This is a genomic window from Paenibacillus sp. N3/727 (genome assembly GCF_022637315.1).
Lineage (GTDB): Bacteria > Bacillota > Bacilli > Paenibacillales > Paenibacillaceae > Paenibacillus_AQ > Paenibacillus_AQ uliginis.
Window position 1 is genome coordinate 2,605,872 of record NZ_CP093336.1, and the last position, 115,343, is coordinate 2,721,214.

The following is a 115,343-nucleotide window of genomic DNA, read 5'->3' on the forward strand; positions in this document are numbered from 1 at the left end:
GCGATTTGCTTCAGGCTTTTGAAGAAGGAGATGAATACGCTTTTTATCCCTACGGTCCAGAAGAGATTAAACGTATTGGGTATGCGACTAACATTACACCAGATGTTGTTCAGCAAGCAGCTGAGAAAAAAGTTCAGCTACTCCTTACACATCATGATGCATGGGATTTTGTTTATGGCATGAAAGAAGAGTGTCATCATCTATTGAAGGAACACCAAATGAATCATTTTTTTGTACATTTACCATTGGATTATGCTCCGTTTGGTACATGTAACTCGTTATTTAAAGAGCTCGGAATGGAGAGTCTGGTGCAAGTCTCATCACATCAAGAAGGAAGAAGTATTCCTGGTATAGGTGAACTAACGACGCCTATCTCATTTGAGACGTTTGTAGATAAAGTAAAAACGGTGCTTGATGAAGATGTAAAGTCGTGGAAAAATTCAGATCGGCTCATTAAGCGGGTAGGAATCGTGACGGGTGCAGGGAATGGCACAGACCAAATTCGAGATGCGGTTAACGGAGAATGCGATGTGTATATTACCGGTGAGAAAAACTTATACACGGTACAATATGCGCAATATGTGAAGATGAATTTAATTGTCGGCAGCCATACCTTCACCGAAATATTTGGGGTAAGATCGTTAGCGGAAAAGATAGCAGAACATCATCCGAATATCGAAATCGTACAGTTAGCAGAGGAACATATCGAATAAGCAAACATAAGGAGAAGGAACAGTAATGATGTATAACTTTAAACCGATGACCAAGCACATGGCTGAGATGATAATGACATGGGAGTATCCAGCGCCCTATGACTTTTATAACTTTGATTCAAGTGATGAGTCCATGGAAGAATTAATGAATGGTGAGTATTATGGTGCTTTTGATCATCAGAATCAGTTAGCTGGATTTTTTTGCTGCGGTAATAGTGCAAGACTACCTGGGGGATATGATGCTGGAATATATGTAGAAGAGAATCGACTAGACATTGGACTTGGTATGAAACCATCATTGACCGGAAATGGTCAGGGAAGTTTATTTGTTGCGGATGGGCTGCAATTCATGAAAGAACGTTATAAACAAGACCTATTTAGGTTGGCTGTTGCCACTTTTAATACAAGAGCTATAAATGTATACAAAAAGAATGGATTCGTAGAGCGGGACACTTTACTTAGCAAAGTTCATGGAACAGATGTACAGTTTCTATGCATGGAAACATAGAAATAGACTTGAGATAAAGAAATATAGAGGTTGATTTATTGGGGGACTTTGTGAAGCAAAGGGTTTTGCAGAACAGGTCCTCCAATTTTTCTTTAGAGATGAAAGCCCAATAACAGGAGGATGCCAGATGAAGTTTATAGTTGCAAAAGATGCATTGGTTCTTCCTCTGCAGCACATCTCAAGGATAGCCACCTCCAAAGTTATTCCCATACTTAGCGGAGTCCTAATCACAGTAGAACCGGAGCGGATTTTATTAGTAGGCGGCGACTCTCATAATATTTTGAGATATGAGTTGAGTAATGACAAGTTTAACTATATTCAAGCTGGCTCGATTGTGTTGCCCATTGCTAAATTTCATGAGATCATCAAAAAGATGGATGGAGAGACCATAGAGGTCGAATTAATAGATCACACCAGTGTAAACATTGTATCTGGAAGTTCAAAGTTTCGATTGATTGGAATGGATGCAAGCGAGTATCCTGAGGTCAGAATGGAACACAGCAGTAAAGGGTTCACAATGAAAGGGGAAATCTTGAAAGACCTGATTCAACAAACGATTTATGCAGTTTCCACCAGAGAAGAGACTCCATTGTTAACTGGGGTTCATATAAGAATGAACGATGATTTTATTTGTTTTACGGCATGTGACAGACATCGAGTAGCCAGAGTTACTGAACAATTGCCTACAGATATTTCTGAGAATAGAATCATTTCGGGGAAAACATTAATAGAGATCAGAAACATGGTAAAAGATGAGCTACCTGTACGTATAGACTTTCTGGAACACCATGTTGTTTTCAATCAAGGAACCTTTACGTATGCGGTAACACCATTAGAGGGAAGATACCCGGATATAGAAAGAATGATCTCGATGGAACCCAACACCAAAGCCATTGTGTCTACTAAAGATCTATTGCGAGCACTTGAAAGATCGATGATTATCTCCGACAATGGCAATGGTTTTATTACGACCATGCAAATAAGAAACGGTTACATCAACATCTATTGCCAGAGTGAAAATGGTAACTTGGATGAAAACATCACGCTTGAGAGCTTAAATGGGAATGACTTCAAGTTTAATTACAATGTGAAATATGCAATAGATGCTTTAAAGACGATAAGAACAGAGTATACGGCCATTTATTACAGCCTTAATCAAAAAATGATCATATTCAAACCCCACGAACAAGAGAACAATTTACATTTGATTATGGGTGCGATGAAGTAAAACCTAACAGGAGTAAAAGGAGAAATATAGCTATTTATCTCAATAAGGAGTGTCGTTTAAGCTATGAAAAAACTTTTTGTAATGTGTATGATCCTGTCATTTGTGATAGGGTGCGGCGATGAAACCGGTGGTACACAAACTCAGAGCATCGAAAATAAGGTTGACGCAGCATTTGCTCCTTCAGAAGCGGGGAAATCAAGTGCATTAACAGATGATTTTTCGGACATCTCATCTTCGGAATGGGGTGAATACATCAAGGTGGTTAGAGAGTATTTGCATCTCAGAACGAAAGCAGTCCTTGAAAAAGATATAAACGTTCTATGGAAGCAGTTCCCCCAGTTAGCACTTAATATGGATCAGAATACGGGCATTAATATCGAACAGCAAGAGTTAGATCACTTAAAATCATTTAACCTATTGGATGCTAATTATAACGAAGAGAGTAATGACCGAATTCAAGTTAAAAAGCTTGGCAGCAATAAAGCCGTTGTACTTGTTCACACGGAGATTACTTACTTATTGGATAATTATGATATTTCTGGAGGGGAGCTTATCATTAGTCTACACGTTCAACGAAACCATGAGACAGACCCATGGGCCGTTGTTAAAACCGATGAATATACACTCCCGGAGTATAAAGAATGGGTGAAAAATAAACAATCGAAATCATGATAAATGTGAATGCGAATAGCAGCAGACAAAAAATCGATCGCTGTTCTGGGCGACCGATTCCGCTTCATCTCCTTACGGTTTTTTATAACAAAACGCTTGTTCATTTGAAAATCTCATTTGCCAAATGACCGGCTGAGAAGGACTTTGCTCCCGGCCTGTTGTTTGGCTTTTTTGTCTTTATTGAAGAGATGGAGAAGGAAGTAGGTTGATGGAAATACCAGGAAAATACGGAGCGGGCGTGGATTTTTTGTTTAGCTGACCAACATTAGTTATGGATGAGGTGTTCTAATAGTAGAAGATAATTTTTATCAAGATACTCTTCGAAATGTATCGGATTATTGAAGCTGAGGAGTTGATGAAGATAGAACGTATTTTTAAGGCGAAGTATCCTTCAGGAATTTTTACTATGATATTAATGTTAATATTTATTGGAACAAATTCCCGTCTATACCTTGTTGAAAGAACCAATCGGGATAATTTCGATGTTTTTATGAGTTATTTTGGAATATTCTTAATAGTTTGTTTCTTTGCTATTTTGATATTCACCATTATAAGAATGTTTATAAAGCCGTTTACCATGCAAATTAGTCCGGAATCGCTGAAAGTAAAAAATAGGGAGCTTAAGCCTTCAGATATTAAGGAGATCAGAGTGCAGGGAGACATTAAATCGCTCATCGGGATTACACCCATAGGTAAAATAATTACTCCTATTCATTTTTGTTTTCGATTTATAGAGCAAGAGGATGAAGCCATTAGGGAATTAACGGAATGGGCGAGCAAACATCAGGTGAAACTGTCACATAAGCAGGTAAAAAAATGGCTTTAGCTAAAGTTGAGGAGTTGAGAGATATAGAAAGCATATATAAGGCAAAGAACCCATCAGGAGTTAGGATGATTATAGGCATGTTGCTCCTGATTGCATCTCAATTATTCTCGTTGTTTATGATAAGTATCGATCGAGATGATCCTTTTGATATGTTATTTTTCTGGACAAAAGTGGTTATCATCAGCTTCTGCTTATTTTCTATGACTCTTACCATTACTAGAATGTTAATGAAGCCATTTACCACGCAGATTAGTCCGGAATTACTGACAGTAAGAAGCAAGGAACTTAAGCCTTCGGACATCAAGGAGATCAGAGTGCAGGGGTACTTCAGACCACTCATCGGCATTATACCTGTGGGTAAGAGAATTACCCCTATAGATTTTTGTTTTCGATTTATAGAGCAGGAGGATGCAGCCATCAAGGAATTAAGGGAATGGGCTAGCAGACACGAGATAAAGATGAGTAACAAACATTTTATGAGATGGATCTAATTATTTCATTTTCGATAGAAGATGCTTTTTATCATGATGATCACTTGAAAGGTCAGAACATCGAAGCATAGGAGCTGATAAATATAGAACGCATTTTTAAAGCTAAGAACCCATCAGGAGTAGGAATGATTATAAGCATGTGTTTAATATTGGCAGTTCAATTTTATTCGTTGTTTATGAGAAGTATTGATCGAGATGACCCGTTAGATTTGTTTTTTTTCTGGACAAATGTATTTATAATTAGCATCTGCTTTCTTCTTATAATCCTCATTATTCGAAGAATGTTAATGGAGTCTTTTACCACGCATATAAGTCCAGAATTATTGACTGTTAGGGGCAAGGAACTCAAGGCTTCGGATATCAAGGAAATTAGAGTGCAGGGATATTTTAAACCGATTATCGGCATTGTACCTGCGGGTAAGAGAAGCAATCCTGTTGATCTTTGTTTTCGATTTATAGAGCAGGAGGATGCAGCCATCAAAGCGTTAACCGATTGGGCCAGAACTCATAACATTAAAATAGTGTTTAATAAAAGTGTTAGAAAATTGCTCTAATTCATTTATTTATTTCATTTTCGATACAATATCAATGGTCTTGAGCATGAATCGAATTGCCTTTTGTGTCGTTCTAAATTGATTGAATGTGCCTATGAGATACAGATCTATATCCGGCTGATAGAATAGAAAAGATCCCGTAGATCCGAAGTTTCCCCAGATGTTATATTTAGGTGGCATGAGGAGGGGGATCGTCCGGAATCTGACCAGTCCATATCCGTAGTCTATCCCCATCGCAAACTTGGACCATACCTTCATCTGTTCAAAAGATTCAGCACTAATGATCTCGTTACTTACTAGCGCTTTCATAAATTTCAATAAGTCATCGGAAGTAGAAATAATACCGCCGCCTGCAAATTCTATGCTGAGACTTCGGTAGTTGTTTAATACCACCGTGTCAACGTAAATATCGGCAACGGGGTACTCGCTCTGGACTAATGGCTCAGAATAATGGACCATATGTGAATGATCCATCCCTAAAGGTTTGAAAAAATATTCTTCATATATTTGATAGAGTGGGTTTCCGGTTATTTTTTCGGCAATGAGTCCTAATAGATGATACCCGGTGTCCGAATAATGAAAGCCCTGTCCCGGCGGGAAGTATGATTTCAAATTGTCTTTAGACCAGAGAATGACCTCTTGAGGAGTCCATAATCGGGAGGGGTACATGCAGATTGTTCAAGAGGTCTTGTTCGATATATAAATGGATGGGGTCGTCATAATTTAACTTTTGCTGCTCTACAAATAGAGCGAATAGGACTGAGGTAAAAAGTTTGCTAATGCTGGCGATTAAATAACGCTGCTGACCATTTGCAGACATGTTGCCGGTAAAACCTTCAGCCAGGTTCAGGTGAATCCCAAATTTTTCTGAATGGACCAGAAAATAGGCATTGTGAATACGCTGATCTTTTTGTACGATTCTCTTAAACAGGTTCTCAATCTTTGCTGATACCTCGTTCATTCCAGTTCTCCTTTACAACATGTAATGGAATCACTTCGCTCGTCTGCACAATGGTCTAGTTGATTTGTTCAGAAAGTTAAGCGTATTCATAACATATTCAGAAGGAGGCATTTCCTCAATGGTCTTGGTTGCTGTCTCCAGGCTTAGACCTTTACGAAGAAGAATGGAGTGGATCGTCTTGATTTCCTTCAATTTTTCAGAGGATAGACCGGCCCTTCTAAGACCAACAACATTTAGACCACCGTATCTGATGGGGGTACCGCTAACGAGAGAGAAAGGTACCACATCCTGGTTTACACCACTGCTTCCACCTACCATAGCATTACGTCCGATCTTGCTGAACTGTTGAATGACAGCAGCCCCACCAATCACGACATAATCTTCGATTTCAACATGACCTGCGACCAATACTCCGCTGGAAATGATGGTGTGATTGCCAACCAAGCAATCGTGACCGATGTGCGCATAGGACATAATCAAGTTATGATCACCGATCGTGGTATATGGTCCACCTTTTAATGAACCGCGTGAAAGAGTGACATACTCACGAATGATGTTATGGTCACCGATCGTTAAATATGTCGGTACCATATCGGGTGTTATATGCTGCGGGTCTGTGCCAATAGCTGCGCTATGATAAATATGATTATGCTTTCCCAGGGTTGTATGACTGTGTATTCGAACATGTGACTCGATCTTGCAGAAGTCGCCAATGACCACATTTTCGTCAATGACAGAGAAGGGGCCGATCTCAACACCGATTCCCAAGACTACACTTTCGTGAAGCACAGCATTTGGATGAATCATATATATACTCCTAATAAATGTATTTTTAGATCCTATCAACTATTGTATACGACATTTGTCATTATGTATCTACATTTTTCGAGATCAGACCCACAAAAATATTCATAGAACAAGACTTAAGTCCAGTTTCAATACTGTCCTACGGTCGGTTTTGGAAGTGATGTGTCCCGAATAAAATAATGATATGGTATTTAAATGAGTTGGGGGATTGAAAATGATTCATCAAGATAATATATATGTTCTATTGACCGATACCGGTACGATGTTCACGAGAATGATCAAGAGATATACTTCAGCGCCTTATAATCATGCTTCACTGGCTCTGGACAAGGGGCTTCGGGAGGTTTACAGCTTTGGGCGAAAGTGTGCTACTAATCCTTGGTCCGCAGGGTTTGTGGAAGAAGATATCTATGAAGGGGTATACCGCTATTTCCCAGAGACTCGATGCGTAGTGCTGCGGTTAAATGTATCTGCTCAGCAACGCATAGAATTGAAGCGGTTAATTCAATACTTTAATCGAAATAAAGAAGCGTATAAATACAATCTTGTAGGATTACTATTTCTCACTATGAAAATCAACTTCGCGCCTAAAAACGCCTACTTTTGTTCACAGTTCGTGGCGGAAGCATTAAGAGTGATAGAACTTGACTTATGGAACAGGCCTTCTGCCTTGATCACACCTAATGATTTCCTCATACATCCGGCATTTGAAACTGTCTATGAAGGGATGCTGTACGATTACCCAAAGTTAGGTTCTTCAATGGAGGAGAAGGAATTTATGATAGAGTGTGAAGATTTACGGGGACAGGTGATATCATACTGATTACATAATGGACTGACTGTTTCTTCAATGAGAAAGGTTCAGCTTACGAGGAGATTTTTTTATGGTTCGTTATGATTCGTTCTCTTATGAAGGAAAAAAACGGTTTCTATGGGAGATCACCCATAGAAACCGTCTTTTGTTTTTGGATTGTATGAATTTATGCCAAAGGTGACATATCCATATTGTTGATGATTTTATCTCACGCTGGTGAAGGGTCCTTCTTATGAATATTTTCTACTGACTCAATGATTCGCGCCCGGGTATCTGTATCAACAGGGTGTCCATATGCAAGTTCCATAGCCCATAATACAGCACCTGTAGCAGGCGGGACCTGCAAAAGAATATAGTTGCATTGATGCTCGGTTAATGTGGCCACATAGCTTTTGTACTTCTCGAGCAGCAGAGGGCTTTCTGCTTTAACCCAAACGGAGCCGGCCAGCACGATATCAACTTCTATACCGAAATCCAGATTATGCATACAACCTACTGTCGAATGCGCTAGCTGTCTGGCGGTATGATCAATGATATCAAGCGCAGCCTGATCTCCATGATCTGCCGCAGAGAACATGATTTGCATCAGCTTGGTATTTGGTAAGGTCCGCTTTAAGACTCCATCCGTGCCGTACTCAATAAAGTAGTCTTTACCCGGTATTTGAAGCAGGCTCATAACAGGTTCCGTCATTGAGGTCTTCGGCCCCATGCGATAAAAGGAATCGTATACCGTACGAAGCACCTTTCTTGCCAAGAAATATCCTCCAGCTTCATCACCCGATAACTCACTGCCAACGCCTCCGACCTGCAGGCGGCTGCCGCTTGGAGAAATTCCACCGGTAACCGTGCCTGAGCCATTGATGGAGCATATGCCGAAACCTTTTTCACTGCCGGCTTTTACGCCTAGAAAAGAGTCATTGTCCATGGCATAATGAGTGAATCCGATTTGTTCTATTACTTTATTTAAATTGTCTTTCTGTGTGGGAACGTCTGCCCCTGCCAAACCAAATGCGCCTGCTGCAATGTGATCCATGGATAAATGATTTCGATTCAGTAACTGCTGAATATTCTCATTCATGATCCGGAACGAACTAATATAAGCGTCAGGGAACTGTTCATGACTGCATGTTCCAGTGTTGATATGATCCACAAAGTTTCCTTGAAGATCAAACAAAAAGTAGTCCGTCTTGCTGTTCCCGCCATCAACGCCAATAATGTATTTTTTGTTCATCACGACATCTTTTCTTTCGTATAAAATTGCGGGAGATATTCCTTATGCGCTTCTTTCAGTTCTTGAAAACAGTTAAATGCAGCGTCATAGTCACCAACGAGCGGATTCATCAGCAGTGCGCGCATAGCGGCATCTTCGCTGCCGTTAACCGCTGCAGCTACAGTCTCACGCTCATAAGCTTTTACCATTCTCATATAATCGATAATATGTTCATTGTTGAAATCAGGCACAGGGATCGGTTTCGCGCCATCTTTACCAATAACCGCACACATTTCAACAGCGTCGGAGTCTTTCATGAAATCCAAAGCACCGTTGTTTAGTAGGTTTACGACATGAACCTCTTGCTTATCGTTATAGATGGCATCCACTAAGCTGATCGCTACTTCGGAATAGTTCGCACCTCCACGTGAGGATAAAAGTTCTGGTTTACTATGCAATTCGGAATCAGAATAGATGCCCAGCAGCTCTTCCTCAATCTGCATACATTTCTCGCCTCGTGTAATTTCGCTCTCTTTAAGAAGTTTATATTTCTTCTCCTTGAAGTAGTAATACTCCAGATAGGAAGAAGGGATGGCCCCAACCATCTGGACAAGCTCTTTGCTGAATCCGCTAGAAGGTATGTTTTTCATAGCTTCACTGTTCAGACCCATATCAAGCGCGGATTTCAAATAGTCTGTTCCGTCTTGTTCTATGGCTGTAATCCAGCTTAGATGATTAAGTCCTACATAAGTAAAATTTGGCTGATCCAGCTTTAATGTCTCGCGGATGCTCTTAAACATGTTGAACGGCACATTGCAGAGTCCCAGCATTTTTACCTCGGAGTGATTGAGCAGAGCTTCTGTTATTATTCCGGCTGGGTTAGAGAAATTGATTAGCCACGCATCAGGGCACAGCTCTTTCATTCGTTCTGTAATATGAAGCATGACTGGGATCGTGCGCATAGCTTTGAAAAATCCGCCAATACCGCATGTTTCCTGTCCGATCAATCCATACTTCAGAGGAATGGTCTCATCCAGCACCCTGGCCGGCAGTTTGCCAACACGGATCTGTCCAAGCACAAAGTCAGCATCCAGCAGCGCTTCATCCAAGTCCTGTGTCATAATGACCCGGCAAGGAATCTGCTCTGCTTGAATCATACGTTCACAAAGCTTGCCTACCGTTTCTAGTTTCCTTGCATCAATATCCATAAGTACGAGTTCATCTATCGGTAATACATCTTTACGCTTAATCATACCTTCAATCAGTTCCGGGGTGTACGTGCTGCCTGATCCGATTATTGCAATTTTCAATTTTTTACTCATTTTCTTTTTCCACCCTTCGATACATTGTGATTTTGTAAATATGCACTCATTTTTGCTGCTATTATAGCATTGCTTTTGAAAGCGCTGCAATATAAAATAGAATTAAATTTTCAAAATGATTTGTTTTTTGTGAAATAAAATTTCGGAATTGGAGATTGATAGTTCATCGTGAAGCTGATATATTCATATTATAATTTGCTGTAATTGAGCTTATGATGATATTGATTTTTGATTTGTAAGAGAGTAGAATTTGGTTTTTGTTTTTATAGACTATAGGATGAGTAGGGAAATCATATGTCAATCAACGATAATATTTTGATTAAGATTCGGGATATGAAAGACAGCTTGACACCTGTGGAGAAAATGCTTGCGGAGTATATATTGGAAAATTTGGAGGAAATCCCTCATCTTTCGATTAAGAGCCTTGCCCAACTAACGAAGACAAGTGATGCATCGGTACTGCGGTTTTGTAAAACCATGGGGTACACGGGGTATCGCAGCTTTATCGTGAGCATTTCGGCATCGCTAGGTTCAATGGATGAGGAACAGAGGCATCAGTATACCGATATTCAGCCAGGCGATGATCTGACCACAATTATTTCGAATATTTCGCGGAACAACATCAAATCCATTGAAGATACGATGAGTGTTATTAATAAAGACGCGATAGATCGTGCGGTAAAAGTGCTTCGTCAATGTAAGCGTATTGTATTTTTTGGTATCGGCGCTTCTGGTCTGGTCGGAATAGACGCAGAACAGAAGTTTTCCCGTATTAACAAAATGTGTCATGCCTATACGGATGGGCATAGTCAACTTACAGCAGCAACACTGCTTGAAAAAAATGATGTTGCTATCTTTATATCTAATTCCGGGGATACCGTGGATATTCTTGATTCGCTCGATATCGCCAAGAAAACAGGAGCCACAATTATTGCCATAACTAAGTACAATAAGAGTGAATTAGCCGAGAAGGCTAATATTGTACTGAGTATTTCTACTCCGGAGCTAACGATACGGAGCGGTGCCATGGGATCACGGATCGCCATGCTTACCGTTATTGATATTTTATTTGCCGGTGTAGCAAGTGCCGAATACAGAAACGTAAAGAAATATTTAACCAAGACGCACAATATTATATCGAGTAAGCATCGAAAGTAGTCATAAAAGACACCGGTGATTTCAGCATAAAAGCCGGTGTCTTTTTATATGAAATATCAAAATAAAAAACCAGTGTTATATTTTATTATAAAATTTTATTTCAGAAACTATTGACCAAAATGAAATTTCTCGTTAAGATGCAATTAAGAAATTCAAATAACTGGGATAGGGGGATGGCCATGGATGAGTATCTGGCGGGATTGACGACAGAAGAGATTAATGAGAAGACTCAGATGATCGATGAATGTACAACGGAACAAATGCTGCGTCTAATGAATGAGCAGGATTCCAAGGTTCCGGACGCCGTAGCAGCAGAAATACCGCAAATTATGAAAGCGGTTGATATTTTACACCGTGTGCTTAAAAATGGCGGTAGAATGTTTTACATAGGGGCCGGAACTTCCGGGAGACTAGGTGTGCTTGATGCTTCGGAATGTCCTCCTACTTTTGGTACTGACCCGTTGCTGGTGCAGGGGCATATTGCCGGAGGCGATGTGGCACTGAGGCTAGCAGTTGAAGGTTATGAAGACAATGCAGAGGAGGGAATCGCATTAATTGAACGTTGCGGCGTAACGGACAGGGATGTTGTTATCGGGATCACAGCAAGTGGAAGTGCACAATTTGTCATTGCCGGTTTGAAGAAGGCAGGAGAGATTGGAGCGGCCACAATCGGTGTAGTCAATAACAAGAATTCAAGGGTTGAGCCCGTATGCGACGTATGTATCGCGCCGGTTGTTGGACCCGAAGTCATCATGGGATCTACCCGATTGAAGGCAGGCACGGCAACAAAGCTGGTTCTCAACATGCTCACAACCTGTACGATGGTAAAGCTTGGGAAGACATACAACAACCTTATGGTTGACCTTAAAGCAAGCAATATCAAATTGTATGACCGCTCAGTTCGTATCATTAAGGCAGCTACGGGGGTAGACGATAAGACAGCTATTAGTTATTTGGAAAGCGCTTCCATGAGCTGCAAATTAGCCATTATGATGATCAAAACCGGTTTAGATGCAGAGAAGGCAGAACAAGCGCTGGATGAAAGCGAAGGCAGTCTGAAAAAAGCATTCGCACTATTACAAAAGTGATGTGAAAAAGATTGTATATTCTTAAGGGAGGTTTGTGAGTAAATGAAAAAGAAGATGCGTATATTAGCACCGGTTCTCGCTTTAACCTTAGCATTATCAGCTTGTGGCGGTGGAAGTGGAAGTGGAACTGATAACAAAGATGCACAAAATCCAGGAACGACGGATGGAGGCACAAAAACCGAAGCTAAAGATACAATCACAGCCCTTATCCCACCAGTATCTGGTAATTTTCAGGATAGATTCACACAATTGGAAAAAGACTTTACTGCCATGTATCCAAACCTGACTTTGAAAATCGAGCCTGCCAGTTGGGAAGATATGACTCAGAAGCTCGATACTCAGGTTAACGCAGGTAGCCCACCGGATATCGCATTCATCCCTTCTGGCGGTCTTTCCAAATACGTTGAGCAAGGCATGCTGATGGACATCACGGATTCAGCAACCAAGGAAATGATTGAAGACTTTGATGCGGCTCCATTGGAATATATGAAAATGGGCAGCAGTCTTTATGGATTACCGGCTTACATGGAAGTTCACGCCATTGGCGGTAACAAACAGTTCCTGGAGGATGCCGGTATCGACTATAAAAAAGTACAAAAAGAAGGATGGACTTACGAAGAATTCCGTGAACAGATCAAAAAGGGTGTTGTAAAAGAAGGGGATAAGACATCCCGTTACGGCTTCGTATTTGCAACCGCTGGTGTTGCTTCCAGAGACTATCTGACCATTCTGATTAAAAATGCGGGCATTCCGCACGCCTTTGATAAAGATCTGAAGTATGCTTACACGAGCAAGAACTTCCTGGAAGTGCTGAAAGCTATCCGTCAAATGATCGACGACGGTTCCATGCCGAAAGAGCTTAGCTCTGTAGATGCTGGTAAACGTTGGAACATGTTCTTGACAGGTCAAACGATGATTACGGGTAAAGGTCTTGCCACTTTTGAAAATAACGCCAACCAAAACAATGAGAAAATTAAAGCAAATGATGGTAGTGCTGTGTCAGGAAGTATCCCTGTGGAGTATATCGTTCTGCCTGTTCCAACCTTTGCGGGTCAAGAACAATCATCAAGCGTTGCGGTTGACGGTTATGTAGCTTTCCGAGGCAAGAATGAGCCTACGGCGGAGCATAAAGCCAATGTCGTAAAAGCGGCTTACTTCCTCGCTAGTGGTGAAGTATCAGCTAATACGAACAACGACATATTTGCAGCACATATCACCAAGAGCGGCAGAGAAGCTGCGAAGGATATGAAAATCGATAGAAACCCGGATAACGTAGCAGCTGTTGAAACATTGCTTTCTCATGCTACACCTGCACGTACTGATATTCCAACCGATCTGGGTGCAAAAGGAATCAAATTGGAAGATGAGGTCATTATTCCGAAACTGCAAGCATTAATTGCTGGAGAAATTACGCCTGAACAAATGTACGATGCTGTGAAAGAAGGAGCCGTTAAAGCCTTTGGTGAAGACGGAATTGTAAAAGACTAATAGGTTAAATCGGATAGCCGCTTGTCTAAGTCATGCGGCTATCCGGTATATGCTTGAACCGAGCAGTGAAAGGAGCTTCGCATGATGACACAACTCGCTAAACCAATCAAAAGACGTCGGATCAAAGGAGACAGCGGCTACGGTTATGCCTTTATCGCTGTTGCACTCGTTGTATTTGCGATGTTTACTGCGTATCCCGTCGTAAATGCGTTTATTATCAGTTTTCAAAAATACAAACCGCTTGGTTCAGAATACATCGGCTTCGAGAATTATATAGCCACATTCTCTGACAGTCTGTTCTGGAAATCAATTTACAACACGGTTAAATATACGGTGCTTACGGTGCCGGTCGGTTTGTTCATATCCTTTTCCGTGGCTATTTTGATTCTTCCGTTAAGAAAAAAAACGCAGAGCATATTCAAGGCTATTTATTATCTTCCGGCCGTAGCGTCCGGTGTAGCTCTTTCCGTTGTATGGCTTTGGATTTTTGATCCGATGCCGTCAGGTATTTTTAACCAGCTGCTCAGTGTGTTCGGGATAAGCAACAGCAACTGGCTGGGATCTAGCTCTACTGCTATGTTCTCTCTCGTATTAATGTCATGGCTGTCCAGTCATGGAACGAGTATTATTATTTATTTGGCTGCTTTACTCGGCATTGATGAAAGTTATTATGAAGCCGCAGAACTGGATGGAGCTTCTTTTCTGAAAAAACTGTGGTACATCGTTATTCCGTGTCTGAAACCAACTACTTTATTTTTGCTAGTAACGGGTGTCATCGGTTCCTTCCAGGTATTCCAGAACGCGTATCTGATGACGGGCGGTGGTCCGGATAATGCGACTACGATGGTAGGCTTGCTCATTTTCAATAACGCTTTCAAATATTTTGAATTCGGCAAGGCAGCAGCGCAATCTCTCGTTCTGGCCTTCATTATTGCTTCGATTTCATTCGTTCAATTTAAATTCCTGGGCAAAGAAGTGGAATATTAAGGAGAGGAGGGCACCGATATGGCGTTATACAACAGTCACACAGGTAAACCTGTGCGTAGGAAGACCCGTAATGCGGTGATCATGACAATTCTAGTGCTTTTTGCTTTAGCTACGCTGTTTCCAATTTATTTTATGTTAATTTCTTCTTTCGGGGATCCGGTGGAAGCCGGGGCAATGAACTACTCCCTCTTCCCAACTAAAATATCGCTTGATTCCTATAAATTCTTTTTCGATTTTAGTGAACATTCGGTGCGTTGGATGATCAACTCATTGATTGTAGCAACGACAATAATGGTTTCCAACGTGTTTTTTGCGAGTCTTGCAGGATATGCATTTTCCAAAATCCGCTTTAAGGGCAGAGCTGTCCTGTTCTCCGTCCTGCTGGTTTCGATGATGATTCCTTATCAAGTAACACAGGTGCCTCTTTACATCCTGATTGTAAACACGTTTCAAATTCAGAATACGTATACCGCAATGATCGTTCCTGGACTAGTTACGGTATATAATATATTTCTGGCTAAGCAGTTTATGGGAAGTATTCCTTCAGAGGTATTGGAGTGTGCAAAAATTGAAGGATGCAACCAATTTCAGATCTATTTCAAAATCGTTTTGCCATTATCCAAAACGGTGTTGGCCGTTATGGCCATTCTCACATTCATGGACAACTGGAATACATTCTTCTGGCCTTTCCTGGTAACGAACACCATGGATATGCAGACGATTCAGGTAGGACTTAAAAACTTTAGATTCGCGAATACAACGTATTTCGCGCCGATGATGGCGGGTGCCACCATTTCCGCACTTCCTATGTTTATTCTCTTCTTTAGCTTGCAAAAGTACTTCCTGGAGGGTGTAACGGTAGGAGCGGTAAAAGGCTAATTCGGGATACACGAATCTAATTTGTCATGACAACAACAACGATGAATACTTGGAGGGCCATTGCTCAAAAGGGCAGAATAGACGCCAATCTTCTTCGTAGTTGCAGCAAGAGGCATACAGTTTCTTGCCTATGCCGAAATCTACGGCACAACCATTGGCTCATCTTATATAGATTGCATTCTTTTATGCTTGCCGATGATTCGACATCTGATCTGCCAATCAACGCTCGTATTGACTTAGGAGCCCAGACGGCTCTAATCTTGCGGAAATAATCTGCCAGATGGTGAGGTGTACATCAACATGTTGGAGTCTTGGAAACATGAATATACTGATGCCGTTATTGATTTATGGAATGTAGAAGCAGTGAAAGATGGTTACAAGGAGCTGACGGAACAAAGCTTCGATCATATTTTTCTGTCTAGTCCATATTTTGACCCTAAGAATACGTTTGTGTGGCTGGTATCCGATCAGGTCAAAGGATTTGCCTGCGGATGCACAGGAGACGACCTGCCGCTTGGAAATGTCGCAGGATATATCACATGCATCGTGCTGTCAGATGATGTTAAAACAGATGATCATTATAAGCAGATGTTGGACGCTGTGGAGAACCGGTTTAGACAATGTGGCAAGAAGCAGTCGGATGTACTGTTCTTCAACCCGATGATGCTGCCATGGTACATACCGAATACACCGCAGCACGAGCACAATAACGCTCCGGGTGTACCGGTTGATAGTTCGTTGTATGCGTTTCTCGTGCGTCAGGGGTACATAGAGCGTGCCAGAGAATGTGCTATGTATTTGAATTTGGCCGAGTTCATCTTTCCAGAACAAAGTAAGTCCAAGGAAGATAAGGCGGCTGAACACGGATATTATGTTGAATTGTTTGATCCGAATAAACATTACGGAGTGGCTGAAATGCTGCAAGGATTTGATAATCCTTTATGGCAAAAGGAGATCGCACAGTCTACCTCGGACGGAGTGCCTGTAGTTATTGCTGAGCATCACGGCAAGGTTGTTGGATTTGCGGGACCAGTCATCCGCCAGGATAACGGGCGCGGTTATTTCTCAGGTATCGGCGTTCACCGTGATCATGAAGGACATGGCCTGGGAAGTATTCTGTTCTTTAAGTTGTGCGAGGCATTCAAAAATATCGGGACCGATTATATGTCTCTTTATACCGGAAGTACAAATCCAGCTATCCGGATTTACGAGAAGGCAGGTTTTCAAACCGTCAAACAATTCTCAGTCATGCGAAGGGAGTTTTAACGATGAGTGATCAGAAGATAACGGTGCTCGCCATCGGCGGACATGTCGGTGATGCGGAGCTTACAGCAGGTGGTGTATTGGCACATCATTCCCTAAAGGGAGATCATATCGTAACCCTAGCTTTGACGGCGGGGGAGCGCGGCGTTCCTGCCGGTCAGGATATGGCGGAATACCGGGAGCAGAAAGTACGGGAAGCGAACGCTTTTGCTGAAATGCTGGGTGGAGAAGCTATCGTATTTGACACGCCTGACGGTGAGCTGAAGGACGATGATGAGAACCGTTGGGCCGTGTGTGACGTCATCCGTAGAGTGCGTCCGAACGTAATTATTACCCACTGGAAGAACAGCATGCATAAAGACCATATGACTACGCACCGGATCGTCAATGACGCCCGTTTTTATGCCGGACTTCCTTCATTCGAGCGTGAGCTTCCTGCATTTTTTGCATCCAAATTGTATTATGCGGAGAACTGGGAGGATGCGGTTGACTACAAACCGTATGTGTATGTGGACTTCTCCAAGGAAGCTTTTGATCTGTGGGTAAAAGCTGTGTCCCAGCACTGGTTCGTTACAGGCAGTAAGTCGTTCCCTTATCTGGAATACTACAAACATTTGGCACGGGTGCGCGGGATTGAAGCGAGACAAGAATACGCGGAAACGTTCATGATTCCGGAAGAAAACAAGCGTGTCCTTAAAAACGAACTCTAGCCATAGCAAAATGACTGTAACAAGGAACTTGTTATGGTCATTTTTTGCAAATAACACATGAGTGGGGGAAGTAGTTATGATCCGAAACGGTATAGATCGTATTCAAGAGGAAGCCCATCTGTTTACAGGGAAGAGGCTGGGCCTGATCACATCACCTACTGGCATTAATAAAAACTTTGTATCCACGATACAAATACTGCATGAAAATTATAATCTCGTAGCCATGTTCTCGCCCGAACACGGTGTACGCGGTGATCAGGCCGCAGGGGCCATGGTTGATACATACCTTGATCCGCTTACAGGCGTACCGGTACACAGCTTATATCGAAAAGACTCAAAGCGACTTACTCAGGAAATGCTGGATGAAGTAGATATGGTCGTGTATGATATCCAGGATGTTGGTACACGGTATTATACCTTTATTTATACGATGCTGTATGCGCTGGAGGATTGCGCGAAAGCAGGTAAGGAAATTGTCGTCTTGGACCGGATCAACCCGCTGGATGGTGTGACCGTCGAAGGGAATATTTTAAAAGACGGCTATCAATCGTTTGTGGGCAATTATCCACTCGCGGTCCGTTATGGCTTGACGGCAGGCGAAATAGCAGTGATGGCGAACGAACAGATGAACTGGAATGGTAAGCTGCATGTGGTGAAGTGTGATGGCTGGGATCGGAATATGCTGTTCCCGGATACAGGGCGTCCGTGGATCATGCCGTCCATGGGAATTCCCCGGTTCGATTCGGCACTGCTCTATCCGGGTACATGTTTATTCGAAGGGAGCAATCTGTCGGAAGGAAGAGGAACTACCGCTCCATTTGAAATGATCGGAGCTCCGTTCATAAACGCTGAGAAACTTGCTGATGAGATGAACGGAAAGCAGCTGCCGGGCGTTATGTTTCGGCCAGTGTATTTCAAACCTACATTTTCCAAGTTTCAGGGTGAGCTGTGTCATGGCGTACAACTTCACATCACGGACAACCGGAGTCTTAAACCATTGGAAACAGGCGTCCAACTGATGTATACGATTAAGCATAACTTCGAAGACTTCTCATTTTTGCCGCCGCTTAAGGAAGGGTCAAGACCTTTTATTGATCTCCTGGGGGGAGACAACATGTATCGCAATGAGTCCGTAGATGTCCCGGCTCTGCTGGAGAAATTCCGTGAGGAAAGCCGCGGATTTGAGCAGTTGAAGCAGGAATATCATTTGTATTGAGAGGTTCTTCGCTACTAAGACAAAGATACGACCTTCTATAGGCTCGTATCTTTTTTTATGATGGTGAAACGTGATTGATGGGACGTGATAGCTGAATGTGAAGCTTGATCGTGATTTCTGAAACTCTCGTGAGTAGATAGCAGCCAACGTGGGTGGCTCTCTCAAAGCATAGGGCTTGACCAATTGTAGTAGTTCTTATGATTTAAGACACATCAGTTTTTAAAAAAGCTTCTTACACATGTATAGGATGTGACTATTCATATAAACCATCTGGTTTCAGCAGTAAATGTTGTACAAAGTACAACAATATCCCGTGATATAGTGGCAAAGGACGGATTGTTGTATATAGTACAACAATAGGGATAGAGAATCGTTATTTGCCTCTTTCCAGGAGGTATTGTTGTAGAATCTACAACAATATTAGTAGGTTCAGACATTTTGCTTGTCCAATGTTGTATAACATACAAAATTACTAATCACATCATGCTCGATCATTGGAACAGCCCATTCAGGCGTTAGTCATCTAGATCAAGCGTATGAAACGCCACACCGTGCGCTGGGCTCTGCACGCGGTGAGAAAAATTCAAGTGGATTTTGAAATGAGAAGATGTTAATTTGGAATATAATTGATCCAACAAATCAAGTTCTCAGAACATGATGCTACCACAATTTATATGAAAAGAGGGGGAAATATGATGTTAAAACGGCCTTCACATGAGGATTATCCAGAATATTATCGAGGTTATGTAGGACTAGTGCCGGAAGGGGATTTTGTAAGTATTATTGAAGAGCAGCAGAAGGTCATGAAAGATCTGATTTCATCGATCTCTGATATTCAGGCCAACCATCGCTATGCCCCAGGTAAATGGAGTCTGAAGGAAGTATTCGGCCATATAATCGATACAGAGCGGATTATGAGCTATCGGCTGCTGCGTTTTGCAAGAGGAGACCAAACTCCTCTTGCCGGGTTTAACGAGAATTTTTTTGTGGAGAATGCCGGCTTTGACAAGCTCAGCATGACGGATTTACTAGAAGAATATATGTCAGTGAGGCAGTCTACCCTTGCTTTGGTAAGAGGATTACCGGAGGAGTCTTGGGTCAGAAAAGGAATTGCGAACGAAAAGGTTACATCTACAACTGCTCTGGCTTATATCATAGCAGGACATGAACTGCATCATCTGAACATCATGAAGGAAAGATATTTGGGGCAGTAGTAAATGGATAAGACAATACAAAAGACACTAGCATCGCGCTAGTGTCTTTTGTGATTCTATCAGTTGATTTTCTTCTCTTGTTGATGATTGACCTGCTCCAAGTGAGATAAATGATTTGTTCCCCACTGCTGCAGCGAATCCAGAATCGGTATGAAACTTCGTCCATATTCCGTAAGAGAATATTCCACTCTTGGCGGTACTTCCGGATATATTTCTCGAAGGATTATATCGTGATTTTCAAGCTCTCTTAAGTGAGATGTCAACATTTTTTGAGTTATTTCAGGGATAAATCGTTTTAACTCATTAAAGCGTACGGATTCGGATTGCGCCAATCGATACAATATCCTCGGCTTCCATTTTCCAGTTACGATATCTATCGTAGAGTAAGCTCCTGTACAAGTGCCATTACTATTATCCAAACTGGCTTACCTCCTTTAACGGTATCCTTTTGGATACTATACCACATTATTGTGCGTACTTCTCAGGATTGAATGAATCAATCATAATAATTCTTGTAAGCAACAGGCAACAGAAACAATTATAAAAATGAAGCTGAGGAGAGATAAACATGTCTAATGTAAAACTTGCGGTAATCTATTACAGTTCAGGAGGAACCAATTATCAATTGGCACAATGGGCGACAGAAGGTGCGCTCGAAGCTGGTGCAGATACAAAATTATTAAAGGTTCCGGAGCTTGCTCCGCCATCTATCATTGAAAAAAATCCCGCTTGGAAAGCCCACGTGGATGCAACTGAGCATGTCCCTGAAGTGTCTTTGCATGATATTGAATGGGCAGATGCTATTATCTTTAGCGTGCCTGCTAGGTTTGGAAATATGCCATCTCAAATGAAACAGTTCCTTGACACAACAGGTGGTCTCTGGTTCCAAGGCAAAACAGCGAATAAAGTAGTAAGTGCTATGTCCTCTGCGCAGAATCCTCATGGCGGACAAGAAGCTACGATCTTGTCTCTTTATACGTCGATGTATCATTGGGGAGCGATCGTAGCGGCGCCCGGCTATTCTGATCCATCCGTATTTGCAGCAGGTGGTAACCCGTATGGTACGAGTGTAACCGTTGATAAGGACGGGCATATGGTAGAGGATGTGAAGGAAGCTGTGAAATTTCAAGCGCGTCGTACGATTGAAGTAGCGAAATGGGTGAAACAAGGTAGAAACGGATAATTCTCATGAGTAGAAGGCCCCGCGGCAAACTGGTTCGTGGGGTTGTTCCACAATAAAATGAAGCTATCAAATCATTGTTTATTAGGAGTGGTCTTTCGTGTCTGTAAAATCAAAAATTCCAGCATATGCTGCTGCATGTATAAATGCTCTTATTATTGGATTATCATTTCTGTTTGTTAAAATCGCTCTCGAATCGGCTGATCCTATCGATGCGCTGGCACATCGATTTACGATATCGTTTATAGTCGTCTTAATTCCCGTACTGTTCGGCTGGTTGAAGCTTAATATCCGGCTCAAAGACGCCGTCAGCATTTTACCTCTTGCGATATTTTATCCGGCGCTGTTTTTCGGCCTTCAAGTGTTTGGTCTTGTGAGCAGCTCTTCTTCTGAAGCCGGTATTATTCTAGCATTATCGCCGATTTTTACAGTGCTGTTAGCAGGGGTTTTTCTAAAGGAATATACGTCGGTTTGGCAAAAATACTCCGTTTTACTTTCCGTCGCTGGAGTGATTTACATTTTCGTGATGAAAGGTACTTCGTTTGATCTTTCCAATTTTAAAGGTTTGGTGCTTCTAGTTTTGTCCGCATTATCCATGGCCGTTTACAGTGTATTGGCACGTCCGCTGACGAAAAAATTCAAACCGATCGAACTGACGTTTGTTATGCTGATGATCGGATTCATCTTCTTTAATGGGATGTCCATTTTCAAGCATGTTTGGAACGGCAGTATGCATGAGTATTTTCAGCCGTTTACATCTTCATCATTTGTACTGTCCACCGTATATCTTGGGGTACTATCTTCCCTAGTTACGTCACTGCTGTCCAATTTCGCCTTATCCCGGATCGAGGCGTCCAAAATGAGTGTTTTCAGCAATCTATCTACCTTGATCTCGATGTTAGCTGGTGTCCTGTTTTTACATGAGGAACTTGGTTACTATTACATTATCGGAGCGGTCATGATCTTAGCAGGGGTGCTGGGGGTTAATTTTTTGGACCCAACACGACGCAAGCAGACTGGGGTAACCAAAGCGATACCAAAAGAAAGTTGATCGCAACAACGGGATTAATCATCTGTATGGAGAATCTTTAGATACGACAAATCAATAAAATAATACTGCTTTAATCCCTACCTAGGTAGGGATTTTTTTTTAGAAGTCAACAGAAGAGTACAGCAACATTCTTGTTACAGAAGCAGATTTTATTTTTGCACAGGAATTGCAGTCGAATAATACTTAAGATTTTCGTAAGAATCGGATAAGAAAAAAGAAAGTTCTGATATATACAATTATGAACAGAGAAGACAATATTCATTTTAGAGGAGTGAGTGATTTGAGTTTCAAATTAGGCAAAACCACGGTGCAATCCGTTTGGATGATGTGGGAAAAAACTTTTGCTTTGCTTTCATATTTTCGTGTATCGCATAAGTCGCGTTTTGGTATATGCACCGTGATGCTTAAAAAGCACCGGGGACAGGCCATTGTATGCCAGGACTCCACTGTCATTAACAAGGGAGAGTGGGTGGGGGAACTCCACCTCGACAATGGAAGTATCCTGAAGTTGATCCAGTCCGAAGGATCAGATCGTGCCGCACTCCAAACGGCTCGTATGCTGCGTAAATCAATGCAGCAAATCAATGAAGCCTTCGAATCGCAGTCCGAGTTCAGGCAGGTCAAGGCTTTATTGGGTATTACACTGCTCCACCGGGGATTAACACACGGTCTTGGCTTTGAACAACAGAATTTAAAGCCCGGCGTCTTTGAACGTATCACCACGATCTATCTTCGATTGTTGCTATCGGCCATGCATCCGGAAGGGAGACAAAGGATCGGTCGGCGAACCGAACAACTGGTGCCGATGCTACTAATTCATTCGCGGGCCTCATTGAAGAATCGATTCTCACCTGGTCAGAAATTCTCTGCATAAGGTACACGTTTATGGAAGTAAGATGTATGGCATTCTCCATAGAAGCAATACATATATTTACTTCACTATCATTATCCTTGTTATATGGAGGAGGAATCATGCTTATATACCTGGTAGGAGGGATACTATGCATCACCACGTTTTACATGTTTATTCCGAGTTTGATTACGCGAATAACTGGCATTGGTGTCTTTCGAAAAGGAACGGTAAAAAAACAGGTGGCCTTCACTTTTGATGATGGGCCACATCCACAATATACGCCGAAATTGCTGGATTTATTAAAGCTGCATCAAGTGAAGGCTACTTTTTTCGTGCTTGGATCGAAAGCGGAGCAGTATCCCGAGCTAATTAGAAGAATAGATCGGGAAGGCCATCAGATTGGCATCCACAATTATTGTCATACGTCCAATTGGCTGATGCTGCCCAGTACCATTCGGCGAGAACATCTGGACCGATCAGCCGACATTATAGAGTCTATTGTCGGAACAAGACCCAACTATTACCGTCCACCATGGGGATTAATCAATATATTTGATTTTTTCCGGCGCAAGCAGTATCGAATCGTTCTTTGGTCGGTTATGGGGGGGGACTGGAGAAGTCGGTTCTGTCAAACCCGGCTGCAGTCTACACTGTTAGGTGGAATCACCGATGGCTCCGTTGTATTACTTCATGACAGCGGTGAGACTGTAGGCGCGGACCAACATGCACCTTATTTTATGCTGCAAGCTTTAGAAGAAGTGCTAAACCAACTGCAGACAAGAAACCTGCAATTCGTTCGCCTTGATGAAATGTCTTGACGGAAAGGAATGCACAAATGTTCCTGACCATGGCGCTAAACTGGATTTTACATTGAATCTAATTAAGAAAATAATAAAAATTACTTAAGACTGGTAAAGACACAGCTATTCCTAACATTCATCCATTTTGACTGGAAGAATGATTCGAACTGTTGTGTCTTTTTGCGGTGGCGGTAATAGTGATGGAAGAGTTTACCGAAAATTTAAGAAATAAGGAATAATTAAGGTGGAGTTTCCTGTGGCTTAAGAAAGAAATCCTATAATAGTGTTAGACGCATAAACAGGAAGGGAGAAACCTAGTATGTATGTCATCGGTAAAAGAGAATTTATTAGCTTATTCAAGGGAATTAAATCGATTATGATTATAGTAATTTTTTTAGTTACCTCCTATTATTCAGCCAAGTTTTCGAATTTATTAATGTCTGGGATTGAACTTACAGCAAGGGAAGCTGAAAATATCTATACTGTTGGTCTTTTGACCCTTCTCTTACTATTTGGACAATTATTTGTAATGGGCCTGTCACACGATAGCATAAACAGAGAGATACACGAACGCACGATACGATTTTTAGTAACAAGAACGTCCAGAACTTCCATTATATTCGGAAAATTTTTCGGTATTTGGCTATTTTGGTTCATTTGTCTGACGATCTCCTTCTTGGTTACTAGCATCTTTGCACAAAGGATTGATGTTTTTATTTATTCTCAGACAATGAGTTTATTAACCTACCAAATAGCCTTAACACTCTTGCTTTCCGTTCTCATTCCTAAGCCTGGGTTTACCATGTTTCTTGGAATTATGGTTGGATTATCCTTTCCTATCATTGGATTTTGGGTTTCTGTTACGTCTAATGTATGGGTGAGCTGGATGAAATTTATTACCCCCTATTACTATTTGAATCGAGAGAATTATTCCTTTTTGATGATTATTTTCTTAGCAGGTATCATGCTCTTTATCGCCAATCTGATTTTCAAAAGGAGGGAGTGCTGATGATCGCCATCGAAACAAAGCAGCTAAAGAAATCGTATGGAGCGGTACCGATCGTAAATGGAATTGATCTTATCGTGGAACAAGGAGAAATCTTTGGTTTTCTAGGTCGTAACGGAGCCGGTAAATCAACTTTTATCAATATGTTAACTGGCATTATTCAACCAAGTTCTGGAACATACTTACTTTTAGGTATAAAAGGGCCAAATGATCAAGTAAAGAAGAGGATTGGGGTAATGCCTGATTACTCCACATTATTTGGCTCTTTAACGGCGGTGGAGCATTTAAAATTCCTATCAGCTCTTTCGGGAAAGCCGGAAGCCAAAGAACGGTGTATGGAAGTCTTACAGTTAGTTGGTTTGGAATCTCATGCTCATCAAAAAGCCGCTAAATTTTCATTCGGTATGAAAAAGAAGCTTGGTATTGCACAAGCCATCATCCATGATCCTGAGTTAATTTTCCTTGATGAACCAACCTCTGGTCTGGATGCAGAATCCGCGATCCACATCCAAAAGCTGATCGATCATCTACACAAAAGAGGGAAAACCATTTTCATGACGTCTCATAACCTCGATGAAGTAGAGAAAATATGCACAAGAATTGCGATTATGAAAGAAGGACAGATTGTTAAAATTGGCACAATGGATGAACTCAGATCTTTCTATCGTTCAACCATGACAGTTAAACTCAAACATTCTCCGATTTCTAAATCAGAACAGGTGAAATTGCATCAATGGCTGGAGTCCGCTGGGACAGATATAGAGATGAAAGATTCCTATGTAACCCTTAACATAAATAACGAGAAAAAGATTGCTGAGATGATTCGAGCATTTAATCAGTGTAAGGTAGATGTCTATCGTGTAGAGGTGGAAGAACCATCACTTGAAGAAATATTTCTGGATGAATAGAAAAGGCATCCCTCAGAATCGTAGACTGGAGGGATGCTCTCTTTTTGTTAAAAATTCATATAAATAAATTGGCTGGTTTCACCCGAGAAAAATAAAATGCCCAATACAACCGCCATAATCGCCAATGCACCCGCAACAGTAATTACACCAAGAAGCATTACGCGGGCAATACGCTTACCAAGCGAAATAATCTCGGGTTGCTCCTGTTCCTTACTGCGTGTTTGTAATTCCAAAGGTCTTCAGCCTTTCATATAGGATTTCTCCGAACATATTGCTACCTTTATCAATAAGATGCGATGGGTCATGATAGTACTTGTGCGGAATAAGATTGGTCTTTTCTTTATTGAATTCTATGAACGGATAGCCACGGGATTCAATTAATTCCTGATAAGCTCCCATAACGGTGTCGTAGTCAGACCAGTTCAGCATTTCATGTTCGGCTATGAGCTGCGTGTCTAACGGAGCCGTGAAGAAGAGTGCTTTTTTATTATGATTATCAAGCAGATCGAGTGTTTTTCCCATCATGAAAAGTCCGAAGCTGTTGTTTTTGTCGAAGGGCTTATCCCATTTATAAAGGCCTGTAAAGTGTTTAACGATACCTTCTTGTTGATGTGCTTTCAGCTTATCATAAGGGCTAAACAAAGGGGTATATGTAGGTTTAATTCCCTTTTTCTGGTCCCGTATCTTTTGAATCTCTCGGCGTATTTTCTCCGTGGACGTACGCGTCTTGAAAAAATGATAGCTGAGAACATCCCGATCGTGATATAGCGTCCAATTATTCAATACGCCAGTTGTCATCGAGTCATGAATAGAGCTTGGTACGGATTGTTTGTCTTTCCTCGAAAATCCATCCAGCCAACCCCGTGGGATATTTTGATCCAGCTTGCTCAAGAGTGCAGGATATACCGTTACTCCCGGATCGTTATCTGTGACGGATAATATTCCGTAATTAATTTCATATATTACATAATCTATTTCGTCCACCATGGATGCGATAATAGCGTACGTTTCTACAAGACGTCCACCAGACAATCCGAGATTAAGAACACGCTTGTCATTGAGGTGAACCTGTAAAATGCCGGAGGGTGTATTCCAGCCATCTTTTACTGTCGTTCCAAAAACGGTGGAAGAACCGAACATGCCAATGTCCGGCTTGCCGTTGTCTGGCTGCTCCTTTAAATATTCAATCCATATCGGTGTATACACGATGGAGTCAAAAGCAGGTACCCGAAGGTTTTTCTCTGCATGTGCAGCAACGTCTTGCTGTACTTTTTCGACGACCGTATCTGCCCACATCGTAACTCCGATCAACCCCATTACAGCTAATAACACCATGAATACAATCAGTTTTTTTATAGGAAGCTTGCGCATCATCTTTCATTCCTCACTCTCTGAGCCTCATCTCAGACCAAACAGTCTTAACATTAGATTCCAACCATCAGCAACCGGCAGAACAAAGAATACCCGACTCAGAGTTACTCCGAAAAAAGTAATTCCTATGGCCAGCAGCGTTGTACCGGGCTTCAGCCAATTGGGCACAGGTTTCAGCTTGGTCTTTACTTGCTTCAAATAAAACCGATGAATACATAGCATGATGCCATGAAACATGCCCCATACGACAAAGTTCCATGCGGCACCATGCCACAAGCCTGACACAGCCATCGTACACATCAGGTTTACATATACACGCGGCGCCGACACACGACTGCCACCTAACGGGAAATATATATACCGGGTCAGCCAGGAGCCTAGCGAGATATGCCAACGGTTCCAGAACTCTGCGATACTGCGTGCGAGATAAGGAAATCGAAAGTTCTCAGGTACGACAATGCCGAATAAACGTGCAGTACCTATTGCGACGTCCGAGTAGCCGGAAAAATCAAAATAGATGACAAAAGTGTAGGCTACAAGTGAAATCCAAAGAGTCTCTATATCTGCGCCGGCAATACCTGCCTGAGAGTAGACAGGCTGTGCTAACAGATCAATTGTCCCTGCAAGTACCAGCTTCTTAAAAAGGCCGATCCCAATGCGTGTAACCCCTACGAGAAGATGTTCAAGTTGAAAACGTGCCGTCAATTGGGGATAGAAGACTTGGAATTGTTTGATCGGACCTGCTACCATCGTCGGAAAGAAAAAGAGAAACGAGAAAAAACTCACTGGCTTATGCTCAGGAAGGTTTCCGCGTTTTCTTTCAACTAGATAGTGAATTAACTCAAAGGTAAAATAGGATATACCAAGCGGCAGAACAATTTGTTCTGCTTTTGGTAAGAAGGGTTTGTGTAAAAATCCTAATAAATCATTGAGGGTCATCACAAGCATATTGCTGTACTTAAAGTATCCGAGAACGAGAATGACTCCGATAATAGCCGCCGGATAAATCCAGCGGTTGGTTCGTTTAATAGCTGCCTGGATAAGCACGAAGGCAATAATAGCTTCCAAGAGCAGCAATATAACATAAGAACCAGCATAATAATAATAGAACGTGATACCCGCCGTAACAAGCACTAAGGGCCTAAAACGGTGTGGGATTACGTGATATGTGGCAACAGCCACAAAAACAAATAGCCAGTAAAACCAATCAGTGTACATCATAATATTACTTCCACCATCCGAACCTAGTACTCTATAATTTCTGCAAACCAATTAATAATATCATGAAATGAAAAAAAGGAATATATATGAACTCATTGTGGAGTTCCAAAATTCAGCAATGGAGATCCGAGCTTACTCTACTTGCAAGATTATACATCTAACTGAGAGATAGTGCCAATCCAGAACATAGATACATTATATGGAAACGGGTATATTGTATACCGACTTTACATACTGAAGATTGATGTTAATAAAAAAAGGGACCGCCGGAGTAATTCCGTAAGCGGCCCCTAACACTCTATTTAATTCGTTTACCAAGTAGTATAAGCAGCCAGATGAATCCGGCACCCAGAATGGCATGACCCAGTCCAGCGATGTGTGGCAAATAGCTGATGTCTTGTCCATTGATTTGTAGCATTCCCCGGGTAGTCATGGCCCCGATCGTTATAAGCACCCCAATGTTATACACGATATACCAGGCACCGAAGGATTTCGCTTCATGAATTTGAAACAGCTTGCCAAGGATCAATACGATCAAAAAGAAAAAGAATCCTAACATTAAAATATGGGTATGAAGTGCAACTAATACTGTAGGACCCGAGAAATCACTATACTTCGTGACCTCACGATAAAAAATGCCAGCAATCAAACCAAGTACAGCGTAGAAAAAGGAAGTGTAATATAGCTTCTTCATGATCATGCTCCTTCAACAATAATCGTATTTAATGAAAGTGTATCATGCTAATAAGAACGCAATATGAACGAAATGTTACAAAAGTGAATAATTTCACGAAATTCTTCTCCATATGAAGACAAAAAATTTGATATCAGATATATAGAGTTGTTCTTTAGCTTCACTATTTGTCATATCTAGGCTTAAACTGATTTTGTATTCAGGGAATTGGAACTATATACAATTAATTCACATTTTTTACAATATATAAATCACATCCAATTTAAAGTGAAAAAGGAGAATGCTTGTGTCTAAATGGAATTATCCGTTACCTAGCAAGCTGCTACATCGAACCGTCTGTTTATCGCTTGGGGCTGTTTTAATGGCCATACCAGTAACGGTCACTGCAGCAGAAAGCAAAAGTATAGCCGCAAGTGATCAGAAAGCTTCAATTAGTGTAGATATTACACCCATCGAAAGGAGTTATGAGGGGAGTACACTCGTTGTTGGTGAAAACCGTTATCTTACTCTCAAGGAAATTGAGAGTGAATGGGACGGTATTGATCCTGACTATGAGCCAGACCAAGCCGTAGATGCGGTCAAAACGTTGTTACCTCAGAAGGAATACGAGGATTTGTTTCCGAATAGGTTAGGCTCTCCAGAGTGGCACAAAGTAGCTAAAGGTAAGGAGTATTTTAAAGAAAACCAGTTGGATTACTTTTCTTATGACAATCTGATCGCTGCCGTAACTGAAGTCTCGAATATTAAATTGAAGATCAGTACCCGAAAAGGTACCACCAGTATTCAGGAAATTCATAGATTTGACAAGGATGCAAGAATAGAGACGTTAATATCCCGTTCATCCGATTTTAACTCGGTAGAAAATAGGAAGAAGGAAATTGAAACCGTTATCATCGATTTTGGTACTTTCTTAAAGGAAGGTTTCAAGAAAGATCGTAAGAGCGAGCTTGCCGCATTTCTGGCGAATCTAGCACATGAGACCGGTGGTGGTTGGGCAACCGCTCCTGGCGGAGAATTGAAGTGGGGGTTGTTCTGGAATGAAAATATTGCAGGCCGGACAGGTGTTAATATGGACCCCTTCGTTGATCCGGCAAGCAGTGACCTATATCCAGGTGTGAAAGATAAGCGTTATTATGGGCGCGGACCCATTATGCTTAGTTGGAACTTCAACTATGGATTATTTAGTTCCATTATTTATGGGGACAAAAACGTGCTCCTGAGCAAGCCGGAAATTGTGGCAGCAGACGGAAGGGTCGGCTTTATGACCGCTATTTTATTCTGGATGACGCCACAAGCACCAAAGCCATCGGCCCACGACGTAATTATAAATAAATGGAAGCCCTCGAAAGTAGATTTTGCCAAAGGTCTTGGACAACCAGGTTTCGGCATTACCATTATGGTTCTCAATGGACTGGAAGCAAATATGGGTGAGACGGAAGGCAGTCCTGTCAAGCGACGTGCGGGGCACTATCGCGACATTACAAGCCGAATGGGTGTAGATATAACCAGTGAGAAAATAGACACTTTAGGCATGAAGCCATTTTAAAATGAATAATCACTTACTATTTAGCGGATGATATTAAAGTTAAAGTTTGTTTTTTTGATTGTGTGTTCATTATAATGATACACTATGATTCAGGCGTATATTTCAAATTTGTTTATATTGAATTAAGAGGAGTGGAGACATGTCGGTTGATGTTTATTTGAACTTTAATGGTAACTGTCGCGAAGCTGTCGAGTTTTATGCACAAGCGTTTAATACGGAGAAACCTAACATGATGACTTTTGGAGAGGCGCCACCTAACCCGGAGTATCCCCTGCCAGAGGAAGCAAAAGATTTGATTATGCACACACGGCTTAACATTAGTGGAAGCAACGTCATGTTTTCAGATGTTTTTCCCGGAATGCCATTTGTTGAAGGGAACAACGTAACACTTGCCGTGGTAACCAATAACAAGGAAGAGATTGATTCTGCATTTCATATACTGAAAGAAGGCGGCACGATAGAGATGGAGCTCCAAGAAACATTTTGGAGTAAATACTATGGCAGTCTGAAAGATAAATTCGGGATCCATTGGCAATTCAATTTAGCGCTTGAAGATTGTGGATAAATAATACAATAACTTTTGGAATGATGGAAGATTCAAAAACCTTGCTGCTTAACGCTTAACGCAGCAAGGTTTTTTTGTAGTTAACTTTAAGACTCTTCAATAATATACGAGGTTATTTCTTTAATTTTTGCATTTTTGGCCGCACTGCTGAAAGTATAAACCTGACAAAAGGCGTATCTTTTGTTCATATCCGTGATAAAAGTTCCGCTGACAGCGCCGTTTCTACCATGCGTAATGAGTTTGTTCATGTGACGGAGCGTCTTAGTAAGATGAGCTTTCCCTTGAATGACTTGATCACCGACAACGTTCCAGATCACATGATCCGTAATATTTTCAAAAATATAGTTTATGTCGTTAGTAGCTAAAGCTATGATGAATTCCTTAAGTAACAACTTTTTGGTGCGTTTCCGCAATCTTCTACGCAAGTAATGGTTAGGTCTCCAGTAACTGCTCTGACAAGCGAATTAGCATCTTCATCCCGGTGCTTAGCTGTTGTTCATTGATATAGGAATAGCTTAAGCGAATCCAAGATGTTGCTTCTTTGGATGGATCACAGATGGTGCCGGGAACAAATGATATGGACTGTTCGAGGCTCTTGGCAAGGAGCATATCCATAGCAATAGAATCGGGCAATTGAACCCACAAGTTAAGTCCCCCCGTTGGGCTGTCCCATGTCCAGTTAGTACGGGAGAGTTCTTTCTCCATAATAGATTTGCGAACGCTTAACGCGGTTTGGAGCTTCATAATATGCTGCTGCAGGCGCTTCGACTTGAAGTAGTGCAGGAACATTTTCTGATTGAGCAGAGGGGTGCCATTGTCCGCCAGTGACTTGACTGTAAAGAGATGTTTCATCAATGAAGGTCGACAGCAGACAGCGGCAATCCGGAGTCCGGGTGCAACGTATTTGCTAAAGCTGCGAATATAGACGACATAGCCTTCTGTACTATACGCAAATAGAGGGGGCGGAGGCTCCTGATCAAAATAAATATCACGAAATGGGTCATCCTCTATGAGAAAACAGTGGTACCGTTCGGCAAGCTCTACCAGATGCTTCCGCTGCTCTGTCGGAACGATGTAGCCCGTCGGATTGTGGAAGGTTGGATTGAGATAGAACAACCGTGGCTTGTATTGCTTCATATACAATTCGACCTGTTCCAAGTCATAACCATAAGGATGTATATCGACAGGAATAATCCGGGCGCCTTGTTGACGGAAAATATCGATCGCGGCGCTGTAAGTTGGCCGCTCCAGCAGAACGGTATCCATAGGTTGCACTAGCATCCGTGCTAATAAATCGATAGCTTGTTGGGAACCTGAAGTGATCAAGATGTCATCTTGAGATATGTGCAGTCGATGCTTATTTGTGAAAAAAAGGGCAAGAGATTCTCGAAGTTCCTCATCTCCCTGGATCGTCGAGTACGTGCTGAGTACCGTAGGATATAGATCAAAGATTTCTTTCACGTATTCGGAGAAGTAGCGATTTGGCATGAGATAGGGGTCTATCAACGCATAGGAAAACTGATAGGCAGCAGGCACTCGATGTATTTCCGACAGGTGACTTTTCTGCACGTAGGAGGACACGATTGGATAATCCAAATCATCGAAGGGCATAGATATGCCTGGATGAACATAGTAGCCGGATTTATCTTTTACATAGATTTTCTTCTCATCTTTAAGTTGTTGATAGGCTTTGAATACAGTCAAGCGGTTGACATTCAGCTCTTCTGCAAGCACGCGTACCGAGGGGAGCTTATCATGTTCTGTCCACTCTGCGCGCTGAATTCGATTCCAGATGTAGTCGTACACTTGCTTGAACAGCGGCTTGCCATGTGAGCGGGATAAGCTAGTTGGATCCATAGCCGGACGCCTCCTTTTCCAACCTATATTATCTGTTCTGTTCCGAACAAACTGTTCTATTCTCGTCTCATTATAATGGTGACAAGGAGGCGTTACAATGGTTCTAATTAATTATGTAATAATGTGCATCGTGTTTGGAACGACTTTTTTGGCGATTAAGGTAGGGGTTGATGCGGGGGCACCTCCTTTTTTCTCGGCAGGAGTTCGATTTGTTCTTGCAGGTCTGCTGATTTTGATGTGGATGACCTGGAAGAAAAGAGCGAACTTTTCTTTGCTACTGCATAAAGAAATGTGGCTCACAGGTCTTGGTCTCACATTCGGTACGTTTTCGATGTTGTACTGGGCGGAGCAATACGTAAGCTCAGGGACAGCCGCGATTCTTTCGGCGACCGCACCGATCATCATTATTATGTTGCAGGCGGTCGTCTATCACGAGCGGGTAGCGGGCAAAAAGATACTTGGCTGCTTGATCGGCTTAGCAGGTGTGATTGTATTAGTGTTGCCGCAGCTCTCTATAAAGTCTGGTTTGTTTTGGTTGCTAGGGTGTATGGCAATTCTGATCGGACAATTATTTTATTCGGGCGGAGCTTTGTATTCCAAACAAGTCATACGCCGCTTTGCCAACACTTCACCCATTGCTTTAAATGCGGCTCAGATGTTATGCGGAGGCGTCATGCTGCTTATACTGTCTTTATTTACTGAGCGTGTTCACATAGAGTCGATGCTCACACCAGAAGCTGCCTTTTCCCTCCTGTACTTAATCGTGATAGGTTCGATGGTGGGACATACTATTTTTTATTGGCTCGTAGCCAAAACGAATCCACTGTTCCCCTCTACTTGGCTCTATATCTCTCCAGTGATTGCGATGATAATAGGAAACATTCTGTATAACGAAGCCGTATCTTGGTTCATGGCAGCCGGAGCTGTGGCTACGATTATAGGGATTATTTTCGTAAATACGGGATCACTCGGCTCAAAAGTGAAGGTTGTGAAAATAAATGATGACCCGGCACGTCTGGGAGGAAAGCAAGGAATGGGTGCGGATTAACCGATGGGTAAATATGTTAATATTTAGTAGCACGGCCGTCTATTTTTTGGTATATTACAGCATTTCCTGAACGGTAAAGCCCACTTCTTTAGGTGTGGGATGAAAGTGTTGTCGGATACGGAGTGCCACTAGCCGAAAGGTTTGTGGTGCTTCAAGTATCCGAAAAGTCTATGCCCTTTCTCTGTTGCAGTATATCTTTTCAATTGATACTGTATAGACATGAACGAATACAGAAGAACCAACACAACCGTATCTCTACTGAATTATCATTTTGTGTTCTGCCCACGATACAGAAGAAAGATTTTTCTCAAAGCAGAGGTGGAGCAACGCTTCAAAGAATTAGTACATGAAGTGTGTGCGGAACTAAAAATTGAGATTGTCGCCCTTGAGTGCGATAAAGACCACACTCACATGTTCCTCAGTGCACTACCAGCATTAAGTCCTGCCGATATTATGGCGAAAGTGAAAGGGCGCACCTCTAGAAAGCTACGTGAAGAGTTTCCACACCTCTTGCATTTGCCGAGTTTGTGGACACGTTCATATTTTGTTTCTACTGCTGGAAATGTATCAAGCGAGATGATTAAGCGTTATGTTGAAGAACAAAAGACAAGGGGGTGACGTATATGGCACAGGCCATAACAGTTAAGGTAAAGCTACTTCCCACAACAGAACAAATCCAACGATTGAAACAAAGTAGTAACGAGTACATTGGGGTCGTGAATATGCTCGTAGCTGAGATGGTTGAAGAAAAGAGAAGCACGAAAAAGACGACGAAAGACGTTCCTGCTAATCTACCTAGTGCGGTAAAAAATCAAGCGATTAAAGATGCGAAAAGTGTATTTTCCACCAAAGTAAAGAGAAGTAAATACACGATCGTTCCGATTCTAAAGAAACCAGTTTGTGTATGGAACAACCAAAACTATTCTTTTGATTTCACGCACATTTCTATTCCACTTATGGTAGAAGGTAAATCCAATCGTGTCGGAGTTTTGATTTATTAAAGCATAAACTTGGTACGCTCCGTATCACACAAAACTCAGGTAAGTGGGTAGCGCAAATATCTGTCACGATACCGACAACTGAAAAAACGGGTACAAGAACGAGAAAACAAATATATGAAACGGAAGTTTCGTAGTGTTCGTAAAATACTTGGGAAACAAAAGAAAGTGAATGCTATTCGCAATTTAGACGATAAAGAACAACGATGGATGAAAGACAAAGACCACAAGATCAGTCGCGAAATCGTAAATTTTGCAGTTGAGAATAAGATTTCTGTCATACGCTTAGAGCAACTAACGAAGATAAGGCAGACGACAAGAACAAGTCGTAAAAACGAAAAGAATCTACATACATGGTCTTTCCATCGTCTATCGACCTTCATAGAATACAAAGCAAACTTGGTGGGGATCAAAGTAGAGTACGTTAATCCTGCAAATACGAGTCAATCATGTCCAAAATGTCCGGAAAGAAACAAGGCACAAGATAGAAGATACAAGTGCCCATGTGGATTCGAGAATCATTCTGATATCGTTGGGGCGATGACACGCCCTAAACTTGAGAGTTGCCCAAAACAGAAATGGATTGAGGGCGTTAACTACTCAAGAATCCCAACTGCGTCAGCAGACTTGCCCCTTTAGGGGGGGGAGTGTCAAAATCATCTTAGATCTATGTAAGTAGGGGAAAATAAAACCTGAGGTGCTTTGTTATGAGTAAACAATTAGTTTGGCTTATTCAGATTTTAGCTTTGTTATGTGGACTTGCCTTTCCATTTGTTCAAGTGATTCTCCGAATTGTTATGCTGCTGTTAGTTTACTTCATTGATGTTGTAGTCAGTGAAAAGACAGAGAAAAACAGAAGAGTACTGTTGTTCTGGGTTATTGGTCTTATTTTAGGGTACCTTGTTAGAGGAGAAATATGGTAATAAAACATAAAACAAGAAAATTTGTCTTCAAACCTCGTCTGCGTGAAACGAGCTCTTTACAGTTAGACTGAATAGTAGACAGACACAGACGTACAAAAAGCAGACGGTAAATACATTAAGGAGAGTGGGAAATCGGTAGCGGAGATTGGTCGCGAATTAAAGATTAATGCCAATACCTTATTCGTGATCTCCAGGAGAGAACGAAATCTAAAAAGAGGCATATCGATCTCAGAACGTACTGTTACACGAATCATGAAAGAGAATGGAATCCGATCGAAGACGGTTAAGAAATACAGAGCGATAACCAACTCCAAGCACTCTCTGCCGGTTCAGGAGAGTGTGCTAAACCGGGAATTTACCACAAGCAAGCCGAATGAGAAATGGGTAACCGACATTACCTATATTTCTACGAGTGAAGGCTGGCTCTATTTGGTGAAAGTAATGGACCTATACTCTCGCAAAATCGTCGGCTGGCACATGAGTGAATGGATAACCAAAGAGCTTGTTATACAGGCTTTAAAGCAAGCTTATGGACGTCCGCATCCGGATAAGTGGCTGATCCACCATTCGGATCGCGGCAGCCAATACTCCTTCTTGGATTACCAGAAACAGCACCAGAAATACGAAATGATTGGTGTTTTACATGCTGATAATGGGAAAATGACTAATATAATGAATCACATGATATTTAATACATTAATCATTGATCTCGATGCTTCTTATTTTCACAACAATTATCTATTATATGGAACTATTCTTATGATTCTAAAGAAATTGCTTTGTCTAATAATATTGCCTTCAAAAAATTAATTACTATTAGAAGATGGATGCACTCTGCACTAATTAAAATTTACTACTTGTTATTGTAATCGCATTCATGGTAAATTGTGATTGAATATTTGGAATATTATTTTTTTTGAAATAAATTTAATTATTGGAGAAAATGATGAGCAAAATATTAAAAGGAAGATTCGGAAATAGCGTGACGATATTGATGGTTTCTGATTTAGATAAGTCAAAATCTTATTATCAAAATGTATTGGGGTTTTCTGTAGATCGATCATGGGCAATTAGTCATGATTTTGGCTTAGTCTATAAATTAATTCAAGCGAATGACTCAAAAGAGGTTCGACCTTTTGAAAGCGCATGCAATACTTATGTTTATGTTAATTCCTTCAATATATTAAATACTTTGTACGATGATTTTAAGGATAAAGGCGCTTGTTTCTTGAAAAAATTAAATGAGGTCGAATATGAGAGGGGAGCATGGAAAGAATTTTCTATTAAGGACCCTGACGGATATGTTATTGGTTTCGATTCGAGTTTTGGTCTTGATGAACCGAATATAGTTCATGAATAACGACGTATAAATATTTTTATATTTATTTGTGATAAAACTTCTCCCCTCGAAGATCGAAACCATGATCTTAGATAAACTGTTTTTCCTTACTTGCTGAGGTTGGGCTTTCAAGTTACGCTACCAGATTATTTCAATAATATACATATTGGTGTGGGAGAATAACTAATTGGCTATGATCAAATCTTTTTCTTCTTCTCATTAGTGTTTCAATTCTGCATTATTATTTTAACGTTGTTCACTATATAAACAGTTTTTCGTCAAAATATTTTTGATGACGTAAAATAGTTTGTGTAACATAAAAATTGAACTCATCATGAACAAAGAAATCAGTAACTTTATTATATTTTTTGAAAAAGAGATAATAATTTTTACAAGGATTTCAATGCAATAAAATAATGAGAGGTATTTTAATTATGCAGATTACTTCCTACAATAGATCATTATATTTAAATTGTAGAACAATGCAGGTTATTAGTTATTTGAGTTCCATTAATGCTCCAATTGAACTGCTTTTCTATAATGCTATGGAGAGTTCTGATAAGATTTTTGATCAAATTATTACTCAGAGAAAATCAAGATATCAATACAAAACAAATCTGTTGATTCCTGAAGACTTGGAATTAATTGGGGTTAGGGAAAATTTTATTACTGTTAATAATCTAAGTGAGATAGAGAGTGTGCTTGTAAATTTAATCGCAAAAGAAAAAGTTGTTTTCATATGGCTGGATCAATTTTATTTTTCACATCGTGCATTTTATTTAACTAAACATAATTTTCATTCTTTTATAATTAATTCATTAGAAATTTCAGAAAACGATAGATACTACCATTTCATCGATCTTGACCCCGATATCAATGGGAAATTTAAGGATGAAATACTAATTAAGTCTTTGGAGCATTCAGATTTTCCAATTAACATAGATTATTACGATTTCGATCAATCAATTTTACATGTTAATAGAATCCAACGGAAGTATGAAGAATGGATTCGGAGTTATAGTGATTCATATCATTTTTATGACTGGTTATCTTCTATACTGGGGGAGAATATTAATAATCATATTTTAAATAGAGTGGATCATGCTTTAGCAATAATAATAGGATCAAGGTATTTATTTTCTAAATACTTAGAATACATAAACCCTAATGATATTATTGTTTTGAAAATGAAGGAAATATATCAAATTGCAGAAATAATAAAGAACATATTACTGAAATATTCAATAACTGGCTTAATAAACGAAGATAATATAAAGAACTTAGTAAAAAAGTTAAAAAAGTGCGAGATAAATATGATGATTGTTTTAAAAGCGAGTATTTAAAAAGCTGTTCGATAGAATTTTGAGCGGTCCTTCAAACTGAGGCTGTCAATAATTTTGTGTAAACTCTTTACCAAGGAATTCCCCCGAGGGGGAATCGGAGTAAATTAGCGTAAGTGGTGGCCAACCCGATAGATAAGCTTGCGACTTCGGGTGGAAACTTAAAAAATGTCGCCAGCTCCTCCCAATTGTTCCGCCAGGAAAAAATCTTTGTCTACTATCTTGACAGAAGTGCACTGTGGTTAGTTCCTTTATAGGCTTACCCAAACACAAAAACACGACCCATCGGATCGTGTTTTTGTGTATCTTGTGAAAGCGTCGGGGGAAGTTGCATTTTCCCCCAATCATGATACGCCACTTACGATTTCTGAATACCGCTTAAACTACCACCTTTTGAAAAAAAACGTTGGATGTTGTTTTCAACGGTTGGATCAGGTATTAAAGGTGGTGCTTGATGTGGTTTCTTACGGGCGTCGATAATTACATTATCGCAGCGCCAATGCTTGTTCTCTACGTAACTATTCACACCGTGAATATCATGGGAAGGGTTGCTGCGAGTGAAGGTAGCCCAGAGAAAATTGTTGATCGTGTCACTCATAAAGTCGCTATCATCACATAGGATGATCATCGGACAAGAGGAGAGAGGACCCTTTTCTCGAATCGCATCACTTAGATCGTTTATTTCCTGCTGCGCCTCGGCGTAACTCTTAAATGCAGGTCCTTGGATGGCGACAATGCCTGGCATCACCATTTTGGCAGGATCAAACCCACGCATATCCTTCAAGGTGTCAGGCACCTCTGTACACAAGTCTCTTTTTTTATCCCCAACAGCGGCGAATACAACTTTGCTGCCGGTGTTCAATCCGGTTCCTGAATAATCGAGGGTGTCGATCGTCGTGTTGGTCTGAAAATGAATGTCCCGGTGCAGATCGATACGTTCCAAAATATAGGCCAAAAAATTCTCAATATGATGCGTACTGATGGCCTGTTTCTCTTCAGCCGTAATGAATAAATACTTCGCTAAACTCAGTTGCCCCGTTCCTAATATTCGATTGGCAATCGTTAGAAGCTCAGCCGGTTGTTTCACTTGTTGATAAGGGGTATAACGCTCACTTCCGATGGCGAAGAGCAATGGGTGTACGCCCGCAGCATCGACGGCATGAACCTCTTTTACCCCCGGGATCTCTTGTCTAATTGCTCCACCTGTCAGCTCATGAATTAATTCACCGAAGGAAGTATCTTCTTGCGGCGGCCGGCCAACGACAGTAAACGGATAGATCGCATTTTGTCTGGCATACACTTTATGCACCCTCATGACTGGAAAAGGATGAATAAGGCTGTAATAGCCCAAATGATCACCGAATGGACCCTCAGGCTTGGTCTCGCCAGGGTGGATTTCTCCTGTTATAACAAAATCCGCATCATGACTAATACAATAACCATCGACGTAACTGTATCGGAAATGACGCCCTGAAAGTAAGCCCGCGAAGGTAAGTTCACTCATACCCTCAGGCAAGGGCATAATAGCTGATATCGTATGAGCAGGGGGACCACCTATAAAACAACTCACTTTAAGAGGCTGACCCAGCTTATTCGCTTTGTCCTGATGGACGCCAATGCCCCGATGTATTTGGTAATGGATTCCCACTTCTTTGTTCATTTCATATTCGTTGCCACTGAGCTGTACGCGGTACATCCCTAGATTGGAATTCATAATTCCCGGCTTTTCCGGATCTTCCGAATACACCTGAGGCAAAGTGACAAAAGCACCGCCATCTTCTTTCCAGTGCTTGATAAGCGGGAGATCGGATATTTGGATTTCCTGGAAATCAGAAGGTAAGCCGCTACTTTTTTTGATAGGTAAAGCCGTTCTTGCTGATAACCCTGTACCGACGTATTTAAAAGGATTCTTGAGAGCTTTAACAGGATCGTTGCGCAAAGCGATTACGTTTTGTGTCGACTCAAACGTATCCCGAAAAATAAACTTGCTGCGCTCGATCGTTCCGAAAAGATTGGATACCGCACGAAAGTTCGAACCTTTCACATTTTCAAATAACAATGCGGGGCCGCCTGCCTCATACACCTTCATATGTATGGCAGCCATTTCAAGATTAGGGTCAACCTCTTCATGTATACGAATTAAATGCCCATGCTTTTCCAGATCGATGATGCATTGTTCTAAATTCTGATATTTCATTATATTGCTCCAATCTCTTGAAGATAGTGAACTCAATTTCGCACGCTGAGCCACTTCCGAAATCATTACTTTGAACCATTATCGAAATATGGAATATCCCTTATATTATCGACAATATCGCATCTTAGGTCAATGATGCCAAACCTTGCCTTGCATAATAAAAATCGCCTGGCCCCTTTGAAAGGGACAAGGCGATAAAATAAGTATCAAATAGTAAAGTTTCATTAGTTGCCTGATTGCAGTTTTTCCAGATCAACCCTTTCGGAGATATCAATTCGTAATTCATAATAATCATCTTGTCGAATCGAAACAAACCCACATGACTGATACAAATACAGCGCACCAGCGTTTGTAGCTGCGACTTCAAGAGCTTGCTTTTCCTTTTGCAAAATTGTTTTTGCGTAGGTGATGGAATCGTTCAAAATCTTACGTCCGTAACCCTTCCCTCGTAATTCTTTTGAAACGACAAATCCATAAAAGAATATCTCTGTCTCATTTTCTCTCAAAAGTATTTTTCCTACCGGTTTTTCCTTAATTTCTGCCATAAGAATAGTCACTTTCTCTGTCGCTAATGCCTTTTTTTCATACTGCTCTGCATCCTCAGGCGAGGAAGAGAAGCCTTCTTGATCGAATCGAATCAACTCTGCCAAATCATCTATCGTAGCCAGGCGTAGTTTCAACTGAATTGTGGATGGTTGTTTATCCTCGTATTCATGCTGTCTCTCCATATAATATTCGGAGATTTTATATCTAGCGAATAAAGCTTCGCTGAATGCCTTTCCAGATTCAGAAGATCCTGGGTTAATGATCAAGATTGTGTCCAATTGTTTTCGTACAGCTTCTTCCTTCGCTTGCCTAAACATTTCCCGGAAAATTCCCTGTCTCCGGTACTCTGGATGTACCATGCCGCTTAACTCGATTTCTTTTGCCTCGATCATATATAGTCCGAGAAAGCCTACGAGCCTCCCATCTACATACGCTAACAAGTCAGTGATCTCGGTACCCTCTCTACTTCTTAGCATATTCCAGTTCAATTTCAGTACGATCTGATCATGCGAGTTGCATACTTCCTCTAGTGATTTGACCTGTTCCATCTCCAATGGTGAAAGGATGCTTCGTTTGACGATTTCATAGGCTAATTTCATTGTAGTTCCTTTCCTAATACGAAAAATAATATTTAGAATTATAGAACATGTAAAAAAGAAGCATCTCATCGCGATTATTCCAGCGCCATCTTAGAGATGCTTCCTTTCCTTTTAAAAGAACCCTATTTTTGAACCAATTCAACCTTATAGCCTTTTTCTTTCAACAGGTCGACAACCATGCCTTCCATCACATAGTGTGCCGCGCCTACGACAACAAAGGAGGTATTTTCTCCTTTTTTCTCTAACAATTCTGCCAGCTTAAGTGCCATATTTTTGTCCCGCTCACCGATCAGGCGCTGATTTGCTTCATTTTCAGTAAATTGTCCATCTGCTGTCAGGGTTTTTCTCAGGCCTTCCACATCGCCTTCAATCCAATCAAGCTGCATTTGTTTTAAATGTTTAGCAACTTCATCTGTCCCGGATTCGGATAAAAATGTATCAAGCATGGCATTTAATTCTTTCTCTTGTTGCTTATCAGGTACATCTGCAAACAGGTCCGCCTGCAATTTGATGCCTTCCAGTTCGTGAATCGGCTTGCCCATCAGCATCGCACTAGTGAGGAAGTGACGATCGATACCGGTAGCATTGGCAATCCCGATGTCGGTTGGGTTATCGAAGTAAGCGAACGTTGAGAGACTGCTCGAAACGGCAAATGGCTTGTAACCATCGAAAGCATTTGCTGGTACTTCTAGCTTTGTAAGCACTTTTTGCAGCTTCTCGTAAGTTGCAGCGGCTACATGGTCCTTCAATGTAGTGCCGTCACTGTATACCATTTTTTCTTGAAAATAACTCATATCCCCGCCTACAAGATCAAGTTCGACCCACAGATCGTCTGACGCTTTAAATGCATCACGGATACTTTTCTGCATCGGGTACATATCGGTGATGCCCAAGTGAACCGATCCTAGCAGATACAATGTGTTTTTGTCGTTAGTTACTTTCCACATGAGACCTTTGGCTCCGCCATCGGTTATATCGTATGTATACTCAACCATTCTGCTTGCCATTACAGCTGCTTGTTCAACCGTAGAAGGTTGATCCAATTGAAGACCAGCTTTAGTTCCTTTAACGATGCCTTTTTGCTGCATATAGTCAATTGGTTCAACCCCAGTTACCCCGAAAGATTCCGGCAGTTCGTAATTGGCTAGCAGCTTGTGTAACGAGGTAATTACAGTTTCTCTTGTGATCACTTCACCTGTCGTAAAGGACAAGGAAGCCTCTTTTTTCTTGAGTCCGAGCAGATCCAGCTTCTTCGCAGTTGCATCCATCAAGGAATTGAATTTATTGGCAGTAATGGACTTTTTGAAAGTTCCGTCGTAATACCATTCCATCGGATAAATTCCGTACTTCTCGCCTTCGTTCAGCGTAGAGATGGACCAACGACTGATGTCAGGAACTGCAGCAGGTGTGTCGGCATGAATTGGGAATACGTGACCTAACAGGATTGTTAAGCTCAGCGCCCCAGCTCCAGCCCAACGCCTAAATTTGCTCCAATGTTTATTGTCTTGCATGAAAAATCTTTCCCCTCTCGATTCTATGATGTGTGGAATTTTGTATACTACCACATTAGTAGATTATACCATATAAGAGAACTTTGCTCTTGGATTTATTTGTATATCTATGAAAGCGCGTAGTTAATCGAACTCTTTCCAACTCTTTGAGAAGGGGATTAGATATGATTAAATAGTAGGGGGAAGTTTTATGAAGAAAGGAAGGATACATATGATAAAAATAGTCGAAGGAAGTTTACTGGATGCAGCGGAAGATATTATGGCTCATCAAGTGAATTGCCAAGGTGTTATGGGATCAGGGATTGCAAAGTCATTAAGAGCCTCATACTCCGATCTTTTTCCTTCTTATAAGCAATTTTGCAATAATGTTGCACCTCATGATTTACTAGGGAAGTGTCATATGGTTAAAACAGGGCTTAAATATGTGGCAAACTTATTTGGTCAACTAAATTACGGAAGGCAGAAGGTCATCTATACAGATTATGAGGCATTACAAAAAGCTTTGGTATCATTAAAAAATGAAGCACAGGAAAAGGGGCTTAGTGTTGCACTACCCTATAACATTGGATGCGGTCTTGCCAACGGAGATTGGGATATTGTTTATAAAATAATAGAGGATGTATTTAGTGATTATGATGTGACTATATACAAAATTTAATAACCTGGAAAGGATGAAAGATATGAGTAAGAGATCTGACGCCGTGCATGGCGCGGAACAGGCGAAGGAGAAGGGAGGACGCTTACAGGGGCGGACGATCATGCTTCAGGGAACCGCCTCGGATGTCGGTAAGAGCGTTGTTACAACGGCGCTGTGTCGGATATTCAAGCAGGACGGATACCGGGTAGCCCCTTTCAAGTCGCAAAATATGGCGCTTAATTCCTATGTGACGCCGGATGGCAAGGAGATTGGGCGCGCGCAGGGCGTGCAGGCGGAAGCTTGCGGCATTGCGGCGACGACGGATATGAATCCGGTGCTGCTCAAGCCGATGCAAGAAATGAACTCGCAGGTCGTCGTGCATGGCAAGCCTTATAAAAATCTAAGCGCCCGCAATTACCGTTCTGGCTTCCTGCCTGAAGCGAAGCAGATCGTGGTGGAGGCGGTGAACCGACTGCGCGACTCCTACGATATCGTTGTCATGGAGGGAGCAGGCAGTCCTGCCGAAATTAATCTTAAGCAGAACGATATCGTCAATATGAACATGGCGGCCTGGGCGGAGGCTCCCGTCCTGCTCGTCGCTGACATCGACCGCGGCGGGGTATTCGCTTTTATCGTCGGCACCTTGGAACTGCTGGAGCCGCATGAACGGGAGCGGGTTAAAGGATTCATCATTAACAAATTCCGCGGGGACGTCACGCTGCTTCAGCCCGGGTTGGACTGGCTCGAAGAGCGCACCGGCATTCCGGTGCTTGGCGTGCTACCGTATGCCGAGGATCTGGACATTGAAGCGGAGGATTCTGTAGCTCTGGAGCAATGGAAGGGGAAGGTGCTTCCGGAGAACGACCTGGATATTGCGGTCGTGGCCTTGCCCCACATCTCGAACTTTACCGATATTGATCCGCTGGCGGCGGAGCGCGATGTGCGTATTCGCTATGTTCGCCGACCGCAAGAGCTTGGAACGCCGGATGCAATCATTATTCCGGGGACGAAGAGCACGATGGCCGATTTGCACTGGATGCAGGAGAATGGGTTAGCTGACGCCTTGGTATCTTATGCGAAGGATGGGGCAGTGACTGGCATTTGCGGAGGATATCAAATGTTGGGCGAACGTTTGCGTGATCCTTACGGAGCGGAAGCCGAGGCTGGCGCGGTTATCGACGGCCTGGGCCTGCTGCCGATGGAGACGGTGTTCGCGGCTGACAAGCGGACGGAACGGGTACGGGGGACCGTGATCGCCTCCAGTCTGCGCAACACTCCACTCTATGATTGTTCCGTGGAAGGGTATGAGATTCATATGGGCCGTTCATTGCCGACGGCGGCGGATGTCGCGGCCGAACCGCTGATGGAGCTACAAGCTATGGATAAGGATAGAGCGGATTTCGCCGGATTTGACGGCCTGCTGCATCCGAATGGACGCATCATGGGCACCTATTTGCATGGCTTGTTCCATAACGATGCTTTCCGCAGAGGCTGGTTGAACGGGCTTCGCGAGGCTAAGGGGATGGCGGCTCTGCCTTGCGAATTGAACTTTGCCGCCCAGCGGGAGGCTGCCTTTGACCGGTTGGCGGATCAGGCTCGCAGCCATTTAGATATGGAGCGAATCTACGGAATATTACGAAATACGGCACAGCAGTCCTAAAATAGTTAGAGGTTAGCATAACGAAACAGTCCGGCGCTTGTGGTTGCAGGTGCCGGGCTTTTTTTTGTCCGAAAAAGGGGTGGTCTTGATTAACTCCCGGTTTAAGGTACGATTTGAAATAATCCATTGACATTATCTGGGATACCAATATAATGATATTAGACCGACCGTCAGTCTATAGAATGGAGGCAACGATCATGAGGATATTCAAGGAACCTGAAGAACGCAGAAATGAAATTTTAGATACTGCTGAAATGCTCTTTTTTAGCAAAGGTTATGCCAAAACTACAGTGAATGATATGTTGCAGGCTATCGGTATCGCCAAAGGCACCTTCTACTATTACTTTAAATCAAAAGAAGAGGTCATGGATGCGGTTGTCATGCGATTTATCGACGAAGGGGTAGAAGCAGCGAAGCAGATTGCCATGAGTAATGAACTTACCGTTCATGAAAAGCTGTTTCATATCATTATGGCGCAAAAGCCGGATACGGACAGAAAAGATCATCTTATTGAACAGTTCCACCAACCAGAGAATGCACAAATTCACCAAAGAAGCTTGGCTCAGACCATTCTAAAGCTCACGCCTGTTTTGACAGAGGTAATCGAACAGGGAATAAAGGAGAAGCTGTTCCAAACTCCTTATCCGAAAGAATCAATGGAAATTCTACTGGTCGCCTCTCAGTTTCTGTTCGATGAAGGGATATTCAGCTGGCAGCCTGAAGAAATCATCCAGAAAATACAGGCTTTTATTTATAACATGGAGATTATACTCGGAGCAGAAAAAGGCAGCTTCTCCTATGTGGCCAAATTGATTCAGCAACTGCCACAGGTAGAGGGTGAAAGTGAGAGGATGGAAGAGAATGGAGAGATTAAACAATAGATCCTTTGGCAATTTTTTAGTGTTATGGACTGGGGAATGGGTATCGAGCATTGGAAGCGGCTTGACAGCTTTTGCACTAGGTATTTATGTTTATCAGATGACACAGACTGCCACCAGTGTTGCACTGCTAACCCTTTGCGCCTTTCTTCCTTCTATTGTACTTAGTCCCATCGGCGGGGTGTTGGCAGACCGTTTCGACCGGCGATTGATGATGATTGTGGGTGATCTGTTTTCTGCTTTCGGCCTTATCTTTATTCTAATGGCGATGCTGTCTGGCGATCCTGCTCTTTGGCAAATATACTTTGGTGTTACGTTCAGCTCGGTATTTGTTTCTCTGTTGGAACCGGCCTACAAAGCTACCATAACGGATTTATTGACAGAAGAACAGTTTGCCAAGGCCAGTGGTCTGGTGCAGCTTGCCGCCTCCTCCAAATATCTTCTCTCCCCGGTCATAGCCGGGATTTTACTTCGCCTCATGGATATCAAAAGCATTTTAATCATAGACATATCCACCTTTCTAGTAACGATGCTTGCGGTTTTGGCTGTGAAAAGAAACTTGCAGGTAGTTCATAAAACCAAAGTGCATCAGCCTTTTGTAAAGGACTTGAAGGAGGGCTGGCATGTCCTTGCTTCTGCGAAGGGTGTGTTACAGCTTATAGTCATTCTTTCTATTATTACTTTTTATGTGGGCTTTCTCCAAACTTTATTTACTCCTATGCTTCTACCTCTCACGGATTCAAAAACGCTTGGCACGGTATTGTCTGTAAGTGCAACAGGAATGCTGATCGGTAGCCTGATGATCGGTATTTTCAGTATCAACAACAAATATGCCCATGTGCTGGCTATCGGCTTAGGCTTTGCTGGATTGTTCTTTTCTCTGGTAGGTCTAACCACGAATATTTACTTTATTGCAGGAGCTGGATTTCTGTTCTTCGCGGCGCTGCCGTTTATTAACACGAGTGCTGACGTCATGATCCGCAGAAAAATCCCCAATGAAACTCAAGGCAGGGCATGGGGTATCATTGGCATTTTATCGCAGCTGGGTTATGTGGCCGCGTATGCTATGGCTGGCTTTTTAGCGGATCATGTATTTAACCCGCTTTTACGAGAGGGAGGTATACTTGCTTCCACAGTGGGTGAGGTGATCGGTACTGGCGAGGGACGGGGTATTGGTTTATTATTCATCGTCTCCGGCATTCTTATCGTAATATTGGCGTTGGTTATTCCACGAATAAGATCCATCCGAACTTTGGAAAATCATTAGCTGCTTTCAGCTGAGGATAGAGGGAGAGGCACCAGATGCTGTTACAAATCGTAAAAATAGATTTTCAACGAAATAAAATCATTACAATCATATTATTTATTTTTATTATGTTATCGTCGTTGCTTGTTGCCAGTGCTTCCCATGTCATTATGGAATTGTCCGGTTCATTAAACAACCTGTTAACGAAATCCAAAGCGCCTCATTTTGTTCAGATGCACGCCGGGCCCATAGATGATACCGCTATTGAGAAATTTGTATCGTCTAATCCTCTTGTGAAGGATCAGCAGACGGTAGAGATGCTCGGTATCGATGGCTCGAATGTCTTCTTGGGTAATAGTCAAAAGGCGGAAGAGAACAGTGTGATGGATATTGGCTTCGTAAAGCAGAATCAATCATTTGATTTTTTACTGAATTTAGACAATCAGGTGATTCAAGTTTCCAACGGCGAAGTCGCTGTTCCGATCTATTATATGCAGAAGAATAATCTGAACATTGGTGATCCAGTCAGCATTTCCAATAGGCAATTTACTAGAACTTTCACAATTGTTGATTTTGTGCGTGATATTCAAATGAACCCGTCCATTGTCAGCTCCAAGCGGTTTGTCGTCAGTGATGATGATTTTATAACTCTTAAGAACAATCTTGGTGCAATAGAATACCCTCATCGAATTTCAGCTCACCGATATAAGTAAACTTACCGAATTCTATAATCTCTATCAAACCTCAAACTTGCCGAATAAAGGGCCAGCGATTGATTACTCATTATTCAAGACCCTTAATGCCTGACAGACGGAATGATTGCAGCTGTCATCATACTGGTAAGCATTCTAACTGTCATGTCATTACCTCACGAAGGGGTGGTCGCATAGCCATCGTGAGGTAATGTTCAGATATTTTTTAATTAATCATTAGTTACTTTTTTTGAGAGCTAAATTTAATACTCTTTAAAAAATCTTCTAACTTTTGCACTTCATTATAGGACAACTTTATTGAATATCCGTCATTAAAATCCATTATGAATAAATACCCCTTATCTAAAACATCGTTTGGCAAAGCATATTCAGTTCTATTCGAAAAGTTTCTATCTAATTGTGGAGATAAGTTAGGGGGAAATATTAGCGCAGATAGTCCCCATCGATCAATCGTAGATTCGCTATTGAATTGTGTAATAACCTCAACCAAAACCGGAGACTTATCCTTGAAATAGACGTTGGATTTGGTCTTATCATCTCGTAGTTTCCTATACAGGTCTATATAACTTAACAACCTGTCAATGTAATCATAATCAATGAGGATATACTTTGTTTCATTACGAATAGCAAAATCTGATGTCTCAAAAGAATCACCAAGGGACAATAAATCATAGTAATTATTATGTAATAATTTTATAACAATTTTTTCAGTACCTAGGGAACTCGCAATTTTGACATTTTGAATTGATGTTATAAACTCATACTGATTATGTATTTTCAAACTAAACTCTTCATCTGTAATATCTTTCATTTTGTAACGATTAATATTTAATATTGCTCCGTAATAAGCTGTTAGGCTTATATTTTCATCTTCATTTAAAAGAAGTTGATTCGATGTGTAGTCCTTATTTAGATATTGTGTATAAAACTGATAAAAATCAGAGTATGTTTGCTTTAATAATTGGTCAATTTGATCTTGCGACAGAGAAAAGTTTAAGAATGCTGGAACATAACTCTCATCAATATCAATTAAGTGATAGTTCAGATTTTTATTTTCAGTGAATGGGTATCCGATCTCATAGATCAGAAATTTACCTTCCCAGTCATATTGCAGAACAAAATAAAGGGTATCTTCGTTATAGAGAAATACACTTTTAGGTTCATTATGTTGTAAAATATTTTGAGTAGAATTTTGTGGGAATTCCAGTTTATATTCAAATGATGAACCATTAATTTCCATAGCCAATATATTCTCGCTAGTTCTGTTTTCGAAAAAAGGATTCACATCTATTAACTGGTATCTAACATTGTTATTATGGAAAACCGAAGAAAGATATTCTGTTACATCAACGGGTTCCGAATACAAATAGTGCGGATCAGGGATAAAACCACCATATATAGGAAAGATTCCGGACCACATAAAATTCCGTAAGTTGTATTTGTCTCTTTGGATTTCCACGTTGTTGCTATCATAGGTCTTAGTAGATACTTGACGCAAATTGAAAATTTCTTTTTCATATGCTTGTATAATTAAAAAGGAAAATAAAATCAGAACAAGTGATATCAAGAACCATTTTAATTTCACCATTCCTCCAATGATTCTCCCTTCAAACCTTCAAATATATATCCAGAAATGATAGTGTATCATTTCATTTGTTATGTTTATTCAACATGATATTACCATAAATAGTGAACGGTTGTTGCGCGCTGAGTGTCTTTTTGTCTTGGCAAAACCCCAAGCTCCATTGTTCATAGAAATTCGGTAAAATGCAGATTAAAAGCAATAAATGAAGCACTGTGGCAATAATACGATTATTAGAATAGGAGGCATATCAAATCATTTCTGGATTTCTCTTAATATCTTATGGAAGAAGTTTATAATCAACTAAATATTTGTGAAGGAAGGGATCATGAGCATGATAAGTGCTTGTCGAAAAGTATGTGATACTTTAAACAATATGAATATAACGTATGATATTGTTGACCATCCTGCTGTATACACCATAGAAGAAATGGACAAGTTGCATATTGGAAACAAAAATGAAGTCGTTAAAAACTTGTTTATTCGTGATGATAAGAAGAAGCGTTATTTTATTATTGTTCTTGAAAAAAACAAAAAAGCAGATTTAAAGGAACTAAGAGTAAAACTGAATTGCAGACCACTCAGTTTTGCTTCAGAAGAATCGTTGCATAAATATTTGGGATTGAGTAAAGGAGCAGTAACGCCATTTGGAGTATTAAATGATACAGACTGTAAAGTGGAAGTCGTTTTTGACAAAGAAGTTTTGACATTTAAGAAAATAGGGATACATCCAAACGATAATACTGCTACAGTGTGGATTAGTCCAGAAGATTTAATATCTGTCATTGGAAAACAAGGCAATTCGGTTCTATTAATTGAAATTTAAAATCTTGAAAGAAGACTGAGGCACTCAGTGAAAGGCTTGTGCTGAATAGATGACATCATATTGCTGTTGAGGTATATCTATATTCTTCAAATCGTGCAGTAATGAAACGGACTTTTCTAAGATTAGCAAATTTCTTTGTTCCTCGTTCAACTAGATTTGGACCAGGCTCAATACAGCAAATATTTAAATCATGTGCAGCAAACAATTCTGTCGCTTTTCCACTTCCAGCACCTATTTCTAATAATTGTGAGTATTGATTAATTCCTGTTTGCCTCCAGATTCAGTTCATAAAATAGTTAAGTGCTTGTCTTGACGATACCAAATAAAAAGAGCCCATGAAAGGCTCTTTTATGTGAAATATAGGTTTATTAAGCTCTATTACTCTTTGATCCATACAGTCCACCAATGTGTATCGGAACTTAAATTATCATCGATGTATGAAAAATAGTATGTAGATCCTTTATATTGGATAGTTGTTCCATTAAAATCACTTCTTTTATAATCCTTCTTTGGGTACGGAATGCCAACTGCATTACAAGTTGGACAGTACGAAGGTTTTAAATCTGTAGAGCTATAATTTTGCGTAGTTGTTTGTGCAGAAACAGGTATGGCTAAAATGGATGTAATAATAGCAGCTGTGCAAATAGTGGTGAGAATTTTTTTCAAATAAACCAACTCCTTTTTATATTTTGGAATTTCATACATTATATTATCACAATTCCAAAATATAGTAAACATGAATGTTATATCAATAATTGGTATGATTTCATATATTAAATAAGGCATAAATGCCGTTCATTGAGATACTGTATGATGAGGATCTGATAGAGATGAAATTTTATTATATCGAGGTGGTAACTGTGGGTAAATCCAAGAAATACATTCTAAGTAAAATCGATATTCGTTTAGATCAAGTGCATGGTTTTCAAAATCCACAGCATATGATCTACATTAATGAAATGACATTGATTGACTATTTGAATCAAAATACAGAGAGCGATTCTTTTAATTTGTTAGTTCCTCCTATCGGACTTTTTGATGCTAGTGATCAACAGAAAGTTTTTGACCTATTAGATTTTACAAATGTTGCGATTCCAATTTTGGTTTGTTCTGATGACATGGATTTCTCTTGCATAGTGGTATCTAGGGTTATCGCTAGTGCTCCATTGTATAAACAGCTTTAAAACTTATCTTTTTCAGACAACAACGATCAGACAATTCACTTCAATTAACAGTTAATGATTTGGAACAAATGTGCAAGCAAAGTTGGTATGCCATTTATGCTACTGATGAAGAACAATTAGTGGGGATGGGACGAATTATATCGGATGCTGTAATTACTAGAGTGATATGCGAGGAAACGCCATACTGTTTCAGCACACCTACAACCTTGTCGAAAATGAACGGTCTGATTCCTCAAAACACCAAATAATAAGTATTAAAATAGGGTGTGAGGTGTATTGAAATGAAATTTGATGTATATAAAAGAACGGCAAAGAAATTCTTGCATTATTGGTACATAGCCACTCCAATACATTTACTTGTTGGAGCGGGACTTGTGTATTGGTACACCCACTTTTTAGACGTACTTGTATGGTTGACCGGTTCAGATCCAAGCGGGGGATGGAAGTATTTTCTGTCTTCCTTTCTAGTGGTTCCCTTGATGTATATCATCATTGCTTATTGGTTATTAGTAACTGTTTTTGTGATTTATACGGCCATTTTTTTACCGCGAAAAGAAAGGAGAAGGAAATGAAGAAGGATGATTTTGGAAATCGGATGAAGGGGTACGAAAATATTTTTAGACAAGTACTTCCTCAAAGACTACCGGTTATTATTCGGATAGATGGTTGTCACTTTCATACGTTTACATGTGGTATGAGGAAGCCGTTTGATGAATCATTAACCAACGCACTTTGGGAGACATGCAAATACTTAGCACAGAATATTATGGGCTGTAAACTGATATATCAACAGAGCGATGAAATATCCATTCTCCTTACCAACTATGATAAATTAACAACACAATCATGGTTCGACAATAACCTTCAAAAGATCGTTTCAGTGTCTGCTTCGATGGCAACGGCAAAGTTCAATGAAGTTATTAAGGAATATTATCCCGACCGACCATTTGCGGCTTTTGATAGTAGAGCTTGGGTAGTCCCTCATGATGAAGTAACGAATTATTTTCTTTGGAGACAACAAGATGCCACGAAGAACAGCATTTCAATGGTGGCACAAGCTAATTTTTCTCACGAGCAGCTTCAATGTTTGGATGGAAAGAAGCTTCAGGATAAGTTATTTTTAGAAAAAGGAATTAATTGGAACGACTTGCCTGTGTGGCAAAAGCGTGGGGTATGCATCACAAAACAGTATTTTAAAAAGGGAGAAGCTACATGCAGTAAATGGGATGTTGATTTCGATACACCGATCTTTAGTCAGAATCGAGAATACATTAATCAATACGTTTATCAACAAAAGGATGAGTAATTGTGGAATGTGTAATTTTTATTGGGATTCAAGCATCCGGAAAATCAACTTTTTATAAAGAGAGGTTCTTCAAGACTCATATGCGAATTAATCTTGATATGCTTAGGACTAGGAACCGTGAGGATGTTTATTTGGCGGCTTCGATTGAGGCGAAACAGCCATTTGTTGTTGACAATACGAATCCAACAATTGACGACAGGAAGAAGTACATTGAAATTGCAAGAAAGAATAAGTTTAAGGTAGTTGGTTATTACTTTGAGCCTGACTATGAATTGTCATATGCAAGAAATGTACAGAGAGAAGGGAAAGAAAAAGTTCGTGAGATCGGATTAAAAAGCACGCTAAAAAAACTACAGATTCCTACATACGACGAAGGTTTTGACGAGCTATATTTCGTAAATTCAGCTGATGGAAAGTTTGAGGTTGAACAATGGCATGAGCTGGAATGAGCGTTGGCTAGGCACGATCTGATCATCGCGGCAGAGGGAGCCGTAAAGGATTTCAAAATTTATGGAAAAATAATATTTACATGTGCTGAGAGGTACTGGCATACTATATTCAATCGGATATTTCCGAGTGCTTTTCATTGCAAGAAATTATGGGTACATAAGGAGGAACATGATGATGAATCGTTTCAAATGGGGACTTGCCGCCATGCTGTCCTTGCTTCTGGTGGTGCTTGCAGGGTGCCAAGCCGTTGGCGGCGTGGATGTCAGTAAAGCGGCTCTGAGTACGCTGGATGTCAAATCATCGATATCCAAGCAGACATTGTCCCTGCAGCTGGTTCCGGCAGATGGCAAGCTGAGCGAAGAGGACAAGAAGGTAATCGATCTTTTCAATTCCTTGTCCGTCACGATCGACCAAGCCATTATGCAGGACATGAATCATGTATCGTTGGAAGGGGCCGTTCAGATTCAAGGCAAGAAGCTTCCTTTCCATCTGGCTATGGACAAGAAGGCGCTGAATCTATCCGTTGAAGGGATGACGCAGCCGATTTCCGTACCGCTTGATATGGAAGAATTGAATGCTGCTTTTGCAGTTCAGCAAATGAACAACGAAAGCTTGATTCAAATGTACAAAAACGTGCTGGGCTTCATGCTGAAGCATACGCCGAATCCGTCTAATATTTCGGTCACGCCTGTAACCGATAAAGTCAACGGAGAGTCGTTGTCTCTGCAAAAGCTGCATATCGAGATTCGCGGGGATGAACTGGCCGGCCTTGCCAAAGGTTTCCTGATAAGCTTATCCAAGGATGAGGAAGGTCTGAAGGAACTTATTAGTAGTTTGTACGACACTTATTATCCACTCATTACAGCCTATGCTGGAGTTCCGCAAGAAGATGAAGTTCAACCAACCGCCGCAGAGAGAGAAAAGGAAATCAATGCGGCTGTGAAAGAACTGATGGTCGTGGTGAACGAGCTGCTGCCTGAGTTCGACAAAAACGTAAACGGGCTGTTTGAGGGAGCGCCTGAGCTTCGTACCATTTTGGGCAAAGACACCGTGCTTTCGCTCGATCTCCTACTCGACAGCAAGCTGAATATCCGTAAGCAAAACATGGATCTGACCATACAGCTTCCAGCCAATGAAGAAATCCCTGTGAAGCAGGTTAAGGTACATTCCGAGTCGGAAACATGGAAAGTGAATGAGCCTGTGACGATCCATGCGGTGGACAGCTCCAAAGGCTTCTGGAATGTTGTTACTGGCGAAGGAACACCAGGCGATGTGCTGCGTCATATGGACAGCAAGTCTGACCTGTACCGTTTTGTCAAGGATGACATAGAAATTACCCGCAAATCGATTATTATGCATACCGGGGAAGACCCGACCGACCTGTATGGTGCAGGATACAAGCCTGTGATCGTCAACAATACGCTGATGGTACCGCTGAAATATGTTGCGGATCAGCTTGATGCGAAGCTGTCATGGGACAATGCCACCAAGCAAATCACGCTCACGGAAGACCTGACAGGCGCCAAAATTGTCCTGAAAATGGGTTCGAAGCACGCTTCGATCAACAGCGAAGCAGAAGTGCTTGCTGAGCCGGTACAAAATTTTGAGGGCTATGCCTATGTGCCGATGCGTTTCATCGCCAAAGCGCTTGGAGCACAAGGGCAATGGGATGCGAAAGAGAAGATTTTAACGATAAAGAGAGACTAAAGGATCAAACATCCAAGGACGATTTCCCATGAGCAATAGATCATATCTGTTTAGTTCATCTATTGTGGTAATGGGGAGTCAGAAACGAAGTTTGAGCTATCCATGCTTAAGAGAGCAAAATGTTCCGAAAGAATCGAAGACGGTTGAAAAACCGTCTTTTTTGCATGATTAAGCAATTTTTTATTATGGCAGTCGGCCTCAAGTGATAGCATCAAGCTTAAAGCGTACACTGAAGAGCAGGATAAAATCCCTGACATTGGTACGGCGATTTCCTCGATAAAATTAAGCGCGATCAAGAAAACAACGAATAAGGCGTTGAACGTCAAGGTGAATCGAGAACAGAGGAAGATATTCCGGAAACGCAGCCGTTTGGAAATTCACGATTAAAATACAAATGGGAAAATATATGAACATCGCTGTTCCGCTGCTCCTACAGGGAAGGAAAGCTGGTGGATCATAAACGAATAGGCATGGGTAAACATTACGAATTGCTGGAGTACCGGAAAGAGTTTGAAGAGAACGTCATTTTGCTTAAGGGGGAAGAGTAAATGCTTATGGAAGAAGAGGTACCTATGGAATCCAATATTGAATCGATTCGGCTTATGTAATAAGCTGGGATTGAGCTCTTAAAGGAATCCTATGAGGATTTGGCCTGGAAATATGAAGTTGAACGAATTTGGGAGTAGATTTGTCGTGACTTGTCAGCCTATGGAGGGATACGCGGTGGAGTTTCAAAGCGAACGTTTGATATTTAGGGAATATAAGGAAGAAGATTTCCAATTGTTTTATTCTATTTTTTCGAATGAACAAATCATGAAATACGCATATATGGATAAGGTCGGCCAAGAGGAGGAACTGCTGCCCTATTTTAATCGAATTCTCCAGAATAACCATACATCTGAGGGTCGCCCTTCTTATGAATTCGGTGTTTTTTTATCTTCTAGCGGGCAATTTATCGGTTTTGCGGATGTGGAAATGGTGAAACGGAATCGGGATGGCGGTAATGGGGAGATCGGTTATTTTTTGCTGCCGGACTTTTGGGGGCAGGGGTATGCGACGGAAATCGTAAATAGGTTGCTTAAGATTTGTTTTGAGGAAGTGAATTTACATAGGGTTTTCGCAAGATGCAATGCAAACAACCTGAACTCGGAGAAAGTCATGATCAAAGCCGGCATGGCAAAAGAGGGCCGTTTCCGGAAGGTAAGATACAAAAATGGTAGCTGGGATGACGAGCTTCAGTATAGCATTCTGATTGAAGATTGGAGACGGATGTAAGAATCTTAAAATGCTTGTTGGATATAGATGTCGAGTTGAAATAAGAATACAATTTGTCTCTTGATCATTTCATAGATATAAACCTCTGTAAGGAAGCCGATGATGTTGGATTACATTTAATAATTTATTTTGGAGATAATACGTATAAAACATCAGGGATCAACGATAAGTATTTTGTACTCAAGGAAAGAGAGTTGATATTGTGAAGAACAACCTTACGAAAATGAACATATTAAAGCCAGTGAATGAAGTATTTGAAGCTTTCGTAGATCCTGCGAAAATCAGGAATTTCTGGTTTTCGCACAGTTCTGATAGGTGGGAGCATGGAAAGACGGTTACATTGAGATATGATGAATACGATGCTCAATTGGATATAGAGGTATTGGAAGTGGATATTAATAAGAAAATCGTATTCAAGTGGGGTGCAAATGAGGAAGAACATATTGTTACAATATCACTGAAAGAATTGGGAAAATCGAATACAATAATTGAAGTTAACGAAGAAGGTTTTAATGAAAATGATGATGATTTCATCAGTCAATTGATAGATAACAAAGAAGGTTGGGTTTATATGTTGACCTGCTTAAAGGCTTATTTGGAGTTTGGTGTTAATGAGTTGAGAGTAGGATTAGTTAAATAATTATAGAGCCTGCTGGCTCTTTTTTTTAATGAGTTCAGGGTCTGTATTATTGATTACTGTAATATAGTGTTTATTGCATAGGAGGAGGGGAAATGTTCACCTTATCAAACTTTCAGGATGCAATTGAAAAACAATTACTCCATAATCAAAATAAGAGTCTTTTTTATGAGTTGCCCACTGGTCGATTATTATTAAACCCTTCCAAAGAGACTACAGATTTATTTAAACAAAGAGCCAAAGACATCGCTAATTTTATACAATTTTCATGTTTAGATGGTACATATCAGCAACTGATAAAATATATTTCAGACAAAACAATAAAACTATTTATGGAAGTTAATCAATATTTAGATTTTTCCCGTCAAGATTATCGTCAGCTTCAAAAAATCTATAGAGATTTATTTGACCAGATCTGTTTTGTAGGTAATAAAGAAGAAATTTCTGAAAGAGAAATTTCTTCTTTATTTATCTCACATTATAAAAATTTGCAGATTTTCTTATTAGAATCAAATGGAACAAAAATATTTAAAAAGTATAGAGAAAATCCTAATTTATTCGAGATAAAATGTGCAGAGTATAGTCCTGAATTTCAAATGAAATTATTAAATATCAATTTAAAAACAATTAAACAGCCGATTTTAGATGTAGGTTGCGGACCACAAGCCAGCTTAGTTCATTTCCTTAGAGAGAATGGAATTGAAGCATTTGGAGTGGATAGGAATGTAAATATAATGAATTACTTATATAAGATGAATTGGACAGAGTGTACTTTTACATCAAACACTTGGGGAACTGTAATTTCCCACATGGCTTTTTCAAATCATTTTACTCATCATCATTTAAGAACTGATGGGGAGTTCGAAATCTACGCTACAAAATACATGGAAATATTACATTCATTAAAGATTGGTGGAAGCTTTATTTATACACCGAGTCTTTCTTTTATAGAAGAATTATTAAAACAATCGAACAAATCATTTGTCGTAGAAACTAGAGAACATTCTACCGAAGTAAAACGAATAAAATAAATTTAACTTAACGTACGTTTACTTCCTCTACGTTCGATTTGCACATTTTTATTTTTAGTAAGATCAATAAGAAAGCAAGCAGTGCAAACAAAATTCCACTCCAAATAAGTTGATGTATCCCTAAGTGAGAAATAGACCAGCCACCGATTGAGGCCCCTACAGTAATTCCAAGATTGGAAAATGAGACAAACAAGCTGTTGCCGAATTCGGGAGCTTCTTTCGTCTCGGTCGTTAACCATGCTTGACTGATAATAAGCCCGCCGGAATGCACTACCCCCCAAATGAATACGATAACTACCATCGGAATGAAATATGATCCCAGATAATAAGCGAATAAGTAAATTACCGCATATAGCAGAGGAAACATGATGACGGTCTTTGTCATGTTTTTATGCAAAAGGCTCCCAAATAAAAAATTCCCAAAAATCATGATTATACCAAAGGCCATTAACATGATACTAATCCATGAGCCATTCATATGTGTTACTTGTCCAAGATATTCAGCAAAATAGCTGTACACAGAAAACATAGCTGCAAAGATAAAAATAACTGTCACGATATTTAACCACAATTGAGGTTTGCGTAATATACCAAGCTGCTTGCCATAAGACATTTTTTCCTTAACAGGCATGGAAGGAAGCCAAACTAGGATACCTACAAAGGCAATTATACTTACAACAGCACCAAACAGGAAAGCGACTTCTAACGAAATTTTGTCCGCGAGATAAGAAGTTAAAGGCACGCCAAAAGCAAACCCGACCGTTATTCCGGCGAAAACTTTTGTGACTGCTTTGCTGCTTTTTTCCGGAGGAACAAGTTTGGCTGCAGTCACAAGGGCAACCGAAAAAAAGACGGGATGAAAAATAGCAGGGATAATGCGGAAAATAAGCATCACATCGAACATGGTTGTATAGGCATAAACTATATTTGAAATCGCAAAAATAAGCACAGCGGTTAATAGAATGACTTTACGATTAATACCGGAAGCGAGTAATGTCAGGAATGGACCTGAAATGGCAACGACTAAAGAAAATATACTTACAAGCCATCCGGCCTGTGAAGTCGATATATTAAATTTTTGAGTGACCTGGGGGAGAACACCTATTATCCCCATCTCTGTTGTGATAATGCCGAATACACCTAAAGCTAGAATAATGATGAGTAAAGAGTTAACCTTTTTCATTTTAAATGTAAGCCTCCATTAATACTTAAATATATAGAAATGTAGATATGTGATACGAAAAAAAGACCTCCTTTCCGTTTATAGTTTCTTTTGGATGTACTCGGAAAATTCCTGTATTGTCTTTTCGTTCCGACGATAGTACGTCCACTTCCCAATTCGCTCAGATTCCAACAAACCAGCTTTTTGCATAGTTAACAAATAACTCGAAATAACAGACTGTGCAAGTCCCGCTTTAGCCTGAATATCTCCTACGCATACACCAATTCGGAAATTGAGACCTTGTTGTAAATAAGGCTTTTCATCAAAGAATTCCTCTGGATTCTTTAACCATTGCATAATTTGACTACGAGTCTCGTTAGACAAAGCTTTATAAATCAATAAAGGTTCCATACAGATTATTATATCTACTTTTATAGATTTGTAAATATAAAATATGCTGCGCTGTTAAATCCGACCAGCAAGCTTAATAAGAAGCTATATAGTTACCGACAAGAATTAGACTTTTAATTAGACAGCTATTAAAGTTATCTGCTTTAATGGATACAAGTGGGAATTAAACATTCCGCACATCAACGTTAGGAAAATATAGCGTATATTAAGTAGAGCAGAGGTTCTAAACAAGGTTTCTCTTAGATCATAGATGATTTAAGATGGAGCCTTATTTAGTGTGTGGGACATGCAGGGCTTATATTAATAGTATGTTGGTTTGGAGAAGGGGTGGACCATGAATAAGATTCTTATTGTTGAAGATGACCGAGCGTTGAATCAAGGCATCGTCCTGACTTTTCGGCAAGAAGATTATGAATTTACACAATGCTATACCCAATCCGAGGCGCGGGATTATTTATCTCAAATGTCATTTGATTTAATTTTATTGGATGTGAATCTGCCTGATGGCAGCGGACTCGATCTTTGCATGGAAATCAGACAACATCTCGCAACTCCAATCATCTTCTTAACAGCGAACGACTTGGAAGTGGATGTTGTAACGGGATTTGAGCTGGGTGCCGATGATTATATCACCAAACCCTTCAGCTTAATGATTCTTCGTGCGCGAGTATCTGCAATACTTCGCCGAAGTAAGCAGGAGAGTAGCAACAAGGGCCTTATAATAGATCACTTTGAATTTAACTTTGATGAGATGAGATTTCTCAAACGCAAAGAACTTGTGGAGCTGAGCAAAACTGAGCAAAAGTTATTAAAGCTGCTCGTTCAAAATCAAGGGATCGTTTTGGCCCGTAGCGTCCTGGTCGATAAAATATGGACGGATGGAGCTGAATACGTAGATGAGAACGCGTTGTCCGTGACCATCAAACGGCTACGTAACAAGCTGGAGGATTGTCCAGCAAAGCCGAAATACATCCAGACGGTATATGGTGTAGGCTACTCATGGACGGTGGGTAAGCGTGGATAAGTTGACTATGGTTGTTCTCATGGGGAGTATCGTTTGCATGCTGAGTAGTGTAAGTCTAGTAGTCTGGAGTCGTTTAAGTATACGCAGAACCATTCGCAGGTTGACCCAAATGGTCGATTGTGCAATAGAGGGAAATTTTAAGGAATCTAAGTATGACGAATCTGCTGTATCCGCATTAGAGACCAAATTAAGTCGGTATATTGGTCAGATCCAGACTAGAGAACGAAACCTCGATACTGAAAAAAATCGAATCAAATCACTTGTTTCGGATATATCCCACCAGACGAAGACGCCTCTCTCTAATATTTTGCTCTATTCACAGCTACTTCAAGAGCAGCCACATCTGTCTAACGATTGTGCTGATATGGTGGACCAGATTGTCCTTCAATCGGATAAACTGCAATTTTTAATTCATGCGTTAGTGAAAACTTCTCGCTTGGAAGCGGGGATCATCTCGGTCTCACCGAGAAAAGAGTCTATTGCAGATCTGCTCGTTTCGGTATGTGAAGAAGTGAAACAACAGGTGGAAGCGAAAGAAATTCAGATTAAACTCAGCTGTGATTGTTTGGAAGCGGTGTTCGATCGGAAATGGACCGCTGAAGCCATTCATAATATTGTAGATAATGCGATCAAATATACACCTCATGGCGGCAGCATCACGGTGTCTGCAGTTTCCTATGAACTATTTTGCAGAATAGACATTACAGATACCGGGATCGGAATCGCAGAATATGAAAGGAATGAGATCTTTCAACGGTTCTATCGCTCTTCGGCAGTAGATGCCTATGAGGGCGTAGGGATCGGGCTATACCTTGCTAGAGAAATGATCGCGGCACAAGGGGGATATATCAAGGTCAACTCAACGCTACATCAGGGGTCCATTTTCTCGGTATTCCTCCCGATTACGAAATAAATCTTTCAGAACTGTTAGATTTCAGAAAGATTGTGGAAAGACCACCGATGTAAAGTAAATATCATTACGTGATATAGACTTTGGATACATAAGGAGGTTGCTTGATGGTGGTATTAGAAACGTCTAATCTGACGAAACACTACGGTGCCGAGCCGAATGTCGTAAAAGCCTTGGATGGTATTGATCTCACGATCGAACGCGGTGAATTCGTCGCCATTGTTGGAACATCGGGGAGTGGAAAATCTACGTTATTGCATATGCTTGGGGGCTTGGATCGAGCGACAAGCGGAACGGTGAAGGTGGACGGCAAAGAGATTTTCTCGCTGAAGGATGACGAAATGACGATATTTAGACGGCGCAAGATCGGGTTTATTTTTCAGAGCTATAATCTGGTTCCTGTTATAAATGTCTATGAAAATATTACCCTTCCGATTGAGTTGGATGGCAATGATGTAGATAATTCTTACATCAATCAAATTGTGACAACGCTTGGATTGGAAACGAAGCTGAATAATCTACCGAACCAGCTATCGGGTGGACAGCAACAGCGTGTTGCGATTGCAAGGGCACTTGCGACAAAGCCTGCTATCGTTCTTGCAGATGAGCCAACAGGGAATCTGGATAGTAAGACAAGTCTCGATGTGCTCGGATTGCTCAAAGTGACGAGTGAACGATTTGGACAGACGATCGTCATGATTACCCATAATGAAGAAATTGCACAAATGGCTAATCGGGTCATCCGGATTGAAGATGGGGAATTGATAGGCGGGAACCCGTCATGATCCGCGTGCAGAATCGGAAAATAATTCGTCGTCTTGCGTTTCGCATTTTTAAAGCCAATCGGATGAGGAATGTCATCGCGATCATAGCTATTGCGATGACGACCGTCCTCTTTACCTGTCTCTTCACGACGATGATCGGAATGGTCGAGAATTTACAGAACCAAACCTTACGGCAAGCGGGAGGTGACGGCCACGCTGTGCTCAAATACATTACGGATGAACAGTACAATGCTGTAAAAGATCATCCGTTAATTGATGAAATCAGCTACAACCTAATTGCCGCTGATCATGTTGATAATTCGGCTTTTCTCAAGCGACGCTTGGAAATGTACTATATGGACGAAACCGCAATGAAGTTAGGGTTTACCGTCCCGACAACGGGGAAGGCCCCCCAAGCGCAGAATGAAATTATTACGGACACGGTGACGCTAGACTTGCTTGGCGTTCCTCATGAAATCGGTGCTAAAGTACCGCTGACGTATACGATGAAGGGGAAGCAGATGCAGACGGACTTTGTACTCTCTGGGTACTGGGAGACCGATCCTGTTGCTCCAGTAGGTATGGCTGTAGTCTCAAAAGAGTTTGTACAAGCACATGCTTCAGAATTGCGTCATACGAATCTAGAGGATCACAATACAACAGGCTCCATTAACGCTTATATCCTATTTAAGAATAGCTTTGGTCTGGAGAACAAGTTGAATCAGGTCATCACGGAAAGCGGCTATACAATGCAAAGCGAAAAAAACGTTGATCTGTTACCAACAGATATGGCAGCCAATGTGAATTGGGCGTATCTTTCCAGTAATTTTTCACTGGCTGACCCATTTTCTCTTATTGCTATTGTCGCAGCCATTCTTCTGATCACTTTTACAGGATATTTGATGATCAATAATCTGTTTCAGATTTCCGTTAACAAGGACATTCGTGACTATGGCTTGTTGAAAACGATCGGTACAACAAGGCGACAAATGAAATTCATCATTCGGCAACAGGCACTGTTGTTATCGATTGTTGGCATCCCTTTAGGTCTTGTGATAGGTTTCATTGTAGGCAACTCCATGCTGGAACTGATGCTTGGAATTCTCACTTATGTTGGACCTGTAAACATCTCGGTTCATCCACTTATTTTTATTGGTGCTACTGTATTCGCATTCGTGACGGTATGGATTAGTACCCGAAAACCGGGTAAGATGGCGGCAGCCGTATCTCCCGTAGAGGCGGTGCGCTTCCAAGGCGGCAGAGAAACCTTTAAGCGCAAAAAGAAGAAATCGACCGATGGCGGCAAGATCTGGAGAATGGCATGGTCAAATCTTGGCAGAAGCAAAAAACAAACGGTCATGATGCTGATTTCGATGTCGCTCAGTTTGGTGCTGCTTAGTACGGTTTTTACCCTCTCACGAGGATTTGATATTGACAAGTTTGTTTCCAAATTTGTCAATATGGATTATCTCATCGGGCATGCAAATTATTTTAATGATAATCGTTTTCGCCAACCTCAAGATGAGTTAAGTGAGAGTTTTATTAAGGCGGTTCAGGAGCAAGAGGGATTCCAGGAAGGCGGTAAAATCTACTATAACATCTATTTGGGGCAATCTTCTATTACCCGAGAAAATCCAGATGAACTTAATTCTCACGGGCATCCCATGAACAAAGCGGAGGATGGTAACCCTACTCTCGATTTATATGGATTGGATGACTTGCCGCTGAAGCGTTTGGATATTGTTGAAGGAAACTTGGATACGACAAAACTTAAAAGTGGAAAATACATCATCGAAGGTGTCCATCAGGATGATGAAGGCCGTGTGGAATGGAACACTTCACATTATCGAATCGGAGACACCATTCAGATTTCTGTTGATGGAAAGAAATATGAGTACGAGGTTATGGCTAAGGCAAAAATCAATCAGTTCACGATTGGAAACCGTTCGTATGATGAATTTGCTATGTACCTGCCTACGGAGGAATATTTGAAAGTTGTAACGCGTCCCGTACTTATGACGTATGGCTTCAACATGGCTGATGATCAGGAACCCGCAATGGAGACCTTTATCAAGAACTATACGGAAACGATCGAGCCGCTCATGGATTATGAATCCAAGCAGGTGTACGTCAACAACTTTAAGCAACTGCAAAATATGGTGATCATCGTAGGCAGTGCGATCAGCTTTGTTATTGGTCTGATCGGGATATTGAATTTTATCAACTCTATTTTGACCAGCATTTTATCAAGACGTCTGGAGTTTGCTATGCTGCAAAGTATAGGGATGACGGGGCGGCAGTTAAAACGAATGCTTCTCTATGAGGGAGGGTATTATGCAGGTGCGACAATCGTGCTGTCTCTCATCTTGAGCACATTGTTTTCTGCTTTTATTGTTCGTGGGTTGGTCAGTAGTCTATGGTTTTTTAGCTATCAATTTGTGTTGTCGCCACTGCTTATTACCTTCCCGATCTTGTTCTTGTTGTTTGTAATCGTCCCCTACTTAGCTTTCCGAAATATCCGTCGGCAAACGATCGTGGAGAGGTTAAGAATAGCAGAGTAACACGGAGTAATATGCTTTAAGAATGACTCGACAGGCCTGGTAGCACTTTAATATGGCTGAATTCTCTGATATTATGCAATTACAGCAAACAGGTGAACTACGTGCGTTATTTGCGGGAAAATAAGCTGAATATTTGAAAGCGCATAAAGGAAGGGAACACATGCAGAAATCGATGACGATTCAAGAAGTAGCCCAGTTGGCTGGTGTTTCTGTAGCCACTGTATCTAGAGTTTTGAACGAAAGTCCTTTAGTTAAAGAAGCTACCCGGCAAAAAGTATTAAGCGTAATTCATAAATTTGATTATCAACCGAACCTGTTGGGGCGGGATTTAAGAAGATCGGAAACGATGAAGGTGCTTGTGTTAACCCCGAGCCTTGATAGACCTATTTTCGCCGAAATTGTTAAAGGTATAGAAGAACGTGCCAATGAAGCGGGTTATTATGTGTTGGTATGCCCAACTTCGAATCATTTGGAGCGGGAAAAAGAACTGCTTCAAATGTTAAAAAACAGGCTCGTTGACGGTGTTATTACCTTTAGTACAACGCTTAGCAAAGAAGAACTAAGCGCACTAGGTCAAAAGCATAGCATCGTTCAGTGCTGTGAGTTCGAAAATGCATCTTATACGTGTTGCGTATCCATCGACGATGAACAGGCAGCTTTTGACGCTGTAAGTCATTTCATTGAATTAGGACATCAACGAATTGCAATGATCGGCGCTTCTACGCTGTTGTACTCTACACGTCTTAGAGAGCAAGGATATCGCAGAGCGCTTGCACAACATCACATACCTTGTCGGGAAGAATGGATCAAATACGGAGGCTTCTTCCATCATGAGGGTGAAGCGCTGACGAACGAGCTGCTGCAATTGCAAATTCCTCCAACTGCTATATTTTGCATGAATGATAGTCTTGCTATAGGTAGTGTCAATGCGATTAAAAAGAAAGGGTGGTCCGTACCGGGCGATATCGCTGTAATCGGATTCGACAACACCCATGAAGCAACGATGTCTACACCTGTACTTACAACTGTTCATCAGCCGAAATATGATCTCGGTTACACCGCAATGAATTTACTGATTCATAATATGGTTCATCCAGAAAAGAAGTATGAGAATGTGATACTGCAACATCAGTTGATTGAACGAGAGTCAACACTTCAAACATAAATAGCAATATCTTATATCGGTTCAGGAGGAGCGGCGCTCTCACTGTTGCCGATATTTTTTTTTGAGTTAAGAAAGTATGAACTACCGAGTAAAGTGCATCCTTATCTCGCTAGAAAAACTACCGCTAAGTGGAGTCAGTCTTCTTGAAGGTACGTCGATAGACGTTTTTTATGATTGACGAATTAAAAGGGTTGGAGTAAGATGAACTCAACACAAATGTAATCCGTTACATTTTATGAATACTGTTAATTAAGACGTTTAATTTATTTTATGTAATCTGTTACATTACTGTTCGAGCGCCGTCCTATTACATTTGTGAATCTATTTTTCGGGAGGACTATTTATGAGTTTGGAATTTGGATTGCAGTTGTATTCGGTACGAGATGAATTAACGAAAGATTTTAAAGGAACATTGGAAAAAGTCGCTTCAATCGGATATAAAAATGTGGAATTATTCTTCCATGACGCAGACAATATGGGGGCCACTATTGGGAATCTGACAGCGGATGAACTAAAACAGGAATTGGATCGCCTTGGATTGAAAGCTGTTTCCGCCCATATCGACTTGGCATTTCTGGAGGAGGACAAAGCGGAGAAAATTATAGCCTATGCCAAAAAAGTCGGCTTTACTTCACTTGCAATTGCAATCGCTTTCTTTAGCGATAAGCAAGAAGTTCTTGATCTGTGCGCTAAATTAAATACAGCCGGAAAGATGTTTAAGGATAATGGTCTTCAGTTGTATTATCATAACCATTTTGAAGAGTTTCAGAAGTTTGATAATCAGTATGTGCTGGACATTATTTTGGAAAATACGGATGAAGAGCTTCTTAAAGTCGAATTTGATACCTATTGGGCACTAAGAGGTGGAATTGATCCGATTGAATATTTGCACAAATTGGGAGATCGCTGCGATCTAATTCATCAGAAAGACTTGCCTGCTGATGCGATACCGGTGAATTTATTTGAAGTTATCGGTGACGACGCCCTCATCGATATGGAATTGATGATTAAGCTGCATAAGATCGAATATTTCACAGAAGCCGGTCAAGGCATTATGGACATACCTGCGATTGTGGAAGCGTTTAGAAGCAAGCCGGGAGCAAGATATTTGTTTATCGAGCAAGATTGGACGAACAAGAACCAGTTAGACAGTGTTGAAATTAGCTATAACTATATTTCAAAACTATTTCAATCTTAAAAGGTGAAAAGTTGGAGGATGAATATGAGCAAATTAAAAATAGGGATTATAGGCTGTGGCGGAATCGCCCATGCCAAACATTTGCCAGCGTTGGCTAAATTAGCAGATCTGGTTGAAATGACAGCGTTCTGCGACATCATCAAGGAGCGCGCTGACACAGCTGCCAAGCAATATGGTGCTGTAGGGGCAAAAACATATACGGATTATAAGCAACTCATACAGGATGAAGCGATTGATGCTGTTCACGTGCTAACTCCAAACATCTCTCATTCCATCATTACAGTTGATGCGCTAGAGTCGGGTAAACATGTTATGTGTGAGAAACCGATGGCCATTGATTCACGGGAAGCCCGAAATATGCTCGAGGCAGCCAAAAGAACCGGAAAGAAGCTTACGATCGGTTATCAAAACCGATTTAGAGAAGAAGCTTTAATGCTGAAAGAAGCTTGCAGCGATGGATACTTGGGCGATATCTATTTGGCTAAGGCACATGCTATCCGCCGTCGTGCAGTACCGACATGGGGCGTATTCATGGATAAAGAGAAGCAAGGAGGGGGCCCGTTAATTGATATCGGAACACACGCTCTCGATCTAACCCTATGGTATATGAACAATTATAAAGTGAAGTCCGTATCTGGTTCTGTGTTCCATAAGCTAAAAGATCAGAACAGGGCGAACATGTTCGGACAATGGAATCCCGATGAATTTGAAGTAGAAGATTCCGCTGTTGGTTTTATTAAAATGGAGAACGGTGCAACGATATTTCTCGAGTCTTCATGGGCTCTGAATACGCTTGATGTTCGCGAAGCGATGACGACACTTTGCGGAACGAAGGGCGGGGCGGAGATGCGCCGTCATCCCGTCAGCGGGAAACCGGACTTGCATTTAAATGCCGAAATGTTTGGAAAACTTGTGGAGATCAAGCCTGAAATGAACCCTTCGATTCCGTACTATGGTTCCCGCGTGGAAGATGAAGGCGATCGCGAAGCCCGACAATGGATCGAGGCTATTATGGAAGATAAAGAACCGTTGGTGAAGCCTGAAGAGGCCTATATGGTAACAACGATTCTTGAAGCGATTTATGAATCTGCCAGAACAGGTAAAGAAGTTATACTGACATCATTATAAATAGTCTCGTCCTCTGCTAGTGGTAGCGGAGGACGAGTTCGGTTTCATGGCAGAGATTCTTGTAAGGATAAATGTAAGGGGTTACACGTAGTGGGTTAATAGGGGGATATCTTATGGATAATCAGGTTTCATGGAAAGAACGAATTAGTTATGGTCTTGGAGATACGGCTTCCAACTTAGTCTTTCAGATGATTACGATGTATCTGATGTTCTTCTATACGGATGTATACGGATTGAATGTGGCGGCAGTCGGTACTTTGTTCCTGGTGGCGCGGGTAATCGATGCTTTTGATAGTCCGATCATTGGGGTGATTATCGATCGCACTCATACGAAGTGGGGTAAATCAAGGCCATTCTTTCTGTGGCTTGCAATCCCATTCAGTATCGTTGCGGTGCTGACATTCATGACACCGGACTTCGGCAATACGGGCAAACTTGTATACGCTTACTTCACGTATATTGTACTCGGTATTTTGTATGCGGCGATTAATCTGCCGTTAACATCACTTCTTACGAGCATGACTAGTAATTCGCAGGAACGCACGGTTGTCAATTCGGTCCGAATGATTTTTGGTCAACTAGGTGGCTTGGTCGTCAGCATCGGAGTACTTCCACTCGTAGCGGTTTTTGGCAAAGGCAATCAACAGCAGGGCTTTCTGTGGACGATGGTTTTGTTCGCATCGATTGCTGTCGTACTTTTCTTCATAACGTTTGCAAATACGCGCGAGCGAGTTCAGATGGGCGATAAAAATCAAGTTGTACCGTTCAAAGATGGCGTAAAGGCGTTAAAGGGCAACCTGCCTTGGTGGATTTTGCTCTTCATGAACGTGTTCTTCTGGGTAGGCATGACGAGCAAAGGGCAGTCCGCGGTATTTTACTTGAAATACAATCTTGGCCGCGAAGATCTTGTTCCGCTTGTTAATGGTTTAAATGTGATTCTACTCGTTGGCATCGCATTGATGCCGATGTTGGCAAAAAGAATCGGCAAGCGCAATACGGCGTTGCTTGGTATAGCCATCGGCGCAGCGAGTCAGCTATTTGTGTATGTGGCGGCAGTAATGAGCTCTATTCCGATTCTGATCGGAGCCGTAGCGATTGGCAATGTCGGTATCGGATTTGCAGTAGGCCTGATGTACGCGATGTTGGCGGATACTGTTGATTACGGCGAATGGAGATCCGGGATCAGAGCTCAAGGCTTGTTGACAGCATCGAGTTCCTTCGGTGTTAAATTCGGTATGGGCATCGGCGGAGCAGTGGCAGCGTGGGTGCTTGCTATTGGCAACTATGTCCCGAACCAGGAGCAGGCTGATTCGGGGCTTGCGGCAATCCAATTCAACTTCGTATGGATACCGTTCATTTGCTTCCTCATTTGCGCTCTATTACTTTTATTCTATAAGCTAGAGTTCGATCAGAAAATGATTGGAGAACTGGAAACACAGCGTCAAAGCGGCGCAGCTTCGATACAAGCTTAGTATATTGTGAATGCGCGGCATTCTAAAGAACCGTTAGGTGATTGATTTGATCCCTGATGGTTCTTTTTTTCACGTATGCTGCTTTTCTCTAGAAACATAACAGAGCCCATATGAGGCTATATAAAGAGTATAAAGATAGGGCACTTTTTTCAGTTTGATTATCTGCTTGAAATAAAGAAGTTGATCAACATTACGATGAAAGAATATGTCGACATAGAAGCTTATATTAGTAATTGACAAGTAAAAACCATTAGGATAAAATCCATCCGAAAATGGAAAATGAAAGGAGACTCAGATGTGGCTTTGGAAACGAAAGAAAAAAAGAAAGACGCCTGATTTAAGACAATCTTTTTTGCTGTCTCATAGGGGAGGGGAAATATGGATCTCCTGTATCGATAATCTGGACGATGATTACTCTCTCATTAAAGAGAAAGTGTTACGCACGGAACAATTAATTTCTACCCCTACACATTCATCTTACGTTTTGTATCATTTAGATGGTACGGATATTACTTTTGAAACGGCAGAATTAATCATAGATAGTCTAATAAGATCACAAAAGTTTGTAAGCAAATTAGCACTCGTAGGCGTTACAAGAAAAGGAAAAGCAAATATCAATAAATATGTCAAAAGCACGGGTACTGATTTTAAAATCACTTCTAAGTATTTTTCGAGTATGGATATTGCTAAAGATTGGTTAGTTCGTGAAGGACATTATTAAATTCAGGGAGGTAATGAGTTGGAAAGTGTTCAAGCCCAAGAAAAAAAGCCACTATTAAGTGATAAAGTATTTTTGGGGCTGGATGGGTGTTTTAGTTGCTTTGCCCTTAATCATCATGGGTATTGAAACGTGGGTGACATCAAACGAATAGTTTTGGTTGTTCCAAATGCACACAGGTTTCTTAAGTACAGGAACAACCGCATATTTGCTCTTCTCTGCTTTCTTGAATATGCTTTTTGCATCGTTAATGGCTTGATTTTTAACTGCACTTGGCAAAGAAGCTTATATTCATAGCCGTTTAGATGATTGTCTAATGTATTAAAAATACCTTGTTGATTTAACGCTTTAATCTATTATAAAAGGGATGAATTATGTGGAAAGTGCAAATGTCTTTATTAACTTTAGACCAATATATATTATGTTTATCATTATTCTAATCGTCTCATTATTAGTCCCTAGAGAATGGAGATGCAATAAATGCCTGGGATAAGGTAAGAATTGATAATCTAGAAATTGAAAATCTTATACTGGCACCAAGTTGGACCCAACCAAAATTTATAGGATGGGCTCCCGTAGAAAGAATATTAGCTGGAATACAGAAGACGCAATGGGACTAAGAAAGTTTCCACTGTCATATGGCCTGGACAAGAGCCCCATATATGCAAAAGCAGCCGGCAGATTGATCCGCAGCCTTTGCTTAATGCTTAAGAAGTCGCTTAAAGTAGCGGCTTTTTTGTTTATCGTGGATAGAGAAAAAGTGCAATACAAGTGGTAATTGGATAGAACATGCCGGATGTAACGAAAGAGCCTTAGTGTATCGCATCATTTACGCCTTGCACCTTCTATGTACGTAAAAAGCTTTATTGAAGTTTTTGGGCAAAAACATTACAATAATATAAAAATCGGATGATAACTTTTACAAAACTGTTTTGTAAATTCAGGAGGCTGCCATGAAAGTCAAGTCAGTCAGTATTAAAGATATAAATCGCAATCAGATCTATAAACTTCTGCGTCAAAATGAAGGCTTGTCCAAGCAGGACATCGCCTATCAGCTGCAGCTCAGTCTGCCAACCGTAACGCAGAATTTAAATCTATTACTTGAACAAAATCTAATCGCCAATACAGGAACCATTGGCAACACAGGAGGAAGAAAAGCGAGAGCCTATTCCTGTGTAAGTAATGCTAAAGCAGCGATTGGATTAGATATTACCAGACATCAAATAACCATAGTTGCTGTGGATTTAAGTGGAAATGTAATTCAAATTAAACGAAAAAATGAGCCGTTTGAAAGAACGGATGAGTACTTCCGACTATTGGGCATGATGGTTCAGGAAACGGCGAAGGATTTAGAATTAGAACCATCGAAAATTTTAGGCGTCGGTATTGCTGTGCCAGGCCTAATTACGGAAGACCATCAAACTGTTTTTTACGGAAAAATATTGGACTTTACAGGAGAGACGCTGCAGCAGTTTGCAAAATATATCCCATACCCGTCCATACTGATTAACGATGCCAATGCAGCCGGAATTTCGGAAATGTGGGTTAGACCGGAGATGACCAACGCCTTCTATATCTCCTTAAGCACCAACATTGGGGGAGCCGTCTACATAGACAAGCAGGTATATACGGGAGAAAATCAGAAGAGCGGGGAGATCGGTCATATAACGATTGTTCCGGATGGACTTCCTTGTTACTGCGGACAGATGGGCTGCCTGGAAGCGTATTGCTCCGCTTCACTACTGGCAGATGCAGGCAACGGGAGTCTGGAGATTTTTTTTAATCAGGTCAAAGAAGGAAAAGCCGATAAGCTTAAAATATGGGATCAGTATCTATGGCATCTTTCGATTGCCATTAATAATATCAGAATGTTATTTGATTGTGATATTATTCTCGGCGGTTATGTGGGAGCTTTTATGGATGAATACATTGATACTTTGAAGAAGCTGGTCTCTTTACGCAATACGTTTGAACATCGCGCTGACTTCTTGTTGACTTGTAACTATAAGACGGAAGCGATTGCTGCCGGTGCTGCTTTGCCATTTATAAAAGAATTTATTGATCAGATTTAATGAGCTTGCAACCGTGCAAACAGGTTATAAAAGCTGGTTACTAAAGGGACTTGAACCCCTAAGTATCCAGCTTTTTTTATTTTGAGGTTGACAACAAAATAGGGTAGTAATATGATTATATCAATCACTTAAGTAAAAGTGTTTTATAAAACATATTTAAGATTGAAAGGTGGATAAACATGGAGCAACATTCGAACGAAAAAGTTTTGGGCAAAAAATTACCAGCAACTATGAAAGCGCTTGTAGCATATGGCAAAGGTGATTATCGACTTGAAACGAGCTTTCCTACACCACAGTGCGGGCCCGACGATATGATTATCAAAACGGAGGCTTGTGGTGTTTGTGCAGGCGATCTGAAGTGCTTTCATGGGGCAGCGATGTTTTGGGGAGACGATTCACAGCCACAATGGGTACAGCCGCCCTTCGTGCCAGGCCATGAGTTTCTGGGAACCATAGTAGAAGTTGGAGAGAATGTACAGGATTTTGTGGTTGGCGACCGTATAACTGCAGATCAGATCGTGCCTTGTCAGGAATGCAGATTTTGTAAGCGCGGTCAATACTGGATGTGTCAGCCTCATAATATCTTCGGCTTCCAAAAAGACAACAATGGCGGGATGGCTGAGTATGTACGATATCCGCAAACGGCTGTTGTTCATAAAGTACCTGAGACATTGAAATTGGAATCCGCTTTGCTGATTGAGCCCTATGCTTGCTCGAAGCATGCTGTAGATCGTGCACAGATTGGTTGTGAGGATGTTGTGGTTATCTCAGGAGCAGGCCCGCTGGGATTAGGGATGGTCACTTACGCAAGAATGAAAAATCCGAAAACCTTAATCGTTCTTGATCTGATCGAGAATCGCCTTGAAAAAGCTAAAGAATTTGGCGCGGACATTGTGCTTAACCCAAAAGAAACCGATGTAGTTCAGACGATTCTGGATATGACAGAAGGCTACGGGTGTGACATTTACATCGAAGCTACAGGACACCCTTCCAGTGTTACACAGGGATTGAGTATGATCAGAAAGCTTGGCCGTTTTGTAGAATTCAGTGTATTTGGTGAACCGACTACAGTGGATTGGTCCATCATTGGTGATCGCAAAGAACTGGATATTTTGGGTGCTCACTTGAGTCCGTATTGCTTCCCGTTTGTCATTGAAAATATTACGAATGGAAATTTGAAAACCAATGATATCGTCACCCGCTATTTTCCGATTGAGAAGTGGGAAGAAGCGTTTGAATACGCTTCAGGGAAATATGGCGATTTCAAGGTAGCGATTACATTTTGAGAAAAGGTGAATTCCGATGAAAAGAAAATTTGTAATTGGCATTGATTTTGGCACATTAAGCACTCGAACCATACTAACTAATGTGGCCACAGGAGAGATCATAGCTGTTGCGGAAAGGGAATACCCTCATAAAATCATAGATAAAGTGTTGCCGGACTGTGTTACAATGATCGGTCCTGACTGGGCATTGCAGCATCCTGCCGATTATCTCGAATGCGCTTCCACTACAATTCAGGAAGTGTTAAACAATTCTGGCATTGATCCAAAACAGATTATTGGAGTAGGTACGGACTTTACCGAATGCACGATGCTCCCTACTAAGGCAGATGGAACTCCTTTATGTATGATCGATGCGTTTAAAAGTACTCCCCATGCTTACGTGAAACTGTGGAAGCACCATGCAGCTGCGGAAGAAGCGGATAAGCTGAATGAAATTGCCGCATCCAGGGATGAAGATTTTCTAGCTGATTATGGCGGGAAAATTTCCTCAGAGTGGATGTTTCCAAAGATTTGGCAAATTTTAAATGAGGCGCCTGAGATTTATGAGGCTGCGGACCGATTTATGGAGTTGGCGGACTGGATCACCTTACAGTTGACGGGTGTAGAAAAACGAAATAGCTGCACAGCAGGCTATAAGGCCATGTGGAATAAACAGAATGGGTATCCTTCGGCCGCTTTCTTTAAAGCCCTTGACCCAAGACTGGAGCAAGTGATTGATGAAAAAATGTCTCGAGACATCTTTCCGGTAGGCCACAAAGCCGGAGAAATTACGGAGGGAAGCTCACAGTGGACCGGCCTTGCCGTAGGCACAGCCGTATCGGTGGGGATCGGCGACGCACACGCTGCAGTAATTGGAAGCGGTATCACAAAACCGGACATTTTATTAATGGTTATGGGTACTTCCGGCTGCGATATGCTGGTAAGTAATAGCAATATCAAGGTACCAGGCATCAGTGGAGTTTGTGAAGATGGCATCCTGCCTGGATTTTATGGATATGAAGCCGGTCAATCCTGTATGGGAGACCACTTTGCCTGGTTTGCTGAACATTGCGTGCCAGAACGTATTGAAGAAGAAGCTAGAGCAGCTAATAAAAAAGTGTTGGAACTGCTTAACGAGAAAGCAGACAATATTAGACCGGGAGCAAGCGGACTATTGAGCCTTGACTGGTGGAATGGCAACCGCTCCATCCTGGTGGATGCGGATTTGACGGGCTCCATCTTCGGATTAACCACGGCTACAACGGCTGAAGAAATATACAAGTCGTTAGTAGAAGCTGTCGCTTTTGGGAAGCGAATGATTATTGAAAACTTTATCAATCATGGAGTAATCATCCGAGAAATAATCGCAACCGGTGGTATTGCAGAAAAAAGCCCGTTTATTATGCAAACCTTCGCCGATATTATTGGCAAGCCGATTCATATTGCAGCAACACAGCAAGGAACGGCTATGGGTGCAGCCATGCTGGGTGCTGTTGCAGCCGGCAGTCGTCAAGGCGGATATGACACCATCCAACGTGCAGGTAGAGAGATGGGCAAAGGAATCAAAAAGACCTATACACCTAGACCTGAACATCGGCAAATCTATGATGAACTGTATTCAGAGTATGTCACACTGCACGATTATTTTGGCAGAAATTCAGACAGTCCTCTTAAACGTCTTAAAAAGATAAAGATTAAAACCATGGTGGAACGGAAAGAGACCGGGAAATGATCTATGAACATGTAATTTAATGATCTCGATATGGAAGGACAGAGGATATTTATGAAAGGTACAAACTTTCTGGACAGGATCGGGATTCCTTCTTCGCTTGCCTGGGGGTATCTTGGAATTCTTTTATTCATGACGGGAGACGGCCTGGAGGCAGGGTGGCTAAGTCCGTATTTAGTAGAACATGGGCTCACTGTGCAGCAATCCGGTGTGTTATTTACGGTGTATGGCGTCACAATCGCTCTTTCTTCATTTCTTTCCGGTGTGCTTGTTGATGCAGTTGGACCAAAGAAGGCGATGCTGACAGGTCTTATTCTGTATATCCTGGGTTCGGCAGGTTTTGTAGGATTAGGTGTCAGCAATCTATCCTATGTGGTCATGCTGCTAACTTACGCATTTAAAGGGCTAGGCTATCCACTATTTGCGTATTCTTTCCTTGTCTGGATTGCTTATCAGACGCCTCAGCATAAGTTAGGCTCGGCTGTTGGCTGGTTCTGGTTCGTATTTACCGGCGGAATGAACGTAATCGGGGCCTACTATTCCAGATGGGCATTAGAACATCTGGGAGCGATAAACACATTATGGACCGCCTTAGTATGGGCACTTATGGGTGCTCTGTTCGCCCTCATTATTAATCGCGGAGAACGATTGAATCTGCCTGCATCAAGTAAAACAAGCAACAAATTGAAGGATATCGCAAGCGGATTGGCCATTGTAAAAAAAGAGCCTAAAGTCGCATTAGCCGGTATTGTTCGAATTATTAATACAGCTGCACAGTTTGGTTTTCCTATTTATATGCCTCTTTATATGGAGAGTCAAGGCGTTAGCACAGCTTCCTGGTTACACCTCTGGGCCATGATCTTTATCGGCAACATTGTCTTCAACCTGATATTTGGCATTGTGGGCGATAAGATTGGTTGGAAGAATACCGTGATGTGGTTTGGCGGCGTAGGCTCAGCCGTATTTACGCTTTTACTATTTTACAGCCCACAAATTGCCGAAGGAAATATCGTTGTCCTTCAGGTCATAGGCGTACTATGGGGAGCATGCCTCAGCGGGTATGTGCCGTTGTCAGCGCTGGTACCTTCTCTTGTTGAAACGCAAAAAGGGGCGGCCATGTCGATCCTGAATTTAGGGGCTGGTCTCAGTGCCTTTGTAGGCCCCATCCTTGTAACCCTTTTCATTGGGACTCTCGGATATACTGGAATAACGTGGATGTTTGCATGTTTATTCCTGGCATCAAGCTTCATCATGATTTTTATTACACTGCCTGATAAAAAAGATCAAAAGGCTACCAGCGAAGGAAGTCATGAAATTGTGAATGCTTAAACAACTTGAGGTTTAACGTTGTTTTATGAAATTGTTGGCAAAACCATTTATATACTTGGGGCCAACTTGTGAGCTGTCGGAGGTCAAAAACTTATATGCATACGAAGCCGCGGTAATGATATTATCCCCTTTAAGTAGATAGTGTGTAAATAGCGCATAAAAGTCTACTTGGAGGGGGTTTTTTCATGGGCGAAATACGGAAGACATACGACATCGAATTCAAGTGCAAGGCAGTTGCGATATTCCTGGAGGAAGGTCTTGGCTACAAGACGGTAGCTAAGGACTTGCGCATCGACCAACGCCCAAACAGATCGAAGAGCAAGCTCTGAAAGAGAAGATTCTCGAGTGCCGTACCCAGCTAAAGGGCATTTACGGATACCCATGGGTTCGTGTCTGGCTAAAGAAAACCTTTGGCTTGAACGTCAACCATAAGCGTGTGTACCGGCTGATGGAAGAACTGGGGATTCGTGCACGTATTAGGCGCAGGAAGCCATACTTTGGCCGTCGGGAGGCCGGGATTACCTCAACCTACGTGCTGAATCGGGATTTCAACGCCACAGCACCGAATACGAAATGGGTCACCGATGTGACCTATCTGCCAATCGGCTCTCACTTTCTGTACCTGTCGGTTATGTTCGATCTGTATAACAACGAGGGAATTATGTCCGACGACAAGAACATATAGACATTGAAAGCCGCATAAAATGTGGCTTCTTTTGTTTTAAGTATATAAGTTCTTGTCCTAACTCAACGACAAGAACTTGGATACTTAACCGATTAGATGAGTGTCTAAGCCTGTTAAGCTAACGGGCAGTTTAATGCAACAAGAGCCCAACACTATGACCAGGAACAGAATATAAAGGCTTATTGGCAGTCTGTTCAGTTTAAGGCTAAAATACAACTGAAGGAATTTCGGGAAATATGGGGAATTCTATTTTTACCCCCTATGGGAGATATCACTAAAGTGAGGGAGATACAATGAGTCAAACCGTAAATAAATTGGAAAAAGAAATAACAAAAAGAGTGCAGATGAAATACCTCTTACATTTGCCAGATCATTATGAAAAAGAATCCTCAATTAAGTGGCCTTTAATCTTATTTCTTCACGGGGCAGGTGAACGTGGAGATGATCTGGAGTTGGTAAAAGCACATGGAATTCCTATGATAGCAGAACGCGATCCTTCTTTTCCATTCATTACGATTTCCCCTCAATGCCCGGAGGATTCTTTTTGGAATGCTGAACAAGACGGATTGATGGCATTAGTAGATGAGATCATTGCAAACTACAACGTAGATCCAGATCGGTTATACTTGACGGGGCTAAGCATGGGTGGTTATGGGACGTGGCACTTAGCAGCAGAATATCCAGGAAGGTTCGCGGCTATCGCTCCAATATGTGGTGGAGGTAACCCCAACCGGATACATGAACTAATAGGAACACCCACCTGGGCATTCCATGGCGCGAAGGATGATATAGTTCCTATTGCTGAATCAAAAAAAATGGTAGACGCACTTCGCGAAAACGGTGGAAATGTCTCTTTCACAATTTATCCTGAGTCGAATCACAACTCCTGGACAGAAACATACGATAATCCGGAATTATATAGCTGGTTTCTAGGTCATTCTTTAATGGTAAGGAAATGAAGTTGTTTTACACTAACGGGAAACTTGCTCGGCGGCAGCTCCTTTTTCGTTTGCTGAAGTAACGGGCAGGATAGTTTAATACTTTTCGCGAATACTCCACAGATGGAATTATTTACGAAATTCGCAAATTAGACTCTAGGCGAAACTCTCGAAAGCATATAATAAAAACATGGGAGAAAAAAGATGATTAAATTTATCTCATCAGTTTTATTTGTTAAGGATATAGCAGTTTCACGGATGTTTTATGAAGAGATTTTAGACCAACAAATAGAGATAGACTATGGTGTCAATATCGGATACGTTGGTGGCTTTTCAATATGGAAGAAGGACGTAGCACATCAAAACATATTTAGAGATAACAAGGCTGAAATCGAATTGATAGGTAATAGGAAGCAGCAAATTGAACTGTACTTCGAAGTAGAATACATAGATAAGATATGTAAAAAACTTAAAGATCATCAGATTGAATTCGTTCATGACATGTTTGAACAACCTTGGGGGCAAAGAGTATTTAGAGTGTATGATCCAGATAAATATATTATAGAATTAGGCGAACCGATGAATGTGGTAATAAAGAGATATTATGAAACGGGTATGACATTTGAAGAGGTAGCAGAGAGGTCTTCAACTCCAATTAGTATTGTAAGAAGCGTAATTAATAATAAATAATTAGCACTATAGATTTTCAAGGTAGTGATGGCTTATTAGGGGAAGTCGAGAGCATCGCCTAAACCAGCTAATCAAAGTCAAGTTTTAGTATATTTAAGATTTCAGAAAACCAAAGATTACAGACTTAAATAAACCTACTTATATTGAAACATGTCAGGGGACAAGAACATATTCCCATTGAAAGTCGCTAATATAGCGGCTTTTTTGTTTTATCGGCACAAGTTCTTGTCCCGAGTCAAGGACAAGAACTTGTACCGATTGCCGAAAAGGACAAGAACATGTTCCGATTACCGAATAGATAAATATCTAACTGAAGTTTACAGCTATTCATTAAGCTAACGGGCAGGTTAGTTGAATAGATGGGGCCGACCATGGACGATAGTAAAATTGTAAGTTTTTATGATGAAACCCTACAATTTGAATGGCATAACGGGCAGAAAGGAAACAATTATGACTTGCATAATATTACCATAATTCAACTTATAATGATTAACATTTGATATGTTAAAATTATAATTATAGAGTACAAATTGGAAGGATAGATTCAATGAAAACTAAAAAGATTATTTTTAATATTTCACTAATACTTTGGTTAATATCAACTGTTTACTTTCTTTACAAATATTCTTTTGGTATGGGGTACTGGGAAAATCCTCTATTAGTTTCTATTTTCTTCTACATATTCGCTGTAATTATTAATAAAGGCTTTAACAAGATAATTACATGTATTGCCATATTTTATATTGGATTTGGAGTATGGTTCATAATTGATTTATTATTATCTTTGGGTGATGTTTTATCGGTAGATTAGAGAAACTGGATTCTAAAGGGAAACGCTGGTTGAAATCAAGACTAAAACCTTCTATTAGAAAAGAAACTAGAATTAATTGCTTTAATAGGAGGTTTTATTATGGTTTTAAGTGAACTTTGGCGTCATCTTGAGGCAGACAAACGAATCCAAGGGTTAAGCCCAAATACATTGCGAGCTTATGCTTTGCAACTCAAGATGCTGGTTAAGGACCTCGGGGATGTAGATATCACTGAATCTGCTGAAGGAATACTTAGCTAAGCAGTCCGATCACTTGAAGCCGAGCAGCTTAGGGCATCGCATCCGTTTTGTACGATCCTTAATCCGATTTGCATATGAAGAAACCTATTTACCTAACAATCCTTCGCTCAAACTGCGCGAGCCTAAACTGGATAAGCGGATTCCTAAGTTTTTGATGGAGGAAGATGTCATTCATCTGAATATCTCATGTCAGACCTTAAGGGAAAGAGGGCTGTTTGAGTTTCTATATAGCACAGGAGGGCTTCAAGAGGATTATTTCAATCCTAAACTTAAAAAGGGTGCTGTCGAGGGACAAAAACATGTTCCCATTGAAAGTCGCTATTTTAGCGGCTTTTTTTGTTTTATCGGTACAAGTTCTTGTCCCGATTGCCGTAAAGGACAAGAACATAGTCCGACAATGCATAGCTCATAATGATAGGTTTTAAATTGAAAATAACAAAAATACGACCGGAGCGCAGTACACTAAATCCGGTCGTATCTTTATCTCCGACGATAAGAACATATAGACATTGATAGTGTCTAATGACACAAAGTTACCTACAATGTGTCGGGTGTGGTGAAATGTAATAAACTCGCTAGTGAGAAAACAGGAGAAGAAGAAGTGTTATTCAACTAATGGGCAGGTTAGTTCAATAAGTTATAAATTGAATGTTTAAAGTTATAGAGCATTTCTTTGCAATGAGGAATGCTTTTTTTGTTAGAAAAAGGATATCCCTGTAACAACAATAATATAATATATTTCATTAAATTTTTATTGTAAAACGATAAAATGCATGTTAAAGTCAAATTGACAATAACTAAGTGAGGTGCTTTTTTTGTGAAACGAGGAACAACACTCTTTTTAAAGATAGCTGTTATTATTATTGGAATTCCTGTTCTTGCTTTGTGTATATTTTTGGTGCCTGAGATAGCGAATTATGCAGTAGTATTGTATCCAGATATGACTTTTTTGAAATATCTCGTTTTTATCGGTTTGTATGTCACAGCAATACCTTTTTACTTTGCTCTGTATCAAGCTTTTAAACTTTTAAACTATATTGACAAGAATAAAGCTTTCTCGGATTTATCTGTAAAGACTTTAAAGACTATAAAATACTGTGCAATTACAATCAGTATCTTGTATGTTGTAGACATGCCACTCTTTTATCTCTTTGGCGAAAAAGACGACGCTCCGGGCGTCATAGTAATCGGATTGGTCATTATTTTTGCTTCAATGGTGATTGCAGTCTTTGCTGCTGTTCTTCAAAGGCTTTTAAAAGAGGCTATTGATATAAAATCAGAAAATGATTTGACGGTCTGAGGTGAATAACATGGCTATTATAATCAATATTGACGTGATGTTGGCTAAAAGGAAAATGAGCGTAACTGAACTTTCGGAGAGGGTTGGAATAACGATGGCTAATCTTTCTATATTGAAAAATGGAAAGGCAAAAGCGATTCGATTATCCACTTTAGAGGGGATTTGTAAAGCTTTAGAATGTCAGCCTGGCGATATTTTAGAATACAGAAGTGACAAAGATACGCAAGGATAAACAATTATAAGGGGAGGTATAACCATGGACATTAACAATCGGTTTATTGATAATATGGATAACCCCCATGAGCTAGAGAGAATGTTTAGAATAGAACCCGAAGCTTTTAAAAAATCATTCTCATACGCCTGGGAACAAAACCCTGATTCGCAGGTTCTTGCCGTTTGGTTTGAAAGATTGCATTTCAAGGAGACGGTAAATACAGAAAAAGCATCCTTGCTTCAGAAAGATTTCTTATTCATGGGCATTTTAGCATTTCTGGCCGGGATTAGCACCAGGATCATTATGCATTTTGTTGAACAGCAAGCAATATCCCCTATTAACCTTGTATTTGGTGTACTTCCCTTTATTGCCACCTATTTTGTATACAAGAATTCAGCCAACAAAAATATTCTTTACACCCTTGTAGCGTTATTCCTAATCTCAGGAATTTATATGAATATGCTTCCACTAGAGAATAAAGACGGTATTATCCTGGCTTATCTACACCTACCCATTTTCTTATGGGTATTAGTAGGGATTGCATTTACAGGAAATGAATATGGCATGGGCAGGACAAGATTAGCCTATCTTAAATTTAATGGGGAATTTTGCATACTCTACGCCAGCATGGCAATTAGCGGAATGCTGCTAACAGCATTAACCATGCAGTTATTTAGTTTTGTCGGCATGGATATATCTGAATTCTATTTTGAAAATGTCGTTTTATTTGGTGCTGCCGCGCTCGCTATTGTGGCTGCATACCTGGTATCAAGCAACCTTAAACTTGCTAAAAATATAGCACCCTATATAGCCAAAATTTTTAGTCCTCTTGTACTGGTAACATTGTTGGTCTATCTTATAACGGTGATTTGGGTCGGAAAAAATCCATTCTTGGACCGCAATTTTCTCCTATCCTTCAACGGAATACTCCTTAGTGTATTGGCCGTCACCATATTCTCCATTACCGAGAGTGGCACTGACGAGAAAAAGAGCATTTCTGATTATATAAATTTTGGCCTAATTGTTCTTGCACTTATCATTGACTGTGTGGCTTTATCAGCCATAGTGTTCAGGCTCTCTTCTTATGGGATTACGCCCAACAGACTTGCTGTTTTAGGCGTAAACATACTGATCTGTGCCAATCTAATTTGGATTATGCTCTCCTATATGCGATTTCTACTTAACAAAACCGGACCTTCAACCATCCAGGATGCGGTTACTAAGTATTTGCCGGTCTACGGACTTTGGGCAGCTTTCGTTACATTTATATTTCCTTTAATCTTTTAATAGAAAAGTTCTGTAAATGCATATTTTTCTTTGTAAGAAGATAATAATAGACAACAAATTTTCCAATAAACGCAGAACGATAATTGAGGAGCTTGCCTTGGGCAGCTCCTTTTTAGCTAATTGAAGTAACGGACAGTTATGTGTAATCACAAAACACACCCAAATATGGTAATATATATGACGGATTGTAATATGAAGTGCGACACCTAAAAAAATGGCCCAAGGAAGATTCGTGTACCATGGAAGTTACCACACAAACCATTACACAAGGAGAATCTTACCATGGGTTATAAACATCTTAGCATAACGGAACGATCTAAACTAGAATTGCTCGTACAAATGAAATGCTCTTTGCGTGAGATTGCCAAAAAACTTGGCCGCCATCCTTCCACGATTGGCCGAGAAATCAATCGAGGCCGCAACGGTCAGGAATATGAAGCACATGCAGCCCAGCAGGCGTCTTTAGAGCGCAGAGCTTCGTGCGTGCCTAAGGGAAAGTATACTTCCGAGCTTGCAGGAACTCAACCAGAAGCTGAAGGAAACGTGGTCCCCGGAGCAGATTGCAGAGAAACGACGAGTCGAAGGGAAGCCTTTTGTCTGCTTCAAGACGATCTACAGATGGCTCTACATGGGACGGCTCTCAGCTGGAGAGGTTAAGGTTCTGCGACACAAAGGCAAGCGGCAAAAGCCGGTGGAAACACGCGGTCGCTTCCTCGTCGGTACCCCGATTAGCCAGCGTCCAAAAGAAGTCCGCAAACGTACGTCTTTCGGCGATTGGGAGCTTGATACGGTTGTCTCCAGCAGATGAAAAAGTAAAGCTTGTGCTGCCACCTTCATTGAACGGAAGACACGTCTATACATAGCTGTAATAATCCCGGACAGAACCGCTTATTCCATGGAAGTTCCGTTTGGTGTGGTGGCCAGTCAGTACCCTCAAGGTGTCTTCCAAACGGCAACAGCAGACCGAGGAAAAGAATTTGCTTGCTATTCGGATTTGGAAGCCGTTCACGGCGTTAAAGTCTATTTTGCAGACCCGTATTCCTCATGGCAACGAGGCTCGAACGAGAACGGAAACGGTCTGGCTTTGGAAGAGTTTTTGAAGCTAAAAATGAAAACGGTGACGTAAAAGCAGCAATTAAACTCATTCCAAAGACGCCTGGCGCAGATCGTGAGCTTTTGTTTGAAGATCTTAGTGGTGTTCGTAACATCATCCCCATAATTGATTCCGGTGAATTTGGGGATAACTGGGTTCTTGTGATGCTACGGGGGGGAGAAGTCGTTACGTGACCATCTTATAGAGAAGGGGAGTTTATCTGTTTCTGAAGCTGTGAGCGTCTTATCAGACATTGCTACAGCATTGTCTGATATTAAGGGTAAGGTTGTTCACAGAGATCTTAAACCAGAGAATATGATCAAACCTAAAAAGAAAGCTCAACCATATGAAATTCCATTCATAATGTTGATGATAAATTAGCAGCTGAACAATATCTTAGAGAACTCAAGATTCTGTCAACAATTAAGTGATCTTAAAGAACTTGATAGGGGGTAATGTACCCAAATTTGTGTCATTAATGAGTGCACATTTGTTACAAGGGAGGAAAAAATTAGATGTCGAGGGACAAGAACATGGTCCCATTGAAAGTCGCTATTTTAGCGGCTTTTTTGTTTTATCGGTACAAGTTCTTGTCCCGATTGCCGTAAAGGACAAGAAGATGGTCTGATTACCGATTAGATAAGTATTTAACTACTTATCACCGCTCTAATTCATTAAGCTAACGGGCAGGATAGTTGAATAACACACATTAATAAGCAGGCGCTGATGCCTGCTTATTCTATTAATCAAAGTAACAATGTATATCAAGATAAAGTGATAAATGAAATTGTTGAGATAGATCAGCAGAAAAAAAGAGTAACAATGATGGAGTATTTTCGTCATACTTGTGTTGCGATCCGTTGTGAAAATATTCGAAAATGCATTCAGAAGGTTAATGAACAACTGCTTAAACATGTGATCGTGCATGAACTGGCCCACTACAAACGAAAGGATACGATCTGGAATATGGTCGGCAGTCTGTATTTTCATTTAATGATAAAGCTATTCGTTTGTACACTAAGATTGGTTTTCAACAGGAAGGAAGCAGCAGACAAAGTCTATTTAGAGACGGTGAATGGCATGACATCATTCATATGGTTCTTTTGCAACATGAATACTTTGAGAAATAAGTAAAAAAGGGATAACATGGTTCTACCGTAAAAGAGAGGAACAGCTATTGAATGGCATCAACTAAATATGATAATATAGATAATTAAAGTGGAATCTGTTTGATTGCAAATCGATTAATATAATTCCGAAAAGAGTGGTAAGCATGAAGTCATATATCAATTGGAGATATACGATCACCATCTACAAAAAAGTGATGAAAGGAGCGTGATAAATTAAAAAGAAAAAGGAGCAGAACGAAATGATACAAAACAGAAAAGCAACCGTTAATGACTATGATATGATTATAAATCTTTGGGAAAGATCGGTAATGGCCACTCATCATTTTTTGAGTTTCAAGGATAAAGAGGAAATCAAAAAAGAATTACCCATGTATTTTCCTCATCTTGATGTACGTCTCTGGTATACCGAAGACTCTATCATTGGTTTTACCGCCATCAATGAAAATCACTTGGAAGCACTATTTCTCGATCCCGATAAAATTAGCAAAGGGTATGGGAAACAAATTATGCAAATATGCATCAATGGTTTTGGGATCACGTCCGTTGATGTGAATAAACAAAATGAGAATGCGACAAGGTTTTACTTAAAAAGCGGTTTCGGAATAATCGGTGAAGATTTGACGGATGGAGCAGGCCGCCCTTACCCTATTTTACATTTGAAATACAATGAACAGCAGAAGTAATTCTTCTGTCCAGGCTGTCGAGAAATCGACAGCCTTTTAAATAACTATTAATATCTTTTTTGACAGCATACAGAAGTTTAATGATTTTGCGATACATAACGTTACATAACTAATTAGGTGATTCAACAATTCTGTTAGAGGAACATCGATGGAATGACGGTGGAACAAAAAAATCAAACGCGTAAAGTCAAACTCGAACAAAAAAGCATTACTCTAATCATTAAGAAATGCTTTTTTGTTAGTTGAACCATTACGCTAACGGGTACTATAGCTTAATTAAAACGCGGCTGCCGGCATGGATCGGCAGCCGCGTTGCGCTAACGGGCAGGATAGCGGAGTGGATTCAAGTTGCAATTTCTCAGAAGTCAGCTGCAGAGGACAATAAACAAAAACGGACGCATTGAAAATGGTGCGTCCGTACTTACTAATTGGCTTTTTTAGGAGGTTTTGGTACATGAAAGCGAACGGGTTTTGCAATCAAGTCTCTGGCAACATAGATTTGTGAATGTTCTCTAAGATCGCCGATTTGAAGGATTAAGGGTGTTTCAACCCCTAATGTCGGAATTACAAAACGATGTTCGTTTTGATGGACAAATTCATCGCTTTTCCAAAAGGCAATATCGATGTTCTGACCGTCTTTTAACCGCATTGATTGATTAATAGAGTAGTCAGCGTATTTGACTCTTTTACCAACCAAAGCATATCCTTTTTCGGTAACTGCTTTCAAAATTTCCTTAGTGAATACTGCAAAATCTATCAAGAGTACATGTTCTCCAAAGTCGCCAATAATTCGTTCAAGTTTTTCTGATTTCAATACCAATTCAACGAGGTAGGAATCTTCATCTTCACCTATAATCTCAAGCAAGGTAGAGTCTACTGCAAATGAGCAAAAGGTCGGCATCGCGAGAATGGCATCATAAGCAAAAGAAATTTTAGAAGCTGCAATCTTGCCCAATTCTTCACCTGTCTCCGGGTGATAAGCAGTGAGATCAGCAATGTTAGTAATGACAGAATGACCATCATATCGATCGCCAACGCCCTTTTTTCCTTGTTCCTGTTCTATCTTCTTATATATTCCAAGGCAGTTCATATATATATTCCCGTCTTGAAGTGATTCAAGGCGTTCCTTAACATTGGTAAACTTCGCAATAAGATGGAGTTTATTGTTGTAGAATGGGATGCTCGAAAGGCTAACCAATAGAATTCCTCCTCAAACCATATTACTCTTAAATATAACATACATTTACAAAAGACAAAGGTAGAACAGATATCAGTTAAGCTAACGGAGAACACTAGTTCAAATCAGAAAGATTAAAACCTTCTATTAGAAGCAAACTAGATTTAATAGCTCTAATAGGAGGTTTTGTTATGATCTTAAGTGAGTTGTGGCGACTGTATGAGACTGATAAACGTATCCAAGGATTTAGTCCGAAAACATTGAAAGCATACGCTCTCCAGCACAAAATGCTGATGAAGGAACTCGGTGACCTGGATATAACCGAGATAACTTTAACTCTGCTGAAGGAGTACTTAGCGAAGCAATCTAATCGGTTGAAGCCAAGTAGCCTAGGACATCGGATTCGGTTTGTTCGTTCCCTTTTTCGCTATGCTTTTGAAGAAACATACTTGACTTCTAATCCCTCCCTAAAACTACGAGAACCTAAAATGAATAAAAGAATTCCTAAGTTTTTAATCGAGGAAGATGTAATTCACTTAAAGATCTCTTGTCAATCACTGAGGGAAAGGGCGCTACTTGAGTTTTTCTACAGTACGGGCTGCCGGGTTGGTGAAGTGGAGAAGATAAATATCGAGGATCTTAACTGGGAAAACTGCTCTGCAATTGTTAATGGTAAGGGTTCAAAGCAGAGAGAGGTTTATTTCACGACAGAGTGCAAAGTGTGGCTAAAGAAGTATCTGGCCAGCCGTGAAGACAACTGTAGAGCTTTATTCGTAACCGATACACATCCGGAATGGCCATTCCTACGATCAGGTGGGCGTTGAAACGGCTTGCAGGCCGAGGAGAGCTTGAAGTAAATCTATATCCGCATCGATTTCGTCATACCTATGCGTGTCAACTCCTCGATAATGGAGCGCCTATAGATTTCATTCAAGGCATGCTAGGGCATGAAAAAGCATCAACCACTCAAATATATGCTCAGCTGCGCGGCGAACGACGACGAGAACTTTATCGTCGTTTTTTTAGAATTTTGAATAACAGCAGATTCCAATAAAGTCCGCCTTTATTCAACTAAAGGGCAGGTTAACGCAACGTTTCAACCACTAAAATCGTTATATCCAAGGGACTTAGCTTGGCAAGAACGCATATATAATGTCGTGTAGGAAGAATAAATGATACATAGATATGGAGGAATAGTTATGGAGACGAAGGAGAAAATTTCTCAAATGATAACACCATGGAATCTATTAAAAGTTTAACTGAACAAGATGCGAAGACTTTCTTGAACCTTATATATGCTCTTTTGAAAGATAACGAGATCCCAAGCGAAAAATTGATTTCACATGTATTATCCATTTACGAGAAACAAATGCCGAGAGTGGTTAAAGCAAGATAGAATAATAATTAATCATCAAGCAGTAATAAGACGCTTGGCAGAAAAAACATCTGAATATAAATAACGGCGTAATGATGTGGTAGATAATATTGTTAAGCTAACGGGTACGATAGCTCAACAAATTGTTTTACCACTTTAGAGAACATACTAATATATGTTTGAACCAGCTAACCTCTGGGTCTAATGTGGAGCATTGAAGACTACTATAAAGTATTTGTGGTGGCTGGTACATAAAAATAGAGGATCCGGCTGTGAATAGTCGTATATATATTTTGTGCAGTGGCCTCTCAGGGAATAACTGCCCAGAATAGGTTTGGAGCCAGCAGGTATTCCCTCATGGACTTCTTTAACAGAAATGAGGCGCTCGATGTTCTTGGCACTGCACAAATTCATAAATAATCATTAACCTGTCGATATGACAGTTTTTTTGCTGTAAACAAAGAACTTAACAGGAGCCCTTTAAAGTTATTGAGGCAGATCCTCGACCTCTCAGTTTATTTTGGGTAATGCACCGAATCTGAAACCTGACATGCTACATTTGGCCCATTACGGAGCTCTTAAGAAAACTTGGTTAATCTGGTGCAAATGATTCGAATAGGTGCATAAGGTGAATAATTTTATGCTTACAGATACGAGCATTAATGAAGGCCAAGACAACTTTAGAACTTTTTATCCCTTTTATGTTGGAATAGATATCGCGGAAGTATTAGACTGACCCAATAATTGAAACAGCGACAGCCATAGACGAGAAAATAAAGTCTTAGACTGCCGTTGTTTTATTGAACTATAGTTCCCGTTAGCGGAATAACTGCGTTTTTTTTAACCGCAAGACATATTTTTATTCTTTATAAAAGCCCATTTTAAACATTTGATACCAATCTTCTAGTTTGTTTTCTTCCATTACCTGCAGATATTTAAGGATTTCTTTAGCAAATTCAACCGCTGATGTTCCGTTAGCAGTTATCAATCCATCTTTTGAAACAACTTGCTTTTCAATAAAGTGCTTCGAGCCTTTATAGCTTTGTGCATACTCCTCTAAATAGGCTAGTGAATTGCCTGTATGCTCCTTATCATCTAAATATCCTTTATCTGCCAAAAAAGTACACGCATCACATATCGCTGCAATCGGAATACCTTTTTTAATGCATAAATCAACTGCTTGCTTAACATCATCATTCTCACTTTTCAGCCATGAAGTTCCACCCACTAAGATAAGCATATGAAAATGTATTGGAATTTCAGCAATTGAATAGTCTGGAACAACCGTGAAACCACCCATTGATTTTATTGGATTTTTATTAACTGCCAATGTTTTAATGATGAATCCTGTTTCTGGTTTATTCAGCTCTGAACAAATATAAGCACTTTCCCAGTCTGCATAGTTTTCCGAAATAAACACAAGTATTTCTTTTTTCATGCTCTCAACTCCCTTTCTTTATTTATTGTCATTCTACAGGGCAATAGGTGACAGCTATATGTCATCTTTATAGAAAGAAAACATTTTTTCAAGTTTTATCTTCACTGTATGACGTAGCGATGTTGGTTGAATTGCACGAACCTTCCCTTGAAGGCTAATAACTAAATCTGCGACCCAATCAATGTTAGAAGTATAAAAGCGAATCAAGCATTTTTTAACTTCACAGTCATCACTAGGCTGTAAATATTTTGAACCTATTTTGTCTACTATATAAAATTTGTCCTCATTGTCACACTCTAATAAAACTTCTATAGGGTATTCAGAGGTAGAAGAAATAGTATTATTTATATCGAAATTGATTTCACTATTAGATCTGTAGCAAAATATGCTATCCAATACCTCATAGGATAATATTCGGGATAATTTAAATAAGCGAAAATTATTTTTTTCCAGGCAAAAAGCATATAGATACCAATATGTCTGCTTGAAAACAAGTTTATGGGGCTCAACAATTCTCTTGGATTGAGAGTGCATAGAAATATATTCCATTTCAATGCATTGCCTATTCAAAATTGCGGTATGTAATTTTTTGACCTTTTTTTGCATTTCGCTTTCTTCAAACCATGATGAAAGATCAATGATTATATCACTTTCAGCAATTATCAAACTTTCATCTTTAGGCAAAAGCTTGTTTATTAAATATTGTATTGAGCCTTCACTATTAATGCTTCTCAATCCACTTAATCCGACATATAGGTTTTTAATATCCTCTTCTGATAAAATACTTCTATTTAACTTATATCCTTCTGATACTGAAATTCCGCCTCCAATCCCGGGAAAAGAAACAATTGGAATTCCAGCCATGTTTAATGTGTCTAAATCACGAAATATTGTACGTTTAGATACTTCAAATTTATCCGCTAATTCTTGTACAGTAACTCGTTCTTTATTTGTTAATACACTAATGATACTTATCAACCTATCAATCTTCAAAAAATCACCTTCTACAAGTATTACTTTATTTAGTGAAATATTATATCACAACGTTCTGACAATGTTATCTGTATTACGTTAAACAGTAATTAACCCGGATTTCGAAAGTACGACTCTTTGAAAACGTGAATAGGGCTCCGAATCTTTGGTAGAATGGTGTTTGTCGAACAACATCAGCCAAAGAGAGGAGCACATTTTAGGTGAAGTCTAAGCCTGTGTTATAATTCACAACTAGATGGAGTGAATATATGGAAGTGCATAGATTCCTCCTGATCTCAACAATCTCTTTGAGGGTGATTCAAAATGAGCTTTATGGATGCTTTGGAGCAATTAATAGCGGAGCAGGAGCGAGAACGTGACCGGCTTCGAGTCAATCAAATCACCGTACGGGTCGACTATAAGAAAAAGAGCAAACGCAACGTTTTTCAAAAGGAGAAAGTCATCGAATATGGTTTTGTAGAACGTGATTTGGATGATGAGAATTTATTTGGGAGGTTTGAACTCTATTTCGCCGATCGTGACACTCTTCTCCAGCAAGATCGGTTTGGAGATGATATTGCTTTTGGAGAGCTTACAGATGAACATGCAGTTGCAACGGCAATCTTCTCCTATTTAGCGGAGTATTATTCTCATTTTTTGGAGGAAACTCCCTTCGCTATCAGCTATAACCCTATTGCAGAAGCTTGGATTATCGAAGGAACTCTTCCTCCGGGATGTCTAGGCGGGGTCATTTATATAGCTCTTGCAAAAGAAAATGGAAAGCTTCTCATGATATTTGGAACGAGATAAATCACAAAAGAAATGAACAGATTTTAGGCACTAGGTTCTATTAAGCTTCTGATGCAACAACAATATAATGAAACGGACTATTTATTTCATAGAATGCAGGTGGATGAGTGATGAAGTATTGTTATGTTTGTGGAACGGAATTACATTCCAAGGAATGTGAAGGTGAAGGATTGATCCCGTATTGTGATTCATGTCAGGTGTTTCGCTTTCCTATTTTTAGTACGGCGATAAGCACAGCAGTGCTGAACAAAGAACGGAACAAGGTGCTGTTGATCCGGCAATATAATATGAAAGATTACATTTTGCTGGCTGGTTATGTCAATCGGGGGGAATCAGCGGAAGAGACGTTAATCCGTGAGGTGGAGGAAGAGGTAGGACTTCATGTGGATGAGTACAAGTACATGCGAAGCCTGTATTTTGAACGCTCCAATACACTGATGTTAAATTTCGTCTCTGTAGCACATGATGAGACACTTATGCAAATTAATTGTGAAGTTGAGCATGCTGAGTGGTTTACTTTTGATGAAGCCAGAAAGGTTATTATGAAAGGAAGTTTGGCGGAGTCTTTTTTATTGACTATACTTGAACGAATTGAAGCAGATGACTTAGGACGGCTTAACGGAATTGCTTAAAGAAGTGGCGAATTAACAGTAGAACTGTGCAGTTGGAGAAAAGAGCTTACTAAGATGAATATATGCATGTTAGTCCACGGGGGCGTTACGTTACTGGTTATCGTGCCTACAGCGGTCAGCTTGTCAGCGAAGGAACAATGAAGGATGTTTCTATTTTTGCACAGACGTTGAACTTGTATCTGGGTGAAGCTGCGATCATTTGGGCTCTCTCGAATGGAAGGGTGGACAAGGAAAGTAGCTGTTCGGAGGCGTATACGTTAGCAGATTTCGATGGACAACGGTTACGCATGATGCTACCGGCAGACGTCCAGTCTACCTGGATCGTACGACATACACAAGGGCCACGAAGACTGGAGCTTCCGTACGTTTTTCCCCAGCTAGGTACGATTCTTTTCCTTATGGTGCTGTATGGTTTCGGCTTGCTGGATACCACCAAAGGGCTAGGAAAGAAGTTCGAACAGATGAAATTGAAGATTCAGCCAGAGGCACTAATAAGCGATGTTAGTGTTTTCGTGGATAACAACGGAACCCGACTTGTCCAGGCTAGTATCGACGGAACGATTTATCTGGGGATGGACCGATACAAGTCCAGAGAATGGTTTATTCTCGATCTCTCGACTCGACGATATGTCCCGGTCGAAGATGAAGAGCACTACCGACTCGTAAATGCTCTGGAGAAGTACGCGGAGAAGCACACAGGGTGTGTAGGATAGATAATGATGTATAAGAAAAGTAATCCTATGATGAAAGCAGGTAATGGTGTGGGGACAGCTTATAAACTAAATTGCAAACACTGTACATACAGTCGTGATGTGTTTTTGGGTATTGGATTCAGCCATATGTACCTAAGTTCAATCTTACCGATAATTAAGAATACAGAGGCTCATCAGCGGATCACGGCATTCATTTCTGATGAGAGTGCTAAGCACGACAGTTACGAAGCACTATTCGTTTGTGGCAAATGCAACAATTTGCACAATGAGTTGTTCTTGCAGATTAAGTCCAATTCTGATCGTTATGAAATAAGTTATAATTGCTCCCGATGCTCAGAACCACTGCCGTCCGAACCGCTAGAAGAACTTTCCCCAACTACAACTGTGTTAACATGTCCTGATTGCGGGAAAAAGAAGCTTGATATCACATCTTTTATGGACTGGGACTAATTGAAGATGTGACATCGGCAAACTATCGAGCCAAGTAACAAGATTAACAATAGCATCAACATCTGTATATAAAAGTAAAAATAAGTATATCGAAACTAAGAAAACAATTACCTATAATAAATTTGTAAAAGAAAACGTTGGAGTAATAATGGTTGAAAGCGCTTTTTTAGAAAGGGGGTTAATAAAAGAGGTAGTTTAGAAATGACTATAATCCATATCAATGGGAGGACAGGGATGAACAATAAAAAGGCTTTTGTGATGCTATTTTTGGTAATCGCTTTCATGATGGGCATCGTTAAATCGGATAAAGTAGTTGCTTCATCAAACAATCTTGCATTAGGCCAGCCGACCTTTGCATCAGGCAATGAAGTGGATTGGCTTGTACCTGAAAATGCGGTAGACGGCGATCCCAAAACAAGATGGTCCTCAGCAGCAGAGGATGATCAATGGTTTTATGTAGATTTGGGTGAGATCAAAAAAATAGCCCGAGTGGTCATTAATTGGCAAACTCCAGCGAATACTTACAAGATTCTAGTATCCAGTGATCATGAAAATTGGAGCAATGTTACGGTGGGTGATGGAATTTTGACAGCGAAAGGCCCGGGAAATGAGGCTATCGAGTTCGAGCAAAAGGAAGCGAGATATGTAAAATTTCAAGGTGTGGAGAGAAGACCTGTTGAAGGTGTGCTGTATGGATATTCATTTTTTGAATTTGAAGTGTATGAAGAAAGAGATGTATTGCCTGAGATTATGCAGGAGGTAAAGGAAGCCATCACCATAGAAAAAGACCAAGAGAACGTAGTACTTCCTTCTATTCGCGAAGGTTACAAATTAACACTACTTGGCACCGACAGCTTGCCTGTCATTGACAAGGAAGGAAATATTCATACGCCTTTGGTAGATGTCGATGTTCATCTGTTGTTGCAGATTGAAAGTGAGAGCGATCCGAATGAAAAAATAACGGACAATGTGCTTGTTACGGTTCCGGGCGAGTATACGCAATCAGGGGATGAGAATGCAGTGCCAAGGGTCATTCCTTCTTTGCGTGAGTGGCTTGGACGTACAGGGGATTTTGTGTTAACTGAGGAATCAAGAATTGTCATCAATCCAGCGGATCAGGCTGCCTTGCAACATGCGGCTGAGACAACGAAGCAAGATCTGGAGGATCTAACCAAGCTTAATCTTGAGATCGAATATGGAGCACCGCGCTCAGGGGATATTTATCTATCGATAGATACAGCACTATCTAATCTCGGCGTAGAGGGTTATATATTAGATATTAATGAATACGCTTCCATTACATCTACAGACATAACAGGTGTATTTTATGGAACTAGAACGATTCTACAAATCTTAAGTCATGATACTGAACATATTCGCATGCCAATGGGGATAACGCGTGACTATCCTAAGTATGAAGATCGCGGCTTTATGCTTGATGTAGCTCGTAAGTTTTATACCATTGATTTTTTGCAAGACTATGTGAAGTTGATGTCCTATTACAAAATGAATCGGTTCCAAATTCATCTTAATGATGATGTTGGAACGCCATTTGCTAACGGTAAGAAGGCGGCATTTCGTCTGGAAAGTGAGAGATATCCTGGACTGGCAAGTCAGGATGGCTTCTATACGAAGGATGAATTTAGGGAGCTACAGAGGCTAGGCATGGCATATGGTGTTAATGTAGTACCAGAAATCGATACGCCTGGACATTCTGGTGTGTTCATCGATTATGATCCATCTTTAGGAGAAGGTAAGCAGTTGGACATAACTAGACCCGAAACGATCGCATTTGTCAAAGGCTTATTTGATGAATATATCGATGGCGACAATCCTACATTTATAGGTCCTGATGTTCATATCGGTATGGATGAATATTTTGGAAGTGACAAGGAAGCATTTCGACAATATATGGACACATTAATCAACCATATTAATGGAAAAGGAAAGCATGCACGGGTATGGGGTGGCCTGTCTCAATATGATGGTAATACTCCTATTAGTAATGAAGCGACAATGGACATATGGTATGAGCCATATGGCAGTGCGAAGCAAGCGGCTGAGCTAGGCTATGACATTATTAATGTCAACACCAATCTGCTCTATATCGTACCGCAATTATATCGGAATTATTTGAACTATGATTATATTTATAATAAGTGGGAGCCTATCGATTGGATTGAAAATGTACTTCCATATGGACATCCTAAAGTGAAGGGTGGCATGTTTGCTCTATGGAATGACATTTCCGTTGAAAAAGGTGTGTCCATGGCGGATTCCCATCGACGAATTTTGCTTTCTATGCAGGTGCTTTCTGAAAAAATGTGGTCTGGTACAAGATCAGATAAAAATTTTCAATTGTTCCTATCGGAGGCTGCTCAATATGGAGATCCACCTAATGTGAATTTAGCTCATAAGGTAGATGTCAAGAATCAGGAAAATAAGGTTATCGAGTATTCATTTGAAGATGGCTTTAGCGATACTTCCGGCAATGGTTATGATGCTGCTGACCATAATGTGAAACTGACAGAAGGGATATTTGGAGAAGGGGCTAAGCTTAACGGAGGAGCTAGCTATATCCAAACGCCGCTTCGCTCACTTGGCTTTGGCTGGACACTCTCGATGTGGATCAAGCCGGATGCTGACAATCCAAGCGATACTGTTTTGCTGGAATCACCTGAAGGACAATTAAAGTTTAATATGGGGAATAGCGGGAAAATTGGCTTTACCAAAGAAAATTATACGAGCGTTTTCGACTATCAAGTCCCTACGGACAAATGGACGCATATCGTACTGACAGGAGATGACGCTGGTACATCGATTTTTATTAATGGTGGCGAATATTCCGCAACGTTGAAGGATGGAACTAAGCTTGAAACCTTTGTATTACCGGTGGAGAAAATAGGGAGTACTACCAATGCGTTCAAAGGTGTGATTGACCAAATCGTAGTATTGAATACAAAACTAGACTTGCAAGGCAATCTTGCCTTAAATAAGCTCGCCGAGTCTTCAAATCCTGAATCTGCTTCTTATACACCGGACAAAGCGGTGGATGGAAAAGCGGATACGAGATGGTCGAGTGAATGGGTGGATGAAACCTGGTTCCTTGTAGATCTTGGTGAATCGATGGAAGTGGATAAGGTGGCTATTTCGTGGCAGACAGCTTATGGTACGAAGTATAAAATACTTGTGTCAGAGGACAAAGAAAATTGGACGAATGTTACAACCACGAATAATGGTATTATTGACGGCAAAGGCGGGTATGAGGTCATTAACTTTAACAATACAAAAGCTAGGTACGTCAAATTCGAAGGGGTTGAGAGGGCGACGATCTTCGGATATTCATTTGAGGAGTTCGGAGTGTTTAGCGATAAGAACAAAATCGGCGATAAACGAGCGCTAATTGATCTGATAACAGGTATCCATGATGAGAAGCTGAAGCGAGAAAAATATTCCGAGCAAGGCTGGCAAGATCTGCAGCAAGCTTTGGAAACAGCGGGAGCTACAATAAATCAATTATCCGCATCGAAGCCAGTAATTGATACTGCATTATCCGTACTAAGCAAAGCTCGTGATATGCTCACAATTGAGGATGAGCTTGCTTTGTTAAAGATCAAAGATGGTGAAGTGATTAAATCGAACATACTGCTTCCTAAGAAAGGCGCCTATGATACTACAATTTCATGGAGCAGCTCAAATCCAGCTTATTTGAACGTTGACGGACAGCTTTTGAAACGTCCTGCAGCGGGACAATCCGATTTATCGCTTGTTCTAACGGCTACGTTTACTAAGGGAGAAGCGTTATTGAGCAAAGATTTCCGTGTAAAGATTAAAGCAGAAACTGGCTCCCCATGGTATCCAAGTGATCCGGGTCCGGGATCCGTTACATCCCCTGGAACTGTGCCTGATGCTAAGGATGGTAAAGATAGTAAAGGGTCTAAGGATTCTAAAGATGGTAAGGGTAGCAAGGACGGTAAGGATGATAAGGGTACAGATACCGGGCAAAAAGGGGCCGGCCATGATAACTCCACTACTGCGCTGCGAGATATCGCTGGTCATTGGGCGGAAGGTTATATTAACCAGGCCATCCAGTTTGGTTTTGTCAAAGGTTACAATGGCGCGTTATTCCGACCAGATAAACCGATAAGCAGAGAAGAATTTGTAGCGATGCTTGTTAGAGCTTTGAATCTTGAAGGTGAAGGAAGCCCATTATCCTTCAAGGATGCAAAGGATATTCAGAGTTGGGCACGTCCTGCGATAGCACAAGCCTTGCAAGCAGGTCTTGTCAGTGGCTATGAGGATCAAACTTTTCGTCCGAAAGCACAAATCAGTCGTTCAGAAATGGCAGCGATTATTGTTCGAGCCATGGGGATATCATTATCTGATGTGAAGGAGCTTACATTTAAAGATGCCGCTCAAATCCCGCAATGGGCACAGCCGTATGTAGCGGCAGCTTATCAAGCAGGAGTAATCCAAGGACGCAGCGAGCATATATTTGCGCCAGAGAAGCTGGCGACGCGTGCTGAGGCGATTGTGATGATTTTGCGTATGTTAAGTGTTAAGTAAGTACTTTTTCTTTAGTAAGATGATAGCCTTTGCCCAACGGGCAAGGGCTATTTTTTTAGAATAAGGACACGACTTCAGGCAGAATCAGTCGTAGCAATAAGCGAGTCAACCTGTTTTTGAATAAATAATTTTTAGTACCTCAATGTATGTAGTATAATTATGGAAAAGTTGGGAGGGAGTTCATTTGTTAAAAATATTAAGAATTGTGTTTGGACTCATTGCATCTATTTTAGCTATCTATTTTTTAATAACTGATAAAGCTGTAGTAATGCCTTTCATGGTTTTCTTCTTAGGAGTAATGTTCTTAGTAATGGGCCTTTCTGAACTGCAAGAAAAACGAAAGGCATTTGCGTATATTATTTTTCTTGTATCTGGCTTCAACATATTTATTTCAATATATACTTCTTTCTCCTAAAAAATTTGTTTGAAGATTAAATGAATGAAAATAATTGTTGTCAATCACTTCGATATAAAAATGTGTGTGTAATCACACCTCAAGGTTAGGAGCTCTGTTACGCTGTAGATAACGACTAATTTTTCTATATTATGGGAGGAAAATGATATGTTCTGTTATCAGTGTGAACAGACACCGAATGGCGGATGTACCGTGGTTGGGGTGTGTGGCAAGAATGAAACTATAGCGAGTTTGCAGGATACGATGATTTTTGCATTAAAAGGTATTGCAGCCTATGCGACACATGCCAGGCAACTAGGATATAGTGATCCCGAAGTGGATCGTATCACCCACGAAGCCTTGTACATGACATTGACCAATTCCAATTTTAATACGCAGGAGCATCTGGACATGGCGATGAAGGTCGGAAATGCGGCGGTACGGATCATGGATGTGCTGGATCGCGCGCACACAGATCGCTTTGGCATCCCACAGCCGATCACAGTCAGCCAGAATAAAATTGAAGGCCATTGCATTGTGGTGACAGGACATAATTTGTATGCACTGGAGGAACTGCTGCGGCAGACGGAAGGAAAGGGCATCAACATTTATACCCATTCGGAAATGCTGCCTGCACACGGTTATCCGGCGCTGAAGAAGTATGGGCATCTGAAAGGCAACATCGGCAAAGCCTGGTACGATCAGCGCAGACTGTTCGAGCAGTTTCCGGGTGCGATTCTCGCTACCACGAACTGTGTAATGCCGATTAAAGGCACGTATGCGGATCGCTTTTTCTCTTATGAAGTAGCAGGGCTGGAAGGTGTAGCAAAGATCATGGATGATGATTTCACCCCATTGATTGAGCGCGCTTTATTGCTGCCTGCGGCTGATGTAGAGTCAGAACAAGTGCTCACGACTGGATACCACCATGAAACAGTGATCGGACTTGCTCCTGAGATCATTCAAGCAGTCAAAGACGGGCATATCCGCCGCTTTTTCGTTATTGCAGGCTGCGACGCGCCGGGCAAAGGCGGAAATTATTACCGGGAGTTAGCGACTTCCTTGCCGAACGATACGGTCATTTTAACCACTTCTTGCGGAAAATTCCGCTTTAATGACGTAGATTATGGCACCGTGGGAGACACGGGTATTCCGCGTTATATTGACCTTGGGCAATGCAATAATTCCGGTTCAACGGTGAAAATTGCCTTGGCCTTGGCTGATGCTTTTGAGTGTTCCGTGAACGAGCTGCCCGTCAGCATCGTGTTGTCTTGGTTTGAGCAAAAAGCGGTTGCCATCCTGCTGGGCTTGTTCAGCCTTGGCATTCAAGACATTCGGATCGGACCGAAGCCGCCTGAGTTTATCTCGTCTGGAGTGCTGGAAGTGCTGGTAGAGCTCTTTGGATTGAAGTTGATTACCACGGCTGAGGAAGACATGAATGCGATGTTGGCATTGTCGTAGGTTACAGATATTGATAGTGAATGGATTGCTATTCATGAAGAAGATAATGACAGAAAGTCGTATAGTCCTCGATAAATACAACTGGTTAAAATTGAAAAGGGCCGTCCCAAAAGTGGTAAGCTCACTTAAAGAATAGCTCGCTTTAATCAAAAAAAGGTACGAAAAATAAAGAAATGGCGGTGCAGGAGGTTAATTCATGCATCGTCATTTCTTTATTTCGATCTATTGCTGCCTTTTAGATTAAATTATAGGCGAGCGAAAGCCAGATAGCGTTTGGACTTTCTTCTACAGCTTTGCTTTGTGCTTTACCACCGCTCTACCCCACACGAACGTATAGTGGTTGCGTTCGCTAGTCAGCATCTTTTGAATTGGGCATGTACGAAGTAGCGGAGAGGACGAAGCGATTCCGGAGAAGCGTTAGCGTCCGGCTAAAAGCTTTCCAAAGGAAAGCTCGCATCGAAAGCATACGCCTTTGTCCCCGAATTTCTTCCGCGAAGAAAATAATTCAAGAAATTCGGGGGCAAGAGTGGTCGGAGGAACGATTCGTACACGTAGCGCCATACAACAGGCAAAGGGGGTGTCCCAGCTCAATGGGCCTTTTTGGAACACCCCCTTTTTTTGAAAAAGGGAATAAAGAACAAGAATATGAATTGGAGAGTGAGGTTAATTCTGGTAATGAGCGGTGTCCCCATATAAATCAACGTTCAGGACGTCATTATGAATCGTAACTTTGCATAGAGCAGTTGGGTGAATGTCGGGCATGCTCCCGATTTCATTCAGCTGTTTATTCATAAAATAGCTCATAATCGCTTTTAACGTGATCCGGTGAGTTACAATAAGCACTTGTTGGCCATTATGATTCGTTAGGATATCTTGGATCGCAGGAAGCGCTCTTTTCATCAATTCACTATAGCTCTCCCCCTGCCCCATGGGTTGGTATAAATGAGGTTCATTGAAAAATTGATGAAATGGAGTAGGAGAATCTTGTGTAATTTGTTCGATATGCTGGCCTTCCCATAGTCCCATGTTAATTTCTTTTAGGGAATCAAGTTTCACGATTTCCGAGAACCGATGACCTGATATAATACCTGCCGTAGTTATTGCTCGGGGACTGGAACTGCAATAAATTGCATCGAACGGAACGGTGGACAAGCGCTCACCCAACCATTGGGCTTGTTGAACCCCAAGTTGTGTAAGAGGGGAATCCATATGTCCCTGCATCTTTCTCACCAGATTCCATTCGGTTTGTCCGTGACGGGTCAAATATAACGTAGTTTCCATCCTGTAATCCTCCTCATTGAAATGTAAGTCTAGTATAATAGGTAGACGTATAAACGAATAATATATAATATCGAATACGTATAACTTTTATATATAGGTGGAGATGCTATTGAACCTTCATGCGCTGAGGTTGTTTTATTATGTGGCGTTAACTGGCAGTGTAACGAAAGCTTCAGAAAAATTACATATTAGCCAACCAGCTATTTCGGCACAAATTCGTAAATTTGAAAAAGAAAACGATATAAAATTATTCAACATTCGGGGCAGAGGCCTGGTTCTAACTCCTTTAGGGAACAAGCTGATGAAGCCGCTGGAGAAGATGTTCTCAATCGAGGAGCAGGTACAGAATATAATCGAAGACCATCATAACTATCCTGAAGGAAAATTACGGATTGCTGGAAATTATCTAGCTACGAGTGTACTCATTCCGAAGTGGGCCTCCTTATTTAAACAAAGATATTCTGCCGTTGAAGTACAGATTACGACGGTCAACTCGCACGAAGCGATAGAAAAATTAATCAACTTTGAGGTCGATGTAGCGATCTACAGCGATATGGGTGCGCCTTTCGCAGATCCAGATGAGTTTGAATGTACAGAGCTGTACAGGGATGAGTATTTGTTCGTCGTCGCACCCGGGCATAAATATGCATTGCACAAGGTTACACTTAAAGAAATTGCATCAGAACCGTTTATTATGAGAGAAGAGGGAAGTGCTGCGAGAGAAAGATTATTTCAGCTATGCAGAGAACAGCAGATCAGTCCTCCCCAAATTAAATTGCAATTTAATGGGCTGCATGAGACGATTCTTGCTGTAATGGCGGGTTATGGAGTAAGTTTTGTCTCTTCTTTGGTAGCGGAACCTTTATTGAAGCAGGGTGTCCTTGCCAGAGTGGACGTGCCGGGGATTTCTTCAATGAATTCCATTTTGCTGGGCACGAGAAGTAGGGAGCATCAGGAGTTGTTTGTTCATGACTTCATTTCTTTAGTTAACCATCATTTGGACACGAAGGCCTAATAAGCTTCATTACGCTAGATTCACGAACAAACCAAAATCTGTCTTGTGAAGTTTCCCTTCTTGGCTACACAACGATCTGTGATCGTCAGTCCAGCTTCGGCAATCATCTCGTCAATCGTTTCAATGGTGATGATGATTGCTTTGGACGCAATGCGACGTGTATGCTGAAGGATCGATAGCTGTTCCCTTTTAAAAAGGTTAGCTGAGGGCTGCATTCCAAAAAGGGAGCGTAACTCTAAATCGCATAAGGATTGTTCCTTCTCACGGCATGCATACGTGCATATATAGTTAGGGGTCGAGCTTTTTCGTTATGGGGATACATGAATGTCAAATTTCAAATCCCATTAATTCTTTAACACGTTTGACGTTTTTTTCTGAAGTTAATTTTTCAAGCAAGAGAAAAGCAACATCAAATCCAGAAGCTGGATTCGAAGAAGTTATCAAATGCCCGTCTTGAACAATCGGCATGTTCTGTACGATCGCACCAAATGTTCGTAACTGTTCAATTCGATGACTTGTTGGATGGCTGTAAGTGGTTGCGTTTCTATTCGTTAATATTCCGCTTTTATTAATAATTTCAAGAAATCTTTCATCAAAAGCATCATTGTAAAAATCAGCTTCTTCAAACCCTCCAGGGATAGCTAGGGCATCGAATTCTTCCACATCTATTTCACTTATTGTTTTTTCAGGGATGATCGTAAGGTTCCAAGTGCATTTTAATTTTTTGTGGAAACCGACAGTAACTATTTCTGTAGATCCATCGCCCTCCCACTTATTCCACCCAAAAACGTCTGTGAACATACTCGCCTCCAAAGCTTCAAAGCCATCTGCTAATAATAACAATATTTTTTTCATGATATCGCCTCCTAAGTAGTATATTAGACAGAAACAAATGCTAATTACATGAGTTAGGAACGGATAATAGGCGAATCAACTTTACTTATCAAAATAATTTAGTTATCATGCTTTATAAAAAGAGGTTGTATGCATTTGGATAATATTGATCAAACGATATTAAGCGAATTACAGAAAAATTCTAAGATTTCAATGAAAGATTTGGCGGAGATTGTTCATTTATCTTCCCCAGCTGTCATTGAGCGAGTACGAAAGTTAGAAGATAATCATACGATTGAAGGATATCATGCGAGTGTGTCCCTTCAAAAATTAGATCGGAACATCATGGCTCTCATATTATTTGAATCAAAGGATTGCAAAGCTTTGGCAAGCTTTTGTCACAATCATCCAGACGTATTGGAATGCTATCGAGTAGCCGGGGAAATTAGTTATATTGCAAAAGTAGCAACTCATTCCGTGGAAAGTTTGGAAATTTTTATTGACGAAGCCATGGAATATGGATCACCTTCAACAAATATTGTTTTGTCATCCCATGTTAAGAAAGTTATAAGTAGTTATACAGATGAAATTTAATGTGTTTATAGGAATCAAAGGAGAAATAATAGTCTTATGAATCTATTTGTCGTTGGTGATGTACATGGCTGTCTTCATACGTTTAAAGGGCTTCTTGACCGACATTGGAATCCTGATAAGGAGCTGCTCGTCCAACTAGGGGATTTAATCGATCGTGGGAATGATACGCCGGGCACACTCCTTTTGGCTAAGGAACTGAGAAAGCGGTATGGCACGAACGCTGTATTTCTCAAAGGCAACCATGAATACGAGTTTTCACAGCATCTAGAGAATGGTCCTAACGAATATTGGCTTCCGCAATGCGGCTTTAAGACGCTGAATCAGCTTAGGGCTGCTAACATGGAGCTGCAGGAGGTATCCGAATGGATTCATGAGCTTCCACTTATTTGGGAGAATGAGCATATATTGATAAGCCATGCGGGTATTGCGGATCAGGTCGAATCTCCATTTGATGAAGGAAACGAGTTAGGCGTGCTTTGGAATCGAACACCGCTGAGAAATATCGGTAGACTTCAAATAATTGGTCACACGCCTTGCAAGTCGGGGTCTCCTGAATATGATGAGGCGTCTCACTCGTGGAATATTGATACCGGAGCTTACAGGAAAGTTGCATTGAGTGCCATTCGAGTCACCTCGCTAGGTGAAGTGCATGAGATTGTTCAGTTTCCAGTTGATCCAAGAGATGTGAGTGAAGAAGCGGGTATGGTTCTATAAAAAAGTCATATTAGTAGACGGATGAACGTTAGTAACGTTTATCCGTTTTTTTGTTTTGTAAGAATTTAACATTGACTTTGGTATTGATTAGAAGTTACTATAGCAGTGAAATACAACTTAAACGTTTAAGTGATCAAAAAGGGGGAGTATCCATGTCCAAACGTTTGCTGATTTCCACCATTATTTTAACGTTATTTAGCTTTTCATTGCTTACTGCATGTGGAACGGATAATCAATCATCAAGCCAGCCATCGCAAGGGAATGAAGCAGCAGGAAACGAACAGCAAGAGGGGATGAAGCCAGAGGTCGGGGCTGAATTACTTGTGTGGGAATCAAAAGGTCCTGAATTCGATTATATGAAAGCGGTCGCACAAGGCTTTGAAAAGGAATATGGCATAAAAGTAAAGGTAGAGCCTGTTCCTGCGATAGATGCCGTCAAGAAACTTACCACGGATGGACCCGCTGGACTTGGGGCTGATGTCTTCTCATCGCCGCATGATCAATTGGGGAATGCGGTTATGGCAGGACTCGTATTGCAAAATGATGTGTATACCGATTCTGAAAAAAAAGATTTTATGACTTCAGCAATAGATGGCGTTAGCTATGATGGAGTCCTTTATGGGTTTCCAACAGCCATTGACACCTATGCGCTTTTTTACAATAAGAAGTTGATGGGAAAAGCACCGAAGACTTACGAGGAGATCATTAAGTTTGCCGAAACTTATAACGATCCGGAAAGCAAAAAGTTTGGTTTTATGTGGGATGTAGGTCAGTTGTACTTATCTTATTCATTCCTTGGTGGTTACGGTGGATATGTATTTGGCAATCATGGAACGGATGTAAATGATATCGGTCTTAACAATGAGAAGTCGATAGAAGGAGCAGAATTTCTACAATCCTTTAAAACAGTGCTGCCCTTAAATATAAACGACCTCAATGATAATATTATCACTGGGTTTTTCCAAGAAGGTAAAACAGCTGCCATTATTAATGGACCGTGGTTCGCTTCAAGTTTGGTGAATACGAAAATAGATTATGGCGTGGCTCCATTACCTCTATTGCCTAATGGGGAACACCCAGTAAGTTTTTCAGGCATTAGAGGTTTGTATGTGAACTCGTACACGAAGTATCCGGTTGCTGCAAAATTGTTTGCTAGTTATGCGACAAGTAAACAAAATTTAACGAAACGTTTTGAGATGACAACTCAATTGCCTCCGAGGAAAGACCTGATGGACGATCCGATTCTTACGAAAGACCCGAATACAATGGCCTTCTTAGAGCAAGCCAAATATTCAACTCCTATGCCGTCTATTCCGGAGATGGGTAATGTTTGGGTTCCTGCAAGTGCTGCACTCTCATCCATTTGGAATGACAATCAAGATCCGGGTACAGTCTTGAATAAAGCTGTAAGTCAAATCAAAACAGCAATAAAAACTACAAAGTAGGATGATTCTCCAAATCTCAATAAGGCGGTCTCAGCAGTATGTATATGAAAAAGAGTTCTCGTCAGCATCAGACAAAAGCCACGATTTTCTCTGCGGTTTTTATAGGATTAGGCCAGCTGTATAACAAGCAATATCTGAAGGGCCTGATTTATATAATTCTAGCTCAATTGTTCTTTTGGAACTATTATCCTATTGCCTATAAAGGCATCGTGGGATTTATAACGTTAGGAGATGTGCCTACTAAGGTTATCAATGGGAAAGTCGTGCAGGGTGACCATTCTATTTTTCTATTAATCAATGGTCTAATCACACTCGTAGTCATTCTTCTGTACTTGGGTTTTTATTTCATGAATATTTATGATGCCAGAAAAAATGGAGCGCTTAGAGACGAAGGAAAATATGCTCCGAAATTTACAGATTCAATTCAAACCATGAAATTTCGTAAATTACCTTACCTTTTGTTATTGCCCGCAGCTTTTTTTGTCCTGTTTGTTACCGTTATACCGCTACTATTTAATGTGTTGATTGCATTTACCAACTATTCGGCTCCTGGACATATTCCGGATCGCGCATTAGTTGATTGGATCGGATTTAGCGTGTTCTATGATTTATTTGCACAAGAATCATGGAGATCTACCTTCTTCGGTATATCCGTCTGGAATTTGATATGGGCTACAGTTTCGACCAGCACCGTTTTTCTGAGCGGACTTTTATTAGCGATGATGGTGAATCATCCTAAGATTAGACTCAAAAAATTTTGGAGGACCATCTTTATTCTGCCTTGGGCGGTTCCGCAATTTATATCGATCTTGGTTTTTAGGGTATTATTAAACGGCTCATTCGGTCCTATTAACGATTTAGTAATGAAGCTTGGTTTCTCACCAGTGCCTTGGCTCTCAGATCCGACAATGGCGAAAGTATCCATCCTTATTGTTAATTTATGGTTCTCAACACCGTTTCTCATGGCGTTGATGTCGGGGATCTTAACGACAATGCCGCGTGACATTTACGAAGCTGCAGAGGTAGACGGTGCCTCAAAACTACAAAACTTTTTTAAGATCACGCTTCCTCTTGTCTTATTGGCTACTGCACCTATTTTTATTATGCAATTCGCTTTTAACTTTAATAATTTCAATCTGATTTATTTACTAACGGATGGGAAACCGAATAATCCTGACTTTTACTACGCCGGAAGCACCGATATTTTGATCTCATGGATTTTTAAAATGACACTGAACCAAAGTCAATTTAATATGGCTTCTGCTGTGTCTGTCATTATGTTCATTTTCATTGCGATCTTTTCCTTATGGAATTACAGGCGGATGAAATCAAATCAAGAAGAGGATTTGGTCTAAATGTCGAAAATAAAAAGAAAATTACTGGTCACTGGCATCTATATGATTTTTATCGTGCTAACTATTACAACTGTTTATCCAATTATTTGGGTAATTGGAACGTCACTTCATCCTGGTAATACCTTATTGGTAAGTCAGATGTTCCCTGATCATCCCACGATTGCTCATTATGTTGATCTGATGAAGAACACTGATTTTGGATTGTGGTACAAGAATACGATAAAGATCGCTATTTCGAACGCGTTGATATCCACTACACTAGTAGCGGCGACCGCTTATGCCTTTTCTAGATTTCGATTTAAAGGTAGACAACAAGGGTTAATGACGTTATTAATCTTACAAATGTTTCCCGGTTTCTTATCGGTTATGGCATTATTTGTTCTACTGTTGCAAACGAGATTGCTAGATACACATCTAGGGTTAATTCTGATTTATGCTGGCGGCTCCATTTCAATGGGGACATGGGTGATGAAAGGTCATTTTGACACGATTCCCAAAAGTCTCGAAGAAGCTGCTTTTATAGATGGCGCCAGTAATAAGGATTCCTTTTTAAAAATTATTTTACCTTTATCGTTACCGGCCATTACATTCGTTGCACTGAATAGTTTTATTACGCCCTTCATGGATTTTATTTTGCCGCAAATTGTTCTAAGATCATCGGAAAAAATGACGTTAGCGCAAGGGTTATATAATATGGTGGCGAATGAGACGAATTCCAGCTTTACCTTATTTGCTGCGGGTGCTGTGCTCGTTGCATTGCCGATTACGATCCTGTATATGTACTTCCAGAAATATTTAATTAACGGGATCGCAGCAGGTGCGGATAAAGGGTAAGGGATTACAAACCACATATGTCAAAGGAGTGTACCATGTTATTAGAAGCAATCTATCACAGACCAAGGAATTCCTATTGCTATGCATACGGCGATAATCTCATTCATATCAGAATTCGGACCCAAAAAGATGATCTCGAAGGGGTTCAAGCCATCTACGGCGATAAATATGATTGGGATAACACCGTATGTGAAAAGGCTCTTCATAAAATAGCAAGCGACGAATTATTCGATTATTGGCAAGTAGAAATCGCACCTCCACATTTACGACTTAGATATGCATTTCATTTGGTATCCAGGGATCAAGCGTATTGGTACACGGAGAAAGGTTTTTGTAAAGAGAAACCGAAAAACCCGCTGACCTTTTTCGATTTTCCGTTTATTTGGTCGCATGAGGTGTTAAAACCGCCAGCGTGGGTAAAGGAATCTGTATTTTATCAGATTTTTCCGGAGAGGTTCGCTAACGGGGATTTAGGCAATGACCCGGCAGACGTGCGCTCATGGGAAGACACCCATCCGGGTCCGCAAGATTATTATGGAGGTGATTTGCAAGGTGTGTTAGATCGGCTAGATTACATCCGTTCTTTAGGTGTCAACGCCATTTACTTCACCCCTATATTCGAAGCGAAAACAAATCATAAGTACGATACGACAGATTACTTCAAAGTTGATCCCCATTTTGGAGATGTTAAGTTATTGAAAGAGCTGGTACATGCGTGTCATAAGCGCGGCATTCGTGTCATCCTTGATGCGGTGTTTAATCACAGTGGTTATGACTTTGCACCCTTTCAGGATGTGATCGAGAACGGAGAGGCATCTAAATACCGAGATTGGTTCCATATCAAGCAATTTCCGATTACGCGTGAGCCAAGACCATCTTATCATTGTTTTGCCTTTGAATCACATATGCCCAAGCTGAATACAGCTAACCCAGAAGTGCGAAAATACTTGCTGGACGTTGCCCAGTATTGGGTTACCGCATGCGATATTGATGGTTGGAGACTGGATGTGGCTAATGAGGTTGACCACGATTTTTGGAGAGAGTTCAGAAAAAAATTAAAAGCATTAAAGCCTGATTTTTATATTCTAGGGGAGATTTGGCATGATGCCATGCCGTGGCTGGAAGGAGACCAATTTGACGCGGTCATGAACTATCCTGCAACGGATGCCATTATCGAGTTTTTTGCGAAGGATACCCTGGATGCGGAACAGTTCTCCTATCAAATCAATTGGCTCTTGGCTAATTACCCGCAGCAAGTAAACGAAGCAACCTTTAACGTTCTGGGAAGCCACGATACGCCGAGACTGCTCACAGTCGCACAGGACGAGAATAAATTAAAGCTGGCTGTACTGTTTCAATTCATGTTCCTTGGAACGCCTTGCATTTACTATGGAGATGAAGTAGGGATGACAGGGGGGGCAGACCCGGATTGCAGGAAACCAATGATTTGGGAAAAAGACAAACAAAACCACGGGCTTTTTGATTTCTATCGGGATATGATTGCCATTCGAAAGAAACATCGTGTATTACAAGAAGGCTCATTCCATTTTATGTATGCCAAAAATAATCAGCTTGTCGTGCAACGAAAGATGGACAATGAACGAATCTACATTTGTTTCAATAACAGCAACCAATGGAAACAAGTTCATTTCAACATTCATCAGGCCTCTTCATTCGAACAATTGATAGGCAACGGATCATACGAAATGGAAGGTGATATGATTACCGTAAGTTTACCTGCATTCGGATGGATCGTATTAAAGACTTCTAATGGATTGGTTTGACAAAAGAATAGGGATATGGTTAAATCGACTTAAAACTTAAACGTTTAAGTAGAGGCGGCTTATCCATGAAAAAAACAACTATAAAAGATATTGCAAAAGAAGCAAATGTATCGATCGCGACGGTTTCTTATATTTTAAACAATGTGAAGACGCAATCCATTTCGGATGAAACGCGTGTTAAAGTTCTTAAAATTGCTCAACAGCTGAAATATGTGACAAACCGAACAGCCCAGTCTTTAAAAATCAAGAAAACCGGATTAATTGGCATAATCTTGTTCAAAGAGGAAAATCAGCATGTATGGTCTGATTTGAAATATGCGAAAACCATTTTCAAGCTTGAGCAGTTATGCAGCGAGTTAGGTTACCATGTCCTCTTTATGCAAATCGACAGCATGACACCATCCAACAAGATTATTATGGAAAGAAATCTGGATGGTGCGTTCTTAATAAATGTGGATCAAGACAGATTCTCGACGATATCCAATTACTTTGGATTTGGGGTTCCCGTATTTGTAATGGATAGTTATATTGATAACTCATTGTTTCATAAAGTCCTCCCAGATTTTGAGCAAAGCTTTCATTTATCCCAGCGTTTACTTGGTGAATCCCCCCAATTTCTGGTTATGGATTCTTACAATAATGTGGAATTCGTGGAATTTATTCAGCAAAAATCAAATTTATCAGAAGACCAGATTTATGTCTCAGATAACACGGCTAGCAGCATGAATACGTTCTTATCTCAATTTCCAGACAGCCCTGGAATAGTCATGAACGAATTTTTGGCTAATGAAGTATACAAAACGCATAAAAATATCACCGCCATATGCACATGCAATTGTTCGGAAATCCTGAGAGACGGCATGAATAAAATCATGTTCGATTTGAATGATTTTAAAGAAATTGTACGCATGATGGATCGCTACATTCAGGATGTGGATTACGTAAACAATGAGAAATTCTTCTTCTTGTCGGCCCACTCCTAATTATATTCGTTGAGGGAGAATGCCTTGTGAATTTATCGCGGTTAATTGCCATCAAGAACTTTTATTCCAGTATTCTTAATAATGAGAGAGATATGTTTATTTACTTACCTGATAGTTATGAGAAGAATGAAGAAAAACGATATCCTGTTCTCTATATGCATGATGGTCAACATATGTTTTTTGAAGATCAAAAAGGCGAGTCTTGGGATATTCATACCACAGTGGATGCACTGGTTTCTCAGGGGAAAATGAAAGAAATTATCGTTGTTGCCATCTCTCATGTGGAAGACACAAGAATATCAGAATATATGCATGCCAATCCAGAGGGACACAATATTTTTAATACGACCAATCAAGGCGAACTTTATGAGGAATTCCTCATTGGGGAAGTTAAACCTTACATCGATAAAGAATATCGGACGTTACCTGATAAATTTAACACGGCGTTAATGGGATCCTCCGCGGGTGGGCTCGTGTCTTACAATATAGGATTCCGTCAATCAGAGACCTTTGGTATGGTAGGTGCGCTATGCCCATTTTTTGTCAGTGTCGACCCGAGCACGATGGAAGATCGATGGTTAAGCCGTGTCTACACAGAAAAAAAGGATCTTAAAATATGGATGGATGTAGGAGATGCTGAGGGTTTTACCGTGATGGAGAAGCATGTGAGGCATGTGGCAGATAAACTTATTAGAAGCGGCTACCAGCCTGGAAATGACCTGATGTATTACCTTGCTGTCAATTCCGGCCACTCTCAAAAGGATTGGGCGGCTCGGGTTCATGCGCCTTTAATCTATTTTTTTGGCGAAATAGGTACGCCGGTCCGTGTTGATTTGCATGGTCCTGAAATTGTTGGCATAGAGGGGCTCAAACAAACATTAAATGCGGTTGTACACTTTGATAGCGGATTTATGATGACGGATTTAGATGCAACCTATGATGTTGGTGATCCAGATATTTTGGAAGTAACAAAGGACGGAAGATTAATCCCCAAAAAAGCTGGGAACACCCTCGTCACTTATAGAAATAATAACGTGACAGCCCATTTAGAAATCGCAGTTGTGCCTCATATTTCCGATACGGTCACCGTGAATCTTTCCGTTAAAGTGCCGGCATTTACGCCAGATACAGATATGTTATATGCCGGTATTGAGTTACCGAAGATCCAAGAAGGACTATATGGCGGCACGTTTGAGGTGCCAAGAGGCATTTCATTTGAATTCCGTATTTCTCGTGGTTTAGGCATGCATGAAACAGACAATCAAGGCAGGGAAATTCCATATCGAAAGTTTACAACGGATGACGGATTAATCTTGAATTATGAAGTAGATCAATGGGTAGATCTCATACCCGAGAATTGCAGAAGGTGATGAAAATGACATACAAGTCTAGTATTTTGAGGATTGAGAGCTTTTACTCGACGCATTTGGATAATGAGCGAGATATTTTTGTCTATCTGCCTCCTAGTTATTCGTACGACAAGACGAAGCGATACCCCGTATTATACATGCATGACGGGCAGAATATTTTCCATCCCGCCTTTAATGGGTATTCATGGCATGTAGATCAAACCGTCGATCGATTGATTCATGAGCATAAGATGGAAGAAATCATCGTTGTAGGTATTCCTAACATGGGATTAGAGAGATCCGACGAATATACCCATGACTTGGAAGGCGTGTTGTATCCACTTGATAAAGTTTCGATTCACCCCAAAGGTCATCTATATGAAAAGTTTATCATTGAAGAAGTGAAGTCTTACGTGGATTCGGTTTTTCGAACGAAAACGGGTCCCGAACACACAGCGTTGATGGGTTCATCCAGAGGCGGGCAAGTTACCTATCATATCGGGTTTCGTAATCCAGATATATTCGGTAAACTAGCTATCGTTTCCCCTTATTTTTATTGTGTAGATCCCATTTCATTCGAAGAAATCAGGCTTTATCATACTTTTACATCGAAGCAACCCCTATCCCAAATATGGATTGATTTAGGGAGCACGGAAGGTACTTTAGTCATGGAGAAGCATACCCGTGCAGTGACTGAGGAACTCGTAGATTTAGGGTACGAAGCCGACAACCAATTGATCTATTTCAATGATCCTGGAGCTGCTCATGTGGAGAAAGATTGGGCAGCAAGATTATCATCTCCACTCATTCATTTTTTTGGAAGGAAAGGTGAAGCACGCTCATTATCGTTAATCGGTTGTGAAGAGGTTGGTATTGTAGGTCCTACAAGCCGACTGAACGCGATTTTAGAATTTGGGGATGACTTTAAAATGTCCTTATTACGAGCGGCTTATCATGTGCAAGATCAAGAGATCGCGGAAGTATTAGCGAACGGAACCATCGTGCCTAAGAAAACAGGTGTCACCTCGGTAGCCGTTAAATACAAGGACTTGGAAGCTACTACAGAGATTCGTGTTGTTGATGAGAAAAAAGAGTGTGTGACCTTGGACATGGTTGTTCATGTTCCGCTAAATACACTCATCGATATGAAACTGTATGCTTGGTTTCCTCTGATTCATGATCCGAGCAAGGGTACGTACTACAATCAACTGCAAGTGCCTTTACATGCTGAATTTCTCTACCAAATCAGTAGACAGGATGGAATCGTTGAGGTGGATTCAAGCGGCGAACCCGTTCAACATAAATTTAAAGCTTTAGAGGACACCACGATTGAAATTAACGTCGAACATTGGATGAGGAATGAAGTATGAAAAAATTAGCTACAGGATTTATTTGCGGTGCTATTTTCTTCACAGGGATTTCATCTGCATCGAACTTATCAGCGGATAACAAAAACTATAAACTATTTATTAATGATAAAGAGCAAGTCTTGAGTGAAAAGCCGGTTTCAATAAATGGTAAAGTCTATCTTCCAGTTCGAGAAGTTGCAGAAGCTGTTGGATACGAGGTTGCTTTTGAAAATGGAAACATCAAATTGAACTCAAACAGGAATGATCAAAAGAAAGAGGGTTCAACTTCTAGCGACAGGAATGTGAAATTGCAGAAAATTCCTATTACCAAAAAAATGAAAGATGTTGAAGTTACTGTACATGCCATTAGGATTACAGAAAGTACGACTGACTTTGAAGTCACAATCAAAAACAATACAGACAATGAGAACATCACACTTGATTTGCCCAGAACGCTCGTAGAGGCGAACGATAATGTCGCAGGTAAACAGTCTGAAACCGTGGGAATATCTCCTGTGAATCCTGATTTTGGAAACGTTACAATTAAACCCAAGAAAGAAATACATGGTTGGGTAAGTGCTAAAGGTTTGGTGGAGAAAAATATAGACAACGTAACCTTGCAACTTTCGCTTCATGGAAAAAGTAAAAAGCGAACATTTACCTTCCATATCGATTGTAAGGATATGAAGTTTCGCACGCTCTAAAAGAGGGTGGATCGCTAATTGATCGGATCTAAGCAAGAGACACTAGACACTACCGTACAGTATGAGGTAGTGTCTTTGTGTACTTGAATGAAATAATAAGTTATGCCAAAATATACCGATAAATAGTAATAGCGTATGCGTGTAATACAATGAATGGGTAAGCGTGAAGTGAAGAAGCGTTTGATATAGAGAGACGCGAAAATAAGACAAAGAAAGGAGCGAATAAGCAATGAAGAGGAAATGCGATGAAAATGCTTCTAATAAAAGGGAGTCTCGGCTCATTGAGGAACTGTCAGGGTCACAATTATCCGCTCTAGAATATG

General features: G+C 40.8%; 113 protein-coding genes and 5 pseudogenes (2 of these 118 cut by a window edge). 92 read left to right on the top strand and 26 right to left on the bottom strand.

Translation table 11 applies throughout. From position 1 onward, the window contains the following. From MNQ98_RS11790 to MNQ98_RS11820, 7 genes are all read left to right on the top strand, one after another. On the top strand, window positions 1-713 hold the 3' portion of the coding sequence (locus tag MNQ98_RS11790) for a Nif3-like dinuclear metal center hexameric protein (RefSeq protein ID WP_241933334.1). Its footprint begins 43 nt before the window's first position; 713 of the gene's 756 nt are visible here — the last part of the coding sequence; its start codon lies off the left edge, out of view; the stop codon is at window positions 711-713. A gap of 25 nt (window positions 714-738) precedes the next feature. Next, window positions 739-1,221, top strand: a complete 483-nt coding sequence (locus tag MNQ98_RS11795; RefSeq protein ID WP_241933335.1) for a GNAT family N-acetyltransferase — start codon at window positions 739-741, stop codon at window positions 1,219-1,221. Window positions 1,222-1,348: 127 nt separating this feature from the next. Beyond that, window positions 1,349-2,449 (top strand): DNA polymerase III subunit beta, encoded by a 1,101-nt coding sequence (gene dnaN, locus MNQ98_RS11800; RefSeq protein ID WP_241933336.1) that lies wholly within the window; start codon window positions 1,349-1,351, stop codon window positions 2,447-2,449. A 63-nt stretch (window positions 2,450-2,512) separates the two neighbouring features. Further along, window positions 2,513-3,121 (top strand): hypothetical protein, encoded by a 609-nt coding sequence (locus MNQ98_RS11805; protein WP_241933337.1) that lies wholly within the window; start codon window positions 2,513-2,515, stop codon window positions 3,119-3,121. Between the two features lie 355 nt (window positions 3,122-3,476). Continuing rightward, window positions 3,477-3,947 carry a hypothetical protein gene (locus tag MNQ98_RS11810; protein WP_241933338.1) on the top strand — a complete coding sequence of 157 codons (471 nt, stop codon included), beginning with the start codon at window positions 3,477-3,479 and terminating at the stop codon, window positions 3,945-3,947. Next, window positions 3,938-4,438, top strand: a complete 501-nt coding sequence (locus MNQ98_RS11815; protein WP_241933339.1) for a hypothetical protein — start codon at window positions 3,938-3,940, stop codon at window positions 4,436-4,438. Before MNQ98_RS11810 ends, MNQ98_RS11815 begins: the two co-directional genes overlap by 10 nt. 287 nt (window positions 4,439-4,725) lie before the next feature. Beyond that, complete coding sequence (locus MNQ98_RS11820) at window positions 4,726-4,992, top strand: hypothetical protein (protein WP_241933340.1); 267 nt, start codon at window positions 4,726-4,728, stop codon at window positions 4,990-4,992. A 9-nt stretch (window positions 4,993-5,001) separates the two neighbouring features. Here MNQ98_RS11820 and MNQ98_RS11825 read toward each other — a convergent pair whose 3' ends face one another. From MNQ98_RS11825 to lpxA, 3 genes are read right to left on the bottom strand one after another with little or no spacing between them, the layout of a single operon-like run. After that, window positions 5,002-5,661, bottom strand: coding sequence for a serine hydrolase domain-containing protein (locus MNQ98_RS11825; RefSeq protein ID WP_241933341.1), 660 nt, complete (start codon window positions 5,659-5,661; stop codon window positions 5,002-5,004). Further along, on the bottom strand, window positions 5,612-5,953 hold the full coding sequence (locus tag MNQ98_RS11830; protein ID WP_241933342.1) for a serine hydrolase domain-containing protein: 342 nt from the start codon (window positions 5,951-5,953) through the stop codon (window positions 5,612-5,614). Before MNQ98_RS11830 ends, MNQ98_RS11825 begins: the two co-directional genes overlap by 50 nt. A 30-nt stretch (window positions 5,954-5,983) precedes the next feature. Beyond that, on the bottom strand, window positions 5,984-6,760 hold the full coding sequence (lpxA, locus tag MNQ98_RS11835; protein ID WP_241933343.1) for an acyl-ACP--UDP-N-acetylglucosamine O-acyltransferase: 777 nt from the start codon (window positions 6,758-6,760) through the stop codon (window positions 5,984-5,986). Window positions 6,761-6,974: 214 nt separating this feature from the next. On the opposite strand from lpxA, the gene MNQ98_RS11840 reads away from it, so the two are divergent. Beyond that, on the top strand, window positions 6,975-7,583 hold the full coding sequence (locus MNQ98_RS11840) for a C40 family peptidase (RefSeq protein WP_241933344.1): 609 nt from the start codon (window positions 6,975-6,977) through the stop codon (window positions 7,581-7,583). 199 nt (window positions 7,584-7,782) lie between these two features. Here MNQ98_RS11840 and MNQ98_RS11845 read toward each other — a convergent pair whose 3' ends face one another. Both MNQ98_RS11845 and MNQ98_RS11850 read right to left on the bottom strand, forming a co-directional pair. Next, a complete protein-coding gene (locus MNQ98_RS11845; RefSeq protein WP_241933345.1) occupies window positions 7,783-8,805 on the bottom strand; it encodes an N-acetylglucosamine kinase in 1,023 nt (340 codons plus the stop codon). Then, window positions 8,805-10,106: a 6-phospho-beta-glucosidase gene (locus MNQ98_RS11850; protein WP_241933346.1), complete on the bottom strand. Its 1,302-nt coding sequence runs from the start codon at window positions 10,104-10,106 to the stop codon at window positions 8,805-8,807. The genes MNQ98_RS11845 and MNQ98_RS11850 overlap by 1 nt, the downstream gene beginning before the upstream one ends. Before the next feature lie 294 nt (window positions 10,107-10,400). Between MNQ98_RS11850 and MNQ98_RS11855 the strand changes: the two genes are divergently transcribed. From MNQ98_RS11855 to MNQ98_RS11895, 9 genes are all read left to right on the top strand, one after another. Then, window positions 10,401-11,264, top strand: a complete 864-nt coding sequence (locus MNQ98_RS11855; RefSeq protein WP_208914403.1) for a MurR/RpiR family transcriptional regulator — start codon at window positions 10,401-10,403, stop codon at window positions 11,262-11,264. A 179-nt stretch (window positions 11,265-11,443) separates the two neighbouring features. Continuing rightward, window positions 11,444-12,352 carry an N-acetylmuramic acid 6-phosphate etherase gene (gene murQ / locus MNQ98_RS11860; protein WP_241933347.1) on the top strand — a complete coding sequence of 303 codons (909 nt, stop codon included), beginning with the start codon at window positions 11,444-11,446 and terminating at the stop codon, window positions 12,350-12,352. 42 nt (window positions 12,353-12,394) lie between these two features. Further along, a complete protein-coding gene (locus MNQ98_RS11865) occupies window positions 12,395-13,840 on the top strand; it encodes an ABC transporter substrate-binding protein (RefSeq protein WP_241933348.1) in 1,446 nt (481 codons plus the stop codon). An 84-nt stretch (window positions 13,841-13,924) separates the two neighbouring features. Further along, on the top strand, window positions 13,925-14,827 hold the full coding sequence (locus tag MNQ98_RS11870; RefSeq protein ID WP_241933909.1) for a carbohydrate ABC transporter permease: 903 nt from the start codon (window positions 13,925-13,927) through the stop codon (window positions 14,825-14,827). An 18-nt stretch (window positions 14,828-14,845) separates the two neighbouring features. After that, complete coding sequence (locus tag MNQ98_RS11875; protein WP_241933349.1) at window positions 14,846-15,706, top strand: carbohydrate ABC transporter permease; 861 nt, start codon at window positions 14,846-14,848, stop codon at window positions 15,704-15,706. 300 nt (window positions 15,707-16,006) lie between these two features. Beyond that, on the top strand, window positions 16,007-16,972 hold the full coding sequence (locus MNQ98_RS11880) for a GNAT family N-acetyltransferase (protein WP_241933350.1): 966 nt from the start codon (window positions 16,007-16,009) through the stop codon (window positions 16,970-16,972). 2 nt (window positions 16,973-16,974) lie between these two features. Beyond that, entirely contained in the window at window positions 16,975-17,679 is a 705-nt protein-coding gene (locus tag MNQ98_RS11885; protein WP_241933351.1) for a PIG-L deacetylase family protein, read from the top strand. A gap of 76 nt (window positions 17,680-17,755) precedes the next feature. Beyond that, complete coding sequence (locus MNQ98_RS11890) at window positions 17,756-18,895, top strand: exo-beta-N-acetylmuramidase NamZ family protein (protein ID WP_241933352.1); 1,140 nt, start codon at window positions 17,756-17,758, stop codon at window positions 18,893-18,895. A gap of 695 nt (window positions 18,896-19,590) precedes the next feature. Then, window positions 19,591-20,109 carry a DinB family protein gene (locus tag MNQ98_RS11895; RefSeq protein WP_241933910.1) on the top strand — a complete coding sequence of 173 codons (519 nt, stop codon included), beginning with the start codon at window positions 19,591-19,593 and terminating at the stop codon, window positions 20,107-20,109. A 59-nt stretch (window positions 20,110-20,168) separates the two neighbouring features. Here the strand turns inward: MNQ98_RS11895 and MNQ98_RS11900 are convergent, their stop codons facing one another. Continuing rightward, complete coding sequence (locus MNQ98_RS11900; protein WP_241933353.1) at window positions 20,169-20,528, bottom strand: winged helix-turn-helix transcriptional regulator; 360 nt, start codon at window positions 20,526-20,528, stop codon at window positions 20,169-20,171. A gap of 149 nt (window positions 20,529-20,677) precedes the next feature. Between MNQ98_RS11900 and wrbA the strand changes: the two genes are divergently transcribed. From wrbA to MNQ98_RS11930, 6 genes are all read left to right on the top strand, one after another. Next, window positions 20,678-21,292, top strand: a complete 615-nt coding sequence (wrbA, locus tag MNQ98_RS11905; protein ID WP_241933354.1) for an NAD(P)H:quinone oxidoreductase — start codon at window positions 20,678-20,680, stop codon at window positions 21,290-21,292. Between the two features lie 97 nt (window positions 21,293-21,389). Beyond that, window positions 21,390-22,340 (top strand): DMT family transporter, encoded by a 951-nt coding sequence (locus MNQ98_RS11910; RefSeq protein ID WP_241933355.1) that lies wholly within the window; start codon window positions 21,390-21,392, stop codon window positions 22,338-22,340. A 322-nt stretch (window positions 22,341-22,662) separates the two neighbouring features. Then, window positions 22,663-23,214, top strand: coding sequence for a YkoP family protein (locus MNQ98_RS11915; RefSeq protein WP_241933911.1), 552 nt, complete (start codon window positions 22,663-22,665; stop codon window positions 23,212-23,214). A 98-nt stretch (window positions 23,215-23,312) separates the two neighbouring features. Beyond that, a complete protein-coding gene (locus MNQ98_RS11920) occupies window positions 23,313-24,011 on the top strand; it encodes a polysaccharide deacetylase family protein (RefSeq protein ID WP_241933356.1) in 699 nt (232 codons plus the stop codon). A 301-nt stretch (window positions 24,012-24,312) separates the two neighbouring features. Then, complete coding sequence (locus tag MNQ98_RS11925; RefSeq protein ID WP_241933357.1) at window positions 24,313-25,002, top strand: ABC transporter permease; 690 nt, start codon at window positions 24,313-24,315, stop codon at window positions 25,000-25,002. After that, complete coding sequence (locus MNQ98_RS11930; RefSeq protein WP_241933358.1) at window positions 25,002-25,907, top strand: ABC transporter ATP-binding protein; 906 nt, start codon at window positions 25,002-25,004, stop codon at window positions 25,905-25,907. The genes MNQ98_RS11925 and MNQ98_RS11930 overlap by 1 nt, the downstream gene beginning before the upstream one ends. Before the next feature lie 47 nt (window positions 25,908-25,954). Here the strand turns inward: MNQ98_RS11930 and MNQ98_RS11935 are convergent, their stop codons facing one another. The 4 genes from MNQ98_RS11935 to MNQ98_RS11950 form a co-directional block, all read right to left on the bottom strand. Next, complete coding sequence (locus MNQ98_RS11935; protein ID WP_241933359.1) at window positions 25,955-26,140, bottom strand: hypothetical protein; 186 nt, start codon at window positions 26,138-26,140, stop codon at window positions 25,955-25,957. Then, on the bottom strand, window positions 26,118-27,281 hold the full coding sequence (locus MNQ98_RS11940) for a hypothetical protein (RefSeq protein WP_241933360.1): 1,164 nt from the start codon (window positions 27,279-27,281) through the stop codon (window positions 26,118-26,120). Before MNQ98_RS11940 ends, MNQ98_RS11935 begins: the two co-directional genes overlap by 23 nt. A 24-nt stretch (window positions 27,282-27,305) precedes the next feature. Then, window positions 27,306-28,499, bottom strand: a complete 1,194-nt coding sequence (locus tag MNQ98_RS11945; RefSeq protein ID WP_241933361.1) for an MBOAT family O-acyltransferase — start codon at window positions 28,497-28,499, stop codon at window positions 27,306-27,308. Window positions 28,500-28,797: 298 nt separating this feature from the next. After that, window positions 28,798-29,193 (bottom strand): DUF2871 domain-containing protein, encoded by a 396-nt coding sequence (locus MNQ98_RS11950; protein WP_241933362.1) that lies wholly within the window; start codon window positions 29,191-29,193, stop codon window positions 28,798-28,800. A gap of 286 nt (window positions 29,194-29,479) precedes the next feature. Here MNQ98_RS11950 and MNQ98_RS11955 point away from each other — a divergent pair, with 286 nt between their 5' ends. After that, a complete protein-coding gene (locus MNQ98_RS11955; RefSeq protein WP_241933363.1) occupies window positions 29,480-30,739 on the top strand; it encodes a chitinase in 1,260 nt (419 codons plus the stop codon). A 139-nt stretch (window positions 30,740-30,878) separates the two neighbouring features. Next, a complete protein-coding gene (locus MNQ98_RS11960; RefSeq protein WP_208914388.1) occupies window positions 30,879-31,304 on the top strand; it encodes a VOC family protein in 426 nt (141 codons plus the stop codon). A gap of 86 nt (window positions 31,305-31,390) precedes the next feature. Here MNQ98_RS11960 and MNQ98_RS11965 read toward each other — a convergent pair whose 3' ends face one another. Continuing rightward, a complete protein-coding gene (locus tag MNQ98_RS11965; protein ID WP_241933364.1) occupies window positions 31,391-31,729 on the bottom strand; it encodes a hypothetical protein in 339 nt (112 codons plus the stop codon). Window positions 31,730-31,736: 7 nt separating this feature from the next. Then, complete coding sequence (locus MNQ98_RS11970) at window positions 31,737-33,161, bottom strand: aminotransferase-like domain-containing protein (protein WP_241933365.1); 1,425 nt, start codon at window positions 33,159-33,161, stop codon at window positions 31,737-31,739. Window positions 33,162-33,258: 97 nt separating this feature from the next. Here MNQ98_RS11970 and MNQ98_RS11975 point away from each other — a divergent pair, with 97 nt between their 5' ends. The 7 genes and pseudogenes from MNQ98_RS11975 (at window position 33,259) to MNQ98_RS12005 (ending at window position 38,812) form a co-directional block, all read left to right on the top strand. Continuing rightward, on the top strand, window positions 33,259-34,209 hold the full coding sequence (locus MNQ98_RS11975) for a DMT family transporter (RefSeq protein WP_241933366.1): 951 nt from the start codon (window positions 33,259-33,261) through the stop codon (window positions 34,207-34,209). Window positions 34,210-34,428: 219 nt separating this feature from the next. Next, window positions 34,429-34,827, top strand: coding sequence for an IS200/IS605 family transposase (gene tnpA / locus MNQ98_RS11980; protein ID WP_241933367.1), 399 nt, complete (start codon window positions 34,429-34,431; stop codon window positions 34,825-34,827). A 5-nt stretch (window positions 34,828-34,832) separates the two neighbouring features. Further along, window positions 34,833-35,846: pseudogene (locus MNQ98_RS11985) on the top strand (RNA-guided endonuclease InsQ/TnpB family protein). A 68-nt stretch (window positions 35,847-35,914) separates the two neighbouring features. Beyond that, complete coding sequence (locus tag MNQ98_RS11990) at window positions 35,915-36,130, top strand: hypothetical protein (RefSeq protein WP_241933368.1); 216 nt, start codon at window positions 35,915-35,917, stop codon at window positions 36,128-36,130. A 252-nt stretch (window positions 36,131-36,382) separates the two neighbouring features. Next, window positions 36,383-36,940 carry a DDE-type integrase/transposase/recombinase gene (locus MNQ98_RS11995; RefSeq protein ID WP_241933369.1) on the top strand — a complete coding sequence of 186 codons (558 nt, stop codon included), beginning with the start codon at window positions 36,383-36,385 and terminating at the stop codon, window positions 36,938-36,940. Between the two features lie 136 nt (window positions 36,941-37,076). Further along, window positions 37,077-37,490 (top strand): VOC family protein, encoded by a 414-nt coding sequence (locus tag MNQ98_RS12000; RefSeq protein WP_241933370.1) that lies wholly within the window; start codon window positions 37,077-37,079, stop codon window positions 37,488-37,490. Between the two features lie 413 nt (window positions 37,491-37,903). Next, window positions 37,904-38,812 carry a hypothetical protein gene (locus MNQ98_RS12005; RefSeq protein ID WP_241933371.1) on the top strand — a complete coding sequence of 303 codons (909 nt, stop codon included), beginning with the start codon at window positions 37,904-37,906 and terminating at the stop codon, window positions 38,810-38,812. A 355-nt stretch (window positions 38,813-39,167) separates the two neighbouring features. Here the strand turns inward: MNQ98_RS12005 and MNQ98_RS12010 are convergent, their stop codons facing one another. From MNQ98_RS12010 to MNQ98_RS12020, 3 genes are all read right to left on the bottom strand, one after another. After that, complete coding sequence (locus MNQ98_RS12010) at window positions 39,168-41,006, bottom strand: UbiD family decarboxylase (RefSeq protein ID WP_241933372.1); 1,839 nt, start codon at window positions 41,004-41,006, stop codon at window positions 39,168-39,170. Between the two features lie 224 nt (window positions 41,007-41,230). After that, window positions 41,231-42,151, bottom strand: coding sequence for a GNAT family N-acetyltransferase (locus MNQ98_RS12015; RefSeq protein WP_241933373.1), 921 nt, complete (start codon window positions 42,149-42,151; stop codon window positions 41,231-41,233). Between the two features lie 122 nt (window positions 42,152-42,273). Next, window positions 42,274-43,662: a TraB/GumN family protein gene (locus tag MNQ98_RS12020; protein WP_241933374.1), complete on the bottom strand. Its 1,389-nt coding sequence runs from the start codon at window positions 43,660-43,662 to the stop codon at window positions 42,274-42,276. Window positions 43,663-43,852: 190 nt separating this feature from the next. On the opposite strand from MNQ98_RS12020, the gene MNQ98_RS12025 reads away from it, so the two are divergent. The 5 genes from MNQ98_RS12025 (at window position 43,853) to MNQ98_RS12045 (ending at window position 48,796) form a co-directional block, all read left to right on the top strand. After that, window positions 43,853-44,320, top strand: a complete 468-nt coding sequence (locus MNQ98_RS12025) for a macro domain-containing protein (protein WP_241933375.1) — start codon at window positions 43,853-43,855, stop codon at window positions 44,318-44,320. Between the two features lie 22 nt (window positions 44,321-44,342). Further along, window positions 44,343-45,959: a cobyric acid synthase gene (locus tag MNQ98_RS12030; RefSeq protein WP_241933376.1), complete on the top strand. Its 1,617-nt coding sequence runs from the start codon at window positions 44,343-44,345 to the stop codon at window positions 45,957-45,959. A 197-nt stretch (window positions 45,960-46,156) separates the two neighbouring features. Further along, on the top strand, window positions 46,157-46,840 hold the full coding sequence (locus MNQ98_RS12035) for a TetR/AcrR family transcriptional regulator (RefSeq protein ID WP_241933377.1): 684 nt from the start codon (window positions 46,157-46,159) through the stop codon (window positions 46,838-46,840). Further along, the gene (locus MNQ98_RS12040; protein ID WP_241933378.1) at window positions 46,821-48,104 is read left to right on the top strand and encodes an MFS transporter; all 1,284 of its coding nucleotides are present in this window, start codon (window positions 46,821-46,823) and stop codon (window positions 48,102-48,104) included. Before MNQ98_RS12035 ends, MNQ98_RS12040 begins: the two co-directional genes overlap by 20 nt. A 35-nt stretch (window positions 48,105-48,139) precedes the next feature. After that, window positions 48,140-48,796: a hypothetical protein gene (locus MNQ98_RS12045; protein ID WP_241933379.1), complete on the top strand. Its 657-nt coding sequence runs from the start codon at window positions 48,140-48,142 to the stop codon at window positions 48,794-48,796. Window positions 48,797-49,016: 220 nt separating this feature from the next. Here MNQ98_RS12045 and MNQ98_RS12050 read toward each other — a convergent pair whose 3' ends face one another. Then, on the bottom strand, window positions 49,017-50,384 hold the full coding sequence (locus MNQ98_RS12050; RefSeq protein WP_241933380.1) for a hypothetical protein: 1,368 nt from the start codon (window positions 50,382-50,384) through the stop codon (window positions 49,017-49,019). A 322-nt stretch (window positions 50,385-50,706) separates the two neighbouring features. Here MNQ98_RS12050 and MNQ98_RS12055 point away from each other — a divergent pair, with 322 nt between their 5' ends. Then, window positions 50,707-51,204: a prolyl-tRNA synthetase associated domain-containing protein gene (locus MNQ98_RS12055; RefSeq protein ID WP_241933381.1), complete on the top strand. Its 498-nt coding sequence runs from the start codon at window positions 50,707-50,709 to the stop codon at window positions 51,202-51,204. A gap of 55 nt (window positions 51,205-51,259) precedes the next feature. On the opposite strand, the gene MNQ98_RS29850 is transcribed toward MNQ98_RS12055, so the two are convergent. Both MNQ98_RS29850 and MNQ98_RS12060 read right to left on the bottom strand, forming a co-directional pair. Beyond that, window positions 51,260-51,409: a hypothetical protein gene (locus MNQ98_RS29850; RefSeq protein ID WP_481856749.1), complete on the bottom strand. Its 150-nt coding sequence runs from the start codon at window positions 51,407-51,409 to the stop codon at window positions 51,260-51,262. A 173-nt stretch (window positions 51,410-51,582) separates the two neighbouring features. Continuing rightward, a complete protein-coding gene (locus MNQ98_RS12060) occupies window positions 51,583-51,870 on the bottom strand; it encodes a hypothetical protein (RefSeq protein WP_241933382.1) in 288 nt (95 codons plus the stop codon). Between the two features lie 194 nt (window positions 51,871-52,064). Here MNQ98_RS12060 and MNQ98_RS12065 point away from each other — a divergent pair, with 194 nt between their 5' ends. The 8 genes from MNQ98_RS12065 (at window position 52,065) to MNQ98_RS12100 (ending at window position 58,794) form a co-directional block, all read left to right on the top strand. Further along, entirely contained in the window at window positions 52,065-52,388 is a 324-nt protein-coding gene (locus MNQ98_RS12065) for a hypothetical protein (protein WP_241933383.1), read from the top strand. A gap of 281 nt (window positions 52,389-52,669) precedes the next feature. Beyond that, window positions 52,670-52,960, top strand: a complete 291-nt coding sequence (locus MNQ98_RS12070) for a hypothetical protein (RefSeq protein WP_241933384.1) — start codon at window positions 52,670-52,672, stop codon at window positions 52,958-52,960. After that, complete coding sequence (locus tag MNQ98_RS12075) at window positions 52,957-53,694, top strand: tRNA(His) guanylyltransferase Thg1 family protein (protein WP_241933385.1); 738 nt, start codon at window positions 52,957-52,959, stop codon at window positions 53,692-53,694. The genes MNQ98_RS12070 and MNQ98_RS12075 overlap by 4 nt, the downstream gene beginning before the upstream one ends. A 2-nt stretch (window positions 53,695-53,696) precedes the next feature. Beyond that, a complete protein-coding gene (locus tag MNQ98_RS12080; protein ID WP_241933386.1) occupies window positions 53,697-54,143 on the top strand; it encodes an ATP-binding protein in 447 nt (148 codons plus the stop codon). A 175-nt stretch (window positions 54,144-54,318) separates the two neighbouring features. Beyond that, window positions 54,319-55,851, top strand: coding sequence for a copper amine oxidase N-terminal domain-containing protein (locus MNQ98_RS12085; RefSeq protein WP_241933387.1), 1,533 nt, complete (start codon window positions 54,319-54,321; stop codon window positions 55,849-55,851). Window positions 55,852-56,574: 723 nt separating this feature from the next. Beyond that, window positions 56,575-57,126: a GNAT family N-acetyltransferase gene (locus MNQ98_RS12090; RefSeq protein ID WP_241933388.1), complete on the top strand. Its 552-nt coding sequence runs from the start codon at window positions 56,575-56,577 to the stop codon at window positions 57,124-57,126. Window positions 57,127-57,349: 223 nt separating this feature from the next. Next, on the top strand, window positions 57,350-57,766 hold the full coding sequence (locus MNQ98_RS12095; protein ID WP_241933912.1) for an SRPBCC family protein: 417 nt from the start codon (window positions 57,350-57,352) through the stop codon (window positions 57,764-57,766). 92 nt (window positions 57,767-57,858) lie between these two features. Continuing rightward, window positions 57,859-58,794: a class I SAM-dependent methyltransferase gene (locus MNQ98_RS12100; RefSeq protein ID WP_241933389.1), complete on the top strand. Its 936-nt coding sequence runs from the start codon at window positions 57,859-57,861 to the stop codon at window positions 58,792-58,794. 7 nt (window positions 58,795-58,801) lie between these two features. On the opposite strand, the gene MNQ98_RS12105 is transcribed toward MNQ98_RS12100, so the two are convergent. Together MNQ98_RS12105 and MNQ98_RS12110 are read right to left on the bottom strand one after the other, a co-directional pair. Beyond that, window positions 58,802-59,977 (bottom strand): MFS transporter, encoded by a 1,176-nt coding sequence (locus tag MNQ98_RS12105; protein WP_241933390.1) that lies wholly within the window; start codon window positions 59,975-59,977, stop codon window positions 58,802-58,804. A gap of 78 nt (window positions 59,978-60,055) precedes the next feature. After that, window positions 60,056-60,367 (bottom strand): ArsR/SmtB family transcription factor, encoded by a 312-nt coding sequence (locus MNQ98_RS12110; protein WP_208914365.1) that lies wholly within the window; start codon window positions 60,365-60,367, stop codon window positions 60,056-60,058. A gap of 334 nt (window positions 60,368-60,701) precedes the next feature. Here MNQ98_RS12110 and MNQ98_RS12115 point away from each other — a divergent pair, with 334 nt between their 5' ends. The 10 genes from MNQ98_RS12115 (at window position 60,702) to MNQ98_RS12160 (ending at window position 71,436) form a co-directional block, all read left to right on the top strand. After that, window positions 60,702-61,391: a response regulator transcription factor gene (locus MNQ98_RS12115; protein WP_241933391.1), complete on the top strand. Its 690-nt coding sequence runs from the start codon at window positions 60,702-60,704 to the stop codon at window positions 61,389-61,391. Then, window positions 61,384-62,304, top strand: coding sequence for a sensor histidine kinase (locus MNQ98_RS12120; RefSeq protein WP_241933392.1), 921 nt, complete (start codon window positions 61,384-61,386; stop codon window positions 62,302-62,304). The genes MNQ98_RS12115 and MNQ98_RS12120 overlap by 8 nt, the downstream gene beginning before the upstream one ends. Before the next feature lie 104 nt (window positions 62,305-62,408). Next, window positions 62,409-63,086 (top strand): ABC transporter ATP-binding protein, encoded by a 678-nt coding sequence (locus MNQ98_RS12125; RefSeq protein WP_241933393.1) that lies wholly within the window; start codon window positions 62,409-62,411, stop codon window positions 63,084-63,086. After that, the gene (locus MNQ98_RS12130; RefSeq protein ID WP_241933394.1) at window positions 63,083-65,626 is read left to right on the top strand and encodes an ABC transporter permease; all 2,544 of its coding nucleotides are present in this window, start codon (window positions 63,083-63,085) and stop codon (window positions 65,624-65,626) included. The genes MNQ98_RS12125 and MNQ98_RS12130 overlap by 4 nt, the downstream gene beginning before the upstream one ends. A gap of 160 nt (window positions 65,627-65,786) precedes the next feature. Beyond that, window positions 65,787-66,791 (top strand): LacI family DNA-binding transcriptional regulator, encoded by a 1,005-nt coding sequence (locus tag MNQ98_RS12135; protein WP_241933395.1) that lies wholly within the window; start codon window positions 65,787-65,789, stop codon window positions 66,789-66,791. A gap of 343 nt (window positions 66,792-67,134) precedes the next feature. Beyond that, window positions 67,135-67,989 (top strand): sugar phosphate isomerase/epimerase family protein, encoded by an 855-nt coding sequence (locus MNQ98_RS12140; protein WP_241933396.1) that lies wholly within the window; start codon window positions 67,135-67,137, stop codon window positions 67,987-67,989. Between the two features lie 24 nt (window positions 67,990-68,013). Next, window positions 68,014-69,117 (top strand): Gfo/Idh/MocA family protein, encoded by a 1,104-nt coding sequence (locus tag MNQ98_RS12145; protein ID WP_241933397.1) that lies wholly within the window; start codon window positions 68,014-68,016, stop codon window positions 69,115-69,117. 113 nt (window positions 69,118-69,230) lie between these two features. Beyond that, window positions 69,231-70,589: a glycoside-pentoside-hexuronide (GPH):cation symporter gene (locus MNQ98_RS12150; protein WP_241933398.1), complete on the top strand. Its 1,359-nt coding sequence runs from the start codon at window positions 69,231-69,233 to the stop codon at window positions 70,587-70,589. A gap of 295 nt (window positions 70,590-70,884) precedes the next feature. Then, window positions 70,885-71,310 (top strand): hypothetical protein, encoded by a 426-nt coding sequence (locus MNQ98_RS12155; protein WP_241933399.1) that lies wholly within the window; start codon window positions 70,885-70,887, stop codon window positions 71,308-71,310. Between the two features lie 18 nt (window positions 71,311-71,328). Next, entirely contained in the window at window positions 71,329-71,436 is a 108-nt protein-coding gene (locus tag MNQ98_RS12160) for a thioredoxin family protein (protein ID WP_241933400.1), read from the top strand. Here MNQ98_RS12160 and MNQ98_RS12165 read toward each other — a convergent pair. Beyond that, window positions 71,389-71,592: pseudogene (locus MNQ98_RS12165) on the bottom strand (RNA-guided endonuclease TnpB family protein); the annotation flags it as partial. The gene MNQ98_RS12160 and the pseudogene MNQ98_RS12165 sit on opposite strands and share 48 nt — an antisense overlap. A 668-nt stretch (window positions 71,593-72,260) precedes the next feature. Between MNQ98_RS12165 and MNQ98_RS12170 the strand changes: the two are divergent. The 16 genes and pseudogenes from MNQ98_RS12170 to MNQ98_RS12250 all read left to right on the top strand — a co-directional run bounded on the left by MNQ98_RS12170 (window position 72,261) and on the right by MNQ98_RS12250 (window position 86,791). Beyond that, a complete protein-coding gene (locus MNQ98_RS12170; protein ID WP_241933401.1) occupies window positions 72,261-73,379 on the top strand; it encodes an ROK family protein in 1,119 nt (372 codons plus the stop codon). Between the two features lie 179 nt (window positions 73,380-73,558). After that, window positions 73,559-74,665 carry an MDR/zinc-dependent alcohol dehydrogenase-like family protein gene (locus tag MNQ98_RS12175; protein WP_277883741.1) on the top strand — a complete coding sequence of 369 codons (1,107 nt, stop codon included), beginning with the start codon at window positions 73,559-73,561 and terminating at the stop codon, window positions 74,663-74,665. Window positions 74,666-74,681: 16 nt separating this feature from the next. Next, complete coding sequence (locus MNQ98_RS12180) at window positions 74,682-76,376, top strand: ribulokinase (protein WP_241933402.1); 1,695 nt, start codon at window positions 74,682-74,684, stop codon at window positions 76,374-76,376. Window positions 76,377-76,427: 51 nt separating this feature from the next. After that, a complete protein-coding gene (locus MNQ98_RS12185) occupies window positions 76,428-77,702 on the top strand; it encodes an MFS transporter (protein ID WP_241933403.1) in 1,275 nt (424 codons plus the stop codon). Between the two features lie 185 nt (window positions 77,703-77,887). Beyond that, entirely contained in the window at window positions 77,888-78,031 is a 144-nt protein-coding gene (locus tag MNQ98_RS12190; protein WP_241933404.1) for a hypothetical protein, read from the top strand. 38 nt (window positions 78,032-78,069) lie between these two features. Further along, the gene (locus tag MNQ98_RS12195) at window positions 78,070-78,387 is read left to right on the top strand and encodes an IS3 family transposase (protein ID WP_241933914.1); all 318 of its coding nucleotides are present in this window, start codon (window positions 78,070-78,072) and stop codon (window positions 78,385-78,387) included. A 293-nt stretch (window positions 78,388-78,680) separates the two neighbouring features. Further along, entirely contained in the window at window positions 78,681-79,346 is a 666-nt protein-coding gene (locus MNQ98_RS12200) for a carboxylesterase family protein (protein ID WP_241933405.1), read from the top strand. 183 nt (window positions 79,347-79,529) lie between these two features. Beyond that, window positions 79,530-80,015, top strand: coding sequence for a VOC family protein (locus tag MNQ98_RS12205; RefSeq protein WP_208914063.1), 486 nt, complete (start codon window positions 79,530-79,532; stop codon window positions 80,013-80,015). Between the two features lie 910 nt (window positions 80,016-80,925). After that, on the top strand, window positions 80,926-81,084 hold the full coding sequence (locus MNQ98_RS12210) for a hypothetical protein (RefSeq protein ID WP_241933406.1): 159 nt from the start codon (window positions 80,926-80,928) through the stop codon (window positions 81,082-81,084). 817 nt (window positions 81,085-81,901) lie between these two features. Then, window positions 81,902-82,384, top strand: a complete 483-nt coding sequence (locus MNQ98_RS12215) for a DUF2975 domain-containing protein (RefSeq protein WP_241933407.1) — start codon at window positions 81,902-81,904, stop codon at window positions 82,382-82,384. Window positions 82,385-82,394: 10 nt separating this feature from the next. After that, window positions 82,395-82,616, top strand: a complete 222-nt coding sequence (locus MNQ98_RS12220) for a helix-turn-helix domain-containing protein (RefSeq protein ID WP_087433474.1) — start codon at window positions 82,395-82,397, stop codon at window positions 82,614-82,616. A 24-nt stretch (window positions 82,617-82,640) separates the two neighbouring features. Continuing rightward, on the top strand, window positions 82,641-83,885 hold the full coding sequence (locus tag MNQ98_RS12225; protein WP_241933408.1) for a DUF4153 domain-containing protein: 1,245 nt from the start codon (window positions 82,641-82,643) through the stop codon (window positions 83,883-83,885). Window positions 83,886-84,167: 282 nt separating this feature from the next. Further along, a pseudogene (locus tag MNQ98_RS29855) lies at window positions 84,168-84,987 on the top strand (IS30 family transposase); the annotation flags it as partial. Window positions 84,988-85,803: 816 nt separating this feature from the next. Then, window positions 85,804-86,025: pseudogene (locus MNQ98_RS12240) on the top strand (M48 family metalloprotease); the annotation flags it as partial. Next, window positions 85,959-86,108: pseudogene (locus MNQ98_RS12245) on the top strand (GNAT family N-acetyltransferase); the annotation flags it as partial. The pseudogenes MNQ98_RS12240 and MNQ98_RS12245, both read left to right, overlap by 67 nt. A gap of 239 nt (window positions 86,109-86,347) precedes the next feature. Beyond that, window positions 86,348-86,791, top strand: coding sequence for a GNAT family N-acetyltransferase (locus MNQ98_RS12250; protein WP_241931683.1), 444 nt, complete (start codon window positions 86,348-86,350; stop codon window positions 86,789-86,791). 424 nt (window positions 86,792-87,215) lie between these two features. On the opposite strand, the gene MNQ98_RS12255 is transcribed toward MNQ98_RS12250, so the two are convergent. Then, window positions 87,216-87,989, bottom strand: a complete 774-nt coding sequence (locus tag MNQ98_RS12255; protein WP_241933410.1) for a hypothetical protein — start codon at window positions 87,987-87,989, stop codon at window positions 87,216-87,218. A gap of 170 nt (window positions 87,990-88,159) precedes the next feature. Between MNQ98_RS12255 and MNQ98_RS12260 the strand changes: the two genes are divergently transcribed. After that, the gene (locus MNQ98_RS12260; RefSeq protein WP_347272251.1) at window positions 88,160-88,792 is read left to right on the top strand and encodes a tyrosine-type recombinase/integrase; all 633 of its coding nucleotides are present in this window, start codon (window positions 88,160-88,162) and stop codon (window positions 88,790-88,792) included. Beyond that, window positions 88,762-89,022, top strand: a complete 261-nt coding sequence (locus tag MNQ98_RS29705; protein WP_347272252.1) for a tyrosine-type recombinase/integrase — start codon at window positions 88,762-88,764, stop codon at window positions 89,020-89,022. Before MNQ98_RS12260 ends, MNQ98_RS29705 begins: the two co-directional genes overlap by 31 nt. A gap of 1,180 nt (window positions 89,023-90,202) precedes the next feature. Here the strand turns inward: MNQ98_RS29705 and MNQ98_RS12265 are convergent. Both MNQ98_RS12265 and MNQ98_RS12270 read right to left on the bottom strand, forming a co-directional pair. Beyond that, on the bottom strand, window positions 90,203-90,781 hold the full coding sequence (locus tag MNQ98_RS12265; RefSeq protein WP_241933411.1) for a type 1 glutamine amidotransferase family protein: 579 nt from the start codon (window positions 90,779-90,781) through the stop codon (window positions 90,203-90,205). Window positions 90,782-90,835: 54 nt separating this feature from the next. Next, window positions 90,836-91,774 (bottom strand): helix-turn-helix transcriptional regulator, encoded by a 939-nt coding sequence (locus MNQ98_RS12270; RefSeq protein ID WP_241933412.1) that lies wholly within the window; start codon window positions 91,772-91,774, stop codon window positions 90,836-90,838. A 303-nt stretch (window positions 91,775-92,077) separates the two neighbouring features. Here MNQ98_RS12270 and MNQ98_RS12275 point away from each other — a divergent pair, with 303 nt between their 5' ends. The 6 genes from MNQ98_RS12275 to hcp all read left to right on the top strand — a co-directional run bounded on the left by MNQ98_RS12275 (window position 92,078) and on the right by hcp (window position 100,779). After that, window positions 92,078-92,563, top strand: a complete 486-nt coding sequence (locus MNQ98_RS12275; RefSeq protein ID WP_241933413.1) for an NTF2 fold immunity protein — start codon at window positions 92,078-92,080, stop codon at window positions 92,561-92,563. A gap of 110 nt (window positions 92,564-92,673) precedes the next feature. Beyond that, window positions 92,674-93,195, top strand: a complete 522-nt coding sequence (locus MNQ98_RS12280; RefSeq protein WP_241933414.1) for an NAD(+) diphosphatase — start codon at window positions 92,674-92,676, stop codon at window positions 93,193-93,195. A gap of 62 nt (window positions 93,196-93,257) precedes the next feature. Continuing rightward, on the top strand, window positions 93,258-93,908 hold the full coding sequence (locus tag MNQ98_RS12285) for a hypothetical protein (RefSeq protein ID WP_241933415.1): 651 nt from the start codon (window positions 93,258-93,260) through the stop codon (window positions 93,906-93,908). A gap of 684 nt (window positions 93,909-94,592) precedes the next feature. Further along, window positions 94,593-98,924: a discoidin domain-containing protein gene (locus MNQ98_RS12290; protein ID WP_241933416.1), complete on the top strand. Its 4,332-nt coding sequence runs from the start codon at window positions 94,593-94,595 to the stop codon at window positions 98,922-98,924. 184 nt (window positions 98,925-99,108) lie between these two features. After that, entirely contained in the window at window positions 99,109-99,339 is a 231-nt protein-coding gene (locus MNQ98_RS12295; protein WP_208914341.1) for a DUF3953 domain-containing protein, read from the top strand. Between the two features lie 147 nt (window positions 99,340-99,486). After that, window positions 99,487-100,779, top strand: coding sequence for a hydroxylamine reductase (gene hcp / locus MNQ98_RS12300; RefSeq protein ID WP_241933417.1), 1,293 nt, complete (start codon window positions 99,487-99,489; stop codon window positions 100,777-100,779). A gap of 663 nt (window positions 100,780-101,442) precedes the next feature. Here the strand turns inward: hcp and MNQ98_RS12305 are convergent. Next, window positions 101,443-102,060: a histidine phosphatase family protein gene (locus MNQ98_RS12305; RefSeq protein WP_241933418.1), complete on the bottom strand. Its 618-nt coding sequence runs from the start codon at window positions 102,058-102,060 to the stop codon at window positions 101,443-101,445. 109 nt (window positions 102,061-102,169) lie between these two features. Between MNQ98_RS12305 and MNQ98_RS12310 the strand changes: the two genes are divergently transcribed. Then, the gene (locus MNQ98_RS12310) at window positions 102,170-103,075 is read left to right on the top strand and encodes a LysR family transcriptional regulator (protein ID WP_241933419.1); all 906 of its coding nucleotides are present in this window, start codon (window positions 102,170-102,172) and stop codon (window positions 103,073-103,075) included. A 327-nt stretch (window positions 103,076-103,402) separates the two neighbouring features. On the opposite strand, the gene MNQ98_RS12320 is transcribed toward MNQ98_RS12310, so the two are convergent. Continuing rightward, a complete protein-coding gene (locus MNQ98_RS12320; RefSeq protein ID WP_241933420.1) occupies window positions 103,403-103,930 on the bottom strand; it encodes a DJ-1/PfpI family protein in 528 nt (175 codons plus the stop codon). 135 nt (window positions 103,931-104,065) lie between these two features. On the opposite strand from MNQ98_RS12320, the gene MNQ98_RS12325 reads away from it, so the two are divergent. The 11 genes from MNQ98_RS12325 to MNQ98_RS12375 all read left to right on the top strand — a co-directional run. Next, complete coding sequence (locus MNQ98_RS12325) at window positions 104,066-104,503, top strand: Lrp/AsnC family transcriptional regulator (RefSeq protein WP_241933421.1); 438 nt, start codon at window positions 104,066-104,068, stop codon at window positions 104,501-104,503. A gap of 36 nt (window positions 104,504-104,539) precedes the next feature. Then, window positions 104,540-105,217, top strand: coding sequence for a metallophosphoesterase family protein (locus MNQ98_RS12330; RefSeq protein WP_241933422.1), 678 nt, complete (start codon window positions 104,540-104,542; stop codon window positions 105,215-105,217). Between the two features lie 152 nt (window positions 105,218-105,369). Continuing rightward, window positions 105,370-106,662 (top strand): sugar ABC transporter substrate-binding protein, encoded by a 1,293-nt coding sequence (locus MNQ98_RS12335; protein WP_241933423.1) that lies wholly within the window; start codon window positions 105,370-105,372, stop codon window positions 106,660-106,662. 38 nt (window positions 106,663-106,700) lie between these two features. Then, window positions 106,701-108,017 (top strand): sugar ABC transporter permease, encoded by a 1,317-nt coding sequence (locus MNQ98_RS12340; RefSeq protein WP_241933424.1) that lies wholly within the window; start codon window positions 106,701-106,703, stop codon window positions 108,015-108,017. Further along, window positions 108,018-108,851 (top strand): sugar ABC transporter permease, encoded by an 834-nt coding sequence (locus MNQ98_RS12345; RefSeq protein ID WP_241933425.1) that lies wholly within the window; start codon window positions 108,018-108,020, stop codon window positions 108,849-108,851. Between the two features lie 35 nt (window positions 108,852-108,886). Next, window positions 108,887-110,635 (top strand): alpha-glycosidase, encoded by a 1,749-nt coding sequence (locus tag MNQ98_RS12350; protein WP_241933426.1) that lies wholly within the window; start codon window positions 108,887-108,889, stop codon window positions 110,633-110,635. 65 nt (window positions 110,636-110,700) lie between these two features. Next, on the top strand, window positions 110,701-111,618 hold the full coding sequence (locus tag MNQ98_RS12355) for a LacI family DNA-binding transcriptional regulator (RefSeq protein ID WP_241933427.1): 918 nt from the start codon (window positions 110,701-110,703) through the stop codon (window positions 111,616-111,618). A gap of 26 nt (window positions 111,619-111,644) precedes the next feature. Next, window positions 111,645-112,988 carry an alpha/beta hydrolase gene (locus MNQ98_RS12360; protein WP_241933428.1) on the top strand — a complete coding sequence of 448 codons (1,344 nt, stop codon included), beginning with the start codon at window positions 111,645-111,647 and terminating at the stop codon, window positions 112,986-112,988. A 5-nt stretch (window positions 112,989-112,993) separates the two neighbouring features. After that, window positions 112,994-114,337, top strand: a complete 1,344-nt coding sequence (locus MNQ98_RS12365) for an alpha/beta hydrolase (RefSeq protein WP_241933429.1) — start codon at window positions 112,994-112,996, stop codon at window positions 114,335-114,337. Continuing rightward, a complete protein-coding gene (locus tag MNQ98_RS12370; protein ID WP_241933430.1) occupies window positions 114,334-115,020 on the top strand; it encodes a stalk domain-containing protein in 687 nt (228 codons plus the stop codon). The genes MNQ98_RS12365 and MNQ98_RS12370 overlap by 4 nt, the downstream gene beginning before the upstream one ends. 229 nt (window positions 115,021-115,249) lie before the next feature. After that, window positions 115,250-115,343: the 5' end (the start) of a DUF3626 domain-containing protein gene (locus MNQ98_RS12375; protein WP_241933431.1), read on the top strand. It continues 1,055 nt past the right edge of the window; 94 of the gene's 1,149 nt are visible here — the first part of the coding sequence; it begins with the start codon at window positions 115,250-115,252; the stop codon falls past the right edge of the window.

Bases quoted from the DNA above. Each gene is read 5' to 3' on its own strand.
- MNQ98_RS11795 (WP_241933335.1), top strand. From the start codon at position 739: ATGATGTATAACTTTAAACCGATGACCAAGCACATGGCTGAGATGATA.
- dnaN (WP_241933336.1), top strand. From the start codon at position 1,349: ATGAAGTTTATAGTTGCAAAAGATGCATTGGTTCTTCCTCTGCAGCAC.
- MNQ98_RS11805 (WP_241933337.1), top strand. From the start codon at position 2,513: ATGAAAAAACTTTTTGTAATGTGTATGATCCTGTCATTTGTGATAGGG.
- MNQ98_RS11810 (WP_241933338.1), top strand. From the start codon at position 3,477: ATGAAGATAGAACGTATTTTTAAGGCGAAGTATCCTTCAGGAATTTTT.
- MNQ98_RS11815 (WP_241933339.1), top strand. From the start codon at position 3,938: ATGGCTTTAGCTAAAGTTGAGGAGTTGAGAGATATAGAAAGCATATAT.
- MNQ98_RS11820 (WP_241933340.1), top strand. From the start codon at position 4,726: ATGGAGTCTTTTACCACGCATATAAGTCCAGAATTATTGACTGTTAGG.
- MNQ98_RS11825 (WP_241933341.1), bottom strand. From the start codon at position 5,661: ATGTACCCCTCCCGATTATGGACTCCTCAAGAGGTCATTCTCTGGTCT.
- MNQ98_RS11830 (WP_241933342.1), bottom strand. From the start codon at position 5,953: ATGAACGAGGTATCAGCAAAGATTGAGAACCTGTTTAAGAGAATCGTA.
- lpxA (WP_241933343.1), bottom strand. From the start codon at position 6,760: ATGATTCATCCAAATGCTGTGCTTCACGAAAGTGTAGTCTTGGGAATC.
- MNQ98_RS11840 (WP_241933344.1), top strand. From the start codon at position 6,975: ATGATTCATCAAGATAATATATATGTTCTATTGACCGATACCGGTACG.
- MNQ98_RS11845 (WP_241933345.1), bottom strand. From the start codon at position 8,805: ATGAACAAAAAATACATTATTGGCGTTGATGGCGGGAACAGCAAGACG.
- MNQ98_RS11850 (WP_241933346.1), bottom strand. From the start codon at position 10,106: ATGAGTAAAAAATTGAAAATTGCAATAATCGGATCAGGCAGCACGTAC.
- MNQ98_RS11855 (WP_208914403.1), top strand. From the start codon at position 10,401: ATGTCAATCAACGATAATATTTTGATTAAGATTCGGGATATGAAAGAC.
- murQ (WP_241933347.1), top strand. From the start codon at position 11,444: ATGGATGAGTATCTGGCGGGATTGACGACAGAAGAGATTAATGAGAAG.
- MNQ98_RS11865 (WP_241933348.1), top strand. From the start codon at position 12,395: ATGAAAAAGAAGATGCGTATATTAGCACCGGTTCTCGCTTTAACCTTA.
- MNQ98_RS11870 (WP_241933909.1), top strand. From the start codon at position 13,925: ATGACACAACTCGCTAAACCAATCAAAAGACGTCGGATCAAAGGAGAC.
- MNQ98_RS11875 (WP_241933349.1), top strand. From the start codon at position 14,846: ATGGCGTTATACAACAGTCACACAGGTAAACCTGTGCGTAGGAAGACC.
- MNQ98_RS11880 (WP_241933350.1), top strand. From the start codon at position 16,007: ATGTTGGAGTCTTGGAAACATGAATATACTGATGCCGTTATTGATTTA.
- MNQ98_RS11885 (WP_241933351.1), top strand. From the start codon at position 16,975: ATGAGTGATCAGAAGATAACGGTGCTCGCCATCGGCGGACATGTCGGT.
- MNQ98_RS11890 (WP_241933352.1), top strand. From the start codon at position 17,756: ATGATCCGAAACGGTATAGATCGTATTCAAGAGGAAGCCCATCTGTTT.
- MNQ98_RS11895 (WP_241933910.1), top strand. From the start codon at position 19,591: ATGTTAAAACGGCCTTCACATGAGGATTATCCAGAATATTATCGAGGT.
- wrbA (WP_241933354.1), top strand. From the start codon at position 20,678: ATGTCTAATGTAAAACTTGCGGTAATCTATTACAGTTCAGGAGGAACC.
- MNQ98_RS11915 (WP_241933911.1), top strand. From the start codon at position 22,663: ATGATGTGGGAAAAAACTTTTGCTTTGCTTTCATATTTTCGTGTATCG.
- MNQ98_RS11920 (WP_241933356.1), top strand. From the start codon at position 23,313: ATGCTTATATACCTGGTAGGAGGGATACTATGCATCACCACGTTTTAC.
- MNQ98_RS11925 (WP_241933357.1), top strand. From the start codon at position 24,313: ATGTATGTCATCGGTAAAAGAGAATTTATTAGCTTATTCAAGGGAATT.
- MNQ98_RS11930 (WP_241933358.1), top strand. From the start codon at position 25,002: ATGATCGCCATCGAAACAAAGCAGCTAAAGAAATCGTATGGAGCGGTA.
- MNQ98_RS11940 (WP_241933360.1), bottom strand. From the start codon at position 27,281: ATGATGCGCAAGCTTCCTATAAAAAAACTGATTGTATTCATGGTGTTA.
- MNQ98_RS11945 (WP_241933361.1), bottom strand. From the start codon at position 28,499: ATGATGTACACTGATTGGTTTTACTGGCTATTTGTTTTTGTGGCTGTT.
- MNQ98_RS11950 (WP_241933362.1), bottom strand. From the start codon at position 29,193: ATGAAGAAGCTATATTACACTTCCTTTTTCTACGCTGTACTTGGTTTG.
- MNQ98_RS11960 (WP_208914388.1), top strand. From the start codon at position 30,879: ATGTCGGTTGATGTTTATTTGAACTTTAATGGTAACTGTCGCGAAGCT.
- MNQ98_RS11970 (WP_241933365.1), bottom strand. From the start codon at position 33,161: ATGGATCCAACTAGCTTATCCCGCTCACATGGCAAGCCGCTGTTCAAG.
- MNQ98_RS11975 (WP_241933366.1), top strand. From the start codon at position 33,259: ATGGTTCTAATTAATTATGTAATAATGTGCATCGTGTTTGGAACGACT.
- tnpA (WP_241933367.1), top strand. From the start codon at position 34,429: ATGAACGAATACAGAAGAACCAACACAACCGTATCTCTACTGAATTAT.
- MNQ98_RS11990 (WP_241933368.1), top strand. From the start codon at position 35,915: ATGAGTAAACAATTAGTTTGGCTTATTCAGATTTTAGCTTTGTTATGT.
- MNQ98_RS11995 (WP_241933369.1), top strand. From the start codon at position 36,383: ATGAAAGAGAATGGAATCCGATCGAAGACGGTTAAGAAATACAGAGCG.
- MNQ98_RS12000 (WP_241933370.1), top strand. From the start codon at position 37,077: ATGAGCAAAATATTAAAAGGAAGATTCGGAAATAGCGTGACGATATTG.
- MNQ98_RS12005 (WP_241933371.1), top strand. From the start codon at position 37,904: ATGCAGATTACTTCCTACAATAGATCATTATATTTAAATTGTAGAACA.
- MNQ98_RS12010 (WP_241933372.1), bottom strand. From the start codon at position 41,006: ATGAAATATCAGAATTTAGAACAATGCATCATCGATCTGGAAAAGCAT.
- MNQ98_RS12015 (WP_241933373.1), bottom strand. From the start codon at position 42,151: ATGAAATTAGCCTATGAAATCGTCAAACGAAGCATCCTTTCACCATTG.
- MNQ98_RS12020 (WP_241933374.1), bottom strand. From the start codon at position 43,662: ATGCAAGACAATAAACATTGGAGCAAATTTAGGCGTTGGGCTGGAGCT.
- MNQ98_RS12025 (WP_241933375.1), top strand. From the start codon at position 43,853: ATGAAGAAAGGAAGGATACATATGATAAAAATAGTCGAAGGAAGTTTA.
- MNQ98_RS12030 (WP_241933376.1), top strand. From the start codon at position 44,343: ATGAGTAAGAGATCTGACGCCGTGCATGGCGCGGAACAGGCGAAGGAG.
- MNQ98_RS12035 (WP_241933377.1), top strand. From the start codon at position 46,157: ATGAGGATATTCAAGGAACCTGAAGAACGCAGAAATGAAATTTTAGAT.
- MNQ98_RS12040 (WP_241933378.1), top strand. From the start codon at position 46,821: ATGGAGAGATTAAACAATAGATCCTTTGGCAATTTTTTAGTGTTATGG.
- MNQ98_RS12045 (WP_241933379.1), top strand. From the start codon at position 48,140: ATGCTGTTACAAATCGTAAAAATAGATTTTCAACGAAATAAAATCATT.
- MNQ98_RS12050 (WP_241933380.1), bottom strand. From the start codon at position 50,384: ATGGTGAAATTAAAATGGTTCTTGATATCACTTGTTCTGATTTTATTT.
- MNQ98_RS12055 (WP_241933381.1), top strand. From the start codon at position 50,707: ATGAGCATGATAAGTGCTTGTCGAAAAGTATGTGATACTTTAAACAAT.
- MNQ98_RS12070 (WP_241933384.1), top strand. From the start codon at position 52,670: ATGAAATTTGATGTATATAAAAGAACGGCAAAGAAATTCTTGCATTAT.
- MNQ98_RS12075 (WP_241933385.1), top strand. From the start codon at position 52,957: ATGAAGAAGGATGATTTTGGAAATCGGATGAAGGGGTACGAAAATATT.
- MNQ98_RS12085 (WP_241933387.1), top strand. From the start codon at position 54,319: ATGAATCGTTTCAAATGGGGACTTGCCGCCATGCTGTCCTTGCTTCTG.
- MNQ98_RS12095 (WP_241933912.1), top strand. From the start codon at position 57,350: ATGAACATATTAAAGCCAGTGAATGAAGTATTTGAAGCTTTCGTAGAT.
- MNQ98_RS12100 (WP_241933389.1), top strand. From the start codon at position 57,859: ATGTTCACCTTATCAAACTTTCAGGATGCAATTGAAAAACAATTACTC.
- MNQ98_RS12105 (WP_241933390.1), bottom strand. From the start codon at position 59,977: ATGAAAAAGGTTAACTCTTTACTCATCATTATTCTAGCTTTAGGTGTA.
- MNQ98_RS12110 (WP_208914365.1), bottom strand. From the start codon at position 60,367: ATGGAACCTTTATTGATTTATAAAGCTTTGTCTAACGAGACTCGTAGT.
- MNQ98_RS12115 (WP_241933391.1), top strand. From the start codon at position 60,702: ATGAATAAGATTCTTATTGTTGAAGATGACCGAGCGTTGAATCAAGGC.
- MNQ98_RS12125 (WP_241933393.1), top strand. From the start codon at position 62,409: ATGGTGGTATTAGAAACGTCTAATCTGACGAAACACTACGGTGCCGAG.
- MNQ98_RS12130 (WP_241933394.1), top strand. From the start codon at position 63,083: ATGATCCGCGTGCAGAATCGGAAAATAATTCGTCGTCTTGCGTTTCGC.
- MNQ98_RS12135 (WP_241933395.1), top strand. From the start codon at position 65,787: ATGCAGAAATCGATGACGATTCAAGAAGTAGCCCAGTTGGCTGGTGTT.
- MNQ98_RS12140 (WP_241933396.1), top strand. From the start codon at position 67,135: ATGAGTTTGGAATTTGGATTGCAGTTGTATTCGGTACGAGATGAATTA.
- MNQ98_RS12145 (WP_241933397.1), top strand. From the start codon at position 68,014: ATGAGCAAATTAAAAATAGGGATTATAGGCTGTGGCGGAATCGCCCAT.
- MNQ98_RS12150 (WP_241933398.1), top strand. From the start codon at position 69,231: ATGGATAATCAGGTTTCATGGAAAGAACGAATTAGTTATGGTCTTGGA.
- MNQ98_RS12155 (WP_241933399.1), top strand. From the start codon at position 70,885: ATGTGGCTTTGGAAACGAAAGAAAAAAAGAAAGACGCCTGATTTAAGA.
- MNQ98_RS12170 (WP_241933401.1), top strand. From the start codon at position 72,261: ATGAAAGTCAAGTCAGTCAGTATTAAAGATATAAATCGCAATCAGATC.
- MNQ98_RS12175 (WP_277883741.1), top strand. From the start codon at position 73,559: ATGGAGCAACATTCGAACGAAAAAGTTTTGGGCAAAAAATTACCAGCA.
- MNQ98_RS12180 (WP_241933402.1), top strand. From the start codon at position 74,682: ATGAAAAGAAAATTTGTAATTGGCATTGATTTTGGCACATTAAGCACT.
- MNQ98_RS12185 (WP_241933403.1), top strand. From the start codon at position 76,428: ATGAAAGGTACAAACTTTCTGGACAGGATCGGGATTCCTTCTTCGCTT.
- MNQ98_RS12190 (WP_241933404.1), top strand. From the start codon at position 77,888: ATGGGCGAAATACGGAAGACATACGACATCGAATTCAAGTGCAAGGCA.
- MNQ98_RS12200 (WP_241933405.1), top strand. From the start codon at position 78,681: ATGAGTCAAACCGTAAATAAATTGGAAAAAGAAATAACAAAAAGAGTG.
- MNQ98_RS12205 (WP_208914063.1), top strand. From the start codon at position 79,530: ATGATTAAATTTATCTCATCAGTTTTATTTGTTAAGGATATAGCAGTT.
- MNQ98_RS12210 (WP_241933406.1), top strand. From the start codon at position 80,926: ATGGTTTTAAGTGAACTTTGGCGTCATCTTGAGGCAGACAAACGAATC.
- MNQ98_RS12220 (WP_087433474.1), top strand. From the start codon at position 82,395: ATGGCTATTATAATCAATATTGACGTGATGTTGGCTAAAAGGAAAATG.
- MNQ98_RS12225 (WP_241933408.1), top strand. From the start codon at position 82,641: ATGGACATTAACAATCGGTTTATTGATAATATGGATAACCCCCATGAG.
- MNQ98_RS12250 (WP_241931683.1), top strand. From the start codon at position 86,348: ATGATACAAAACAGAAAAGCAACCGTTAATGACTATGATATGATTATA.
- MNQ98_RS12260 (WP_347272251.1), top strand. From the start codon at position 88,160: ATGATCTTAAGTGAGTTGTGGCGACTGTATGAGACTGATAAACGTATC.
- MNQ98_RS29705 (WP_347272252.1), top strand. From the start codon at position 88,762: ATGGCCATTCCTACGATCAGGTGGGCGTTGAAACGGCTTGCAGGCCGA.
- MNQ98_RS12265 (WP_241933411.1), bottom strand. From the start codon at position 90,781: ATGAAAAAAGAAATACTTGTGTTTATTTCGGAAAACTATGCAGACTGG.
- MNQ98_RS12275 (WP_241933413.1), top strand. From the start codon at position 92,078: ATGAGCTTTATGGATGCTTTGGAGCAATTAATAGCGGAGCAGGAGCGA.
- MNQ98_RS12280 (WP_241933414.1), top strand. From the start codon at position 92,674: ATGAAGTATTGTTATGTTTGTGGAACGGAATTACATTCCAAGGAATGT.
- MNQ98_RS12285 (WP_241933415.1), top strand. From the start codon at position 93,258: ATGCATGTTAGTCCACGGGGGCGTTACGTTACTGGTTATCGTGCCTAC.
- MNQ98_RS12290 (WP_241933416.1), top strand. From the start codon at position 94,593: ATGAACAATAAAAAGGCTTTTGTGATGCTATTTTTGGTAATCGCTTTC.
- hcp (WP_241933417.1), top strand. From the start codon at position 99,487: ATGTTCTGTTATCAGTGTGAACAGACACCGAATGGCGGATGTACCGTG.
- MNQ98_RS12305 (WP_241933418.1), bottom strand. From the start codon at position 102,060: ATGGAAACTACGTTATATTTGACCCGTCACGGACAAACCGAATGGAAT.
- MNQ98_RS12320 (WP_241933420.1), bottom strand. From the start codon at position 103,930: ATGAAAAAAATATTGTTATTATTAGCAGATGGCTTTGAAGCTTTGGAG.
- MNQ98_RS12330 (WP_241933422.1), top strand. From the start codon at position 104,540: ATGAATCTATTTGTCGTTGGTGATGTACATGGCTGTCTTCATACGTTT.
- MNQ98_RS12335 (WP_241933423.1), top strand. From the start codon at position 105,370: ATGTCCAAACGTTTGCTGATTTCCACCATTATTTTAACGTTATTTAGC.
- MNQ98_RS12340 (WP_241933424.1), top strand. From the start codon at position 106,701: ATGTATATGAAAAAGAGTTCTCGTCAGCATCAGACAAAAGCCACGATT.
- MNQ98_RS12345 (WP_241933425.1), top strand. From the start codon at position 108,018: ATGTCGAAAATAAAAAGAAAATTACTGGTCACTGGCATCTATATGATT.
- MNQ98_RS12350 (WP_241933426.1), top strand. From the start codon at position 108,887: ATGTTATTAGAAGCAATCTATCACAGACCAAGGAATTCCTATTGCTAT.
- MNQ98_RS12355 (WP_241933427.1), top strand. From the start codon at position 110,701: ATGAAAAAAACAACTATAAAAGATATTGCAAAAGAAGCAAATGTATCG.
- MNQ98_RS12365 (WP_241933429.1), top strand. From the start codon at position 112,994: ATGACATACAAGTCTAGTATTTTGAGGATTGAGAGCTTTTACTCGACG.
- MNQ98_RS12370 (WP_241933430.1), top strand. From the start codon at position 114,334: ATGAAAAAATTAGCTACAGGATTTATTTGCGGTGCTATTTTCTTCACA.